General features: G+C 60.8%; 100 protein-coding genes, 1 tRNA gene and 3 pseudogenes (2 of these 104 running past the window's edge). 54 read left to right on the plus strand and 50 right to left on the minus strand.

The genetic code is table 11. The features are described from left to right. Positions 1 to 139, minus strand: partial view of a Bax inhibitor-1/YccA family protein gene (locus KW839_RS02030; RefSeq protein WP_218423231.1) — the start only. Its footprint begins 533 nt before the window's first position; the window shows 139 of its 672 coding nt (coding positions 1-139); it begins with the start codon at positions 137 to 139; its stop codon lies off the left edge, out of view. A gap of 122 nt (positions 140 to 261) precedes the next feature. Here KW839_RS02030 and KW839_RS02035 point away from each other — a divergent pair. Beyond that, positions 262 to 349 (plus strand) — tRNA-Ser (locus KW839_RS02035). Between the two features lie 438 nt (positions 350 to 787). After that, positions 788 to 997: a hypothetical protein gene (locus KW839_RS02040; protein ID WP_060540567.1), complete on the plus strand. Its 210-nt coding sequence runs from the start codon at positions 788 to 790 to the stop codon at positions 995 to 997. A gap of 368 nt (positions 998 to 1,365) precedes the next feature. Here KW839_RS02040 and KW839_RS02045 read toward each other — a convergent pair whose 3' ends face one another. After that, complete coding sequence (locus tag KW839_RS02045) at positions 1,366 to 2,286, minus strand: LysR family transcriptional regulator (protein WP_218423232.1); 921 nt, start codon at positions 2,284 to 2,286, stop codon at positions 1,366 to 1,368. Positions 2,287 to 2,415: 129 nt separating this feature from the next. On the opposite strand from KW839_RS02045, the gene KW839_RS02050 reads away from it, so the two are divergent. The 7 genes from KW839_RS02050 (at position 2,416) to KW839_RS02080 (ending at position 8,381) form a co-directional block, all read left to right on the plus strand. Next, positions 2,416 to 3,063, plus strand: coding sequence for an FMN-dependent NADH-azoreductase (locus KW839_RS02050; RefSeq protein WP_218423233.1), 648 nt, complete (start codon positions 2,416 to 2,418; stop codon positions 3,061 to 3,063). A gap of 43 nt (positions 3,064 to 3,106) precedes the next feature. Continuing rightward, positions 3,107 to 4,000, plus strand: coding sequence for a pirin family protein (locus KW839_RS02055; protein ID WP_218423234.1), 894 nt, complete (start codon positions 3,107 to 3,109; stop codon positions 3,998 to 4,000). Positions 4,001 to 4,013: 13 nt separating this feature from the next. Further along, positions 4,014 to 4,373 (plus strand): SDR family NAD(P)-dependent oxidoreductase, encoded by a 360-nt coding sequence (locus KW839_RS02060; protein ID WP_218423235.1) that lies wholly within the window; start codon positions 4,014 to 4,016, stop codon positions 4,371 to 4,373. 435 nt (positions 4,374 to 4,808) lie between these two features. Continuing rightward, a complete protein-coding gene (locus KW839_RS02065) occupies positions 4,809 to 5,717 on the plus strand; it encodes a LysR substrate-binding domain-containing protein (RefSeq protein ID WP_218423236.1) in 909 nt (302 codons plus the stop codon). Positions 5,718 to 5,964: 247 nt separating this feature from the next. Continuing rightward, on the plus strand, positions 5,965 to 6,711 hold the full coding sequence (locus KW839_RS02070; RefSeq protein ID WP_218423237.1) for an SDR family NAD(P)-dependent oxidoreductase: 747 nt from the start codon (positions 5,965 to 5,967) through the stop codon (positions 6,709 to 6,711). A gap of 10 nt (positions 6,712 to 6,721) precedes the next feature. Continuing rightward, the gene (locus KW839_RS28015; protein WP_095057962.1) at positions 6,722 to 7,015 is read left to right on the plus strand and encodes an antibiotic biosynthesis monooxygenase; all 294 of its coding nucleotides are present in this window, start codon (positions 6,722 to 6,724) and stop codon (positions 7,013 to 7,015) included. Positions 7,016 to 7,124: 109 nt separating this feature from the next. Further along, positions 7,125 to 8,381: a serine hydrolase gene (locus KW839_RS02080; protein ID WP_218423238.1), complete on the plus strand. Its 1,257-nt coding sequence runs from the start codon at positions 7,125 to 7,127 to the stop codon at positions 8,379 to 8,381. 530 nt (positions 8,382 to 8,911) lie between these two features. On the opposite strand, the gene KW839_RS02085 is transcribed toward KW839_RS02080, so the two are convergent. From KW839_RS02085 to KW839_RS02115, 7 genes and pseudogenes are all read right to left on the minus strand, one after another. After that, positions 8,912 to 9,226 (minus strand): hypothetical protein, encoded by a 315-nt coding sequence (locus KW839_RS02085; RefSeq protein WP_218423416.1) that lies wholly within the window; start codon positions 9,224 to 9,226, stop codon positions 8,912 to 8,914. A 139-nt stretch (positions 9,227 to 9,365) separates the two neighbouring features. Continuing rightward, positions 9,366 to 9,651 (minus strand): annotated as a pseudogene (locus KW839_RS02090) (succinylglutamate desuccinylase/aspartoacylase family protein); the annotation flags it as partial. A 108-nt stretch (positions 9,652 to 9,759) separates the two neighbouring features. Next, entirely contained in the window at positions 9,760 to 10,950 is a 1,191-nt protein-coding gene (locus tag KW839_RS02095; protein ID WP_371318031.1) for an HlyD family efflux transporter periplasmic adaptor subunit, read from the minus strand. After that, positions 10,947 to 13,112 (minus strand): type I secretion system permease/ATPase, encoded by a 2,166-nt coding sequence (locus KW839_RS02100; protein WP_218423239.1) that lies wholly within the window; start codon positions 13,110 to 13,112, stop codon positions 10,947 to 10,949. The genes KW839_RS02095 and KW839_RS02100 overlap by 4 nt, the downstream gene beginning before the upstream one ends. After that, on the minus strand, positions 13,109 to 14,311 hold the full coding sequence (locus tag KW839_RS02105; protein WP_218423240.1) for a TolC family protein: 1,203 nt from the start codon (positions 14,309 to 14,311) through the stop codon (positions 13,109 to 13,111). Before KW839_RS02105 ends, KW839_RS02100 begins: the two co-directional genes overlap by 4 nt. A 140-nt stretch (positions 14,312 to 14,451) precedes the next feature. Continuing rightward, positions 14,452 to 21,966 (minus strand): Ig-like domain-containing protein, encoded by a 7,515-nt coding sequence (locus KW839_RS02110; protein ID WP_218423241.1) that lies wholly within the window; start codon positions 21,964 to 21,966, stop codon positions 14,452 to 14,454. 652 nt (positions 21,967 to 22,618) lie between these two features. Further along, a complete protein-coding gene (locus tag KW839_RS02115; protein WP_218423242.1) occupies positions 22,619 to 24,004 on the minus strand; it encodes a PLP-dependent aminotransferase family protein in 1,386 nt (461 codons plus the stop codon). Between the two features lie 227 nt (positions 24,005 to 24,231). Between KW839_RS02115 and KW839_RS02120 the strand changes: the two genes are divergently transcribed. Next, on the plus strand, positions 24,232 to 24,516 hold the full coding sequence (locus KW839_RS02120) for a hypothetical protein (protein ID WP_371318032.1): 285 nt from the start codon (positions 24,232 to 24,234) through the stop codon (positions 24,514 to 24,516). A gap of 44 nt (positions 24,517 to 24,560) precedes the next feature. On the opposite strand, the gene KW839_RS02125 is transcribed toward KW839_RS02120, so the two are convergent. Next, a complete protein-coding gene (locus tag KW839_RS02125; protein ID WP_218423243.1) occupies positions 24,561 to 25,010 on the minus strand; it encodes a hypothetical protein in 450 nt (149 codons plus the stop codon). A 151-nt stretch (positions 25,011 to 25,161) separates the two neighbouring features. On the opposite strand from KW839_RS02125, the gene KW839_RS02130 reads away from it, so the two are divergent. Continuing rightward, entirely contained in the window at positions 25,162 to 25,968 is an 807-nt protein-coding gene (locus KW839_RS02130) for a glycosyltransferase (protein ID WP_060540557.1), read from the plus strand. 77 nt (positions 25,969 to 26,045) lie between these two features. On the opposite strand, the gene mqo is transcribed toward KW839_RS02130, so the two are convergent. Then, the gene (gene mqo / locus KW839_RS02135; protein ID WP_218423244.1) at positions 26,046 to 27,692 is read right to left on the minus strand and encodes a malate dehydrogenase (quinone); all 1,647 of its coding nucleotides are present in this window, start codon (positions 27,690 to 27,692) and stop codon (positions 26,046 to 26,048) included. Positions 27,693 to 28,073: 381 nt separating this feature from the next. Between mqo and ilvD the strand changes: the two genes are divergently transcribed. Continuing rightward, on the plus strand, positions 28,074 to 29,756 hold the full coding sequence (gene ilvD / locus KW839_RS02140) for a dihydroxy-acid dehydratase (RefSeq protein ID WP_218423245.1): 1,683 nt from the start codon (positions 28,074 to 28,076) through the stop codon (positions 29,754 to 29,756). A 151-nt stretch (positions 29,757 to 29,907) separates the two neighbouring features. Here the strand turns inward: ilvD and KW839_RS02145 are convergent, their stop codons facing one another. Together KW839_RS02145 and KW839_RS02150 are read right to left on the minus strand one after the other, a co-directional pair. Then, a complete protein-coding gene (locus KW839_RS02145; RefSeq protein WP_371318042.1) occupies positions 29,908 to 31,491 on the minus strand; it encodes a methyl-accepting chemotaxis protein in 1,584 nt (527 codons plus the stop codon). Between the two features lie 126 nt (positions 31,492 to 31,617). After that, positions 31,618 to 32,292 (minus strand): DUF2238 domain-containing protein, encoded by a 675-nt coding sequence (locus KW839_RS02150; protein WP_218423247.1) that lies wholly within the window; start codon positions 32,290 to 32,292, stop codon positions 31,618 to 31,620. 101 nt (positions 32,293 to 32,393) lie between these two features. Here KW839_RS02150 and KW839_RS02155 point away from each other — a divergent pair. Next, positions 32,394 to 32,603 (plus strand): annotated as a pseudogene (locus KW839_RS02155) (nuclear transport factor 2 family protein); the annotation flags it as partial. A gap of 227 nt (positions 32,604 to 32,830) precedes the next feature. Here the strand turns inward: KW839_RS02155 and KW839_RS02160 are convergent. The 3 genes from KW839_RS02160 to KW839_RS02170 are packed head-to-tail and all read right to left on the minus strand — an operon-like array spanning position 32,831 to position 35,806. Next, a complete protein-coding gene (locus tag KW839_RS02160; RefSeq protein WP_060540552.1) occupies positions 32,831 to 34,339 on the minus strand; it encodes a tripartite tricarboxylate transporter permease in 1,509 nt (502 codons plus the stop codon). A gap of 14 nt (positions 34,340 to 34,353) precedes the next feature. Then, complete coding sequence (locus KW839_RS02165) at positions 34,354 to 34,839, minus strand: tripartite tricarboxylate transporter TctB family protein (protein WP_218423248.1); 486 nt, start codon at positions 34,837 to 34,839, stop codon at positions 34,354 to 34,356. A 1-nt stretch (position 34,840) separates the two neighbouring features. Beyond that, positions 34,841 to 35,806, minus strand: a complete 966-nt coding sequence (locus tag KW839_RS02170) for a tripartite tricarboxylate transporter substrate binding protein (protein ID WP_218423249.1) — start codon at positions 35,804 to 35,806, stop codon at positions 34,841 to 34,843. 223 nt (positions 35,807 to 36,029) lie between these two features. On the opposite strand from KW839_RS02170, the gene KW839_RS02175 reads away from it, so the two are divergent. After that, on the plus strand, positions 36,030 to 38,423 hold the full coding sequence (locus tag KW839_RS02175; RefSeq protein ID WP_218423250.1) for a DUF3772 domain-containing protein: 2,394 nt from the start codon (positions 36,030 to 36,032) through the stop codon (positions 38,421 to 38,423). Positions 38,424 to 38,871: 448 nt separating this feature from the next. Here KW839_RS02175 and KW839_RS02180 read toward each other — a convergent pair whose 3' ends face one another. Both KW839_RS02180 and KW839_RS02185 read right to left on the minus strand, forming a co-directional pair. Beyond that, positions 38,872 to 40,362 carry an aldehyde dehydrogenase family protein gene (locus tag KW839_RS02180; RefSeq protein WP_218423251.1) on the minus strand — a complete coding sequence of 497 codons (1,491 nt, stop codon included), beginning with the start codon at positions 40,360 to 40,362 and terminating at the stop codon, positions 38,872 to 38,874. A 140-nt stretch (positions 40,363 to 40,502) separates the two neighbouring features. Beyond that, positions 40,503 to 40,892: a cytochrome c family protein gene (locus KW839_RS02185; protein WP_218423252.1), complete on the minus strand. Its 390-nt coding sequence runs from the start codon at positions 40,890 to 40,892 to the stop codon at positions 40,503 to 40,505. A gap of 311 nt (positions 40,893 to 41,203) precedes the next feature. Here KW839_RS02185 and KW839_RS02190 point away from each other — a divergent pair, with 311 nt between their 5' ends. From KW839_RS02190 to KW839_RS02200, 3 genes and pseudogenes are all read left to right on the plus strand, one after another. Beyond that, the gene (locus KW839_RS02190; RefSeq protein ID WP_060543616.1) at positions 41,204 to 42,526 is read left to right on the plus strand and encodes a hypothetical protein; all 1,323 of its coding nucleotides are present in this window, start codon (positions 41,204 to 41,206) and stop codon (positions 42,524 to 42,526) included. 54 nt (positions 42,527 to 42,580) lie between these two features. Next, positions 42,581 to 42,841: a hypothetical protein gene (locus tag KW839_RS02195; RefSeq protein WP_218423253.1), complete on the plus strand. Its 261-nt coding sequence runs from the start codon at positions 42,581 to 42,583 to the stop codon at positions 42,839 to 42,841. After that, positions 42,804 to 43,043, plus strand: a pseudogene (locus KW839_RS02200) (chemotaxis protein); the annotation flags it as partial. The gene KW839_RS02195 and the pseudogene KW839_RS02200, both read left to right, overlap by 38 nt. Before the next feature lie 790 nt (positions 43,044 to 43,833). Here KW839_RS02200 and hpaC read toward each other — a convergent pair. After that, positions 43,834 to 44,343 carry a 4-hydroxyphenylacetate 3-monooxygenase, reductase component gene (gene hpaC / locus KW839_RS02205; protein WP_218423254.1) on the minus strand — a complete coding sequence of 170 codons (510 nt, stop codon included), beginning with the start codon at positions 44,341 to 44,343 and terminating at the stop codon, positions 43,834 to 43,836. A gap of 259 nt (positions 44,344 to 44,602) precedes the next feature. Here hpaC and KW839_RS02210 point away from each other — a divergent pair, with 259 nt between their 5' ends. Then, positions 44,603 to 45,232 carry a response regulator transcription factor gene (locus tag KW839_RS02210; RefSeq protein WP_060543619.1) on the plus strand — a complete coding sequence of 210 codons (630 nt, stop codon included), beginning with the start codon at positions 44,603 to 44,605 and terminating at the stop codon, positions 45,230 to 45,232. A 434-nt stretch (positions 45,233 to 45,666) separates the two neighbouring features. On the opposite strand, the gene feaR is transcribed toward KW839_RS02210, so the two are convergent. The 9 genes from feaR to KW839_RS02255 all read right to left on the minus strand — a co-directional run bounded on the left by feaR (position 45,667) and on the right by KW839_RS02255 (position 53,609). After that, positions 45,667 to 46,587, minus strand: a complete 921-nt coding sequence (gene feaR, locus KW839_RS02215) for a transcriptional regulator FeaR (RefSeq protein WP_218423255.1) — start codon at positions 46,585 to 46,587, stop codon at positions 45,667 to 45,669. A 153-nt stretch (positions 46,588 to 46,740) separates the two neighbouring features. Then, a complete protein-coding gene (locus tag KW839_RS02220) occupies positions 46,741 to 47,691 on the minus strand; it encodes a PDR/VanB family oxidoreductase (RefSeq protein ID WP_218423256.1) in 951 nt (316 codons plus the stop codon). Between the two features lie 157 nt (positions 47,692 to 47,848). Beyond that, on the minus strand, positions 47,849 to 48,589 hold the full coding sequence (locus tag KW839_RS02225) for an SDR family NAD(P)-dependent oxidoreductase (RefSeq protein ID WP_218423257.1): 741 nt from the start codon (positions 48,587 to 48,589) through the stop codon (positions 47,849 to 47,851). A gap of 10 nt (positions 48,590 to 48,599) precedes the next feature. Beyond that, positions 48,600 to 49,100, minus strand: a complete 501-nt coding sequence (locus tag KW839_RS02230) for an aromatic-ring-hydroxylating dioxygenase subunit beta (RefSeq protein ID WP_218423258.1) — start codon at positions 49,098 to 49,100, stop codon at positions 48,600 to 48,602. After that, the gene (locus KW839_RS02235; RefSeq protein WP_218423259.1) at positions 49,097 to 50,380 is read right to left on the minus strand and encodes an aromatic ring-hydroxylating dioxygenase subunit alpha; all 1,284 of its coding nucleotides are present in this window, start codon (positions 50,378 to 50,380) and stop codon (positions 49,097 to 49,099) included. The genes KW839_RS02230 and KW839_RS02235 overlap by 4 nt, the downstream gene beginning before the upstream one ends. 23 nt (positions 50,381 to 50,403) lie before the next feature. After that, complete coding sequence (locus tag KW839_RS02240; RefSeq protein ID WP_060543625.1) at positions 50,404 to 51,552, minus strand: amidase; 1,149 nt, start codon at positions 51,550 to 51,552, stop codon at positions 50,404 to 50,406. Next, entirely contained in the window at positions 51,549 to 52,040 is a 492-nt protein-coding gene (locus KW839_RS02245) for a nuclear transport factor 2 family protein (RefSeq protein ID WP_060543626.1), read from the minus strand. The genes KW839_RS02240 and KW839_RS02245 overlap by 4 nt, the downstream gene beginning before the upstream one ends. A gap of 3 nt (positions 52,041 to 52,043) precedes the next feature. Continuing rightward, a complete protein-coding gene (locus tag KW839_RS02250; protein ID WP_060543627.1) occupies positions 52,044 to 52,415 on the minus strand; it encodes a hypothetical protein in 372 nt (123 codons plus the stop codon). Between the two features lie 30 nt (positions 52,416 to 52,445). Further along, complete coding sequence (locus tag KW839_RS02255) at positions 52,446 to 53,609, minus strand: acyl-CoA dehydrogenase family protein (protein WP_060543628.1); 1,164 nt, start codon at positions 53,607 to 53,609, stop codon at positions 52,446 to 52,448. 381 nt (positions 53,610 to 53,990) lie between these two features. On the opposite strand from KW839_RS02255, the gene KW839_RS02260 reads away from it, so the two are divergent. The 13 genes from KW839_RS02260 to KW839_RS02320 all read left to right on the plus strand — a co-directional run bounded on the left by KW839_RS02260 (position 53,991) and on the right by KW839_RS02320 (position 64,898). Then, positions 53,991 to 55,463, plus strand: coding sequence for an ATP-binding protein (locus KW839_RS02260; protein ID WP_218423260.1), 1,473 nt, complete (start codon positions 53,991 to 53,993; stop codon positions 55,461 to 55,463). 445 nt (positions 55,464 to 55,908) lie between these two features. After that, a complete protein-coding gene (locus KW839_RS02265) occupies positions 55,909 to 57,057 on the plus strand; it encodes an amine dehydrogenase large subunit (protein WP_060543630.1) in 1,149 nt (382 codons plus the stop codon). A gap of 11 nt (positions 57,058 to 57,068) precedes the next feature. Continuing rightward, positions 57,069 to 57,608: a MauE/DoxX family redox-associated membrane protein gene (locus tag KW839_RS02270; RefSeq protein ID WP_218423261.1), complete on the plus strand. Its 540-nt coding sequence runs from the start codon at positions 57,069 to 57,071 to the stop codon at positions 57,606 to 57,608. A 5-nt stretch (positions 57,609 to 57,613) separates the two neighbouring features. After that, complete coding sequence (gene mauD, locus KW839_RS02275; protein ID WP_218423262.1) at positions 57,614 to 58,228, plus strand: methylamine dehydrogenase accessory protein MauD; 615 nt, start codon at positions 57,614 to 57,616, stop codon at positions 58,226 to 58,228. Positions 58,229 to 58,247: 19 nt separating this feature from the next. Continuing rightward, complete coding sequence (locus KW839_RS02280; protein ID WP_060543633.1) at positions 58,248 to 58,769, plus strand: methylamine dehydrogenase light chain; 522 nt, start codon at positions 58,248 to 58,250, stop codon at positions 58,767 to 58,769. Positions 58,770 to 59,013: 244 nt separating this feature from the next. Further along, a complete protein-coding gene (locus KW839_RS02285; RefSeq protein WP_060543634.1) occupies positions 59,014 to 59,535 on the plus strand; it encodes a hypothetical protein in 522 nt (173 codons plus the stop codon). A 103-nt stretch (positions 59,536 to 59,638) separates the two neighbouring features. Next, the gene (locus tag KW839_RS02290) at positions 59,639 to 59,866 is read left to right on the plus strand and encodes a hypothetical protein (protein ID WP_371318033.1); all 228 of its coding nucleotides are present in this window, start codon (positions 59,639 to 59,641) and stop codon (positions 59,864 to 59,866) included. 12 nt (positions 59,867 to 59,878) lie between these two features. Further along, positions 59,879 to 60,757 carry a hemin ABC transporter substrate-binding protein gene (locus KW839_RS02295; RefSeq protein ID WP_218423263.1) on the plus strand — a complete coding sequence of 293 codons (879 nt, stop codon included), beginning with the start codon at positions 59,879 to 59,881 and terminating at the stop codon, positions 60,755 to 60,757. Positions 60,758 to 60,807: 50 nt separating this feature from the next. After that, a complete protein-coding gene (locus KW839_RS02300; protein ID WP_218423404.1) occupies positions 60,808 to 61,791 on the plus strand; it encodes an iron ABC transporter permease in 984 nt (327 codons plus the stop codon). Then, complete coding sequence (locus KW839_RS02305; RefSeq protein ID WP_218423264.1) at positions 61,791 to 62,558, plus strand: heme ABC transporter ATP-binding protein; 768 nt, start codon at positions 61,791 to 61,793, stop codon at positions 62,556 to 62,558. Before KW839_RS02300 ends, KW839_RS02305 begins: the two co-directional genes overlap by 1 nt. 49 nt (positions 62,559 to 62,607) lie before the next feature. Beyond that, positions 62,608 to 63,492 (plus strand): ChaN family lipoprotein, encoded by an 885-nt coding sequence (locus KW839_RS02310; RefSeq protein WP_218423265.1) that lies wholly within the window; start codon positions 62,608 to 62,610, stop codon positions 63,490 to 63,492. Positions 63,493 to 63,782: 290 nt separating this feature from the next. Next, the gene (locus KW839_RS02315; protein ID WP_060543641.1) at positions 63,783 to 64,388 is read left to right on the plus strand and encodes an SCO family protein; all 606 of its coding nucleotides are present in this window, start codon (positions 63,783 to 63,785) and stop codon (positions 64,386 to 64,388) included. Continuing rightward, positions 64,389 to 64,898: a copper chaperone PCu(A)C gene (locus KW839_RS02320; protein WP_060543642.1), complete on the plus strand. Its 510-nt coding sequence runs from the start codon at positions 64,389 to 64,391 to the stop codon at positions 64,896 to 64,898. A gap of 129 nt (positions 64,899 to 65,027) precedes the next feature. On the opposite strand, the gene KW839_RS02325 is transcribed toward KW839_RS02320, so the two are convergent. After that, positions 65,028 to 65,444, minus strand: a complete 417-nt coding sequence (locus tag KW839_RS02325; protein WP_060543643.1) for an organic hydroperoxide resistance protein — start codon at positions 65,442 to 65,444, stop codon at positions 65,028 to 65,030. A 93-nt stretch (positions 65,445 to 65,537) separates the two neighbouring features. Beyond that, positions 65,538 to 65,831, minus strand: a complete 294-nt coding sequence (locus tag KW839_RS02330) for a hypothetical protein (protein ID WP_371318043.1) — start codon at positions 65,829 to 65,831, stop codon at positions 65,538 to 65,540. A 219-nt stretch (positions 65,832 to 66,050) separates the two neighbouring features. On the opposite strand from KW839_RS02330, the gene potE reads away from it, so the two are divergent. The 4 genes from potE (at position 66,051) to KW839_RS02350 (ending at position 71,353) form a co-directional block, all read left to right on the plus strand. Continuing rightward, positions 66,051 to 67,460: a putrescine-ornithine antiporter gene (potE, locus tag KW839_RS02335; protein ID WP_060543645.1), complete on the plus strand. Its 1,410-nt coding sequence runs from the start codon at positions 66,051 to 66,053 to the stop codon at positions 67,458 to 67,460. Continuing rightward, on the plus strand, positions 67,457 to 69,742 hold the full coding sequence (locus KW839_RS02340; protein WP_060543646.1) for an Orn/Lys/Arg decarboxylase N-terminal domain-containing protein: 2,286 nt from the start codon (positions 67,457 to 67,459) through the stop codon (positions 69,740 to 69,742). The genes potE and KW839_RS02340 overlap by 4 nt, the downstream gene beginning before the upstream one ends. 97 nt (positions 69,743 to 69,839) lie before the next feature. After that, complete coding sequence (locus KW839_RS02345; RefSeq protein ID WP_060543647.1) at positions 69,840 to 70,241, plus strand: hypothetical protein; 402 nt, start codon at positions 69,840 to 69,842, stop codon at positions 70,239 to 70,241. A 443-nt stretch (positions 70,242 to 70,684) separates the two neighbouring features. Beyond that, positions 70,685 to 71,353, plus strand: a complete 669-nt coding sequence (locus KW839_RS02350; RefSeq protein ID WP_060543648.1) for a DUF3313 domain-containing protein — start codon at positions 70,685 to 70,687, stop codon at positions 71,351 to 71,353. Positions 71,354 to 71,407: 54 nt separating this feature from the next. Here the strand turns inward: KW839_RS02350 and ligD are convergent, their stop codons facing one another. After that, positions 71,408 to 74,014, minus strand: coding sequence for a DNA ligase D (ligD, locus tag KW839_RS02355; protein ID WP_218423266.1), 2,607 nt, complete (start codon positions 74,012 to 74,014; stop codon positions 71,408 to 71,410). Positions 74,015 to 74,167: 153 nt separating this feature from the next. After that, positions 74,168 to 74,902 (minus strand): tellurite resistance TerB family protein, encoded by a 735-nt coding sequence (locus KW839_RS02360; protein ID WP_060543650.1) that lies wholly within the window; start codon positions 74,900 to 74,902, stop codon positions 74,168 to 74,170. A gap of 247 nt (positions 74,903 to 75,149) precedes the next feature. Between KW839_RS02360 and pcsA the strand changes: the two genes are divergently transcribed. Further along, positions 75,150 to 75,872, plus strand: a complete 723-nt coding sequence (pcsA, locus tag KW839_RS02365) for a phosphatidylcholine synthase (protein ID WP_060543866.1) — start codon at positions 75,150 to 75,152, stop codon at positions 75,870 to 75,872. Positions 75,873 to 76,000: 128 nt separating this feature from the next. On the opposite strand, the gene KW839_RS02370 is transcribed toward pcsA, so the two are convergent. Both KW839_RS02370 and KW839_RS02375 read right to left on the minus strand, forming a co-directional pair. Continuing rightward, positions 76,001 to 76,813, minus strand: coding sequence for a class I SAM-dependent methyltransferase (locus KW839_RS02370; RefSeq protein ID WP_218423267.1), 813 nt, complete (start codon positions 76,811 to 76,813; stop codon positions 76,001 to 76,003). Between the two features lie 41 nt (positions 76,814 to 76,854). Further along, a complete protein-coding gene (locus KW839_RS02375; protein ID WP_218423268.1) occupies positions 76,855 to 77,124 on the minus strand; it encodes a DUF4242 domain-containing protein in 270 nt (89 codons plus the stop codon). A 178-nt stretch (positions 77,125 to 77,302) separates the two neighbouring features. Here KW839_RS02375 and KW839_RS02380 point away from each other — a divergent pair, with 178 nt between their 5' ends. Next, positions 77,303 to 78,289: an AraC family transcriptional regulator gene (locus KW839_RS02380; protein ID WP_218423269.1), complete on the plus strand. Its 987-nt coding sequence runs from the start codon at positions 77,303 to 77,305 to the stop codon at positions 78,287 to 78,289. Between the two features lie 12 nt (positions 78,290 to 78,301). Here the strand turns inward: KW839_RS02380 and KW839_RS02385 are convergent, their stop codons facing one another. From KW839_RS02385 to KW839_RS02395, 3 genes are all read right to left on the minus strand, one after another. Beyond that, positions 78,302 to 79,519: a cytochrome c biogenesis protein DipZ gene (locus KW839_RS02385; RefSeq protein ID WP_218423270.1), complete on the minus strand. Its 1,218-nt coding sequence runs from the start codon at positions 79,517 to 79,519 to the stop codon at positions 78,302 to 78,304. A 309-nt stretch (positions 79,520 to 79,828) separates the two neighbouring features. Next, positions 79,829 to 80,083 carry a hypothetical protein gene (locus KW839_RS02390; protein WP_218423271.1) on the minus strand — a complete coding sequence of 85 codons (255 nt, stop codon included), beginning with the start codon at positions 80,081 to 80,083 and terminating at the stop codon, positions 79,829 to 79,831. A 36-nt stretch (positions 80,084 to 80,119) separates the two neighbouring features. Further along, positions 80,120 to 80,383: a DUF2790 domain-containing protein gene (locus KW839_RS02395; protein WP_060543655.1), complete on the minus strand. Its 264-nt coding sequence runs from the start codon at positions 80,381 to 80,383 to the stop codon at positions 80,120 to 80,122. A gap of 305 nt (positions 80,384 to 80,688) precedes the next feature. On the opposite strand from KW839_RS02395, the gene KW839_RS02400 reads away from it, so the two are divergent. The 3 genes from KW839_RS02400 to KW839_RS02410 all read left to right on the plus strand — a co-directional run bounded on the left by KW839_RS02400 (position 80,689) and on the right by KW839_RS02410 (position 84,153). Then, positions 80,689 to 81,429, plus strand: coding sequence for a response regulator (locus tag KW839_RS02400; protein ID WP_218423272.1), 741 nt, complete (start codon positions 80,689 to 80,691; stop codon positions 81,427 to 81,429). Further along, positions 81,426 to 82,736 (plus strand): ATP-binding protein, encoded by a 1,311-nt coding sequence (locus KW839_RS02405; RefSeq protein ID WP_218423273.1) that lies wholly within the window; start codon positions 81,426 to 81,428, stop codon positions 82,734 to 82,736. The genes KW839_RS02400 and KW839_RS02405 overlap by 4 nt, the downstream gene beginning before the upstream one ends. Before the next feature lie 370 nt (positions 82,737 to 83,106). Continuing rightward, positions 83,107 to 84,153, plus strand: coding sequence for a class I SAM-dependent methyltransferase (locus KW839_RS02410; protein ID WP_218423274.1), 1,047 nt, complete (start codon positions 83,107 to 83,109; stop codon positions 84,151 to 84,153). Between the two features lie 957 nt (positions 84,154 to 85,110). On the opposite strand, the gene KW839_RS02415 is transcribed toward KW839_RS02410, so the two are convergent. Then, positions 85,111 to 85,998, minus strand: coding sequence for a LysR family transcriptional regulator (locus KW839_RS02415; protein ID WP_218423275.1), 888 nt, complete (start codon positions 85,996 to 85,998; stop codon positions 85,111 to 85,113). Positions 85,999 to 86,213: 215 nt separating this feature from the next. Here KW839_RS02415 and KW839_RS02420 point away from each other — a divergent pair, with 215 nt between their 5' ends. The 5 genes from KW839_RS02420 (at position 86,214) to KW839_RS02440 (ending at position 90,480) form a co-directional block, all read left to right on the plus strand. Further along, positions 86,214 to 86,912, plus strand: a complete 699-nt coding sequence (locus KW839_RS02420; RefSeq protein ID WP_060543660.1) for a CoA transferase subunit A — start codon at positions 86,214 to 86,216, stop codon at positions 86,910 to 86,912. Between the two features lie 36 nt (positions 86,913 to 86,948). Then, positions 86,949 to 87,614: a CoA transferase subunit B gene (locus KW839_RS02425; protein WP_060543661.1), complete on the plus strand. Its 666-nt coding sequence runs from the start codon at positions 86,949 to 86,951 to the stop codon at positions 87,612 to 87,614. Between the two features lie 11 nt (positions 87,615 to 87,625). Beyond that, on the plus strand, positions 87,626 to 88,807 hold the full coding sequence (locus KW839_RS02430) for an acetyl-CoA C-acetyltransferase (RefSeq protein WP_218423276.1): 1,182 nt from the start codon (positions 87,626 to 87,628) through the stop codon (positions 88,805 to 88,807). A 219-nt stretch (positions 88,808 to 89,026) separates the two neighbouring features. Beyond that, positions 89,027 to 89,821 (plus strand): hypothetical protein, encoded by a 795-nt coding sequence (locus KW839_RS02435; RefSeq protein ID WP_218423277.1) that lies wholly within the window; start codon positions 89,027 to 89,029, stop codon positions 89,819 to 89,821. Positions 89,822 to 89,913: 92 nt separating this feature from the next. Then, entirely contained in the window at positions 89,914 to 90,480 is a 567-nt protein-coding gene (locus tag KW839_RS02440) for a hypothetical protein (RefSeq protein WP_060543664.1), read from the plus strand. 3 nt (positions 90,481 to 90,483) lie between these two features. Here the strand turns inward: KW839_RS02440 and KW839_RS02445 are convergent, their stop codons facing one another. The 4 genes from KW839_RS02445 to KW839_RS02460 all read right to left on the minus strand — a co-directional run bounded on the left by KW839_RS02445 (position 90,484) and on the right by KW839_RS02460 (position 94,298). Continuing rightward, positions 90,484 to 91,200, minus strand: a complete 717-nt coding sequence (locus tag KW839_RS02445) for an alpha/beta hydrolase (protein ID WP_060543665.1) — start codon at positions 91,198 to 91,200, stop codon at positions 90,484 to 90,486. 167 nt (positions 91,201 to 91,367) lie between these two features. Then, positions 91,368 to 92,480, minus strand: a complete 1,113-nt coding sequence (locus KW839_RS02450; RefSeq protein WP_218423278.1) for a succinylglutamate desuccinylase/aspartoacylase family protein — start codon at positions 92,478 to 92,480, stop codon at positions 91,368 to 91,370. A 287-nt stretch (positions 92,481 to 92,767) separates the two neighbouring features. Continuing rightward, complete coding sequence (locus KW839_RS02455; protein ID WP_060543667.1) at positions 92,768 to 93,547, minus strand: ABC transporter substrate-binding protein; 780 nt, start codon at positions 93,545 to 93,547, stop codon at positions 92,768 to 92,770. Positions 93,548 to 93,863: 316 nt separating this feature from the next. Next, on the minus strand, positions 93,864 to 94,298 hold the full coding sequence (locus KW839_RS02460) for a rhodanese-like domain-containing protein (RefSeq protein WP_060543668.1): 435 nt from the start codon (positions 94,296 to 94,298) through the stop codon (positions 93,864 to 93,866). A 103-nt stretch (positions 94,299 to 94,401) separates the two neighbouring features. Between KW839_RS02460 and ftrA the strand changes: the two genes are divergently transcribed. Further along, positions 94,402 to 95,370 carry a transcriptional regulator FtrA gene (ftrA, locus tag KW839_RS02465; protein WP_218423279.1) on the plus strand — a complete coding sequence of 323 codons (969 nt, stop codon included), beginning with the start codon at positions 94,402 to 94,404 and terminating at the stop codon, positions 95,368 to 95,370. Positions 95,371 to 95,506: 136 nt separating this feature from the next. Here ftrA and cobF read toward each other — a convergent pair whose 3' ends face one another. Both cobF and KW839_RS02475 read right to left on the minus strand, forming a co-directional pair. Beyond that, positions 95,507 to 96,262 (minus strand): precorrin-6A synthase (deacetylating), encoded by a 756-nt coding sequence (gene cobF, locus KW839_RS02470; protein WP_218423280.1) that lies wholly within the window; start codon positions 96,260 to 96,262, stop codon positions 95,507 to 95,509. Beyond that, positions 96,262 to 96,834 carry a histidine phosphatase family protein gene (locus KW839_RS02475; protein ID WP_218423281.1) on the minus strand — a complete coding sequence of 191 codons (573 nt, stop codon included), beginning with the start codon at positions 96,832 to 96,834 and terminating at the stop codon, positions 96,262 to 96,264. The genes cobF and KW839_RS02475 overlap by 1 nt, the downstream gene beginning before the upstream one ends. 468 nt (positions 96,835 to 97,302) lie before the next feature. Between KW839_RS02475 and KW839_RS02480 the strand changes: the two genes are divergently transcribed. The 3 genes from KW839_RS02480 (at position 97,303) to KW839_RS02490 (ending at position 100,465) form a co-directional block, all read left to right on the plus strand. Next, a complete protein-coding gene (locus KW839_RS02480) occupies positions 97,303 to 98,319 on the plus strand; it encodes an arginine N-succinyltransferase (RefSeq protein ID WP_218423282.1) in 1,017 nt (338 codons plus the stop codon). Positions 98,320 to 98,368: 49 nt separating this feature from the next. Beyond that, positions 98,369 to 99,403: an arginine N-succinyltransferase gene (gene astA, locus KW839_RS02485; RefSeq protein ID WP_218423283.1), complete on the plus strand. Its 1,035-nt coding sequence runs from the start codon at positions 98,369 to 98,371 to the stop codon at positions 99,401 to 99,403. A gap of 192 nt (positions 99,404 to 99,595) precedes the next feature. Continuing rightward, positions 99,596 to 100,465 carry an oxaloacetate decarboxylase gene (locus KW839_RS02490; protein WP_060543674.1) on the plus strand — a complete coding sequence of 290 codons (870 nt, stop codon included), beginning with the start codon at positions 99,596 to 99,598 and terminating at the stop codon, positions 100,463 to 100,465. Between the two features lie 151 nt (positions 100,466 to 100,616). On the opposite strand, the gene KW839_RS02495 is transcribed toward KW839_RS02490, so the two are convergent. After that, positions 100,617 to 101,690 (minus strand): diguanylate cyclase, encoded by a 1,074-nt coding sequence (locus tag KW839_RS02495; protein WP_218423284.1) that lies wholly within the window; start codon positions 101,688 to 101,690, stop codon positions 100,617 to 100,619. A gap of 260 nt (positions 101,691 to 101,950) precedes the next feature. On the opposite strand from KW839_RS02495, the gene KW839_RS02500 reads away from it, so the two are divergent. The 3 genes from KW839_RS02500 to KW839_RS02510 all read left to right on the plus strand — a co-directional run bounded on the left by KW839_RS02500 (position 101,951) and on the right by KW839_RS02510 (position 105,874). Further along, complete coding sequence (locus KW839_RS02500; protein WP_218423285.1) at positions 101,951 to 103,405, plus strand: NAD(P)/FAD-dependent oxidoreductase; 1,455 nt, start codon at positions 101,951 to 101,953, stop codon at positions 103,403 to 103,405. A 22-nt stretch (positions 103,406 to 103,427) separates the two neighbouring features. Further along, complete coding sequence (locus KW839_RS02505; protein WP_060543685.1) at positions 103,428 to 104,384, plus strand: alpha/beta fold hydrolase; 957 nt, start codon at positions 103,428 to 103,430, stop codon at positions 104,382 to 104,384. 110 nt (positions 104,385 to 104,494) lie between these two features. Further along, the gene (locus KW839_RS02510) at positions 104,495 to 105,874 is read left to right on the plus strand and encodes a VOC family protein (RefSeq protein ID WP_218423286.1); all 1,380 of its coding nucleotides are present in this window, start codon (positions 104,495 to 104,497) and stop codon (positions 105,872 to 105,874) included. A gap of 403 nt (positions 105,875 to 106,277) precedes the next feature. Here KW839_RS02510 and KW839_RS02515 read toward each other — a convergent pair whose 3' ends face one another. From KW839_RS02515 to KW839_RS02535, 5 genes are all read right to left on the minus strand, one after another. Beyond that, the gene (locus tag KW839_RS02515; protein ID WP_218423287.1) at positions 106,278 to 106,856 is read right to left on the minus strand and encodes a hypothetical protein; all 579 of its coding nucleotides are present in this window, start codon (positions 106,854 to 106,856) and stop codon (positions 106,278 to 106,280) included. A 222-nt stretch (positions 106,857 to 107,078) separates the two neighbouring features. Further along, positions 107,079 to 107,321, minus strand: coding sequence for a hypothetical protein (locus KW839_RS02520; RefSeq protein ID WP_218423288.1), 243 nt, complete (start codon positions 107,319 to 107,321; stop codon positions 107,079 to 107,081). 64 nt (positions 107,322 to 107,385) lie between these two features. Continuing rightward, positions 107,386 to 108,459: a lipocalin-like domain-containing protein gene (locus KW839_RS02525; RefSeq protein ID WP_218423289.1), complete on the minus strand. Its 1,074-nt coding sequence runs from the start codon at positions 108,457 to 108,459 to the stop codon at positions 107,386 to 107,388. Beyond that, the gene (locus KW839_RS02530; RefSeq protein ID WP_218423405.1) at positions 108,449 to 110,920 is read right to left on the minus strand and encodes an ABC transporter permease; all 2,472 of its coding nucleotides are present in this window, start codon (positions 110,918 to 110,920) and stop codon (positions 108,449 to 108,451) included. Before KW839_RS02530 ends, KW839_RS02525 begins: the two co-directional genes overlap by 11 nt. 1 nt (position 110,921) lies before the next feature. Next, the gene (locus tag KW839_RS02535) at positions 110,922 to 111,590 is read right to left on the minus strand and encodes an ABC transporter ATP-binding protein (RefSeq protein WP_218423290.1); all 669 of its coding nucleotides are present in this window, start codon (positions 111,588 to 111,590) and stop codon (positions 110,922 to 110,924) included. A 1,004-nt stretch (positions 111,591 to 112,594) separates the two neighbouring features. Here KW839_RS02535 and KW839_RS02540 point away from each other — a divergent pair. Beyond that, positions 112,595 to 114,535 (plus strand): acyltransferase family protein, encoded by a 1,941-nt coding sequence (locus tag KW839_RS02540; RefSeq protein ID WP_218423291.1) that lies wholly within the window; start codon positions 112,595 to 112,597, stop codon positions 114,533 to 114,535. Between the two features lie 527 nt (positions 114,536 to 115,062). After that, on the plus strand, positions 115,063 to 115,343 hold the 5' portion of the coding sequence (locus tag KW839_RS02545) for a UDP-glucose/GDP-mannose dehydrogenase family protein (RefSeq protein ID WP_218423292.1). 1,072 nt of this gene lie beyond the right edge of the window; 281 of the gene's 1,353 nt are visible here — the first part of the coding sequence; its start codon is at positions 115,063 to 115,065; its stop codon lies beyond the right edge, outside the window.

Genomic DNA, 115,343 nt, shown 5'->3' on the forward strand with positions numbered 1-115,343 from the left:
TCTGCTGCGCCACGTAGGCCATTACGCCGCTGAATGCGAGCGTCAGGGCGAGCAAGCCGTATGTGTTGCGCAGGACGCGGCTAACCTCTAGCTGCTCAGCCTGCACGCTGTTATTAACTGCGTAATCCTGTTCGCGCATGGCGACACTCCTGTTGGTTTGAAACGTTCAGTCGCAAAGATCATAACAGACACCTTGAAACTAGCTATGCAGAGAGTTTGACAGTGTGTTTCATTCAGGTATTATGGCGCCCGCAACGCAACGGAGGTGTGGCCGAGTGGTTTAAGGCAACGGTCTTGAAAACCGTCGACTGTAACAGGTCCATGAGTTCGAATCCCATCGCCTCCGCCATATTTATACGACAAAGCCCTGATTATTCAGGGCTTTGTCGTTTCTGGGGTTTGTAGCCAAGTACCTTGATGCACGAGGTGTTCCATAACTATTATGGAAGTGTTCCAGAACTCAGGCTGATTTCACGTCCCTCCCCCGACGTTTTGCCGACTGACCATCACAGCGCAATCAGAGGCATGATTCACCGGTGACCTTGATCGTCAGCAGGCCTCAGCGCACTAGCACCCCATGCTTGAAAACGGGCACAAAGCCAGCATTTGCTGAGTTTTCTACTGGCGCTCGCTGCAAACGGTGCCTTACAGAGCCAAACCGAAATTAGCGAATCCCCGAAAAAGCTCCCACGCCTTTTCGGCCCCCCCTCGGCGTCCTGCCGACCGTACCATCCCCTCTTTTATGATTGACCACTGCTACGCTGAAATCTCCACGGAGGATTTCGCGATGCCAAATTCTGACCTGCTCCCTTCCCTCCTGTTCAAACTCAATGAAAACCAACTCGCCCTCGAAGCCGCCATCATGGAGCTTTCTAACTGGGTCGAGCAGCAAGGATCGGCGGACGTCGCCGACAATGTGCGTGGCGCCCTGGAAGCCATCGACAAGAACGAAGAGTTCATCAAGATGACGCTAGCGGTGATAATGGCGCCGGAGTGACTGCAATCGGCCGATTCTGTTGAAAAAGTCGGTCATCCAAAACTGCCTGGTCATTGACCGGTGAAAACGCCTTTTGTACACGCTGCTACGTGAAATCCGCGTTTGGAGACCGTTGCTGAAAGTAAAGATTTCAATCTCGGATGCATACTTTTCAGTTGCGCAAGCCATGGCCGACTTTTTCAACAGAATCGGCCACTAGCGGACCTGCAGATACGCTGTGACAAATGTCCGCCAAGGCCGATCTGCTGACTTATGCAATATGGATTGACAGGTCCTCGGCAAAGCGGACGGCTGACGAGTCGCTGCAACCAGACTGCTTCCGACCAAAAGCGGAAGGCTGGGCACACCGAATTTGGCAAGCAGGAAATTCACGTGAGCACCGCACGCATCTCGGCGCCGCCGAGGTTCTCCGCAAGGAAGTCGATCAGCTTGCGCACCGCCGGCACTTGCGCCCGGCGCGCCGGAAACATCGCATGGCAGATACCCCCCGGCGGCCCCCAGCCGGGCAGTAACTCGACCAGTTCGCCACTGCGGATGTGGGGCAAGCACATGTAGTCCGGCAGCACCGATGCGCCGATACCGCCCAGTACCGCGAACGCCAGGGTGGCCAGATCGCCCGCCACATAGCGCGGCGAATGTTGATGCACGTAGCTCGCGCCGCCGGGCCCCTGGAGGTGCCAGCTCTGGCGGCCGTCGCTACTCGCGGACATCGCCACGCTATCAAGGCGGGCCAGCTCCTCGGGCTTTTCGATCGGCCCGTGCAAGCGCACCAGCTCACTGCTGGCAACCAGTACCGAGCGGATGATGCCGAAGTTCTTGACCACAAGGGTTGCGCTGTTTTCGATCACGGGCCGCACGCGCAGCGCGATGTCCACGCCTTCCTCGATGGGGTCGACAGGACGGTTGACCACCATCATCTCCACACGCACCGCCGGATAACGGCTCATGAACACCGGTAACAAACGCCCCACTCTGGTGTGCGCCAGCGTCACCGGGCAACTGATGCGGATTGTGCCACGGGGCTCGATCTGGGCCTGGGCGACAGCCTCGCCGGCGGCCTGGGCCGCGTCGCGCATCGCGGCGCAATGCCGCAAGTACACCTCGCCGGCCGGGGTGAGCGAGAGACTGCGGGTACTGCGCTGCAACAGCTGTACGCCCAGTTGCGTCTCCAGCTCCGCTACCCGGCGGGACAGGCGCGACTTGGGAATGCCCAGTGCGCGCCCGGCCGCCGCGAAACCGCCGCGCTCGGCTACTTCCGCGAAATAGAACATGTCATTGAGATCCAGCATCTTTTATTGTCCTATTTTTGGAACGAATTAAGTAATTTTTGCCTACTTATCAATGAATCGCCACAAATTTAAACTACAAATCATGCCGCTGCGATTACCGGCCCATTTACTTGAAGGAAGCGAAAGATCATGAAACTGCTGCACATTGATTCCAGTGTCTTGGGCGCCTATTCCGTTTCCCGCCTGTTGTCCGCCGAAGTCGTCGCGGAATGGCGCACGGCCAACTCCCAAACCACCGTCGAATACCTCGACCTGGCCGTGGACACCCCCAACCACTTCACCGCCGACGCGATTGGTATCAAGACTGGCCTGCAAGCCGAGCCAACCGAAGCCCAGCGTTTCGAAAATGCGGTGTCGGAGCGCCTGGTGAGCCAGTTCCTCGCTTCGGACGTGATCGTCATCGGCGCCCCCTTCTACAACTTCAGCATTCCGACGCAACTGAAAGCCTGGATCGACCGTCTGGCACAAGCCGGTCGCACCTTCAAGTACACCGAGAAGGGCCCCGTGGGCCTGGCAGGCGGCAAGACCGTGATCGTGGTCTCCAGCCGGGGTGGCATGTACTCGACCAGCGAAGGCGGTCAGGCAATGGAACATCAGGAGAGCTACCTGAAGGTGATCTTCGGTTTCTTTGGCATCACCGACGTGCGCTTCGTGCGTGCGGAAGGCCTCAGCAGGGGCGACACCGCCAAGGCTGCCGCACTGGAATCAGCCCGCTCGGACATCGCGGTGGCCGTGGGTCAGGCTGCTAACCAGGACCGGGCGAAGATCGCTGCCTGAGCGCGCCCCGCTCCCCGATCAATAGCTCACAGGAGCGATAAATATGTCCACTCCGGCACCCAACTCCAGCAGCCTGCGCTTTTCCCGTCCGGTCACGCGTGCACCGCATGCAGTTGGTGCGCACTGCGATATCCGCCAGTTTCGCCATACCGACTTCGGCAGTGCGATGAGTCCACTGGTGTTGGTTGACCATTACGTGATGACCGGTCCCACGTTCGAACTGCACCCGCATGCCGGCATGTCGGCAGTAACGGTGCTGTTCGAAGACACCCAGGGGTGGATGAGCAGCCACGACACTGTGCACAACGACCATCGAATCGATCCTGGCGATCTGCACTGGACGCTGGCCGGCAAGGGTATCGTGCATACACAGCAGCCGGAGGGGGATCACCCCCGGTTGCACGGACTGCAGTTGTTCGTCAATCTGCCGCGCCACCTGAAGCAGATCGAACCGGCGACGATGTTGGTGCGTGCCCGCGACGTGCCCGTGATCGAAAGCCCTGGTTTGCGCCTGCGCGTGCTGGCCGGCACATTGGGTGGAAAGACCTCCCCACTGAATCCCCCTGAACCGATCTTGATCGTGGATGGCTGGCTGGATGTCGGCGCCCGTACCGCGTTGCCGATCCCATCCGGCTGGAATCTGTGGCTCTACGCCATCTCCGGGAATCTGACCGCCCATGACTTTGATGTGCCAGAAAGCACTATCGGAGCCAGGCTGTCGTCCAGCGAAGCCGTTGCCATCTCGGTTGATAAAGCGGGAGCTGTGGAACTGCGCGCTGTAGATGGCGCGGTGAAGTTTGTTGCGATTGCCGGTGCGGCCATCAACGAGCCGATTGTGCAGATGGGGCCGTTTGTGATGAACAGCAGAGAAGAAGCCGAACAGGCCGTGGCGGATTTCAAAGCTGGGAAGTTTGGCGCCGTGAAGCCTTTTACGTGATTCACAGTCAAGCATGCAATGCGTTATTGTCAACATCGCCTCGAACATCGGCGATCATTTGACCCGCCCTGGTACAGGTGCCTATGCAGCTTCTAAAGCGGCAGTGTCCGTTCTTACGCGGACCGCCGCACTGGAAGCGATCGGCAATGGAATCCGTATCAATAGCGTCAGCCCGGGCCCCGTCGATACGTCGATGTCTTACCGGCCTGGCGAGGACAAAGCCGCACGCGATGCGCGGGTCGCATCGACTAATCCGTCCGGTCGGGTAGCCAAGCTCGATGAGATTTCCTCTGCCGTTTTGTGGTTGTGTTCTGATGGAGCGGGCTACGTAGTCGGTCAGGATCTGGTGGTGGACGGTGGTGCTTCTATTTGACCATCGCAGCATATTGGCGCCTAAACTTGGTGAGTCCGGGCCATGAAGCGCCTACTTGAACAGGCGCCTGCCCCCTACTTCCAGCGGGCCGCCTACCGCGGTCCGCTTAAGTGAAATGTTGAAGTCCATCCCATGTAGCAGGCGACTGGCCGCATCTTGAACGTGAGCAGACGCTATCGACCATTTTCGTGACGGCCCGCTTTGGCCGAGTACTTGTCGGTGGGCCGAGGTCCTGAGCGACTGGTTCACTCTCATACCTGCCGTTGAACCTCGGACTGCTTGACCGGCAGTTCACGGTCGTTTTCTGCCTCTCGCGATGGGTAGAAAACGGCCATAAGCGTCATTCGCAAAGGGCTGCTCTGGGTCGCCACAGTCAGAAAACGGCCATCAGCCGCCACTCAAACGTGTCTACGAAACCCGGGGCAGTTCATACCGATGCTTGATCTCAACGACCTGTACTACTTTAAGCTCCTTGCAGAACGTGGCAGCTTCACTGCTGCGGCGCAAACTCTTTCCATACCGACCGGCACACTAAGCCGCAGGCTGAAAGCCCTGGAAAACCATCTCGGCCTGCGTCTGATTGACCGCACCACTCGCCGGTTCGCTCTCACCGAGGCCGGCGAACAGCTCTATCTCTACGCCCGGAAGATTGTCGAACAGGCCGAGTCGGCCGAAGTTCATCTGCGCGGCGTGTTGGGCGAACCCGCAGGGCGTGTCCGGATGACCTGCCCGCAAGGGGTCCTGCGCTCTCTGCTTGTGCCATTGCTGCCGGAATTCCTTGCCCGCTATCCCCAAGTCAGCGTCGACATCATCGCAAGCAGCCGTTACACCGATCTAATTGCAGACGGCTTTGATCTTGGCCTGCGTTCGCATGAACAGGACCTGGTCGAGTCGTCGATGGTCGCGCGCCAACTGGCCACCTTGCAGATGGTGCTGGTAGCCAGCCCCAACTACTTTGGCGAGCGTCGGACTGCCAATCCTACAGATGTAGATGGCGTCGACGGTCTTCACCTGGCGACGCATAGCAGCTTAAGCGTCTGGACGTTGCGGGGGCCGGGCGAAGAACAGGCCACGGTACGGTTAAAAAACCGTCTCGGCTCAGACGATGTTTCGCTGCTCAAGGCAGCAGCTATTGCAGGCCAGGGCGTTGCCGTCGTGCCACTGCATACCTGCCGGACGGAACTGGCCGATGGAACGCTGGTGCGGGTCCTTCCCCAATGGGAGGTTTCTCGACGAACATTGAGCTTGATCCTGCCCTCCGCCAGGGGGCTGATGCCAGCGGTTCGGGCCTTTGCCGATTTTCTGATCGAGCGTTTGCCCCGCGCGGTTGAAGGACCACCATAGTCGTAATGTCAAATCGGGGGAGATTTCTTCCCTAGGGAAAAAATCTTTCTCGTTTCCCCGTCTTATTCCCATTACATGTTCAAACGTACCCTACGGGCTCTTTCATTCTGGATGCCGGCGGATCATAGAGTCATCGCCGTTGAAGTCCGGTGAATTCCAGATGCGCTAGCCATTCCGTTGGCCCCTTGTTCTTGGTTGTATCCAGCGCATAGATGAGCCAGAAGCAACCTATCTTCAGGAGCAAATGATGAAGCTTGTAAACAGAATTGCGGTTGTCACCGGAGGCTCACGTGGCATCGGCGCTGCCATCGCCCGCAAGCTCGCAGCTGAGGGCGCAATCGTTGCGGTTGTCTATCAGTCCGGAGTCGATCAGGCACAGTCAGTGGTTCGGGCGATCAGGGAGGCGGGGGGGGTAGCTGAGGCTTTTGCGGCGGATGTGGCGGACGCATCCGCTGTGCGCAGTGTTATCGCCTCGATCGTCGCACGTTTCGGCCGCATCGATATTCTGGTGAACAACGCCGGCATTTTCGAGGGGCGCACTTTTGCGGACATCGACGCGGACCATGTGACCCGGCTCTTTGCCGTCAACATGAGCAGCGTATTGCACATGATGCAGGCAGCGGTTCCGCATTTTCCGCCTACCGGCGGGCGCGTGGTGAACGTCTCGACTAACCTGATCTATTCCCCCCGCCCAGGTACAGCCATCTATGCCGCCAGTAAGGCTGCAGTGTCCGTATTGACGAATGGTTTTGCAAAGGAACTCGGCGCACGGGGGATCACGGTGAATGCGGTGGCGCCCTCGATGACAAGCACGGACATGACTGCGGCGACGCCCGACGCGCGCCGGCAAGCTGTGATCGCGGCGACACCGGCAGGGCGTATCGGTGAGCCCGAGGACATCGCGGACGTGGTCGTATTCCTTGCTTCGGACGAATCGCGCTGGATCACGGGGCGCACGCTCCTGACCGATGGCGGCTTGACTGACTCACTTTGAGTTGAACAGTATGTATGTTCTCACGGTAGAGCTAAAGATCCGGTCTGAGCGTCTCGCGGACTTTCTGCACGAGCTGTCGAATTTGCGCACGCTGATCGAACGTGAGCCTGACTGCCTGGGGTTTGACGTGCTGCAGAGCGAGGATTGTCCCCATCATGTGTTACTCGTTGAAACATGGAGTAGTCGAGCATATTTTGAAAATGTCCAGATGAAACGTCCCTATTACGCCCTCTATTTTGCGCGAGTTCACCCAATGTGGAACGCGGAGCGTCAACTGCATCACTGGTCCGCGGTCGCCCCTTGAAGACGTGATCCCGTGGGTGCTCAGGCCGCCGGGGAGGCGTTTTTTAGCATGTTACTTGCGAATGTTATTTGTTCAACCCACAAAAACCATAATAAGAAGGAAATCTTTCATGCTGCACTCAGATCATTCATCAATCGCTGAGAGACGCCGTGTTCAGGCGGTGACGTGCGCTTCGGCACTGGTGCTGTCGTTGATTGCCTGTTCAAGCAACGCGGATTCAACGAAGCCCTACCTCCATGCACAGGAGCCAATTGGCGACGTCGAGACTATGTACAACGGCAAGCTCAGCGAAGACATGGCCGTTAACACCTTCCGCAACATTGATCGCTTGTTCCCTGTGCGCACCATCAAGGCCGCTGGTCATCCCTTTCCATTACCGCGCAGCGGCCAGCCGCTCGGGCCAGTTGCCTTTGACTTCAAAGGCAAGCAATACAACCTCAATGACTACGTCACGCTTAACCATGTAACGGGCCTGCTGGTGCTCAAGGACGGTAAAATCGTTACTGAGCGCTATGAAAAGGGCAATACAGCGGACACCCGGTGGATGTCGATGTCGGTGGCCAAGTCCATCACCTCGACGCTGGTGGGCGCCGCGTTGCAGGACGGTTCGATCAAAAGCCTGGATGACAAAGTAACCAACTACCTGCCTTCACTGGCTGGCAGTGGTTATGAACAGGCGACGGTACGTCAGGTGCTGGCCATGCGCTCTGGGGTCAAGTGGAGTGAGAAATACGCCGATCCGACCTCAGACCGGCGGATGATGCTCAAGCTGCAAATCGCGCAAGTACCCGGCTCGGCCCTCAAGTACATGGCCACACGGCCAAGCATCGCGACCCCAGGTACGCTGACCAACTACAGCACCGGGGAAACACAAGTACTGGGGCAATTGGTCAGCGCCGCCACGGGCAAGCCATTGGCGAATTACTTGAGTGAAAAAATCTGGGCACCGTATGGCATGCAAAGCGACGCCAACTGGTGGCTCGACGGCCCCAATGGCAATGAGGTGGGCGGCAGCGGTATCAGTGCGACCCTTGAAGATTACGGGCGCTTCGGACAGTTCGTACTCAGCGGCGGCAAGGCCGGCGACATGCAGGTACTGCCCAAAGACTGGATGAGTTTCGTCAGTACAACCACTGGCGCGGATGCGGCATATGGCGACTTTGCTTCCATGTGGTGGCCTGCCTGGACAGAGGCTTCGAAGGCAGATAAAGCGTTTACCGCTGCCGGCATTTTTGGTCAGTACGTCTACATCAATCCAACCCACAATGTGGTGATTGTGGTTTGGCAAGCACAGACCAAATCCACCGGAGGCGAGGTCATCGACGACATGGTCGCCTTTGACGCCATCACCAAAGCCGCTCAATAAGCGCAATGCTGTTCGCTTAAGGATCCGGTAAGCGAAGTGAAACCCTTGTGTGTAAAGGAGCGGAAACCGCTACAGGCCTTAGCCCGATTGAGTCCAAATATCGGTCTTGAAAACCGTCGACTGTAACAGGTCCATGAGTTCGAATCCCATCGCCTCCGCCATATTTGTACCGACAAAGCCCTGATTATTCAGGGCTTTGTCGTTTCTGGCTTTTGACAATTCGCTGAGGCCTTCGAAGATCGGTTCCGCATCTTTTCGACCATTTCCGCAACTACATCCCTTCTCCGCGTTCTGCCCCCCCCCCCCCGCTCCCTTGCTGTGACAGTTGTACCTAAGAAGCCAAAACGACCTGGTCATACCCGATGCAGAAGGCTGTCAGGTCGAGTGAAAACAGGTGGGCAAGCCCGTGCAATTGCCCGCCAAACCCAGACGCTAGTGTGGGGGAAGTTGGGACGAACGGGCGAGATCAACGGGTTTCGAGCGTTCTGGACAGTCGAAGCCCCTGACAAATGCGGGGCGCCGGCCTGCGACTAACCGCCCGGAGTATCGATATCAGCATCTTGAACAGGTTTGTGTTCAGGTTCGGATTTGAAGTCAGGGCTGTAGGCGTTTTCTTTGGCGGCGGGATCGGGCTTGGGATTATTGGGCGCCGTATCGGTTTGTGGCTCAGTGACAACTGGCGAATCCCGGTCATTCCCCGCCCCGGATTCACCGCGATCAGGGCTATCTTCGGGCGTCTTTGACGCAGCTTCAGGCCGTGCAGGATCGTGACCTGCTTCGTTATCCGTCGTGCGTGTTACGTCCTGCTGAGAGATGTTCCCAGGCGCATTCTCATCAATGTCCATGCTGACTCTCCATTCAGAGGCGCGGGATATCCGTGCATGAAGTTCAGACTTCGCAAAGACATCGCAAGTGCAGTGCAATGGACGAACGGTGGAAACCGTACACGCGACGTTCATTGGCTGCTCACACAGTGGTGCTCGGTCAGGGTAATACATCGGCAATGACTGCAATGATATCGCCGCGCTGCACCAGCCCCGGAACGTGGCGCGCCGCCAGCCGGCCGCTGCGGGCGGCGCGATATTCCACCGGCGCGACGCCGCTCTGGGTAACGTCGTGAACACGGGCGACCACTTCTCCCATGCTCACGTAGTCGCCCAGATCACGGCACATTTCCAGCAGGCCGTCGTGTTCGCTGTCGATGAAGCAATTGGCATTTGGCATGTTTGTCATAATTTGACTCCGTGGCCTGGATCTCACCTTCAAGAATCCAACAGCGTCTCGACGCAGGTCTCGGCGATCAGAATGCGTTGGGCGGCATGCCCCCCCCTTCCTCAATCGCCTTGATCGCCCGTTGACGCTACAACGGCCGAAAAATCTAATACAAGCGAGCCTTGAGCAATGGCCTTAGCAGGTAATTGAGCACGGTTCGCTTTCCGCTCTGTACATCCACTTCGGCAACCATGCCGGGTTTGATCGGCAGTACATCCTCCCCTTTGCGCAGATCACTGGAATCGGTCTTCACGAGTATCTTGTAGAAAGCCTCCTTACCGCGTGGGGTGTCTTCCTCGATGGTGTCTGCGCTGATCTGCTCCAGAGTGCCGGAAAGGTCGCCGTATACCGTATAGTCATACGCGGTGATCTTGACCCGCGCGGGCATCCCCGGGACCAGAAAGGCAACATCGCGGGGTTTGACTTTCGCCTCGACCAGCAGTTTGTCGTCGACCGGGATCACGTCCATGATCGCCTCGCCGGGCTGGATAACGCCACCGCGAGTAGTGATCATGATGTCGTTGACCCGTCCGTTGACCGGGGAACGCACCTCGGTACGACGCAACTGGTCTTCGCGCTGCAACAGGGTCTGGTCAAGTGCGTTGAGTTCCGCTTTTTTCGACGACAGCTCGGTATAAGCATCCTGGAAATAGGCGTTGGCGACCTCGGTCAGCTTGCCGTTCAGCGAGGCGATTTCCTTGCTCAAGCGCAACGCCTCCATTTCACTGGCTGCACGTTTGTGCACCAGCGGTTCGATCAGACGATACTGTCGGCGCGCCAGTTCCAGCTCCGATTTGAGCGAGTGCACCGCTTGCTGATAGGTGTCACGCCGCGCCTTGAACAGGGCGCGCTCACTCGCCATGAAAGCGCTGTTGCTGGAAAGACCTGGCGGGAAACTGATGGTGTCCTGGTTCAGGGTCTCTGCTTCCAGGCGGGCAATAGCGGCGGACAGTGCCTCGGCCTGGCTCTTGCTCTCCATGTAGGCGGAGTGGAAACGGGTGTTGTCCAACTTGACCAGCAACTGCCCTGCCTCGACCAAGTCACCTTCATGCACCATCAACTGCCCGAGAATCCCGCCCTCCAGGCTCTGGATTTTCTGGATCCGGCTGTGGGGCACGATGCGTCCATCACCACGCGTCACTACGTCCAGTTCGGCCCAGGCCGCCCAGACGACAAACCCCACCATGCTTAACAGACAGGTCCAAAAGATTAACCAGGCGGTCGGACTCTCCATGGCCACCTGTGAGTCGCCAAGCGAACGCAACAGCTTAAATTCCGCGCGAGTATGAGTTCTCATACGACGTCCTTAGTGACGTTTACCTGGTTGCCACTGACAACACTGCTCAGCGGACCATCCATGATCAGCTTGCCCTGGCGCAGCACCAATGCTCGCTCGGTCAACACCAGCAGCGCACGCTTATGGGTGGAGAGGATCAACGTGCGTCCATCCAGCCAGCCCTGCAAGTAGCGAATGACATGAGCTTCGCTTTCCTGGTCGAACGCGGCGGTCGGCTCATCGAGCAGCACAATTGGCGGATCCTGAAGCAGCAGGCGGGTCAACCCAATGGCCTGGCGCTGTCCCCCCGAAACACTGGCGCTGCCCTCCAGCAACATGTCGAGCCCCAGGGGGTGTCCACGCACGAAGGTGCCCAGGCCAACACCATCCAGGACTGCGAATAATTCTTCGTCACTTTGATCGGCATTATCCGGGGTCAGGTTTTCACGTAATGTGCCGTAAAACAGCACCGTGTCCTGGGGCAAGTAGCCAATGTTCTGGCGTAATCCGCTCGGGTCGATCTGGCCGATGCTCAGATGGTCGAGCAGAACGCTTCCCTGGTCGGCCGTGGTCAACCCGGACAACAAGCGCAGTAGCGTCGATTTCCCCGAACCGTTACCACCCAGCAAGGCCACATGCTCGCCCGGCTTGATCTGCAGTTGCGGGATATCCAGCGCCGGCAGTCCTTCCGCGTGGTAGCGCATCTGCAATTTCTCGATGCTGTAGTGGCCTTGCAGACGCTCCACGTGAGCGAAGCGCCTGCCTGCCGGTCGCTCGGTAGGGGCATTCATCAATCCGTCGAGGCCCTCCATAGCGACCTTGACATGCTGCCATCGCGCGAGCAGGCCCGCCATCTGGCCCATGGGGGCTATTGCCCGTGCGGCCAGCAGCGAGCTGGCAATCAAGGCGCCGATCGTCATTTCACCGTTGCTGATCTGGTAGACGCCCACGATCAGTACGCCGACGTAGCCCAGCTGCTGGATCAACAGCGCTCCATGGCTGAGCACCGCGGTCAAACTGCGCGAGGTCACCGCCGACTGGGAGAGTTCTGCGGTGAGCATTTCCCATTGGTTCAACAAGCGACCTTCGGCACGGCTCGCCTTGACTGTTTCCAGGTTTTCGATGGCTTCGAGCAATACGCCGTTCTTCACCGCCCCTTCCCGCAGATTCTGGCGCGACAGCCGAGCGAGTTTTTTCTGCGCCAGCAGGCCCGGCAACAACATCAGCAGGATCGCCAACAACGGCACCCAGACGACAGAGCCGCCAATCAGAACGATCGCCAGCAGAAACAGGAAAACGAATGGCAGGTCACTGATGGCCGCTGCTGTACTCGAGGTGAAGAATTCGCGCACGGACTCGAATTCGCGGATCTGAGTGCTGAAGGCGCCCACCGATGCGGGTTTCGACTGCAGTCGAATCTGCAGCACCTGATTGAACAGAACCGAGGATAGATGCACGTCCAGGCGCTTGCCCGTGACATCCAGAATGTGCGCGCGCAGGCTGCGCAGCACGAACTCCAGCAGCATCGCCAGCACTACACCGCTGGCCAGGATCCACAAGGTATCAAAGGCGTCATTGGGCACCACCCGATCATAGACCTGCATGGCGAACAGCGCAGAGGAAATAGCCAGCAGATTGGTCATCAGGGCCGCGACGCCGGTCGCCGCATAGGCCCGCCAGCAAGCCTTCAGGGGTGCCTTGAGCCAATGTTCGGCAGGCTCGCTGGCATAGTTTCCAGCGCGACCATTCGGGCGATACTGCGGCCGGGCGAACAATGCCGAGCCACTGTACTGCGCCTCCAGCTCCAGCAGAGACAGGGTCCGCTGACCACCGCCGCTGGACGCATCGAGCACAGTGACCTCCTCGCCCTGGCGCTCGACAAGGATGACGCTTTGCCCATCGCGCAATTGCAGCAACACCGGCAGCAACGTTGGGCTGATGGCCATCAACGGAACCTCCAGCACCCGTGCGGTCAACCCAAGCCGGCGCAAGGCCCGGGGTGCCAGTTTCAGCGGCAACCGGCCCTTTTCCAGTGCCAGGCCCTCGCCGAGTTCGGCGATGCTGGCCGCCCGGCCAAACTGGCGACACAGCAACAGCAGCCCGTCACGCAGCGGATCCTGACTAAACGAGGGCGCTGCCTTGGCCTGGATTTCAGGGGTGTCCCTTTCGATGGCTTCAATCATGAAGTACCCCTCGGTGGCAATCGTTCTTCCAGCAGAGGAACCAGCAGGCCCAACTGGGCCGCTGCACGGTATTGCACGCGCTTGTGTTCACTTTGCAGGTTGATGAGCTGACGCTCCGCTTCGAAACGCTCGTGCTCAATGGTCAGCATGTCGGTCATGTCGCGAAGGCCGACGACAAATTGATCCTGATAAACGGCATCGACCTCCTTGGCATGCTTGATCTGTTCACGAAGCGACTGCTCACGCCATTTCACGGTAGTTTCGTTCTCCACCAATGACGACACTTTGCGCCGGATATCGCGGCGCATGGTGTCCACGTTCCATTCAGCCGCCTCAAGACTCTGGCGGGCTGCGGCGGGCCGCTGAAAAATGGAGAGCCCGGCGATGGTGTCCATGCGAATACGCAGGGCGATGACCGAATCACTGGTCAGTTGCCCGCCGAGCTCACGCCGCAACAGCGAACCTTCCAGGTTCAGTTGGGGAAACATCGATGCATCCGCTTCGCGCACCTTCGCTTCCTCAACCGCTTGCTTCTGTTTGGCTTTGCGATACAGCGGTGATTGAGCAATGGCATTGTCCAGGTCTCCCGCTCCAATTAGATGGGCGGAAAATGAATCGTCGCCAGGCTGTTCCAGGCCGGCCGCTGGTCCCCCGATCAACTGTCGGTATTGCTGTTCGGCATCCTGCAGGGCGCCCTTTTCAATCAGCAATTGCTCCTGGGCCCGGGCCAGTTCAAGGTTGGCCCGGCTCTCCTCGCCACTGTCGGTATATCCCGCGCTGGCACGTTCACGAATCAGGTCACCGAGCTTGCCCAGACGAGCAATATGGCTGCGCACAGCGTCGAGCCGTTGCTCCGTCGTGAGTACATCCAGATAGATTTCGCAAATGTCCAGCGCGGCATCCTCGCGGACCACCAACAGGCTCTCCGTCTGCTCACGCAATTTTGCCGAAGCGGTGTCGACCTGGCTCTCGACCCTCCCCCAGTCATACAGCCGTTGCGAAACCGTGAGGTCGTAGCCCATGTCTCCGAACATGCCGTCCTCCGGTCCAGCCGATGCATCCACCTTCGGGTAATACCCGTTCTTGCTCATATCCAGATCGGTTGATGCCCTGTTCACCTCGGCCATGGCCGAGCGTACTTCGGGGTGCGCGGCCAGGCCCAGGTGAACGGCATCGGTTAGTGTGATCGCGGTTGCCATCTGCGGCAGTCCCTGTAGAACCAGGCAAGCCCCCCACAAAGGCAGGAAACCCGGCCTTTGTGGGGACTGGCACAGTGGACGCAAAGCGGTGAGTACTGTCCGGGCGAACGACCGGACAGCCCCCTTTCCGCCCGGCGCCGTCAGACGATCACCTGCAGATGGGTGTCTACCTGCAAATCGTTCACACCTAATGTGTATTGCGAATAGGTGGTATCGCCGACCGTGGTTTGCACGCCGGTGGCCACGGCACCGCTGATGTTCAGGGTGTCAAAGACGTCCCCGCTGATATACAGCTGGTTATCCGCATCAGTCAGGCTGTCTACCGCCGCGTCGGTCAGGGTCAGGGTGGTGCCAGCATCGCCGGTACCCATGTCGATTTTCTCGATATTGCTGACAGTGCCAAGGCCCGGGTTATCGAAGTTGATGCTGATCCCGTCCAGCGCCAGGGTATCGAATCCGACGCCGCCGTCCACAGAGGTGAAGGTGATATCGGAAACCACCATCGTGTCGTTGCCGATTCCGCCATTGAAGGTGTCCTGACCGGCCCCCCCTATCAGCAGATCATTCCCGGCATCGCCATTGAGCGTGTCATCGCCAATGCCGCCTCTCAACAGGTCATTGCCGTCGCCACCCGACAAGGTATCGTTGCCAGCGTGGCCATACAGGCGGTCGGCTGCCAATGTCCCGGTCAGCGTGTCGTTGCCCGACGTGCCCTCCTGGATCCTGGTGTCACCTTGAGAGTTGAGAATATCGGCATCCGCCAACACGCCCAGTCCTGAGGTCGACGACAAGCCGTTGCTATCCGTGGCCGTGATGACGCTGCCACTGAGAACAGTAGCCGCCAGCACACTCACATCTTGCCCGTAGTGCACAGTAGCCAGCAGTTCGTTGATCGATTGGTTGTCGATGACTCCGCCGTCGATTGCAGTAATGGTCAGCGTCGATGTGGGTGCAATAATACCCAAGAGCCCCGGATTGTTGACAATATTGACCTGCAGCCCCAGTTCCGCTGCCAGAGCATTTGAGGCAACAAGCTGCAGCGCAGCCAAGGCCAGCGTCGCGCCAGACGTCACCACGACACTTGTCAGGTTGCCATCACGGTCCACCGCCCTGAACGCCTGCGAACTCAAGTCAATCAGGTTCAGCGCGTCAGCGCCTATCAGGCCAAGCAGAGCTGTATTGTCTGCCTGAGCATTAGGTGCAACGTTGACCGCCTCAACCCGGAACGGCAGTGTGTTGGACGCAGCCGAACTGTTGCCGGCTGCGTCACTGATCACGGCGCGGGAGGTGTAGTCACCATCGGCGTAGGTACCGGCCAGATTCACTGCGGCATTGCCGGCCGTGAGGTCGGCCTGGGTCACGGTGTGGGTGGTGACGAAGTCGTTGGTGCCATCGTTAGCGGTGATGGTGATAACGTCATCCAACTGGGTGCCGGGGGTCAGCCCGACCACCGCCTGGATGCCATTGGCCAGTTCGGCGGCATTGATGCCGCCGGCGGCTTCGGCAATCGCCAGGGTCGGGGCAGCGGTGCCCGTCGCCCCACCAGGGCTGGTGGCATCGACGGTAAATGGCAGTGAGCTGGACGGCGCCGAGCTGTTTCCCGCCGCGTCGCTGATCACGGCGCTGGATGTGTAGTCGCCATCAGCGTAGGTGCCCGCCAGCGTCACTGCGGCGCTGCCGGCCGTGAGCTCGGCCAGGGTCACCGTGTGAGTGGTGACAAAGTCGTTGGTACCATCGTTGGCGGTGATGGTGATCACGTCACCTTCCTGGGTGTCGGCGGTCAGCCCGACCACTGCCTGAATGCCATCGGCCAGTTCGCCAGCATTGATGCCTCCCGCGGCTTCGGCAATCGCCAGGGTCGGGGCATCGTTGCCCGTCACCCCGCCAGGGCTGGTGGCATCGACGCTGAACAGTAGTGGGCTGGACGCAGCCGAGACGTTACCGGCCGCGTCGCTGATCACGGCGCTGGTTGTGTAGTCGCCATCAGCGTAGGTGCCCGCCAGCGTCACCGCCGCGGTGCCGGCCGTGAGCTCGGCCAGGGTCACCGTGTGAGTGGTGACAAAGTCGTTGGTACCATCGTTGGCGGTGATGGTGATCACGTCACCTTCCTGGGTGTCGGGGGTCAACCCGACCACTGCCTGAATGCCATCGGCCAGTTCGCCGGCATTGATGCCTCCCGCGGCTTCGGCAATCGCCAGGGTCGGGGAATCGGTGCCCGTCACCCCGCCAGGGCTGGTGGCATCGACGCTGAACAGCAGCGGGCTGGACGCAGCCGAGACGTTGCCGGCCGCGTCGCTGATCACGGCGCTGGATGTGTAGTCGCCATCAGCGTAGGTGCCCGCCAGCGTCACTGCGGCGCTGCCGGCCGTGAGCTCGGCCAGGGTCACGGTGTGGGTGGTGACAAAGTTATTGATGCCATCGTTGGCGGTGATGGTGATTACATCACCTTCCTGGGTGTCGGGGGTCAACCCGACCACTGCCTGAATGCCATCGGCCAGTTCGCCGGCATTGATGCCTCCCGCGGCTTCGGCAATCGCCAGGGTCGGGGCATCGTTGCCCGTCACCCCGCCAGGGCTGGTGGCATCGACGCTGAACAGCAGTGGGCTGGACGCAGCCGAGACGTTGCCGGCCGCGTCGCTGATCACGGCGCTGGTTGTGTAGTCGCCATCAGCGTAGGTGCCCGCCAGCGTCACCGCCGCGGTGCCGGCCGTGAGCTCGGCCAGGGTCACCGTGTGGGTGGTGACAAAGTCGTTGGTACCATCGTTGGCGGTGATGGTGATCACGTCACCTTCCTGGGTGTCGGCGGTCAGCCCGACCACTGCCTGGATGCCATCGGCCAGTTCGCCGGCATTGATGCCTCCCGCGGCTTCGGCAATCGCCAGGGTCGGGGAATCGGTGCCCGTCACCCCGCCAGGGCTGGTGGCATCGACGCTGAACAGCAGCGGGCTGGACGCAGCCGAGACGTTGCCGGCCGCGTCGCTGATCACGGCGCTGGTTGTGTAGTCACCATCGGCGTAGGTGCCCGCCAGCGTCACCGCGGCGGTGCCGGCCGTGAGCTCGGCCAGGGTCACGGTGTGGGTAGTGATGAAATCGCTGGTGCCATCATTGACGGTGATGGTTATCACATCACCCGCCTGGGTGTCGGGGGTCAACCCGACCACAGTCTGGATGCCATCGGCCAGTTCGCCGGCATTGATGCCGCCGGCGGCCTCGGCAATCGCCAGGGTCGGGGCATCGGTGCCCGTCACCCCGCCAGGTTGGAAGGCATCAACCGTGAACAGCAGTGGGCTGGACGGCGCCGAACTGTTGCCGGCCGCATCGCTGATCACGGCGCTGATACTGTAGTTGCCATCGGCGTAGGTGCCCGCCAGGGTCACCGCGACGTTGCCGGCCGTGAGGTCAGCCTGGATCACGATGTGGGTGGTGACGAAGTTGCTGGTGCCATCGTTGGCAGTGAGGGTGATCACGTCACCCAACTGGGTGCCGGGAGTCAACCCGACCACCGCCTGAATGCCGTCGGCCAGTTCGGCAGCATTGATGCCGCCTGCGGCCTCGGCAATCGCCACGGTCGGAGCATCGGTGCCCGTCACCCCGCCAGGGCTGGTGCCATCGACGCTGAACAGCAGTGGGCTGGACGGTGCCGAGCTATTGCCGGCCGCGTCGCTGATCACGGCGCTGATACTGTAGTCGCCATCGGCGTAGCTACCGGCCAGGGTCACCGCCACGTTGCCGGCCGTGAGGTCGGCCTGGGTCACCGTGTGGCTGGTGACGAAGTCGCTGGTGCCATCATTGGCGGTGAGGGTGATGACATCACCTGCCTGAGTGCCAGGAGTGAGCCCGACCACCGCCTGAATGCCATCGGCCAGTTCGGCGGCATTGATGCCACCACCTCCGGCCTCGGCAATAGTCACGGTAGGAGCATCGTTGCCCGCCACCCCGCCAGGGCTGGTTGCATCGACGCTGAACAGCAGTGGGCCGGACGGCGCCGAGCTGTTACCGGCCGCATCGCTGATCACGGCGCTGATACTGTAGTTGCCATCGGCGTAGGTGCCCGCCAGGGTCACCGCCACATTGCCGGCCGTGAGGTCGGCCTGGGTCACGGTGTGGCTGGTGACAACGTCGTTGGTGCCATCATTGGCGGTGAGGGTGATGACATCACCCACCTGGGTACCGGGGGTCAGCCCAACCACCGCCTGAATGCCGTCGGCCAGTTCGGCGGCATTGATGCCGCCTGCGGCCTCGGCAATCGCCACGGTCGGAGCATCGGTGCCCGTCACCCCGCCAGGGCTGGTGGCATCGACGCTGAACAGCAGTGGGCTGGACGGTGCCGAGCTATTGCCGGCCGCGTCGCTGATCACGGCGCTGATACTGTAGTCGCCATCGGCGTAGCTACCGGCCAGGGTCACCGCCACGTTGCCGGCCGTGAGGTCGGCCTGGGTCACGGTGTGGCTGGTAACAATGTCGTTGGTGCCATCATTGGCGGTGAGGGTGATCACATCACCTGCCTGAGTGCCAGGAGTGAGCCCGACCACCGCCTGAATGCCATCGGCCAGTTCGGCGGCATTGATGCCACCACCTCCGGCCTCGGCAATAGTCACGGTAGGAGCATCGTTGCCCGCCACCCCGCCAGGGCTGGTTGCATCGACGCTGAACAGCAGTGGGCTGGACGGCGCCGAACTGTTGCCGGCCGCATCGCTGATCACGGCGCTGATACTGTAGTTGCCATCGGCGTAGGTGCCCGCCAGGGTCAGCGCAACGTTGCCGGCCGTGAGGTCGGCCTGGGTCACGGTGTGGCTGGTGACAACGTCGTTGGTGCCATCATTGGCGGTGAGGGTGATGACATCACCCACCTGGGTACCGGGAGTCAACCCGACCACCGCCTGGATGCCATCGGCCAGTTCGGCGGCATTGATGCCGCCTGCGGCCTCGGCAATCGCCACGGTCGGAGCATCGCTGCCCGTCACCCCGCCTGGGCTGGTGGCATCGACGCTGAACTGCAGCGGGCTGGACGGCGCCGAGCCGTTGCCGGCCGCATCGCTGATCACGGCGCTGATACTGTAGTCGCCATCGGCGTAGCTACCGGCCAGGGTCACCGCCACGTTGCCGGCCGTGAGGTCGGCCTGGGTCACGGTGTGGCTGGTAACAATGTCGTTGGTGCCATCATTGGCGGTGAGGGTGATCACATCACCTGCCTGAGTGCCAGGAGTGAGCCCGACCACCGCCTGAATGCCATCGGCCAGTTCGGCGGCATTGATGCCGCCACCTCCGGCCTCGGCAATAGTCACGGTAGGAGCATCGTTGCCCGCCACCCCGCCAGGGCTAGTTGCATCGACGCTGAACAGCAGTGGGCTGGACGGCGCCGAACTGTTGCCGGCCGCATCGCTGATCACGGCGCTGATACTGTAGTTGCCATCGGCGTAGGTGCCCGCCAGGGTCAGCGCAACGTTGCCGGCCGTGAGGTCGGCCTGGGTCACGGTGTGGCTGGTGACAACGTCGTTGGTGCCATCATTGGCGGTGAGGGTGATGACATCACCCACCTGGGTACCGGGGGTCAGCCCAACCACCGCCTGAATGCCATCGGCCAGTTCGGCAGCATTGATGCCGCCTGCGGCCTCGGCAATCGCCACGGTCGGAGCATCGCTGCCCGTCACCCCGCCTGGGCTGGTGGCATCGACGCTGAACTGCAGCGTGCTGGACGGCGCCGAGCTGTTGCCGGCCGAGTCGCTGATCACGGCGCTGCTTGTGTAGTGACCATCGGCGTAGGTGCCGGTCAGGGTCACCACGACGATACCGTTCGTGAGATCGGCCTGGGTCACGGTGTGGGTGGTGACTAAGTCGCTGGTGCCATCGTTGGTGGTGATGGTGATGACATCACCCACCTGGGTGCCAGTGGCCAGCCCGACTACCGCCTGAATGCCATTGGCCAGTTCGGCGGCATTGATGCCGCCGCCCCCGGCTTCGGGAATCGCCAGGATCGGCGCATCGCTGCCAGACAACCCGCCAGCGCTGAGATCATGCTGGACAGTAATCACGTAAGGCGCGCTGGATACCGACTCATTGCTCGCCGCGTCCTGGCTGGTCGCGGTAAAACTGAAGTTGGCGTTCGCCAAGGGCGTCGTCAGCGTATAGCTCCAGGCACCGACCGCATCAGCAACCACACTGTCGAGCAGCACACCGGCGAGGAAGATGTGCACGGTACTGCCTGCCTCGGCGGTACCCATGAGCGTTGGCAAATTGTCATCGGTGCTGCCGCCGTTGGCCACGGAGCCGGTTGCGCTGCCGACATCGTCCATGATCGCACTGATCAGCGGGGCGCTAGGCGCGATACTGTCGACCAGGTCAGCGTCCACCACCACGCCGGTGGGGCTGCTGGTATTGCCGGCGGCATCGGTGGCCGTGACGCTGATAGCAGTACCATCGCCCAGGGCCGGCACTGGTATTACCGACCAGTTTCCGGCGGCATCGGCAGCGACACTGTAATCAGCCACGCCGTCGCCGTTGACGTCGATAGCGATGGTACTCAAGGGTTCGCCACTGCCTGCGAGCAGCGTGCCATTGGTGGGATTGACCACGGGTGCGGTCGGAGCCGTAGTGTCGATGGTGATGGAGTACGGCGCACTTTCGAGCGACTCGTTACCCGCCGCATCCACGCTGGTGACTTCGAAATGATGCACGCCCGCGCCCAAAGGCGCTGTCGGGGTGAAACTCCAATCGCCGTTGGAGTCGACTAAAGCTGTGCCCAGCAATGTATCGTCAACATAGACACGCACGGTAGTGCCGACATCCCCCCTGCCGGTCAGCGTGGGCATTGTATCGTCCGTGGAAGCGCCATCGGCCAGATTGCCCGTCACACTACCCACGTCATCGTTAAATCCATTGATCTGCGCAATGGCTGGCGGCGTGGTATCCGGAGCGTTGGCGCTGGCGGGCGGGCTGACATTGCCTGCCGGATCGATCGCAACCACGTTCACTGTCTCGCCGTTGGCCAGCGGCGGAGCCAGGGGAATACTGTAATTGCCATCCGAGCCGACTACGGTGGTGAGATCACTGGTGCCATCACCATTCAAATCGACACCCACCGTGCTACCCGGCTCAGCTGTACCGCTGATGACACTGCCGTCTGCATTGAAGCTGGCGGTCGGCGTGCCCGGAGGCGTGGTATCGGGCACGCTCGTGGCGGGTGGCGGTGCATCGTCCCCGCCTCCGCCGCCTCCGCCGCCCGAACTGAGTCCGGCGGCGAGGGCCACCGCTCCGGCCCCCAACAAAGCCCATCCCGCCAAGCCATCTTCATCCTCAGCGGCGGCGCCAGTCAGGGACTCAAAAGTTGAGGCCTCCGTGAGCGGGGTGTACTGAGCGAATACCGCACCGTCACTGGCGGCTGGCGACAGGTCGGCCAGCAACATGTTGCCTTCGTCATCCTTCAGGTACAACTGGCTATCGGCTTTATCCTGGTAAAAGCCGGCAATACGCACCGACTCTCCACCGGTGACGACGATCAAGTCTGACCCTTCACGGCTGTATGAAGAAATGTCCGCGGGCCGCAGGTTCAAAAATACGTGACTGGGTTCGGTGACAGTCAGTGAATCGGCCACGCCGTTGAATGACCCTGCGGTCACAGGTTGGCTGAGAGGAATGGCTTTTGCGGAAATATCCATGTGATCTCCAACTAGTTAGTACATTGCGAAGACCAACCAAAAAACAGGATCCCGAGATCTACTTCAGAGCTCTACTCGTCATTGGGTGGTGCCCGGTACGGAACAGGGTTAATAGAACAAGTACATGTACAAAAAACTTCTGAGCGTGTTTTTTAAATGCCTGTGTTCCTGATCTGCTCTTTAAGCTAGTTATTCCTCTCGCCTTATGGCCGGCTGCAGGTGCGCTGGCGAACGAATTAACATTCGCTGCCAAGATGCTTCGTGTTGCACCTGCTGCTAAAGATGGCGAACAGCTAGTACGGCACCGCGTCAAGCGCAGGTATTCGCCCGGTGCGATAACACTGAATTTGATGTAATAAAAAAGGGACAACGACTGACGTCGCGAAATTTGAAGCTGGGAAAACCCCATGCGAGCAGGAGTTTGAGTTGAATCACCGTCCTTGATTGGCGCCGAGGCACAATTCCATTTAAGCCGCCTGGACAAGTCCCCGCCACACTGACGAGTAAGGCAAATACCGTTAAGCAACAGCTCCGACTTTTCCACATCCCAACTCCCGAGGGTGTTGTCCGAGTATAAAAACGGAAAACCCTCACAAGGGAATGTACTAGTTCACTTTATCGAGGGGTATTTCACGCCCCGCCCCCTCAAGAATCATGGTTCTGGCGATTGTCCGAACACCTCACGGATGTCGGACAATGCCTTGCGCAATACCTGGTCAGTGCATTTGGCGCCGACGCACAGCCGAACCGCTCGAGGCCTGGATATGCCACGGACAAGAAAGGGGTCTGGCGGCGTCACTGCGATGTGCCGTGCGCGCAACGCCCGCACCAAGTCGTCCACTTCCCATTGCGGCGGAATGTTTACCCAGGCGCTAGGTGCTTGCAGATGATGACCGAGCAGGTGTTCTTCAAGGTACTCCTTGACCATGGCCTGACGCTCACCGAGCAGTTTGCGTTGCAACTTCACCAGGCTGTCGGCACGCCCGTCGCGAATCCAGCGCGTCGCAATTTCGGCGATCAGGGGCGCGGCCATCCAGGTGCTGACACGCAAAATACTTTCCGTGCGTTGGGTCAGACGCCCGGGCATCACCAGGCAACCAATACGAAGACCGGCCATTACCGACTTGGTCATGCTCGTGCAGTAGAAGGACAACTCGGGAGCGTAATAACTGATCGGCCGGACATGCGACTGAGCCACAAGCGGTCCATAAACATCATCTTCGATGATGTGTACGCCAAAGCGTCGTGCGATCGCTGCAATCTCACGGCGGCGGGCGTCGGGCATCAGGCTCGACGTAGGGTTGTTCAGGTTCGGCGTACACACCAGTGCAGTAATGCGCTCGTTACTGCACATATCCTCGAAGAAATCCGGGTCAATGCCGTCACTGTCCGTCGGCAACCCCTTGAGCGTAAACCCCAATATCTGGGCGTTACCGATCACGATGTGATTGGTCAACCCTTCGCAAAGCACGACGTCTTCAGGACCGGCAATCGATGCCAGGGCCAGAAAAATACTTTGGGAAGCACCATTGGTTATCAGCAGATTCTCACGCTCGACCTGCATGCCCAATCCATTGACCCACTCCATGGCCGCCTCGCGGTGCACCTCTAACCCGGCCCGGGGTAGAAGGGAGGACATCCATGGCTGCTGCTCTTCGGTGCTTAGTTCAGCGCATGTATCCTGCCAGATCCGGTCATGAACCTGAGTTTGCATGATGCGTGCGATTGACAGATCCACCACGGAGCGTTCCGCTGCTTCAAGAATTTCATCGGTGATCTGTTGAAGGGTATTTCGCATGACAAAGCTGCCACGACCGACTTCACACCGCACCAGCCCCTGACGCTCCAGCACCTCATAGGCATTGTTCACGGTCTGAACGCTGATACCCAAAACGTTGGCGACCTGTCGCTGCGACGGCAGGCGCTGGTTATTTGCAAACCGCCCATTTTCGATTTCGCGAATGATGGTCTGCACCAGGGTTTTGTATTTGGACTCTCCAATGCGAGCTGAGCCAAGGGCCGCTTTCCAACTTTCCATGAAGATCGCGTCACTACTACCAATCGGGATTACATGATTACCAGAAAAGCGTAAAAATGTAATATCCAGTTCGATATAAGCACTATGGTACTAGAACCGTCTTCTATCTTGCTGATGATCAGATGCAGCACGCACATAGAAGCTGTTGGCCACCACTCGTCAGCCACCCGGCACCTTCCCTCCTGCGACTCCTCCAACCCAATACATCCCACCCACGGAAGACTGAAATGATGAACAGAACAATCGTTGTTCTGGCGTTCGCCAGCCTCCTGTCGACCCTCTCGATCTCGGCTTCTGCAACCCAGAGACCGGTAGAAGAAACGACCCTTCCACCCAACGAGGTTCCCGGAATCAACCAGTCGAACGTCCCTGAGTCAAACGCAGAAAAAGCCGATAAAAAGGGTGAGGAAGCTGCAGGTTCCAATTCCGGTGCCGAGTCGGGTTCGTTGAAAAAGGAAGCGGACGCCACGAGCGATGCAGACAAAGCAGTGGGCGGCGAACCTGACAGCTAAGCCCCCTTACCCGCTCACTCGGCTCACACTTTGCAACAGCGTTCTCACTGCGTCGTCTTGACGACATCGCCGCAGAAAAGATCAAAGTTGCCATCCTCCGGAGCCGAACGCACGACGATGGAGTACTTGCGGGAAATCATGTCAGCGATCGCAATCGGCGCGCTCCTGTAAAAACTCCAGCCCTTGGCACCCGCCGCGCTCTGGACGTTGACCTTGTCATTCATGGCATAAGCGACAGTGCCTGGCTGCTGGCAAGAGCCCTTATTGACGAAGGTGTAAATGCGCGGAGGCAGAATGGTTCCGGAGGGAACACCGCTGATGTAGAAGTCAAAGTTGGTTTGCTTGTCGACGCCCGTCAACGTGGTAGTCCCCGACTGACCTTGATTCCTGTACGTAGCGGTCAATGGAAGGTTCAGCGACTGGTTCGATGAATGGGTACAGCCGGCCAGACTCGCGGCCACCAACAGCACAGCCACGGGGATATGGGGATTCATTGACAACCTCCAGTCATGGAAGAAGTGCGAGGGAAAGTATTGGTATAGCTCAATAACTCCAGCCCGCCTCGCCCGGGCAAAGGAAAATTAAGCTTGGGCTAAGGTTGCCCCGTTACCCTTCGGGACTCTTGGATTGTCGAGTATTTCGAAGATGAGCCCCAACGATACATCGCCCAAACCACCCTTCAGCATCGTCCTGGTTAATTACAAAACGTTCGACCTGACCAAAATTTGCCTGGATCTTTTGTTTGAGCATGTACAGCAAGCCAACATCCCGGTCTGGGTGGTTGATAACGGCTCGGCAGATGAAAGTATCGAATACCTGCGTTCACTCCAATGGATCAACCTGATCGAACGCGACGCCCCCGCCAAAGAACCCGGGCACATTGCCCACGGCAAGGCGCTGGACATGGCGTTGGCCAGAATCGACACCGACTATCTGTTCCTGATGCACACCGATACCTTCATCTACGACACCCAAGTGTTTGCCATGATGATGAAATACTGCACCAGGGACCCGAACGTCGCCGCGGTCGGCTGCACCGAGCAGCTGAATCGAGGCACCCTCCGGACCCTTTGGCGCTTCAGTTCCCGCCTGTTCAAACATCACTACAGACGCCTGAAGCTAACCCTGGGCCTGCGTTCGAAAGAGCCAAAACCCTACAGGGAAACCCACCTGAAGAGCTTTTGTACACTGTGGAACAGCCGGCTCATCAAACAGCATGGCCTGCACTTCCAGATAGATGATCGAGTGCCCGGTTATGAGCTGCAGGATCGCATGCTGCAACTTGGCCACAAGGTGGAGTTTCTCTCCCCCGGGAAAGTCTTCAGCTACCTGGATCACGTCCAGGCCGGAACAGTCGCGGCCGCGGGCGGCTACGCCGGCAATCACCGACGCACCCGGATGTACCGCAACATGCTCAAGCGCTTTGATGCGGTGAACACTCAAACGTCTTGAGCCGGCTTGCGCCAAACGCCCAAAACAAAGCCCACTGACCGTTACCGGTTCAGTGGGCTTTTTGATTGGGCCCCTGGTTACAGAGCCATATCACTTGCAGCATTTTCTTTCGGTGCTTTAGGCGCGTCAGCCGGGGCAGCAGCCGGAGCCGCTACCTGCCCAATCGCCGGCGGCGCAGTCAGCTCCAGCACCTTGGCGGTGTAAGCCCACTCTTGCGCAACCTTCTCGGGGCTGGCGTTCAACTGGGTGCCATAGCTAGGCACGATCTGGTGCAGCTTCTCCTGCCAGGCAGGGGTCGCGACCTTGTCCTTGAACACCTTCTGCAGCACGGTCAGCATGATCGGCGCAGCGGTCGAAGCACCTGGCGAGGCGCCCAGCAGACCGGCGATGGAGCCGTCCTGGGATGCCACGATTTCGGTACCCAGTTTCAGCACGCCACCGGCGGTTTCATCACGCTTGATGATCTGCACGCGCTGGCCGGCCTGCCACAGGCGCCAGTCTTCAGCCTTGGCGTTCGGGAAGTACTCTTTCAAGGCGTTGAGGCGGTCTTCGTCCGACAGCATCAGCTGACCGGCAAGGTACTCGACCAGCGGGTATTCCTTGATGCCGACCTTGGTCATTGGCCACACGTTGTGCGTGGTCGTAGTGGTCAGCAGGTCCAGGTAAGAACCCTCTTTGAGGAACTTGGTGCTGAAGGTCGCGAACGGGCCAAACAGAATCACACGCTTGCCGTCGAGCACGCGGGTGTCCAGGTGCGGAACCGACATGGGTGGTGCGCCAACGGAGGCTTTGCCGTAGGCCTTGGCCAGGTGTTGCTCGGCGATGGCCGGGTTCTCGGTCACCAGGAACGAGCCGCCCACCGGGAAGCCTGCGTACTCCTTGGCTTCAGGAATGCCCGACTTCTGCAGCAGGTGCAGGGCACCGCCGCCGGCGCCGATGAACACGAACTTCGCGTCGGTCCCGGATTTGCTGCCGTCCTTGAGGTTCTTGTAGCTGACGTGCCAGCTGCCGTCTTCGTTGCGGGTGATGTCCTGCACTTCGCTGGACAGCTTCAAGTCGAATTTCGGCGTCGTTTGCAGGTGAGCAACGAACTGGCGCGTGATTTCGCCAAAGTTGACGTCGGTGCCCAGCGGCGACCAGGTGGCGGCGACTTTCTGGTTCGGGTCACGCCCTTCCATCATCAGCGGCACCCACTGCTTAATCACAGCCGGGTCTTCGGAGTACTGCATGCCGGCGAACAGCGGGCTCGCTTGCAGAGCGTCGTAGCGCTTTTTCAGGAACTTGATGTTGTCGTCGCCCCACACAAAGCTCATGTGCGGCGTGGAGTTGATGAACGAACGCGGGTTCTTCAGCACACCTTGCTGAACCTGCCAGGCCCAGAACTGACGGGAGATCTGGAACGCTTCGTTGATTTCCACCGCCTTGGGGATCGAGACTTTGCCGCTCTCGTCTTCCGGGGTGTAGTTCAGTTCCGCCAGAGCGGAGTGACCGGTACCGGCGTTGTTCCAGCCGTTGGAACTCTCCTGGGCAACACCGTCGAGGCGCTCGAGCATCTGCATCGAGGTGCCGGGTTCCAGCTCATTGAGCCAGACGCCGAGAGTCGCACTCATGATGCCGCCGCCAATCAGCAGCACGTCGACTTTCTTGGCTTCTTCGGCCTGGGCGGTCGTCATCCCCAACGACAAGGCCAGCCCCAGGAGGGCCGTGTTCACTTTCTTAAACATCTGTAGCACCTATGATAAACGCCATCCGCCCTTCCATCTGCACTCGCGAGCCCTTTTTCACGGCATTCAGGCAGGATGTCGTGGTTGCTCGCGCATGACGATTGGAGGGTGGGCACACAAGGCCGACGGACTGCATCGACCCCAGTTATATGTCCCTTCTGAACTGACTTTTTATCTTTTTTGGCTTCAGCTACTTGAGCGACAGTGATTCTGTTAACCCCTCTCAAAGAAAGGAAAACTGAATAAGTCAAACCAAGTTAGTGCAAATAATATCACGTCAGGGCAAACCCGCGCGTCTGTTCCTGACCTGCTGGTCCGGGCGTGGGCGTCAGGCCCACTATACTCAACCTGTTTTTTCACAGACGCATGTGAGGATAGGTCATGAGTGACAAAGTCGATCTGCGCAAGTACTCCTCCCAAGTGGTCGACGGCGTCGAAGCCGCACCGGCCCGCTCCATGTTGCGCGCCGTGGGCTTCACCGACGAAGACTTCAAGAAGCCCCAGATCGGCATCGCCTCGACCTGGGCGATGGTCACGCCGTGCAACATGCACATCGACAAGCTGGCCGTCGAAGCGGAAAAAGGCGCGAACGCCGCCGGGGCCAAAGGCGTGATCTTCAACACCATCACCATTTCCGACGGCATCGCCAACGGCACCGAGGGCATGAAGTATTCGCTGGTGTCCCGGGAGGTGATTGCCGACTCCATCGAAGTGGTGGCCGGCTGCGAGGGCTTCGATGGCCTCGTCACCGTGGGCGGCTGCGACAAGAACATGCCGGGGTGCCTGATCGGCATGGCACGGCTCAATCGCCCTTCGATCTTTGTGTACGGCGGGACCATTCGCCCGGGCGCCGGCCATACCGACATCATTTCCGTGTTCGAAGCCGTGGGCCAGCATGCCCGGGGCGACATCAGCGAGATCCAGGTCAAGCAGATCGAGGAAGTGGCGATCCCCGGCCCCGGTTCCTGCGGTGGCATGTACACCGCCAATACCATGGCCTCGGCCATCGAAGCGCTGGGCATGAGCCTGCCCGGCTCCAGCTCCCAGGAAGCCATCGGCGGCGACAAGGCCTCGGACAGTTTCCGCGCCGGGCAGCAGGTTATGGAACTGCTCAAGCTCGACCTCAAGCCGCGCGACATCATGACCCGCAAGGCTTTCGAGAACGCCATCCGCGTAGTGATTGCCCTCGCCGGCTCGACCAACGCCGTGCTGCACTTGCTGGCCATGGCCAACGCAGTGGATGTCGAACTGACCCTGGATGATTTCGTCGAACTGGGCAAGGTCTCACCAGTGCTCGCCGACCTGCGCCCCAGCGGCCGCTACATGATGAGCGAACTGGTAGCCATCGGCGGCATCCAGCCCCTGATGAAACGCATGCTCGACGCCGGCATGCTGCATGGCGATGTGCTGACCGTCACCGGCAAGACCCTGGCGCAAAACCTCGAAAACATACCCGACTACCCGGTCGGCCAGGACGTGATCCGGCCCTTCGATCAGCCGATCAAAAAGGATTCGCACCTGGTAATTTTGCGCGGCAACCTCTCGCCCACCGGCGCCGTGGCGAAGATCACCGGCAAGGAAGGCCTGCGGTTTGAAGGTACGGCGCGGGTCTACCACGGCGAGGAAGGTGCGCTGGCGGGCATTCTCAACGGCGAGGTCCAACCCGGCGAGGTCATCGTGATTCGCTATGAAGGGCCCAAGGGTGGGCCGGGTATGCGCGAGATGCTATCGCCGACGTCTGCGGTCATGGGCAAGGGGTTGGGCAAGGATGTGGCGCTGATCACTGATGGGCGTTTCTCTGGTGGCTCACACGGATTCGTGGTCGGTCATATCACCCCGGAAGCGTTTGAGGGCGGGCCCATCGCGCTGATCGAGAACGGCGACAGGATCACCATCGACGCAGAAACCCGGCAGATCACGGTCGCGGTCTCGGATGCCGAACTGGCCGAGCGCAAGAGCCGTTGGGTGCGGCCTGAATCCAAGTACAAGCGTGGGGTGTTGGCCAAATATGCGAAGACGGTGTCGAGTGCTTCGGAAGGGGCAGTTACAGATAAATATCTATAATTTCAGCTGTCTGAACTGGCCCCTTCGCGAGCAAGCCCGCTCCCACATTTGATCGCGTTTCTATCTGAAGTACCCGATTGAATGTGGGAGCGGGCTTGCTCGCGAAGAGGCCGGCACTATCAACTCTAATCTTCTGACCCCCTCACAAGTCTCACAACCGAAAGCGCCCCACCGATTGCGACAGCTGACCCGCAAGCGTCGACAGCTCATCAGTGGTCAAAGCCGTCTGCCCAATCACCTTGCTGTTCCCCTCGGACATCCCGGCAATCATCTCCACCTGATGCGCGATTTCGTTGCTGGCCAGGCTCTGTTCGCCAATCGTTCGGCTGATATCGTTGACCAACTGCGTGGTGTTGAGCGTGGCTTCGAGGATTTCACCGATAGCTCGCTCGACGTCGGCAGTCACGGCCATGCCTTTATCGACCTGGGCCACCCCCTCCTCCATGCTGATAACCGCCTCGCGGGTGCTTTGCTGAATGCGCGCGACCATGCTGGCGATCTCCTGGGTCGAGGCGCTGGTGCGCCCCGCCAGGCTGCGGACTTCGTCGGCGACCACGGCAAAACCACGGCCCTGCTCCCCGGCGCGCGCGGCCTCGATGGCAGCGTTCAATGCCAGCAGATTGGTCTGATCGGCGATGCCCTTGATCACCTGGATGATGTTGAAAATACCCTCCGACTCCTTGTCCAGGGTGCGGATCACTTGCGCCGATTGCTGCGCCGAACGGGAGATGCCGTCCATGTCAGTGACCACCTGACGGATTACCCGGCCGCCATCATTGGCCAGGGTCTCGGCCTGACTGGCCATGTTCAGCGCCCGCTGGGCATGCCGGGTGATTTCCTCGATGCTCGCGGTCATTTCGCTGGCGGCGGCGGCCATGGTGCTGGCCGCTGCGCTTTGCTGCTGGCTGCTGCCGGCGACCTGGTGGCAGCCGTTGCTCAGTTGCTCGCTCATGCCGCTCACGCCGTGGGCGTTGCTGCGCACCACCTCGATCATGCCGCGCAAATCCCGCTGCATGGTTGCCAGGCTGCGTAGCAACGCACTGGCTTCGTCCTGACCGGTGGCTTCGACAACCGGCTCGTTGAGATTGCCCCGGGCGATGCCGTCGGCGATGCGGCTGGCGGCCCGCAACGGCCCCGTGATGCTCGGAATTACCCAGCGTCCCAGCGCAAGCAACAGCAACAGGCTGGCAATCAGTACGGCGCCCAGGGTGAGATTGGCGCTACTGATCGCCTGCTGGGTGCCTTGGCTGGTCTGCCGGGTGTTGTTCTCGATCAGCTCGCTGAGGGCTGCCATCTGCTCTTCCAGCTGGCTGAACGCCGTGTTGAACGTACCCAGTTCCTGTTGTGCCGCTTGCGGGTTATCCAGGGCCAACGCGACGATACGCTCGGCGGCGCCGATGTAAGTGTCGAGACTTGGCTTGACCTGATTCAGGCCGGCCTTGATGGTTTCGTTGACCGCCAGCTTGAGGTTTTCACCCAGCACCTGGCGAAACCGCTGGGCGTGCTCTTCGATGGAGCTGCGCACTTCGGCTTTACTGCTGCTGCTCTTGCCCAGCCCGACCAGCATCGCCGACAGCACATCGGCGCGCAGTGCATCGTGCATCATGTCGGCTTCGAGGTGATTGCGCAGGGCGACCATGCCGACATCGTTGGCGTCAACGGCCCCGGCCATCGCGCTATTTCCCAGGTAACTGACCATGCTCATGATCAACGCAGCCAGCAGGCCGGTGCCCATCAGTAACAGTAAACGCAGTTTTATGGACACTTTGGGGTTTCCCTCTGGCACATCGGTCGATTGCTTCGCCCACCGCGAAAGTCGCGATTGAAGAGGTTATCGGCTGGCCGGAGCGGTAATTGAAGGCTATCCCCGCTGATTAGTGTTTTTGTGACATGCGGTAGGCCGCGATGCTTTTTCCGTCGCGCCGCGCAGGGAAACCAGCAGCAAACTGGCCAATGCGCCGAAGACTGCGATGGCCATGTCCTTTTGTGCGTCCCAGGGATCGTTTTGCGCGCCGACGAAGGCTTTCCCGGTGTCTTCACCCAGGTACGCCCCGCCGATCCATTCCACCAGTTCATACACGGCGGACGTCGAAAGGATGATGTTCAGGGTCACGAAAAACAGCCAGAGCCCGCGCAGCGGCGTCAGTCGCCACAAGACTTCGCGCACCGGATAAGCCAATAGCAGCCCGTAGCTCAGGTGCACCAGGCGGTCGTAGTGATTGCGGTGGGCACCGGCCGCCCGGTCGAAGCTCAAGCCCAACCACGCAGAAGACCAACGATCGTAAGGCACCAGGGAATAGGTGTAATGGGCGCCCAGTTCATGCACGCACAGAAACGCAAACACCAGCGTGATGGACATTACAGACAAGCGAAACCGGCGAGAAACCGCTATCAGGGTCCCCACCAGCAATAACACCAACAGGTTCTCCAGCGCCCAGTCCACCCGGCTGCGGGGAGCAAAACCCGACACCACGACGACCAGCAAAAACACCATGAGAAAGGTCAGGTCGAGCCGTAAACGCGAGTCAGACTGCATGGTGCAATACCTCGAAGTCAGGGCATTTCCTTTTAACTTCGAGGCAAGCGCGCCACGCAAGTTCGCTTTTTTCCTGTAGCTCACGCCAGGTTGTACGATGACTCGAATCCGGCAAAAGCGCCTTCAAGACCCTTGAAATGCAAAACCAGACCCTCACCGTCTCCGGCGATGTCGCGCTGGTCCGTCACCACTTCTCGGCGCAAGCGCTCAAAGGCACTGAAGTGGTGCCGACGGAAATCGAAAACTTCCAGGTCTGGCAAAAGCTGGACGGTAAATGGCTGTTGGCAGGACGGCAGGCGTTCAAGTTCTGATGCAGTCGTAAAGCAACCGCAAATTACCCGTAGGAGCGAGCATGCTCGCGATGGACGTCAACGATCACGCGTGCTTACTGATCGGCGCGGTGTCCCCAAGTCCATCGCGAGCATGCTCGCTCCTACAGTGATCTGCAGCGCACACTAACTCTGAGTACGACACAAAATTGTCAGGCGACATCGATGTTGGCTGTGCCAACCTCATCGCGAGCTACCTCGCCCCTGGCTCAATCATCCTCATGCAACTTGATCCCCCGCGCGTGCAGCAAATGGGGAATCACCAGCACCAACAACGTCAACCCGAGGAAAAACGCCGAGATCGGCTGCGTCACGAACACCATCCAGTCACCCTGGCTGATGGACAAGGCATTGCGCAGTTGTTTCTCTGCCATGGGCCCCAGCAGCATGCCAACAATCACCGGGGCCACCGGGAAGTCGAAGCGCCGCATCAGCACGCCGCCCCAGCCGATGGCCAACATCAGCAGCAGGTCGAAGGAGGAATGGCGCATGCCGTACACGCCGATGGTGGCGAACACCAGAATCCCGGCATTCAGATAAGGCCGGGGAATCTGCAGCAGCTTGACCCACAGCCCCACCAGCGGCAGGTTCAGCACCAGCAGGATGACGTTGCCGATGTACAGCGACGCCACCAGGGTCCAGACCAGGTCGGCCGAGGTCTGGAAGAGCATCGGCCCCGGTTGCAGGTTGTAGTTCTGGAACGCCGCCAGCAGGATCGCCGCGGTAGCCGACGTCGGGATGCCCAGGGTCAGCAATGGCACCAGTGACCCGGTAGCGCTGGCGTTGTTGGCCGCTTCCGGGCCGGCGACCCCCTCGATGGCGCCCTCGCCTTTATTGGCTGAAAACTCCTTGGGATACTTGCTGAGTTTGCGTTCGGCGGAATACGACAGAAAGGTCGGGATCTCCGCGCCCCCGGCCGGTATCGAGCCGAACGGAAAGCCGATCAGCGTGCCGCGCAGCCAGGCCGGAACCGAGCGCTTCCAGTCAGCCCGGGTCATCCACAATGAAGTCAGGCGATGCCGGCCTTCCGCGGATGGCGTCTGGTACAGCAGGCTGTACAAGGCCTCACCGACCGCAAACAAGCCGACCGCCACCAGCACCACTTCAATGCCATCCACCAGTTCAGGAACTCCCAGGGTGTAGCGGGCAATGCCCGACGTCGAATCCAGTCCGATCAGGCCGATGGTCAACCCGATGCCGAGCGAGGCAAAGCCGCGCAGCATCGAGGCGCCGAGCACCGCCGACACCGTGGTGAAAGACAGCACCAGAATGGCGAAGTATTCAGTCGGGCCGAAATTCAGCGCCAGCCGGGCCACCAGCGGTGCGAACAACGTCAGCAGGACCGTCGCGATGGTGCCGGCGACAAATGAGCCGATCGCCGCCGTAGCCAAGGCCGGACCTGCTCGGCCATTGCGGGCCATGAGGTTGCCTTCCAGCGCCGTGACCATCGAGGACGACTCACCCGGCGTATTGAGCAGAATCGAGGTCGTGGAACCGCCGAACTGCGCGCCGTAGTAGATGCCGGCAAACATGATCAAGGCCCCGGTTGGATCGACCTTGGCGGTGATCGGCAACAGCAGGGCCACCGTCAACGCCGGCCCGATTCCCGGCAACACGCCGATGGCAGTACCGAGCAGGCAGCCGATGAAGCCCCACATCAGGTTGATCGGCGTCAGCGCCGCGGAAAAACCCATCGCCAGGCTTGCGAGAATGTCCACGTGTCGAACTCCTGTCAGATCCAGACATTGACCAGCGCCGGCAAGGCAACTCCGAGTCCGGCGTTGAACAGCCAGTAGATCGGCAAGGTCAACGCCATGCCGATGGCCAGATCCCGCAGCGGATGACGGCTGCCAAAACCCCGCGCCGAACAGGCAAACAGCAAGCCGGCAGACAGTACGAAGCCGATGACATTGATAAGCAAGGCAACGCCGATCAGCCCGGCCGAGACCCAGGCCGCCCCGGCCTTGCCCCCGGCCACGGTGTTCGTCTGATCGTTATCCAGCTCGCGAAAGCCGCCGGTGCAGGCCTGGTAGCTCAGCAACAGCCCCACCGCCCCCAAAAAAACCGCGACCGCATAGGGGTAGACGTAAGCGGCGAGGATGACGAAGCCCATTTCCGGGGGAAAGCGCCAGGCGCCAATCGCCAGCACAACGCTGAGGGCGATCAAACCGACGCCAACCGCTAATTGTGCTGGTACCACTGCACGGGTCCCGCTCATTTCAGAGCAGCCCGACCTTGACCAGCATCGCCCGCAGGCGCACGTGTTCTTCGTCGACGAATTTGCCGAACTCGTCACCGGTCAACACGCTGGGGGTCCAGGCGTTGGTTTGCACGTTGTCCTGCCACACCTTGCTGTTGCTGGCCGCCACCACCGCATCGATGACGTCCTTGCGCTGTTCGGCGCTCAGGCCCGCAGCGCCGTACACACCGCGCCAGTTGCCGATGATCACGTCGTAGCCGCTCTCTTTGAGCGTCGGCGCGTCGATCCCGGGAACGCGCTCGGGCGCACCGATGGCCAGGACCCGAAACTGGCCGCTCTTGATGTACTGGCCCAGCTCGGCGTAGCCACCGGTGATGACCTTGAGCTGGCCCCCCAAGGCCTGGGCCACCACTTCACCGCCGCCACCGAAGGCCACGTAATTGACCTTGTTGACCGGCACGTCGAGCTTGCCCGCCAGCTCGGCGATGCCGATGTGATCGATCGAGCCCTTGGAGCCACCCCCAAAAGTAATGCTCGTCGGGTTGGCCTTGAAGGCCTTGATCAGGTCATCGAGGGTCTTGAATTCAGATTCCTTGCGCACGGCAATCACGTTGTATTCGGTGAACAAACGGGCAATCGGCGTCACGTCCTTCAAGCTGATCTGCGGTTTGTTCTGCTCGATACCGGCGACCATGATCGCACCGACCACCAGCAGTGCGTTCGGGTCGCCCTTGGTACTGTTGGCAAATTGCGCCAGCCCCAGGGTCCCGCCCGCGCCGCCCTTGTTCTCGAAGGTAACTGACTTGGCCGTGCCGGCTTCCACCAGGGCCTTGCCCAGTACCCGGGCGGTCTGGTCATAACCGCCACCCACTGAACCTGGGGCCATGAACTTGACGGTATCCAGCGCCAAGGCTGGAGCGATGAGCGCGACAGCGATGATTGCAGCGGCCAGGCCGCGACTCAAACGACGGATCAAAGCGGACATGGGGATCTCCCGATTGTTTTTATGGGTGCCCTGTGTCCGTCGATCAGGAACAACAATCTGCTCAATGAACACTGGCCTGCGTACAAGTCTAGGCCATGGATCCGCGGGTGGTTGGTTTGAGGCTCGCGCCAGCTGCGTCCCTTTCCAGCAAAACAATGCCCGAAGCCCTGCGGCATAGCCTAACCTCATAGGCTGAGTGACAAACAACGGATCGAACACGCCTATGCGCAACGCTTTCGGTTTGATGATGGTCGTCGTGCTTGCCCTCTTCGGGGCGAGCAGCACATGGGTGGCGGTGGCGGCGGAGCCAGCGCCACCGCCCGCCGCTGTCGCCAGTGCAACCACTACCACCCTCAGCGTTTCCGATAGTGATCTGCAAGACCTGCAACGTCAGTTGAGCGGCCTCAAGCAGCAGGTTTCCCTGGCCACCAACTACAGCCAACTGGAAGGTCCGCAGGATCTGGCCCAGGCCTTTATCCAGGAAGTGGATCGCCTCTCGGCACTGTTACTGCCCGAACAGTCGCAATTACAGGCGCAATTGGCGGTGCTGGGGCCTGTTCCGCTCGATACCGCCGAAGCCGAGAAACCCGATATCACCCGCCAGCGGTCAACGCTCACCGAACAAAAAAACCAGGTCGATAGTCACCTCAAGGCCCTGACGGTACTCAAGGGCAGTGCCACCGAACTGCTTGGCCAGATCGCCAGCATTCGTCGCACCTTGCTGGAAACCGAAGTGACCCAGCAGACCAGAAGCATACTCAACCCCCGATTCTGGACCACGCTGTTCAATCCGCCACTGGATGACCGCAGACGCCTGACTGGTTTCATGCAACAAGTGGATGGCGCACTCGACGCCGCCTGGCAACCGGGGCAACGCCTTGCCACCAGCGCCATGGTGATACTGACCCTGGTCCTGTGGTTCGTCGGCCGGGGGTTGGCCGAACGAGGCTTGACCTGGCTGTGCATTCATAAAGTGCCAGAGGGGCGACTGCGGCGCAGCGCCCTGACGATGGCTTCGGTCATCGCCACCATGTTGACGGCCAGCATTGCCCTCAAGCTGCTGTTTTTCGCTCTGACTTACCGCTTGCCGTTGCCTGCGCAACTGGCGGGCTTCTCCGACGAGATGGAAAAAACCCTCTATACCTGTGTGCTGATCACCGGATTGAGCCGCGCACTCCTGTCCACACAACATCCCTCATGGCGTCTGCCGGCCATTGCTGATCCGGTCGCACTGGCAATCAAACCATACCCCGGGCGTCTCGCCTTGGTCCTGCTGATTTTGGGCGCCGTGGCCCAGATCACCAACGTCACTGGAATCAGTGCTGAAGTGGTGATCTCGGTCCGCGGATTCATCGCGCTGGTCGTCTCGGCGTTGATCGCAGCACTTCTGATGCGCGCCAACAGGGTACGGCGCGGCCTGGTAGCCGCGGGTGAAATCCCCGAAGCGGGCAGGACGCTGGCAGGGATGGTGTATGCCTTCGCCAGCATCGCGGTGGTGGTTTCTTTCCTCGCTTTGCTGGTGGGTTACGTATCCCTGGCCCGGTTCATCACCTACGAACTGGTCTGGCTGTACATCATTTTTGCCGGTTTCTACATGCTGACGCAGGTACTCAAGGATGCCTGCGAATATGTGTTTTCTCCTCGGCAAAGCACCGGCAAGGCCCTGAAACAGATGCTCGGAATCGGCGACGCGCGCCTGGAGCAGATCTCAGTCATTCTGTCCGGCGCCGGCCGGGCCACGCTGTTGCTGATCGCCTGCATCACCCTGCTGGTCGGGGGCGTGGGTTCGACACTCGGGCAACTGGCAACCAACACCCTGGCCATACTCGGCGGTGACGGTTTGCGCAGATTGAACATTGTGCCGGGCAATGTGCTCAATGCCCTGCTGGCCGTGGTAATAGGCGTCTATCTGATCCGCTCGTTCCGTCGCTGGCTGGACAACGAGTTCCTGCCGAAGACGGCAATGGACCCAGGCATGTGCGCCTCGCTCAGCACCCTTTTTGCCAATATCGGCTACGCGTCGCTGGTGCTGCTGACGTTGTCATCACTGGGCATCAAGTGGACCAACCTGGCCTGGATCGTCAGCGCCCTGTCCGTGGGTATCGGCTTCGGCCTGCAGGAAATCGTCAAGAACTTCATCTCCGGGCTGATCCTGCTGACCGAGCGCCCGGTTAAAGTCGGTGATCTGATCAGCATCAGCGGAGTCGAAGGCGACATTCGCCGGATCAACGTGCGGGCTACGGAAATCCAACTGGCCGACCGGTCCATTGTCATCGTGCCCAATTCACAACTGATTTCGCAGAATCTACGCAACGTCACGCTCGGCGGTAGCGCCCAGGGGGTGGCATCACTGGAACTGTTGCTGCCACTGGATATCGACCCGGAGCAGGTGCGCAACCTGCTGTACGACACCTACACCGAGCACGAATCCATTCTTGAGAAACCGGCACCCTTCGTGCGCTTCAGCCAGCTCAAGCCCGAAGGCATAACCCTGACAATTACCGGCTACGTCGGCAGCCCGCGCATGGTCGGCGCGATCAAAAGCGAGCTGCTGTTTGAAATACTCAAGCGCCTGGGTGCGGCGGGGATTCGACTGGCGAAACCGCCTGCGGGGTGAAGGCTGCGGTAGCCGCACTGCGCGACCGGACCTCCGCAGGGTTTGTGGCCACCGTAGAACAAAATGTGGGAGCGGGCTTGCTCGCGAATGCAGTGGGTCAGACGCCGGTGATTGCGACTGGCACACCGTCTTCGCGAGCAAGCCCGCTCCCACAGGGGATGTCGGACAGCCAAAGGCTTTGTGGCCACCGCAGAACAAAATGTGGGAGCGGGCTTGCTCGCGAATGCAGTGGGTCAGACGCCGGTGATTGCGACTGGCACACCGTCTTCGCGAGCAAGCCCGCTCCCACAGGGGATATCGGACAGCCGCAGGGTTTGTGGCCACCGTAGAACAAAATGTGGGAGCGGGCTTGCTCGCGAATGCAGTGGGTCAGACGCCGGTGATTGCGACTGGCACACCGTCTTCGCGAGCATGCTCGCTCCTACAGGGGGTATGGGTGTTTACTGTTTCAATGCGCGATGCACACCGATTTCAGCTCGGTGTAAGCCTCGATCACCGCGCGACCGAACTCGCGGCCCATGCCCGATTGCTTGACGCCACCGAACGGCATGGCCGGGTCGAGCAGGACGTGGGCGTTGACCCAGACGGTACCGGCTTCGATGCGTGGCACCAGGTTCATGGCTTTGCCCAGGTCGTTGGTCCACAGGCTGGCCGCCAGGCCGTAGCGGTTGTCGTTGGCCAGTTCAATCACTGCGTCTTCGTCATCGAACGGCATCACACCCAGTACCGGTCCGAACACTTCTTCACGGGCCACGGCCATGCTGTGGTCGATGTCGGCGAGGATGGTCGGCTGCACGAAGAAGCCGTCGCCTTGCAGCGATTCGCCGCCGCAGACCACCCGCGCACCTTCCTGGCGAGCCAGTTCGATGTGCTTGAGCACACCCTGCTGCTGCTTGCGCGACACCAGCGGGTTGATCGCGGCGTCACAGTTCATGCCGTCGCCGATCGGCATCGCCGAGACCGCCGCCGCCAGGCTTTCGACGAATTTATCGTGGATCGAACGATGCACGTAGAAGCGTGAAGCCGCTGCGCAAACCTGGCCGTTGTTGAGCAAGCCACCGAGGATCGCGCCCTGCACGGCTTTTTCGATGTCGGCATCGGCCAACACGATCATCGGGTTCTTGCCGCCCAGCTCCAGCGCAAAACGTGTCATGTTTTCCATGCACGCCACGCCGACGCTCTTGCCCACCGCGGTGGAACCGGTGAACGACACTTTGCTCACCAGCGGGTGTTTGGTCAGCACGCCACCGACCGAGGCACCGCCGCCGGTGACCACGTTGAACACGCCGGCCGGAATGCCGGCTTCGAGGGCCAGTTCAGCCAGGCGCATGGCCGTCAGCGGGGTTTCCATCGCCGGTTTGATGATCACCGTGCAACCGGTGGCCAGTGCGGGCATCAGCTTCCAGGCGGCAATCAGCAGCGGGAAATTCCATGGCACGATGCCGACCACCACCCCCACCGGCTCACGCTTGGTGAACGCAGTGAACTTGGCGCCCGGCGGCAGCGGGATCGACACGTCGAAGGTCTGGCCTTCGATCTTGGTCGCCCAGCCGGACATGTAGCGCATGAATTCCACGGTGGCGTTCAAGTCCAGCGCGCGGGCCATGTTGATCGACTTGCCCTGGCTCAGGGTTTCCAGCTGGGCCAGTTCTTCGGCGTGCTCTTCGACCAGGCGGGTGAAGTTCAACAGGATGCGTTCACGGTCCGCCGGACGCAGGCTCGACCACACACCGGATTTGAACGCCTTGTGCGAGGACTGCACGGCCTGCTCGATGACTTCCAGCGGCGCATCCAGGGTTTCGCACAGGGTTTGCCCGGTGGCCGGGTTGACCACGGCAATGCTGTCGCCTTCGGCAAATACCCACTGGCCGTCAATGAAGCAGCCATGACGACGTTCGATAAAAGCAGCAACCTGGGGCAGGATTTCAACGTTGCTCATAATTCACCTTTCATTCAGATGTAGGAGCCGGCTTGCAGGCGAATGCGTCTTGACGGACGGTGCAAAATTCAAGGCCGTCTTCACTGGCAAGCCAGCGCCTACAGGGGGCTGGTTAGTTGTTCAGGCGCACATCCGCCTGATCAGTGTTGTTCTTTGAGGAAACAGGCCACGGCCTCACGGTCGTCGGCGGATGCCAGGCCCATGTACGGCATGTAAGTGCCCGGTACGTAGGCCTGAGGCTGGGTGATCAGTTGCTGGATGCTCTCGGCTTGCCAGTTGACGTCTTTGTCACGCATGGCCTGGGAGTAGCTGAAACCGGCCAGCGAGCCAGCCTTGCGCCCGTACACACCGGACAGGTTCGGTCCCATCATTCCCGTGGTGCCCTTGGTCACCGCGTGGCAGACACTGCATTCATTGGCGAACAGTTCGGCACCACGGCGGGTGTCCGAGGCGCACTCGGCGGCGGCAACAGCCTGGGCCAGGGTGAACGAGAGCAAACCGAGCAGGGGCAAACGCAGCGACGTGAACATAGGAAGGCGACCTTGAAAATCCGCGCGCTCGCCAGCAGACGAGCGCCAACACTAAAAATGCCGAGGCACGGTGCTTCGGCAGGTTGGTAGGGATTGTCGGTGGTCGCAGGCTGGCAGGATTTGCCCTGCGTGCCAGTTGTGTTGGCCGGGCTGCCAAACGGCTCAAAACATTCTCGCGCTGTCACACAGCCATCAATCTGGCATGCACAACCAACTAATTGGCAAACAGGGCAAAGGACGAAAAAAAGTCGCGCCTTAGTATCTAAAAAGACCGCAAACCTGCGCTCAAGAACAAGAACGGATGTCATGCCATGCTCAAGTCCCCCTTGCTTCGCCTGTCGACACTCGCGCTGATGATCAGCGCTGGCCAGGCCTGCGCCTACGAACTCTACGCCGATGACGACAGTCACCTGAATGCCACTCTGGAAGCGGTATTCGGCGTGTTCCACAGCCAGGAAAACTACGCCCTCTCCGGCCGTCTAGCCGAAGGCTCCTCGTCGTGGCGCGAGGGCTACATCAAATACGGTCTGAGTTTCGACCAAGGCCTGGCGGGCGTGGGTACCGGTTATGGCGCTGCGAACATGCTCAGCTCCGGCACCTGGGGCGACGGCGATGCCGCCGGCTTCAGCGATGGTTCGGAACGCACCACCAAGTTCGAAGACGCCTACCTCGGCTGGCGCTCGGCCGACCTCTTCGAAGGGCTGGGCAGTGACGGCATCGACCTGTCCTTCGGCCGCCAGAACATCGTGGTCGGCGATGGCTTCCTGATCCAGGGCGATGCCTTGAACATGGGTAAAGGCCTGGCCGATGGCGAATTCAATCGCGGCGGCGCCTACTACCTGGCGGCGCGCAAGGCTTTCGACGAGACCGCCGTGCTGCGTATTGGCGGCAAGGAAGGCTGGCGCAGCGACCTGATGTGGTTGAAGTCCAACAACCGCGCCCAGGCCATGACCGAAATGTACGTCGGCACCCTGGAGCACGTGGCCGAAGCCGGCACCGTTGGCCTGACCTACATCGACACCACCGACGTCGACGAGCAATACGCCTCGCCGATCCAGCTTGAACGCGACGGCATGAAAACCTACAGCCTGCGCGCCACGGGCAATGCCGGGGTCAAAGACCTGTTCCTGTCCGGTGAATACGCCAAGCAGGACAAGCCTCACACCGACAGCGAAGACGCCTGGTACCTGGAAGCTGGCTGGACCTTCTCCGACGCGATCTGGACACCGAGCGCCAGCTACCGCTACAGCCGTTTTTCCGAAGGCTACGACACACTGTTCTACGGTTTCAGTCGTGGCTACGGCACCTGGTTCCAGGGCGAAGTGGCGGGCAACTACGCCGGGCCGTTCAACAGCAACTCGCGCATTCAGAACCTGACCGTGAAGGTCTCCCCGCTGGAGAACCTCAACGTCGGTGTCATGTACTTCGACTTCGACACCATCGATCGCAACCTGGGCAACACCGATGGTCACGAAGTGGATCTGTACGCCGAATGGCACGTCAACGATCACCTGACCGTGATGCCGCTGATCGGCATTTACCAGCCGGACAAGAGCGCTGAAAACGGTGGTACCCAGTTGGGTAACAACGACCAGAACCTCTACAGCCAGGTGGTATTCGCCACCGGTTTCTAAGTCAGTACGGGGGCAGTGGCGCATCCGCTGCCCCTCTGGAAAAGGGCCTTTCCAATGTACAGAAAATTCCTCACGATCCAGAGCAAGATCGCCCTCCTCGCCGGCCTCTGCCTGCTGCTGGTCGTGGGTCTGCTGATGGGGTTGTCGCTGTACCAGAGCCACCGCAGCAGCCTGCAAGTGGCCCAAGCCAGCAGCGACATGCTCGCCAACGCCACCAGCGAGCACATGCAGGCCCTGGGGGAAATGCAGGCCATGCAAGTGCAACGCACACGGCACCCGCCTGGGCAGCGTGACCCAGCGCATCGTCGAGATTGACAACGTCAACCAGTCCGTCGCCACCGCCACAGCCACCGAGAAGCAGACCGCCGTGGTCAAGGCCTTGAACGTCGACATCACCCGGATCAACAGCCTCAACCAGCAAGGCGTGGAGAATTTGCAGGCGACATTGCGCGCTTGTACTGGACTGGAGCAGCAGGCTGGGCGGTTGAATCAGTTGGTGGGCAGCTTTCGGATCTGAGGTGCCTGACACACCGCCATCGCGAGCATGCTCGCTCCTTCAGTGTAATGCTGTTCACTTAAGCGGGTGCACACTTTGTGGCGAGGGGGCTTGCCCCCGTTGGCTGCGGAGCGGCCCCAAAACCTGCCACCGAGGTTTATCAGAGGCACCGCGTGTAATGGTTTTACGACTGCTTCGCAGCCGGACGGGGCGGTGCGGCGGTCCGACAAGCCCCCCTCGCCACAAGGTGTGCACCCGCTTAAGTGAACAGCATTACGCTCCTTCAGTGGGTTTTTGTCGTGCACAAATCCTGTGTTCACCGGCGATCCCTGTGGGAGCCGGCCTGCCGGCGATGGGGCCGGAAAATCCAACACTTCTGGCACCTGACTCACCGCCATCGCGAGCATGCTCGCTCCTACAGTGGATCTGTGTCGTGCACAAATCCTCTGTTCACCGGCGATCCCTGTGGGAGCCGGCCTGCCGGCGATGGGGCCGGAAAATCCAACACTTCTGGCACCTGACACACCGCCATCGCGAGCATGCTCGCTCCTACAGTGGATCTGTGTCGTGCACAAATCCTGGTTCACCGGCGATCCCTGTGGGAGCCGGCCTGCCGGCGATGGGGCCGGAAAATCCAACACTTCTGGCACCTGACTCACCGCCATCGCGAGCATGCTCGCTCCTACAGTGGATCTGTGTCGTGCACAAATTCTCTGTTCAACGGCGATCCCTGTAGGAGCCAGGGAACGATCCATGACCTGTGCTACTGCGGTGAATCGAACCCCCGCGATGAACAATAACGCGGACTCAATCAAGCCGCACTGGCATGCTCGACGCGATGAAACAAGCGGTTGAAATACACCAGGCTATCGCGCGGCTCACGCACGCCGACCTTCGTCAGCTCGACGAACAACACCGAATGCGAACCCACTTCCTTGCATTCGCTGATGCGTCCTTGCAGTTGGACCAAGGCGTCGCGCAGCACCGGCACATCGGCGGCACCATCGTCCCACAGGTCCCATTCGAAGCGCTCGGCCATCGGCACCTTGGTCATGCCGGCGAAGTGCTTGGCCAGCTCTTCCTGCTCGCCACACAGCACGTTGATGCACAGGTGACCATTGGTGCGGAACACGTCGTGGGTGGCGCTGTTGCGGTTGACGCACACCAGCACCGTGGGCGGCGAATCGGTCACCGAGCACACGGCGCTGGCAGTGATGCCGCAACGTCCGCCGGGGCCGTTGGTGGTGATGATGTTCACCGCCGCCGGCAGCTGCGCCATGGCGTTGCGAAAGTCGATTTGCTGCTGGCTCAGGTCGGCCATGTCGGTGCCCCTTCCTTCAGGAGGGCCGCTGTAGCGCGGCCCGTAGGTGATGGAACAAGACTAAGGCCCGGCACGCGCCGCAACCATTGCGACGATCCCCATGGCGAGGTTGGCTTTCCGCTAGTCGACTAGGTGGTTTCTTTATCGCAAGCACCGGTCACAGTAGGTATTCTTCTAACTGGCTTCAATAGTTCAGCCTAAGTGCGCCGCGCGACTCGCGTGGGAAAACAATAATTAGAAATTTCCGTGGCAGCCCCAGATGCAAACCCGCAAACCGATTGTTTACATCGTTGACGACGACAAAGACCTGCGCACCTCGCTGGCCTGGCTGCTGGAGTCTGTCAGCGTGCAGGCGCAGTGCTTTGCCGGCGCCGAAGAGTTCCTCAGCCAATACGATCCCACGCAGCCCGCCTGCCTGGTGCTGGATGTGCGCATGCCGGAAACCAGTGGCTTCCAGTTGCAGGAAATCCTCAACCAGCGCGGCAGCAGTTTGCCGACCATTTTCGTCTCGGCCCATGGCGACATTCCGATGTCGGTCACGGCGATGAAGAACGGCGCGCTGGATTTCGTCGAGAAGCCCTACAACCCACAGCAGATGATCGACCGCATCCAGGCCGCGCTCAAAGCCGCGGTGCATGCCCAGGCCGATCAGGCGCAGCGTCAGAGCCTGCAAGGCAAAATGGCCCTGCTGACGGCTCGCGAACGCGAAGTGTTGATGCTGGTGATCGATGGCAAGGCCAGCAAAGTGATTGCCCGGGAGCTGGACATCAGCGTCAAAACCGTTGACGTACACCGCACCAAGATCAAGGAAAAGATGGGCGTCAGCAGCATCGCCATGCTGGTGCGCGAAGTGCTGCACCTGCCTGGGGATGAGCCGGCGCGGCACTGACATTACCCCCAAGACTTGCGGCACATCCAGCATCACCGGCGCCTGACACTCCGCCTTCGCGGGCAAGCCCGCTCCCACAGGGGAACTCCAGCGAACACAAAGCTGTGTACGGCGAAAAATCCATGCCGGAGCGGGCTTGCTCGGGGCGGCGCTCCTACGAAGAAGCCAGCAGATCCAGCATCACCGGCGACTGACAATCCGCCTTCGCGGGCAAGCCCGCTCCCACAGGGGAACTCCAGCGAACACAAAGCTGTGTACGGCGAAAAATCCATGCGGGAGCGGGCTTGCTCGGGGCGGCGCTCCTACGAAGAAGCCGGCACGTCCAGCATCACCGGCGACTGACACGCCGCCTTCGCGGGCAAGCCCGCTCCAACGGGGGATTTGTGGCCGTTCGCAGATTTTTGCGCTCACTGAAGATCGTCTATAGAAGCGAGTCAGTTATGGCTATAGCGCTTGCGATACGCGCCCGGCGATACGCCAAAGCGTGATTTGAACGCCGAGGAGAAGTAGCTGGAGTCGGAGAAACCCCAGGCATAACACAGCGCCGAGAGCTTCTGTTCGACGTCGGCGCGGCGCAGGTTTTGCGCGCAGAAGTCCAGGCGTCGGTGCTTTATGTATTGCGCCACGACCAGGCCGCGCTTGGAGAACATCCGGTACAGGCCGCGCACGGAAATTCCAACCTCACGGGCAATCAGTTCCGGGCACAGTTCCTCGTCGCTGAGGTGCGCATCGATGAACGCGATGATCTTGCGAAATTGTCGTTCGTGGGCGTCTGCGCCGCTGTCGCGGGCGCTGATGCCCGGCAGCAGCAGGCTGGCCAGGGCGTCGAGCACCGCCTCGCTTTCCTGCATGTCCAGCCCTTCCTGTTGCCGGGTGTCCAGCACCAGTTTGTTGGCCAGCGCGGCCAGCGGTGTACTGGCGGCGATTCGGGTGGCGCAGTTGACGGCATTGAAGTGCGAGCCACGCTCGACCACCTGACGCGGCAGAATCAGCGACAGTTGTCGCGAATCTTCGTTGTAGGTCATGTCGCTCGGACGGCTGGCGTCGATCAGGGCGATGTCACCACAACCCAGTTGCGCGCGGTTGTCGCCCTGCTCCAGTTGCGAACTGCCGCGCATCTGGAACACCGCGTAGAAGTGGCCGTCGCTGCTGGTGCTGACGTCCTTGCTGGTGCGGTACAGATGCACATGCGCCATGTCGACCACACTCAGGCTGATCGCTCCGCTGCGAAACTCCGTCAGTTCACCATAGAAGTCGGTGTCCAGCGCCCGCGCGTCGAAACGCCCACAGGCCTGGTTTACCTGGCTCAACCAACTTTCGAACGCTTCATTGCGCACCGTCGATGCTGTAATCATGTCCGCAAAGCCTCAGGTTTTTCTTGTTATTTTCCGACCGCTTCGTCGAGCGGCTCGGTCAAATCTGTCTCGTTTACCGCCATCGCCTCCCTCGATGGCCGCCGGGCGCCCATTCAACAGGCTCCGGCGCAAGCTTTCCAGCTTTGCATTGAGTTAAATGTCCAATACCAGACGAGCGGAAAGCGCCCGGGATACACAGGCGCAAATCTGCTTGTTGGAAGCCTTTTCCTTGTTGGAAAGGCAATTGTCGCGGTGCTCCGGCAGGCCGTCGAGCACCTCGACTATGCAGGTACCGCAGATGCCTTCGCGGCACTCGGTGTCGATGTCGCAACCGTGGGCCTGCAACACATCCACCAGGCTGCTGTCGGCCGGGACGTGAAGCACCACGCCGGAACTGGCCAGCTCGACTTCGAAGCTGCCCGTCGGCGCGCTGTTGGCGGCCGGGTCGGCAGCGAAATGCTCCAGGTGAATGGCGTCGTCCGGGCGCGTGCGCACGGCCACTTCCACCACTTTGTTCATGAACGGTGCCGGGCCACAGGTGTAGACATGGGCCGCGCCGCCTGCGCGTTCCAGGCAGGCGCTCAATGCGCCGTCCAGGTCCGCCGGTTCCACGCCGTAGTGAAACTCGACATTTTCCGGAAAATTTGTGGCCAACAGCTGAGTAAAGGCGGCGTACTGCTCAGAGCGTGCAAAATAATGCAAGCGATAGGCTTGACCGCTTTCAGCCAATCGATACGCCATGCTCAGCAGCGGTGTGACGCCGATACCGGCAGCAAACAGCACGTGTTCGCTGGCCGTCTCGTCGAGGCGGAACAGGTTGCGTGGCGCCCCCATTTCCAGCTCCATGCCCTCTTCCACTTGCTCGTGCAGCGCCAGTGAGCCACCGCGCGACTGCGCTTCTTTCTTCACCGCCACCAAATAGGCGCGGCGATCCTGTGGCGGGCTGCACAGCGAATACTGCCGGGTAACACCGGTCGGCCCGGTAAGGTCGACGTGGGCGCCCGGTTCATAGGTGTCGAGCGGCTGGCCGTCACTGCGCACGAGGCGAAAGGAACGGATATCCAGCGCTTCGTCGACGATCCTTTCGATCTTCACCTTCATCATTGCATCACCTGAATATTGTTGTTTTGGGTACTGCACCTTGTAGAAGCGAGCATGCTCGCGATGAACCCGAGGTCACCACGGGGTGCCAGGTTTCCAGCGTCATCGTTGACGACCATCGCGAGCATGCTCGCTCCTACAGGGGTCATTTTTCTGCTGCTCAGCGCATGAACAAGCCGCCGTTGACGTCCAGGCACGCACCGGTCACCGAGGTCGCGTTGTCGGCGATCAACAGCAACACGCTGTCGGCGATGAACGCCGGATCGCCAAGGGTGCCGGCCGGGATCATCTTGAGGATCAGCTCCAGACGCTCGGGGGCCACGGTTTCGCGCACCACCGGCAAGTCCAGGGGACCCGGCGAGATGCTGTTGACCGTGACGCCTTGCGGTGCCAGTTCCCGGGCGAAGACCTTGGTCAACGTCGCCACGCCACCCTTGGCCGCCGCGTAATGCGCGCCGGTGGCAGTGCCGCCGTTCTGTCCGGCCAGGGAAGCGATGTTGACGATGCGACCGAAACCACGCTCGGCGAAATGCGCGCCGAACACCTGGCAGGCAACGAAAGTGCCGCGCAGGTTGATCGCCATCGATTCATCGAATTCTTCCGGCGTGATGTCCATCAGCGCCGCGACTGTCGAAACGCCTGCGTTGTTCACCAGAATGTCAGTACCACCCCAGCGTTCGGCCAGCAGGTCACGGGCGCGCTGGAAGTCCGCCTTGCTGCGCACATCCAGTTCAATGGCGACTGCAGTGGCGCCGCTGCCATCGAGCTCGGCGGCCAGCGCCTGCACACCGTTCAGGCGCACATCGGCCAGGGCGACACGATAACCGGCTGCATGCAGACGCCGGGCGATGCACTCGCCCAATCCGCGCGAGGCACCAGTGACAAGGGCTACTCGACTCATGATGTTGCCCTCACAAAAGGAAGCCGAGCGCGCTCAGGCTATCGGTGGAGTTGATCAGGCGCACGACCTTGCGTTCCAGTTTCGCCACACCATCGAGAAAACGAATGCGGTGGTTCAGGTCGGCCACGAACGGCGTGTGCACGCCGCGCTTGTAGGCATACAGCAGCTGCGCCGAGTTGACCTCGACGATGTCGCCGGCCGCTTCCACCAGACGAAAACGCGAGATCGTGCGAATGGTTTTCGCTGCATCCACCGCCGACGGCGAGTAGCCTGCGGTCAGGCGCTCGATACGCAGGTCACGCATGCGCGCGTCGTCATAGGCGTAGTTGAGGGTGGCCTCGAAGTCTTCGGTGTCCGGATCGATCGGTACGATGTACTTGCCGCTTTCGCTCCACAAGGTCGCCCATTCGGCGTAGTTCTTGTGATCCAGCAGTTCGGCTTCGCGCCAGATGAATTCGATGGCCTGGGCCAACGGGCCGGAAAAACCGTTCAGGGTGTCTTGATTGCTCATTGGCTCATCATCCTTTTCCACATGTCGTAGGCACCGCGCATGCCGCCTTCATCGGTGGCGTGGCTGACCTTGTCGCCGTTTTCAGCGGTGATTTCGCGGTTCAGGCCGCGGTTGACCAGGATTGGCGCATCGACGCCGGCATACGAGCCGCGCTGTACACGGTCCCAGGCTTCGGCATCGTCAGGGCTGCCGAAACCGAACGGGCCCTGGAAGTGTTCGTGGATACGCATGCGTTCGCGGTTGGCGATTTCCGGGCCGCCGTCCGTGCCGAGCGCCACGTGGCGGATCTCGGTTTCGGTGACCGATACCGGGCGCAGTACGCGCAAGAACGACATCGACATCGCCACGTTCGGGAACAGGTTCAGGTTGAAACCGGCGCCGTGCAACGAGCGCACGATGCGACGGACCTGATCGGCCGGCATGGTTTTCGACAGCTCTTCAGTGACGTGAGCGAAGCGCTCCTGCAACTGTTCGGTGCCGTCGTCGTGGTCAAGATCGACGTGCTCCGGCACCATCACCATCACGCTGTGGCCATTGCCCAGGGAGTGGGTCACGGCCTGCTCGTCGGTCATGAACGAGAGCATTTCCGAGGTTTCTTCATCTACCGACGACATGAACGACTTGTGCACGATCGGGAAGTGGTACCCGTCGGTGGTGTTTTCCAGCTGGATCTTCCAGTTGCCCTTGAAGCTGAACTTGTGTTCACCCTGGGTCTTGATCGGGTAACCGGCGCCCTGTTTCATGAACAGGTCCATCCAGTGTTTCGCGCCGCCGAGGAAGTCTTCCAGCGGTTCGATCTCGTCGTTGTAGCTGGCGAACACCATGCCAGCGTAGCTTTCCACGCGCAGGCTGGTCAGCGGCAATTCCGACTTTTCGAGGATGCCTTCGTAGCCGTCCGGGTACGGCAGCGCGCGCAGCTTGCCGTCCAGGCCATAGGACCAGCTGTGGTAAGGGCAGGTGAAACCGGTGGCATTGCCCTTGTGCTTCTCGCACACGGTGGCGCCACGGTGCCGGCAACGGTTTTCCAGTACGTTGATGTTGTTCTTCTTGTCGCGAACAACGATCACCGGACGACGGCCGATGGTGGCGGTCTTGAAATCGCCACTGTTACGCACTTCGCTTTCGTGGGCGACCCACACCCAGGTGCGGTAGAAAATCTTTTCCAGCTCGGCTTCGAACAGCGCCGGGTCGTTGTACAGCGAGACATCGACGCGGTCGTGCTGCACCAGGTCGTCGGGGCTTTTCGACGTCGCGATCAGCCGGTATTCATGAGTGCTCATGCGGTTCTCCTCATGGCTTCTTTTTATGATTTGTTTTTAGCGTCGGCGGGTATACCGCCCATGCTGTGTTGAAGTTGCGCACCAAAGGCGCAGACCAGTTCGTCCTGACCTTTGCGGCCAACGATTTGCAGGCCGACTTTCAGCCCGCCGCAATCGAGTTCCACCGGCACCGTCAACGCCGGGTGACCGCTTAAATTGAATGGCCGCACCAGCGGCGTCATGCCCGCCACGGCCTTGCTGCCGGCGCGGGCTTCGCTGAGGGTCGGCGGCAAGGTCGGCAGCGTTGGCAACAGCAACACGGCAAAGTCTTCCAGCGCCGAATCCACCTGTTGGGTGAAGCGCGTGCGAACGGCTTCGGCCTGGGCCAGTTCTTCACGGCTGGTGCGGCTGGCCGCCAACAGCCGGGTCTCGACATCGCTGCCGATCAGGCCCTTGCCGGTCAGGTGACCGAACGCTGCCCAGTTCTCAAAGTTGATCACGGTCAGGCCGGCAGCGAATGCCGCTTCGAATTCGCTCAGGTGCAGATGACTGCGGCGCCATCCGGCACGGTCGGCGGCAGCACCCAGGGTGGCTTGCAAGTGCGAATCGCAGGCCACTTCGAGAAAGCCGACTCTGGCGCCGTCGCCGGGCATACCCTGCACGGCAAAACCCGGGCAAATCACCTGCATGGCCGCGATCAAGTCGTCCATGCTCCTGGCGAACGGGCCGACGCAATCGAGGCTGGATTGAAGCGGATGGGCGCCGGCACGACTGACACGTCCGTAAGTCGGCTTCAGCCCGGCAATGCCGCAGCACGCCGCCGGCACCCGCACCGAACCACCGGTGTCGGTGCCCAGGGCGATGTCTGCAAGGCCGGCGGCAACTGCCGACGCCGAGCCGCTGGAGGAACCGCCCGGCACACGATCCGGCGCTTGCGGATTGATCGGCGTGCCGGTGAAGTCGTTGATGCCGGTCACGCCAAAGGCCAGTTCATGCAGATTGGTCTTGCCGACGATCTGCCAGCCAGCGTTGATAATCGCATCCACCACGTCGGCGTTTTTCGTCGCCGCTGGCGCATCGGCAAACGCCCGGCTGCCCGAACGGGTCGGGTGGCCGGCGATGTCGATGGAGTCCTTGATCGCCACGCGCTTGCCGTTACCACCGAGGATGAATTCGCTGATGAAGGTACTCATGCGCCCAGCTCCTTGTTGAACAAGCGTTGCGTACGGAAATGCGCGATCAGCCAGACGCCGTCGACACAGCGAAAATCGATGTTCAGTCGGGTACCGAACAACTCGTTGCGGCCATCGGCATAGGTAGAGATCTGCTGCATGATCCACTGCCCCTGCCCCGCGCTGCCGTCAACCAGGATCGACTCGCTGGTGAGGTAATGCAGGTTCAGCCGGAAGTGATCCGACGGTGGCAGGTAACCGCCGACGAATGCCGCCACAGCCTCGCGGCCATGGTGCTGGCCGAAGGTTTGCGCGGTCTGGCTGCCGATGCCTTCCCAGATCGCGTCCTCGGTGAACAGACCGGCCAGGTCACTGACGTGGGTCGGCGCCCGTGGCACATCGCACAGGTCCATGTAGCGCGCCATCAGTCGACGCACTGCGCCTTCCCCTACGAGCTTCGCCAGTTCCCCTTCGAGCGTCGCCAGACGCTGCAACAAGGCCTCGTCCATGGCTTACACCCGTGCCGCTTCAGGGATAGTCAGCGGACGACCGATGCGCGCTTCGACCTTGGCGTAGCGCCACAGGCTGTACTCGCCGACCGGGGTGGTGCGGAACAGGTTGCAGGCGTTGATCACCGACTGGTGGCAGTCGACGTCGGCCATGATGTATACGGTCCAGGGCGACGTGGTGGACGGGCCGACCATCAGGCGGTCGTCATCCATCGCGCCGAGCACGGTGATGCCAGGCATGGCGCCGAGGTCGCCCATCATCTGGCTGAAGCCTTTCCACACGCTCAGGCCTTCGCCGGTAGGCAGGTCGAAAAAGTTCTGAGTGATGCCGATGCAGAAGACGACGCGCAACGGTTCCTGGGTAGCTTGGGTCATGGGGGTGTCCTTGAATAAGTGATGAAAAAATCAGATGTAGCCCGGGAACGGCGGTACGCCGAGGAACACCGAGCCGGCGCCGTCGTACAGGCCTTCGCTGAGGAAGGCGTGCTGGGTCACCACCATCGAGTCACGCAGGTAGCGTTGCAGCGGATGGCGCAGGTAGATCGCGGTGGTCCCGGCCAGGCTGTAGGCGCTCTGCACCACGGCCGCACCGGCCTGGGATGCGTGGATCGCGGACAGGCGCAACTGGCTGGTCTGCTCCGGGGTCACCGGGTTGCCGGCCAGGATCGAGTCCCATACCTGCTCGGTGGTGTTGTAGAAGAAACCGCGGGCGGCGCTGAGCTTGGCTTCGGCCTTGGCGATCTCGATCCGCACATAGGCGCGGTCGGCCATCTTCGGCGCACCGGTGATGCCGCTGCCGCCGGCCATACGACTGATTTCGTCAAGGGCGGCACGGGCCAGGCCGAGGTTGACCACCGCCAGCACTTGCGCGGCGTAGGCAATCGACGGGTAGCGGAACAGCGGTTCATCAATGGTTGCAGCGCCACCGCGGATGAAGGTCCAGCGCTCGTCGACGCGCTTGTCGGTCACGCGCAGGTCATGGCTGCCGGTGCCTTTGAGGCCGACCACGTCCCAATTCTCGACAATTTCCACTTGCTCCGGGCGGAACACGGCAGTACGCGGCTTGCCGCCCGCCGCACCGATGCCCACGCCCAGGAGGTCGGCGCCCTTGCAGCCGCTGGCGAACTTCCAGGTGCCGTTGACCTGATAGCCGCCTTCGACGGCTTCGGCCGGTTGCAACGGAAACAGGCCGCCGGCGAACACCAGGTCGGGGCTGTCGGCATAGAGTTCAGCGAGGGTTTCGCGGGGCAAGGCGGCGAGGTAGACGCCAGCGCTGCCGAAACTGGCAACCCAGCCCGCCGAGCCGTCGGCTTCGGAGATGCGTTCGATCATCTTCAGGAAAAGCGCCGGTGCCAGGGCATCGCCGCCGAAGCATTTCGGCGTGGCGGCGCGGTAGATGCCAACCGCTTTGAAGCGTTCGATCATGTCCCGTGGCACATGGGAGACGGCGTCGAATTCTTCGCGACGCTGGCGAACTTCATCCAGTACCTGCGCAAAGGCCTGGCTGTCGACGATATTCTCGTCAGCGCCGATCAGAGCGTCTTGTTGCGCAACCGCTGAACGCAGCATGGGCTTTCTCCGTTTTGCTTATTGTTAGTGGGCTACACCGTTGCTTTTCTGTAGGAGCGAGCATGCTCCGGGCGGCGTTCCGACGAAGAACGCCGGAACAACGCGGGCATTCAGACAGGACGCGTTATCGTTGACGTCCATCGTCGGAACGCCGCCCGGAGCATGCTCGCTCCTACAAAGAGCACGGTGGGTGCCTTTGCGTTGGGACCCAGTGTAAAAACCGCACCCTGGCGCAACTATTGGTGCGTGTAGCCCCACAGCTAAAGAAAACCCCTAGGCCGACACCGGTTACCTCTGAGCGCATCCCCGAGCGCCAGCAGGTATAAAACGCCATACTTGCGACATCACCGGTCGTAACCCTCTGCCGCCAAGGGCTGTGCGATGTATTTGCCAAAACCGAATGACTTTTATGCGCTGATCGAAGCCATGCCGCTGTGCATCATCCTTCACGATGCGCACACCAAAGAGATCCTCTGGGCCAATGCCGCCGCCCTGGCGGCGCTGGGTTTTACCCTGGAGGAACTGACGCCGCTCAAGGCCCCGGACATGACCCGCAATGCACCGAAGTACCGGCGCTCGGTGGGGCTGCGCTGGCTGGAGGGCGCCGCGCGCACCGGGCAACGGGCGATCGAGTGGTGTTATCGCTCCAAGCAAGGGGTGGAGATCCTGTCCGAGGCGGTGGCGACCCTGGTGCATCTGGACGGCCGCGATGTGCTGATGGTGCAGTTCCGCGACATTTCCCGGGAAGACAAGGTCAAGCGCGACCTCAAACGTTTCGAGAGCCGGCTCAAGGCCTTCATGCAGGATCTGGCCGAGGGCGTGGCGGTGCTTGGCCCCGAGGGTGATATCCGTTTTATCAGCGACTCCGCCGCGCACCTGCTCAACAGCGAAGTGCAGGACTTGATGGGCAAGAATTTCCTCGACAGCTGCGACGACACTTCGCGCCAGCACCTGCTGCAGCTGTTCGCCCAGGAAACACCGGAGCACGCGCCCTTCAGCGTGCACTACGAGGTGCAGCGCGCTGACGGCGAATGGCGCTGGCACGACGCGACCTGTCGCTACATCGAGATCGAGGACGACCTGGTGGGCCACCTGCTGCTGTTCCGCGACGTCACCGAGCAGGTGGCCGCCGAAGAAGCACGGCGGGTCAGCGAGCAGAAAATCGGATACCTGGCACGCTACAACGCCATGGGTGAAATGGCCGTGGCCATCGCCCACGAATTGAGCCAGCCCCTGGCGGCAACACGCAACTTCATCGAAGGCGCGGTGATCCGCCTGGGCAACATTGCCGATGCCGACCCCGGCGTCACCTGGGGCCTGCAGAGCGCGGTGCGGCAGATCGAGCACGCTTCGGTGATCATCAAGAGCGTGCGCGACTACGTGGTCAAGCTGGAGAAAAGCGAGGAACTGGTCGACCTCAATGAGCTGCTGCGCGAAACCCGCTACTTCATCAGCCTGCGCGCCGACCCGAGTCTGGTGCGCGTGGAGGTCGTCACCTCGCCCGGGCCGCTGCGGGTGAGTTGCGAGAAAGTACTGATCGGGCAGGTGATCCTCAACCTGGCCTTCAACGCGATCGAAGAAATGGCCGACCTGCCTGCAGAACGACGTTTGTTGCGCATTCATGCCAGCCGCGACGGCGAGGCGGCGCTGGTGCGTATCGAAGACAGCGGACGCGGGATTCAGGCCCAGGCGCAAGAAAAGCTGTTCGACGGCTTCTTCTCGTCCAAGGTCAGCGGCAACGGCATTGGCCTTGCCCTGTGCAAAAACATCATCGGCCGCCATCGCGGCGATATATGGGCGCAAAACCTGGATCCGTGTGGGGCGGTGTTTACCTTCTCCCTGCCCCTGGCCTGAGCTACACAAATGCTGTGGTGAGGGGCTTGCGAGGGGGCTTGTCGGACCGCCGCACCGCCCCGTTGGGTCGCGAAGCGGCCCCCGACGATTCTTCCGACAGACCGAGGTGCCTGAATCTGCGACGGCTTCGCCGTCGAACGGGGCGGTGCGGCGGTCCGACAAGCCCCCTCGCCACAGGCAAGCCCCCTCGCCACAGAAAGTCCCTTCCCCACAAGCCCCTAAGGCAAACCCCCTCGCCACAGCTTTCACTTTCGTACCTTCTCTGCACGAACGCCCGCCCCCGCCCTATCAGGCTGACCAGCCAGTTTCATGACACTGGCACAGACACACAAACAGTTGGCAGCCACAGCAATTCTCCCGATTGCCGGGCGAGGCAGAATTCAATGGCAAGAATCTGCCAAAGCACCCGCGATCCGCGTTACCAACAATTCAGGAAGTTCCCCTTATGCGAACAAACAGGATCTCCGTACAGTCAGCGCTTGGCCTGAGCCTGCTTGTACTCGGTTTGAACAGTGCCCACGCGGATCTGCCCGCCGGTACGATCGGCCAGACTGTTCTGGCGTTCCCTCCAGAAGCTCACCGCGCGTTCGTCATCGACGTCGAGTTCGACAGCTTCGTGGCCGGCCGTGTCACCGTGGTCGACCCGGACCAGAAGCGCATCCTCGGCATGGTGCCAACCGGATTCGCTGCGCCGTCGACCCTCAGCCATGACAAAAAGACGCTCTACAGTGCGGACATCTGGTACTCCCGTGGTACCCGTGGCACCCGCACCGACGTACTGACCGCCTGGGACAGTTCGACCCTGTCGCCAGCCTGGGAAGTGCTGATCCCGAACAAGCGCGCCGAATCGCTGACCCAGCGTTACTCGCTCAAGCCAAGCGGCGACGACAAATTCGTCTACGTCTACAACTTCACCCCGTCGACCTCGGTGACGGTGGTCGACACCCAGGCCAAGGCCGTCGCCACGGAAATCGCCATTCCCGGTTGCGTGCTTATCTACCCGATCGGCAACCGCCGCTTCGCCTCGCTGTGTGGCGACGGCAGCCTGCAAGTACTGACCCTCAACGACCAGGGCCAGGAAACCGCGCGCAGCCGCACGCCGTTCTTTGACCCGAACGCGGAAAAGCTGGTGGAGCGCGCAGTCAACGTCGGCGACACCTACTACTTCACCACCACCACGGGCACCGTGCGTGGGGTGGACTTCTCCGGCGACGCGCCGAAGATCCTGCCGGCCTGGTCGCTGACCACCGACGAAGAAAAGAAAGCCGGATGGGCACCGGGTGGCTGGCAGCTGATGGCTGTGGCGCCGAAGCTGGATCGCTTGTACGTGCTGATGCACGACGCCCATGAAGCAATGAAGTGGGAAGACCCGAGCCCGTTGATCTGGGCGTTCGACCTCAAGACTCACAAGAAGATAGCCACACTCGAAGCCCCGGCTCCGGTGTGGAGCATGCAGGCCACCGGCGATGACAAACCGTTGTTGCTGGGCACCGACGTGGAAGGTGGTTTGCAGATCTTCGACCTCAAGACCAACAAGCTCGCCGGCAGCATGCCTAAAGTCGCAAAAACCGCGACTCAGGTCCTGAGCTACTAAGAGGTTCGGCCATGCACACAGATCCGATCTTCATCATTGCCAGTGCGCTCGCCATAGCGGCGTTGCTGGCCAGTGCCGCGACCCACAAGTTGCGCGCACCGGCCCGTTTCGCCCGGCAGCTGGCGGACTACCAACTGCTGCCACAGGCGCTGGTGCGTCCGGGCGCGCGCCTGGTTCCGTTGGTGGAACTGGTTGTCGCGTTCGCCCTGCTGGTTCCGGCCACCCGTGGCTGGGCCGCAGTGGCCGCCGCCAGCCTGTTGGCCCTGTACGCCGCCGCCATCGGCATCAACCTATGGCGCGGTCGCGCGGACATCGACTGCGGTTGCGCCGGTCCCGATCAGGCTCAACCCCTGCGCCCGGTCCTGCTGCTGCGCAACAGTGCGCTGGTGGCACTGGCCCTGCTGGCCAGCGTGGCACCGGTGGCCCGCGACCTCAACCTGTTCGATGGCTTCGTGACCCTGGCCGCCGCCGCGGTCGCGCTGCTCATCTACGCCGCCGCCGATGGCTTGCTGGCGAACTCCCCTCTTCTGCTCAAATTGATTGGTAGGTAATCGAAATGGAAGGCTTGATTGTTTCCAACGTTCTGCTCTGGGTGCTGCTGGTGGCCGTGGCGTTTGTCGTCATGGGCCTGGTGCGCCAGATTGGTGTATTGCACGGGCGCCTGGCGCCAGCCGGCGCGCTGATGGTCGACAAAGGCGTGGCGGTCAACGAAGCCGCGCCACAGATCACCGCTTCGGACCGTCACGGCCGCCCGGTGAACTTCGGCTATGCCGGTGAAAAATCGCAACTGCTGTTCTTCCTCTCGCCGACCTGCCCGATCTGCAAGTCGCTGCTGCCGGCGATCAAGTCCATCGCCAAGGAACAAGCGGGCAGCCTCGACGTGGTGTTCGTCAGCGACGGCGACATGGACGCCCAGCAAGCGCTGATCCGCGAGCACAAACTGGAAGATGCGACCTACGTGGTCGGGCCGCAAGTGGGCATGACCTACCAGATCGGCAAGCTGCCGTACGCCGCGCTGATCGACAAGTCCGGCACCCTGCGCGCCAAAGGCCTGGTCAACTCCCGCGAGCACCTGGACAGCCTGTTCGAGGTCGAGCATCTCAAGCACGCCACGCTGCAGCAGTACCTCAATGCCCAACCGCACACCCACGACCACGGCCATAGCCACTGATTAAGGCAGGGAGACCTTTATGAAACTGCTGGATCTGTTGTTTGAGCGTTCGACTCGCCGTGTGGCCGACACCACTTCGCGCCGTAAACTGCTGGCGCGCATGGGCTCGCTGATGGTGGCCGGCGCCGCCCTGCCCCTGCTGCTGCCGCTGGATCGCACCAGCAAGGCCTTGGCCGCCGAACCTGCGCAAGCCGGTGACCCGGGTGATCCGAACAGCTGCGACTACTGGCGCTACTGCTCCATCGACGGCTTTCTGTGCAGCTGCTGCGGCGGCTCCGTGACCTCCTGCCCGCCGGGCACCGAGGCCTCGCAAGTGACCTGGATCGGCACTTGCCGCAACCCGGCCGACGGCAAGGACTACATCATTTCGTACAACGACTGCTGCGGCAAACAAAGCTGCGCCCAGTGCGCCTGCACCCGTAACGACAGTGAAGAGCCGGCCTACCGCCCGTTCAACAACAACGATGTGAACTGGTGCCTGGCCGCCAAGTCGCACATCTACCACTGCACCGTTTCGGTCATTCGTGGCGTCGCCGTTTAACGCGCACTTTGCGCCGGTTGCTCACGCAACCGGCGTTTTTTTTCTGACTGCTTTTCTTTTTTCTGCTCACTGCACCTGCAGGAGCGAGCATGCTCCGGGCGGCGTTCCGACGATGGTCGTTAACGATAACGCGTGTTTACTGGCTAAACGCGGTGTTCTCAAGTCCATCGTCGGGACGCCGCCCGGAGCATGCGCGCTTCCACAGAGATCCAGGGCAAAACCGGTCATCAGCGGAGTTGGATGCATGCGTACTTTGATATTGCTCGGTCTCGTCTGCGCCCTGAGCGCCCCGCTTGCCTATGCCCGTGCCATTCCCGACCCGACGCAGCGTCACGCACCGGGTAACGAACAAGCGCAAAAAGAAATTGCCCGGGCCGGCTACAGCGTTGGCGTGAACTACCAGTTGCAATGCGCCGGTTGCCACTTGGGTGACGGTACGGGCTCCGCCGCCAACGACACGCCAAGGATGAAAGGCTTTGTCGGCAATTTCCTGAAAGTCCCGGGGGGCCGTGAATTTCTCGTGCGCGTGCCCGGCATGTCGCAATCGGCATTGAACAATGCGCAACTCGCCGACCTGCTCAACTGGCTGATGCGCAAAGACGGGATGGCGGGTCAAAGCGTACCGGCCGATTACCAGCCCTATACCGCTGAAGAAATCGCCGCATTGCGCGCCAGTACCATGCTCAACCTGCCCGGCACCCGTGGCGAACTGATCAAGGCGATGCGTGCGAAAGGCATCGCGATTGATGACGGGATGAATTACTGAAGACCTCGGTATCTTATTTGAGCTGGCTTGCCAGCGATGACGGCCTCGAATAAGGCGTCGTCCATTACAACGCCATCGCCAGCAAGCCGGCGCCTACAGATTTGTGCAGTGCCAACCAATCAGCATGCACCTGCGATCCTGGTGGAGCAGGCTTGCCTGCGAACTGTGGCGTGTGCGAAAGCCGAGCGTCGATGGCATCATCACCCGCTACGAAGGTTTCGATGCTGCGGGCGAACGGGTCATCCAGTTGTTCGGCGTGCGCAAGCCGGACATTGCCGAGCGTGACGACTGGCGTGCCCTGGCAGAAACTGCCACCACTGTGATCGCCTAAGGAATAGTCCCGATGCGTATGAAAACACTGCTTGTCTGTGCCGGCGTGCTCGTCAGCCAGATGGCCGTCGCCGACGCCCTGCCCCAGCGCTGGGTCAGCGCCGGTGGCGCATTCAGCGAATGGGTGGTCGCCCTCGGTGGCGAAGGCCGACTGGTGGGTGTCGACAGCACCAGTCAGCACCCGCAGACATTGCGCAGCCTGCCAAGCGTCGGCTACCAACGCGCACTGGCCGCCGAAGGCATTCTGGCCCTGAAGCCGGACATTCTGGTGGGCAGCACTGAAATGGGGCCGCCACCGGTGCTGGAGCAGCTCAAGGCCGCCGGCGTGCGCATTGAAATGCTCTCGGCCAAGGCTGACGTAGCGGCCCTGCAACACAACCTGACTGAGCTCGGCCAATTGCTGGGCAAGCAAACCGAGGCGCAAGCCCAGACGGCCGGTTACCTCAAGCGCCTGCAAGCCCAGGCTGACTGGGTCAAGCAAGCACAACAGCAACACCCGGCACCGCGGGTGTTGATGCTGCTCAGCCACTCCGGTGGCAATCTGCAGGTCGCGGGCAAAGACACCCTGGCGGCCTGGATGATCGAGCAGGCCGGTGGCACAAGCCTGGGCGAGCACAACGGCTATAAACCGGTCTCCAACGAAGCCATGCTGGCCCTGGACCCGCAGGTGATCATCTTCGCCGGTGGTCGCCTGGAGGGTGACGCGGCACGTGCGGCGCTGCTGCAGCAGAACCCGATCCTGGCGCAAACCCGCGCCGGGCGTGATGGCCGGGTGCTGGTGATCGATCCGACGCTGCTGGTCGGCGGTCTTGGCCCGCGCGTACCGGATGCCCTGAGCCGTCTCTGCGCAGCGTTCTACCCGGACGTAAAAACCGCTGGGATCAGCCAATGACGGCCATTTTCCGGCCGCGTCCGACACTGATTTTCCTGGGGTTGTTGCTGATCCTGGTGTTCTGGCTGTCCCTTGCCCTGGGACCGGTCAGTCTGCCCCTAAGTGATACCTTGCTGGCCGGGCTGCGCTTGCTCGGCTTACCGCTCGACGTTGGCGACACCCAACAAGCGGAACTGATCCTGGGGCAGATTCGTTTGCCGCGCAGCCTGCTGGGGATTTCTGTCGGCTCGGTACTGGCGTTGTCCGGCGTGGCGATGCAGGGGTTGTTCCGCAACCCCCTGGCGGACCCGGGCCTGGTCGGTGTCTCTGGCGGTGCGGCACTCGGTGCGGCCATCGCCATTGTCGGTGGCAGCCTGCTTGGCGGCTTGCCACCCGCTGTCGAACCCTACCTGCTGTCAGTCTGCGCCTTCGCTGGCGGCCTGATCGTCACGGCGGTGGTGTATCGCTTTGGCCGCAAGAACGGGCAGACCGATGTCGCCACCATGCTGTTGGCAGGCGTGGCGATGACGGCCATGGCCGGTGCCGGGGTCGGGCTGTTTACTTACCTGGCCGATGACGCGACCTTACGCACCCTGACCTTCTGGAACCTGGGCAGCCTCAACGGCGCAAGCTACCCGCGTTTGTGGCCGTTGCTGATCGTGGCCGTCGGCGTGGCGCTGTGGTTGCCACGCCGGGCGGCGGCGCTCAATGCGATGCTGCTGGGCGAATCCGAGGCCCGCCACCTGGGCTTTAATATCGAGCGGATCAAGCTGGAACTGGTTTTTTGCACTGCGTTGGGTGTAGGCGCCGCTGTTGCCGCAGCCGGCCTGATCGGATTCATCGGTCTGGTGGTGCCGCATCTGATGCGCCTGCTGGTCGGTCCAGATCACCGGGTGTTGCTGCCCGCCTCGTTGCTGGCCGGTGCCAGCCTGTTGCTGCTGGCCGATCTGGCCGCGCGCCTGCTGCTGGCGCCGGCCGAGTTGCCGATCGGCATCGTCACAGCGCTGATTGGTGCTCCCTTCTTTCTCTATCTGCTGGTACGAGGGCGCTCCTGATGCTGCGGGCAAACAATTTGCTGGTACGCCGTGGCCAACGCACGGTACTGGCGAACATCGATATCGCCTTGCGCCCCGGTGAAGTGCTTGGCGTGCTCGGGCCGAACGGCGCGGGCAAAAGCACCCTGCTCGCCGCCTTGTGCGGTGAATTGCCGGCCAATGAAGGCACAGTCAGCCTCGACGAGCGCAAGCTTGCCGACTGGCCGGGTCAGGAGCGGGCGAGACGCCTGGCCGTGTTGCCGCAGAGTTCGAGCCTGAACTTTGCTTTCTCGGTCAATGAGGTCGTGGGCATGGGTCGCCTGCCTCACGCCAGTGGCCGCGTGCGCGACGCGGAAATTGTCGCCGAGGCGCTGCGGGCAGCCGATGCCCTGCACCTGGCCGGGCGCAGCTATCTGGCCCTGTCCGGGGGTGAACGCCAGCGCGTACATCTGGCGCGGGTACTCGCCCAGTTGTGGCCGGGCGCCGAAGGCCAGACCCTGCTGCTCGATGAGCCAACCTCGATGCTCGACCCGTTGCACCAGCACACCATTCTGCAAGCGGTGCGCGACTTCGCCGGGCGCGGTGCGGCGGTGCTGGTGATCCTTCACGACCTCAACCTGGCCGCGCGTTATTGCGATCATCTGCTGTTGCTGCAGGACGGCCTGCCCCATGCCTACGGAACACCGGCAAACGTACTGACCGCCGATGCGCTGGCGGCGGTGTATGGGTTGCAGGTGTTGATCCAGCAACATCCGGAACGTGGTCACCCGCTGATCATCGCGCGCTGAACCGCCACCTACTCTGGTGGAGGGGCCTTTGCCAATACAAGGAAATCCGATGCGCTTTCTGTTGCTCTGTGCATTCAGCCTGCTGGCTGCCTGCCAAACCCATCACGTCACGCCGCCTCCGGCACCGATTGCTCCCGAGGGGCGAGATCACACTGACCTGGGCGTTATCCGCGAACTGGCCACGGGCCGTACGCTGACACCCCAGGAGCTGGTCCAGCGCCTGGCCGTTACGCCCCGCGTGCTGGTCGGCGAACAGCACGACAACCCGGATCACCACGCCCTGCAACTGTGGCTGCAGCGCGAACTGGCGGCGCAACGGGCACAAGGCAGCCTGCTGATGGAAATGCTCAATCCCGACCAGCAGGCCAGGGTCGATGCCGCCCAGGCGGCCATTCGTGCCGGTGAGCCTGTGGCCGACCCGTTCAAGGCGCTGGCCTGGCAGGCCAACTGGGACTGGAGCGTTTATGGCGCCCTGGTGACCTACGCCTTGCGCCAGCCGTATCCGCTGCTGTCGGCCAACCTCGACCGTGCGCAGATCATGCAGATCTACAAACAGCGCCCGGTGCTTGAAGGCAGCGCCTCGACCACGAAACAGGTGCAGGCGACCCTGCTGGAAGACATCCGCCAATCCCATTGCGGCCTGCTGCCCGAAGCGCAGATGCCGGCGATGCTTGCCGTGCAACAGCAGCGTGACCGACGCATGGCCGAACGCCTGATTACCGCACCGACCCCTGCGCTGTTGCTGGCTGGCGCCTTCCATGTGCGCAAGGACCTGGGTGTGCCGCTGCACCTCAAGGACCTGGGTGCAGGTGAAGTTAATGCGGTGTTGATTCTGGCCGAGGTGGGCAAGACGGTAACGGCCGACAATGCGGATTACGTGTGGTACACGGCGGCTCAGCCGGAACAGGATCATTGCGCGGAACTGCGTCGTTAAACCCGACGGCACGCAATACCCGAAACACAGGGGTAAGGAGGCTTGCCGTTGTAAGGGGGATTGGCTGTGGCAAGCCCCCTCGCCACAGGCCTGGTTTTTTCCCAAAGACCCTCACTGAAATTGTATTCACCCTCAATCTCCAGCGCGACACTATGTCACGCCTTGGCATCGGTCCAATGGTCGAATCCGCCCGTCCCGCACCAGCACAGTTTGGTACCATCCCCGGGTTTTTCACGACTGATCCGTCAACCTGCCGATAATCCGGCAGGCTTCACAGGATATTTTTCTGCATGAGTACTCTGTATACCCGCCGAACCCTCCTGCAAGGCATGGGCCTGTTGAGCCTGGGCCTGCTCGCCGGCTGCGATGGCAGCAGCAAGCTGTCGTTCAAGTACGGCAAGGACCTCAGCGACAAGATCATGGGGCGTAACTTCAAGCTCAAGGACACCCAGGGCGAAACCCGCATGCTGGGCAGCTATCGCGGCATGATGCCGATGATTTTCTTCGGTTTCACCCAATGCCCGGCCGTCTGCCCGACCACCTTGGCCCGCGCCGCCCAGGCGAAGAAACTGATGGGCCGCGACGGCGAAAGACTGCAGGTGATCTTCATCACCCTGGACCCCGAACGCGACACCCCCGAACTGCTCGACAAATACGTCAAGGCCTTCGACCCGAGTTTTGAAGCGCTGTACGGCACCCTCGAAGAAACCGCCGCCACCGCCAAGGAGTTCGGTGTGTTCTTTGAAAAGGTCCCGAGCGGCGATACCTATACCCTCTCCCATACCGCGACCAGTTTTGTCTTCGACTCCCGGGGCAACCTGCGCCTGGGCTTGTCCACGTCCCTGACGGCAAAAGAGTGCGCAGAAGACCTGCTCACCGTGATGGAGGTTTGCTGAATGAATGCCCCACTGGCAAAAAACCGCTTTGCGCAACGCTGCAAGCAACTGGCGCTGAGCCTTTCCCTGATCGGCATGAGCTGGCAAGTGTTGGCGCAAACTCAAATCGAGGATGCCTGGGTGCGTGCAACAGTCGCCGGTCAGCCTTCGAGCGGCGCCTTCATGACGCTCACCGCCAGCGAAGACAGCAAGCTGCTGAGCGTGCAATCGCCCGTGGCGAAAACCGTGCAGATTCACCAGTCGAGCATGCAGGACGACGTGATGAAGATGCAGCAGGTGCAATCCGTGGCGCTGCCGGCGGGCAAGCCGGTGAGTTTTGATCCCCACGGCTATCACATCATGCTGATGAACCTGACCGCGCAGATCAAAGAAGGCGACAAGGTACCGCTGACCCTGACCGTGGAAAATGCCAAGGGCGAGAAAGAGTCGATTCAGGTGGAGGCCGTCGCAAAGGCGCTCGCCACGATGGATCACAGCAAGATGAGCCATGATCACAGCAAGATGAACTGATATTCCCACACATAAAAAATCGTCCGAAGGCTGGGGCCGAGTTCGGACGATCTTTTAATCCTGACGTTTAGAAATCCACAGTCGCCGACAACTCCAACGTCCGCCACTCGACCTCGGTTTCATTTCGGCTCAGACCAGCTTGACCACCGTATTGATGTTATTGCGGGTGGCTTTGGAGTAAGGGCAGTACTGATGCCCGGTGTCGACGAGCTTCTGCGCCGTCTCGCGATCCAGCCCTGGCAGACTCACGTTGAGCCGGGCCTGCAGGAGATAGCCACCTTCATTGGTGCCCAGATCGACTTCGGTATCAACGGCCACGTCCTTGGGCATTGCAACCTTCATTTCCTTGGCGGCGACTCCCATGGCGCCGATGAAACAGGCAGACCAGCCGGCGGCGAACAGTTGCTCGGGATTGGTGCCGCCACCGCCCGCGCCGGGGGACGACAGTTTCACGTCAAGGATGCCGTCAGAGCTGCGCGACGCGCCGTCCCGGCCTCCCGTGGTATGGGTTTTTGCGGTGTACAGTACTTTGTCGATCTGATTCATGACGACCTCCTGTTGAATGGAAGAAAACCGGATCTTCAATAATAGTCGTCACCCATCCACGCCGAGGCCCAACCGACAGGCGCCGTGCCCCGGTTATTTCCGCGCCAGCTTGTACTTGAGGCAGTCTTGATAAAAACCCTGGCGGATCGCCTCCGGTTTCAACCGCGAGGCGCTGTCATAGGTTTGCTCGGTAATGCCCATTGCCATCATGCGCATCCAGCTGCGGGAGAACTTGTAGGCCTGGATTTTCTGCCGCGCAGCATACAGTGAAACCCCCGAGAGCTTGAGTTCCTGTGCCCTGGCGGCAGTACCCGCACCCCAACTGCACTGGTAGCGGTCGCCATCCTTCAAATCCCTGCCGTGGGCAGCGCCTGCCGTTGCCACCATTGCCAGAGAAACCAACGCGATCCCTGTATTACGCATCGCTAATCCTTAACCATTTGAAAATAAAATGATTTTCGCGAATTACAGAGCAGCGCGGGGCCAGTATAGTGCCCTACCGTTCGTCGGACTGACCTGAGTCAAATCTATGACGGTCATTTCTTGCGACATTCCAAACCTTTGCTATAGATAACACACACTCTCAGCAACCAATGAGGCATCTGAATGTCAGTCGCGAAGAAAATGACAGTGGGGCAACTGACAATGTTGACTGCCGTCAACATGTTGGGCTCAGGCATCATTCTGTTGCCAACGAAACTTGCCGAAGTGGGCGGAATCTCGATTCTTTCCTGGCTGATCACAGCCACCGGCTCCCTGGCACTGGCTTATGCCTTTGCCCGTTGCGGGATGCTCAGTCGCAAGACTGGCGGCATGGGCGGTTATGCCGAATACACCTTCGGTAAAGCCGGTAACTACATCACCAACTACACCTATGGCCTGTCGCTGTTGATTGCCAACGTGGCAATCAGTATTACCGCGGTCGGCTACATACAGGTGTTGCTCGACGTCAAACTCGATCCGCTGCAAGTCGGTCTGGCGACCATTGCCTTGCTATGGATCACCACCTTCGCCAACTTCGGCGGCGCGAATATCACCGGTCGCATCGGCGCGGTCACCGTCTGGGGTGTAATTGCCCCGGTGGTGCTGGTATCCACCATCGGCTGGTTCTGGTTCGACAGCAGCGTCTATGCGGCCGGCTGGAACCCGCACAACATGGGCATGCTCGAAGCCGCAGGCGCCTCGGTGGCGATTACCCTGTGGGCCTTCCTTGGCCTGGAATCGGCGTGCGCCAACACCGACGCGGTGGAAAACCCGGAGCGCAACGTACCCATCGCGGTACTGGGCGGCACCCTGGGCGCGGCAGTGATCTACATCGTCTCCACCAACGTCATCGCCGGCATCATCGACAACCCGGAACTGGCCGCCTCTACCGCACCGTTCGGGCTGGTCTTCGCCAAGATGTTCAACCCCATGATCGGCAACATCGTGATGGCCGCAATGGTCCTCGCCTGCGTCGGCTCGTTGCTGGGCTGGCAGTTCACCATTGCCCAGGTCTACAAAAGCTCGGCTGACACCGGTTACTTCATTCCGATCTTCGCCAAGGCCAACAAGGCCGGGACACCGATTATCGGCATGCTGGTGCTGCTGGCGGCACAGACTGCGCTGGCCTTGCTCACCATCAGTCCTGACCTGAGCAAACAGTTCGACACCCTGGTCAACCTCGCGGTGGTCACCAACCTGGTGCCGTACATCCTCTCGATGGCCGCAATCATGACCATGCAAAAAGTCTCCAACGTGCCGCAAAGCAAGGCCCTGGCGACCAACATCATTGCGCTCGTCGCGGCGGCCTACAGCTACCTGGCGCTCTACAGTTCCGGCGCACAGGCAGTAATGCTGGGCGGCGCGGCGACCATTTTCGGCTACACCATGTTCGGCTTCGTCAACAACCGCCTGATTCGCCTCGAAGCTCTCAACAACAGCGTACCGACGCAAACCGTCAGCGCGCAGCACCTCACTGGTGAGCCAGTGCCGGTCAATAACCTGAATAAATCCACTTTGGAGGTTCAATCATGACGGACTATAAACATTCCCTCGGGATGCTCGCGCTGCTGGCCAGCCCCCCACCGGATAAACGTACGGTGTTCGGCCGCGCTCTGGATCAGTTGGTTCACGATCTCGAAGGACGAGGCGTCAGTGTTCTGGCGTCGGAAAGCCTCAAGGACACTGCGTCGATCCTGCGCACAGACACTGCAGTGCAATGCTTGCTGATCCACTGGGAAATGGACGAAAGCAAAGACCACGAAGACTGCATCAAACTGCTGGTCAAGCTGCGTGAGCGCAACACCCGGGTGCCGGTGTTCCTGATCAGCGACCGGACCACTGCGTCGAGCATTCCACTGCTGGTCATGCAACACGCCGACGACTTCATCTGGTTGCCCGAGGACACCTCGCGCTTCCTCAGCGGGCGCATCCTCGCGGCCATCGAACGCTATCGCCAGGCCGCACTGCCGCCGATGTTCGGTGCGCTGGTGAAATTTGCCCGCACCTATGAATACTCCTGGCACACCCCCGGCCATGCCGGCGGTACGGCGTTTTTGAAGAGCACCGCCGGGCGGGCCTTCTACGAGTTCTTCGGGGAAAACCTGCTGCGTTCCGACCTGTCGATTTCCGTTGGCGAACTCGGCTCGCTGCTCGACCATAGCGGCCCCATCGGCCAGGGCGAGCGTTATGCCGCCAAGGTCTTCGGCGCGCACCGCACCTACTACGTGACCAACGGCTCGTCGATGTCCAACCGCGTCATCCTCATGGCCAGCGTTACGCGCAACCAGATCGCCCTGTGCGACCGTAACTGCCACAAGTCCGCCGAACATGCGATGACCCTGTCCGGGGCCCTGCCGACCTACCTGGTGCCTACCCGCAACCGCTACGGCATCATCGGCCCGATCCTGCCGCAAACCCTTAGCGCCGCAGGCGTGAAGGCGGCAATTGCGAGCAACCCGCTGGTCAAGGAAGGCATCGACCCGACTCCGGTGCACGCGATCGTTACTAACTCCACCTACGACGGCCTGACCTACAACGTCACCCGCGTCGAAGAGTTGCTGGGCGAAAGCGTCGACCGCCTGCATTTTGACGAAGCCTGGTACGGCTATGCGCGTTTCAACCCGCTGTACGCCGGGCGCCACGCCATGCACGGCAACCCTGAAGATCACGACGAATCGAAACCGACCGTGTTCGCTACCCAGTCGACCCACAAGTTGCTGGCCGCCCTGTCCCAAGCGTCGATGATTCACGTGCGCAACGGCCGCAACCCGATCGAACACGCGCGCTTCAACGAATCGTACATGATGCATGCCTCGACCTCGCCGAACTACGCGATCATGGCGTCCTGCGACGTCAGCTCGGCGATGATGGAGGCGCCGAGCGGGCAAATCCTCACGACCGAGTCGATCGAAGAAGCCATCAGCTTCCGCCAGGTCCTCTCGCGCATGCACAACGAGATGCAGAGCAAGGATGACTGGTTCTTCACCTGCTGGCAGCCGCCGACCGTGAAGGTCGGAGCCACCACCGTGCCGTTCCATGAAGTCGACCCGGTGCAGCTCAAAACCGACCAAAATTGCTGGGTACTGCATCCCAACGAGGTTTGGCACGGCTTCGGCGACATCGAAGACGGCTATTGCATGCTCGACCCGATCAAGGTCTCGGTACTCAGCCCGGGCATGGGCGACGACGGCAACCTGCTGGCCAGCGGTATTCCGGCTTGCGTCATCACCGCCTACCTGAGCCGCCAGGGCATAGTCGTGGAGAAAACCACCGACTTCACCATCCTGTTCCTGTTCTCCATCGGTATCACCAAAGGCAAGTGGGGCACGCTGCTCAACGCCCTGCTGGACTTCAAGCGTGACTACGACGACAACGCCGACCTCGAGCTGTGCCTGCCCGACCTGTACAGCGCCAACCAGCAACGCTATGGCGGCATGGGCCTCAAGGACCTGGCCGACGAAATCTTCGCCGCCATGAAGAAACACAAGACCACCTACAACATGTCCCAGGCCTTCGGCACCCTGCCCAAAGCCGAGTTCAGCCCAGTGGAGGCCTACGAAAAACTGGTGCGCAACGAGATTGAACTGGTGACACTCGACCAGGCCGCCGGACGCCTCGCAGCGACCGGTATCGTGCCCTACCCGCCAGGCATCCCGCTGCTCATGCCGGGCGAGAACGCAGGCCCTGCGGACGGGCCGTTGCTGGCCTACCTCAAGGCCCTGGAAGCCTTCGACACCTCCTTCCCGGGCTTCACCCACGACACCCACGGGATTGAAGTCGAGGATGGCGTGTACCGGATGCTGGTCCTGAAATAAGGTAACAAGTTTCACCGCAAGCCCGCTCCCACACTTGATCTCCTTCAGTCAAAACCCTATGGGCAAAATCAATCACAGCGCTCTATGATTGAACCCCATGACCACCGCCATTCCTCTTCGCCAACCCTGCCCACCCGGCGCCTGCGACTGCGGGCGTGACCCGCTGCTGGACACACCGGGGGCGGACCTGCGCATCCTGTTTCTAACCCGCGCCGAAGAAAAACGCCTGATCGAGCGCCTGGAAAACCTGCAAAGCCTGAGCGACCTCGAACACCTGCAACGACGCATGTTCGAGCAACTGGGCATACGCGTTAACATCGCCCCCGGTTTCAACGAAGTACGGACCATGCGCGGCATCGGCATCAACATCGCCGAACTGCCCGGCCTGTGCCGCAAGACCCGCGCGGCCATCCCCGCCGCCATCCGCCGGGCCATGGAAAACCGACCGCAAATCGCTTACGAACTGCTCAATGCCAACGACCTGTTGCGCGATGCATAGCGGCCATGCTCCAGTGTGCAGGATTTCCCATTGCCCAAGCCGGCGCTCAGGTGTTCGATAGAAAAATGGCGACTGCAAAAAGATCTCACCATGGTTATTTTTGTCCCATTGACCGACCGACCAATGCGCCGCGGCTGGCAGCCACCCGCTGGCAAGAAACGCTTATGGAGGCAAGGGGGCCGGCTCGCTACCTTGATTTGATCAAATGATTACTGGCGATATTGTCCGTGCTATCTACGCTCATCACGGGGGACCGCACTTTTGCATTGCGGTCGTAAATGACTCTGGCGGTTTACGATTTCATGTCATTAAGGGCACTAAAATCTGTGGACCGCTCGACAATGCCTTGATTCCAGCTATAAACGGAAACATGATCTGGCTATTCTGATGCCCTGACAGCACATAAAAAAAAAAACGATTTTAACCATGGAGTAAACGGCACTATGAACCCATCCCGAAAACTGCTTGTCGGCGCCGCACTGGCCGCTCTGATGCTTGGCGGCTGCACCTCGAAAGTCACTGAACGGGAGCAGTACTCCGGCTTCCTGCCCAACTACAACAACCTGCAGGAAGTCGAAACGCCGAGCGGCGGGACGGCCATGCGCTGGGTCAGCCCATCGTGGAACCCCAATGCCTATGACACGGTGGTGTTCAACAAGCTGGAACTGTATCCGGCGCCCAAGCCCGATGAGCGAGTCAATCAGCAGACGCTCAGCGAAATCCAGAACTACATGAGCAGCAAGGCCAAAAACACCCTGGGTCAGAAATACCGCGTAGTCCCCACCACCGCAACGGCGGGCTCCAAGCCCTTGATCATGCGTGCGGCGATCACCGGGGTGAGTGCCGAGACCGAAGGCATGAAGTGGTATGAAGTGGTGCCTGTCGCGGCAGTAGTGGGTAGCGTGACTGCAGTCAGCGGCCATCGTGACCAGGACACCACCCTGTTCCTCGAAGCCGAATTTATCGACGCCAAGACCAACCAGACCGTGGCCAAGGTGGTACGCAAGGTCTTCGGCAGCACCCTGGAAAACTCCAGCGAGAAGATCACCGCCAAGGACTTCAAGGTAGCCATCGACAAGCTGGGTACCGACTTCCAGGCGTTTATCAAGTAACCGATGACCTTGTGCAGGAGCTGCCGCAGGCTGCTCCTGCACGGGAGCGTGTTTTCAGGTTTTTTTCATCCCGATGCGCTTGCGCATTTCGGCTGTGATCGACTGCCGGGTTTTCGCCAGCCCCGCCCAAGGTTCATCACCGACTTCGGCCAGGCGTTCATGCACGTTGTGCACATTCCACTGATTGCCACCCTTGAGTTCAGCCACTTCCTCACGAAACACCGGCACTGACACCGGCAACCCTTCGCGGGTTCGCACGGCGTAGGCGCAGATGGTGGTCGCGCCCAGTCCGTTGCGCAGGTAATCGATAAAGATCCGTCCCACCCGGTTTTTCGGGCCCGATACCGCAGAAAATCGCTCCGGCAACAATTTGGCCATGTGGCTGACAATGGCGTGGCTGAAATCCTTGACCTCATCCCAACCGAGTTTGCGGGTCAGTGGCACCACGATGTGAATACCCTTGCCGCCGCTGGTTTTCAGAAACGCCTTGAGCCCCAGTTCATCCAGAACCGACAGCGTCAGCTGCGTCGCTTCGACCATGCTTTTCCATGGCAGCGCCGGGTCCGGGTCGAGGTCGAGCACGAAGCGATCCGGCTTGTCGAGTTTGTCCGCTGTGGCGTTCCAGGTGTGCAACTCCACGGTGCTCATCTGTACCGCGCCGATCAGGGCTTCGGCGTTGTTGATGACCATCATCGGCTGGCCGGTGAGTTTCTGGTCCAGGGTGGTGATGCCGGGGATCGCCAGGCGTTCGGCATTTTTCTGGAAGAACAGCTCACCGGCGATGCCGTCCGGCGCGCGTACCAGCGCCACCGGGCGATCCTTGAGCTCAGGCAGAATCCATTCGGCGACGCTGGCGTAATACTGCGCCAGTTGCACTTTGGTGGTGCCGCTGCTGGCGTCAATCACCCGGTCCGGATGCGTAATTCGCACCTGGTCCTTGCCCAAGCCGATTTGTGACGGCGCCGGTTCGGTTTTCTTTGGCGTGGCCGCCGGCTTTTCGGTGGCGCTTTTTTTCATGGAGGAAGTTTTAGCAGAGGAAGTTTTCACGACTTTCGCACGCTCCTCGGTAATGTCTTCGGCGGGTTTGTCATCGCGCAGCCCATGGAATACCGCATGGCGCACCGAGCCATCCTTGGTCATTTCGGCGAAGGCCACTTCCGCCAGCAATACGGGCTTGAGCCAGTGCACATCCTTGGCCTCGAAGCCACTCGGTGGATTGACCACCGCAGGCTTTTTCGTCTGCAACGGTTTTAACTGCTTATGAATGTTCTTGAGTGTCGCTTCGTTGAAGCCGGTGCCCACCTTGCCGGCGTAGCGCAGCTCGCCACTGTCGCGATCATGCAGCCCGAGCAGCAAAGCACCGAAGGCGCTGCGCGAACCTTTCGGATCGGTAAAGCCGACAATGACGAATTCCTGCCGATGCTTGCACTTGAGTTTGATCCAGTCGCTGCTGCGCCGTGACACATACGCCGACCCCAGGCGCTTGCCGATCAGCCCTTCCATGCGCATCTGACAGGCACTGTTGAGCAAGGCTTGCGGCTCTTCGGCAAATGACTCGGAGAAGCGCAGCAGCGGGTTATCACCGGGCTTGAGCACGGTGGACAGCGCGGCGCGGCGTTCTTCCACCGGCACTTCGCGCAGGTCGACGCCATTGAGATACGGCAGGTCAAACAGGTAGTAGACGATATTGGCACTGTTATCCGAGTCGAAGGCATTTTGCAGGGCCTGGAAATCCGGCACGCCGTGCTCGTCCGCGACCACCATTTCACCGTCAAGCCAGGCCGACTCGAGGCCCAGCGCGGCCAACGCCTGGGCCTGTTTGGGGAGTTTGTGGGTCCAGTCGTGACCATTTCGCGTGATGAGTTTCACTTCGTCGTGGTCGATACGCGCCATGATCCGGTAACCGTCGAACTTGATTTCGTAGCTCCAGGCGCCATCCGGGACTTTTTCCACCAGGGTCGCCAGCTGCGGTTTGAGCGATTGCGGCAATGCGGCTTTGTGGGCACCGGTCAACTGTGGTGACTTTTCCTGGCGGGCGCTGGCCTTGGGCTTTTTGACCGGTTTGGGTTTGTCTGCCGGTTTTGTCTGTTTGGCGATGATGCTGCGATCACTGAGCACGCTGTCGGGTTCGGCCACCAGTACGTCGTACTCGGTTTGCGGCCGGGCGGCCGCGTCCTGGTGCTTGATCAGGAACCATTGTTCCTTTTTACCCGGCATGTGCGTGCGCACCAGGTTCCACAGGCCACTGAGCTTCTCGCCCTGCAATTCAAACTTGAGCCGGCCCTTGGCGTATGCCTGCTCGCCATCGTCCTGGGGAATCCACACGCCACGGTCCCACACGATCACATCACCGGCGCCGTAATGCCCTTCGGGAATACTGCCCTCGAAGGTCGCGTACTCCAGCGGATGGTCTTCAACATGGATCGCCAGGCGCTTGACCTTGGGGTCCAGGGACGGGCCTTTGGGCACTGCCCAACTCTTCAGCGCGCCGTCGAGCTCCAGGCGAAAGTCATAGTGCAGATGCGAGGCGTCATGCTTTTGAATGCAAAACTGCAAACCGTGGGCCTGGGCGGTTTTCTTGCGCGTGCGCTTGTCGGCGGCGGGCTCTGAAGTCGCCGAGAAGTCACGCATGCGGTTGTAGTCATCCAGGTTTCGGGCCATGGTTCACCTGCTGCTAGCGTCGGGCGTCGAAGTCGAACGCCCCTGACTAAGCAGAGCAAACCTGCGCCAGGATAATTCCATCAGCGTTGAAATCGCCCGGACAGACGGGACCGCGAAGCAACGGCGCCCTAATCAAGCTGCAGCACAATGCGATCAAACAACACCGCCCCTGGCCTGTTGCTCCAGGTGCACTTGCAATTCGGGGTCGATCTGCAATGCCGCCGCCAGCTCGTCCAGATAATTGCGCTCGGCGTCCTGTTGGTCGTCCACCAGCATCACACTGGCCAGGTACATTTCCGAGGCCATGGCCGGGTCTGTCGCCGACTGCGCCACCTCAACCGGATCCAGTGGTTTGGCGACTTCATCGTCTAGCCACTGCTGCAATTGCGGGTCGTCGGTGTGGCGGCCGATTTCGCGGCTGATCATCAGCTTTTCTGTGTCGTCAATGCGCCCATCGGCCTTGGCCGCCGCAATCAACGCGCGCAGGATCGCATGGCTGTGCTCCTCGACTTCGGGACCTGCTAGCAAGTCCACCGTGCGCGGTGTCTCTTGCGGAGCCGATGCCTGACTGCGCTGCCAGGCCTGGTACGCCTGAAACGCCATCATCCCGAGGGAAGCGAGCGCGGCATAATTGGCGCCGCTGCCAGATCGGGTTTGCGCCGGGCCGCCCATGGGTGCGCCGCCCCTCGATGAACCACCACCCAGCAGTCCGCCAAGCAAACCGCCCAATCCAGCGCCACCGGCCCCGGCACCACCGCCCAACAAGCCGCCGAGCAATCCGCCCAGGTCGCCGAGCCCGCCTTGCGCCGCTGCGCCACCGCCGCCTTGCTGCGTCATCGAGCCTTGGCCGGCCCGCAGTAATTGTTCGAGCAGATCGCTGGTGTTCATGACGATGTCCTCATCAAAGGGATTGGTCCGGTCAGACAACCATAGACCTCACCGGCACATGTGCCACCTCCGTTTGGCTGACGCGCAGACGCGGCTAATTCGCGGTCGCTGGCTGCGAAGCCAGGATTCACAGGTGGTGAACCTTATCCCCGGATGTCCGGTCGATACCTGCAACCCCTCCCGGCTCTATACCGCCCCCGCTACCGGAGTGTTGACCGGCTTGCTTGATTTTCTGGAGACCGCCCGCGTGATTTCGACTCTACACATCGCCAGGCTCAAAGCATGGGGCGCCCATGGTTTTACCGCCACTGGCGTAGTCACCGCCTTCCTGGCCACCCTCGCCCTGCTGGAGAACCAGCCGACCCATTGCCTGCTGTGGCTGGGTGTCGCCCTGATCGTCGACGGGCTGGACGGTGCGCTGGCGCGCAAGGTCAATGTGCAGTCGGTGCTGCCAGGCTTCGATGGTTCGATCCTCGACCTGGTGATTGATTACCTGACCTATGTGTTTATCCCGGCACTGTTCATCTATCGCTACATCCCGTTGCCGGACTACACCCTGCTGTTTAGCGTGTCGCTGATTCTGGTGTCATCGCTATTTTGTTTCTGCAACGTCAACATGAAAAGCCAGGACAACTACTTCCAGGGCTTCCCCGCCGCCTGGAATGTGGTTGCCCTGTGCCTTTACATCATCGCCCCTTCGCCGTGGATCACCTTGGTCACGGTCATCGGTCTGGCCCTGCTGACCCTGACCCGAATGAAATTCCTGCACCCGTTTCGCGTGCGCCGCTTCATGCCGATCAACATCGCAGTCACCGCCGTCTGGCTGCTGTGCAGTTTGTCACTGGTGCTCAATCACCCGGTGATCAATCCGCTGGTAATGGGACTGTGGCTGCTGATGTCGGCGTATTTTCTGGGGATCTGCCTGTGGCGCACGGCGCTGGAGTGGTTCGATGATTCACGGCCGACTTAAGTCCATACCAGTTCGACTTTCCGAGCACCCCCTCCCCTGTAATTGAATGGACTCGCCCAAGCCAAGGCGTCTATGCATGGGTCAGCCAGCACCTTTTCAACTGGACGGCCGTTCCTACAGGGGTTGCCTCAGCGTCGGGTAATCACCACCTCCAGATATTCACTGGGCACCACCACCGACTTATCCCCGGCCCGGTTCAGGCGATTGATCAACTCGGTCAGATCCGCTTCCAGCGCCAGCGCACCTTCGTTGGGCAGCGCGGCGAACGCCTTGTGGATCGGGCCGTACCAGCGGCGGAAGACGTCGATGAAATGGGCCGCCGAGCGATAGCGGAAGTTGAAGGTACGGCGAGTCACCTGGAGCAGGAACTGGCGCTCGTCAAAATGCTCGTGCAGCCAGGCTTCGGTGCCCCACTGCGAAGGCGGCAGGGCCCCTGGCGGGGGTGGCACGTGCCGGCCCAGGGTCTTGAACATCTGCCCAACGAAACCCTCCGGTGTCCAGTTGGCGAGGCCTATCCGCCCGCCGGGCCGGCAGACCCGCGCCAGTTCCGCGGCGGCTTTGGGCTGGTCGGGTGCAAACATTACGCCGAAGGTCGAAAGCACGGCGTCGAAGTGTCCGTCCTCGAACGGCAAGGCTTCGGCGTCGGCTACCTGAAAGGTCACGTGCAGGCGCTCTGCGCGGGCCCGCTCTTCGCCACGTTCGAGCAGGGCGGCCACGTAGTCGGTGGACGTCACATTGCAACCACGGCGCGCCGCGGCCAGTGTCGCGTTACCGTTGCCCGCAGCGACGTCCAGCACCCGTTCGTCGCACAACAGGTCACAGGCTTCGGCCAGTTGCTCGCCGACAATCTGCAAGGTGGTGCCGATCACGGCATAGTCGCCGCTGGCCCAGGAGGCCAGCTGGCGGTTCTTCAAAGCAACAAGGTCAATGGGTGTACTCATGGAAGCGCTCTCTGGTTGGAACCCGGTTTCGATGCGGGTGACTATTCAGCCGTTGTCGGATCGATGACGTTCATGACCTGGGTAATCCGGTTAGCCGGAAAACCGCCCTGCCTGGCGTGTTCCCTGATGAGCGCTTCATTTGGCGAGATGTACACGCAGTACAACTTGTCGCCGGTGACATAACTTTGCAGCCATTGCACCTCTGGAATATCGCGCAATACACGGCATGATTTCTGCGAGACAGCTTTCAAATCCCTTTCCGACAGTGCTCCCGCGCCTGGTATCTCGCGTTCTATGACGAACTTCGGCATGGCAACCTCTCTTGTTCTTATGGATGACAAGGCCGGCAGTGACCCTGTGCGCCAACTATCGCTCCAGCACCCGTTGGCGTCCTGCCCGATCGTCGGCCAGGCCTGTCCGATCGTCCGGAGATTTCGCGTTGCGCCCCGGCGCGCTCACAATCAGTAACCGCCAAACGGGAAATCGCCCATGGACGCCCTGTCACAGACCCTGCGCGTCGTGCATCTGGTCGGCGCGATCTTTATCAATGCCAGGTTCACTGCGCCCTGGTGCTACCAGTCACCCTGCGCCGACACCGCCGCGCCCTTTCTGGAGCCCGGCGCAGAGCGGGTGGTGATTTTCCACTTGATCAGCGAAGGCGGGTGTTACGTCGAACTGGGCGACGCCCCGCCTCTGCTCCTGAGCGCCGGAGATGTGGTGGTGTTTCCCCAGGGCGACGCCCATCGCATGTGCTCCAGGCCGGGATTGCCCCCCGCCACTGGCGCGCGACTGGACGTAGTGCTGGCGCGGCGTCCGCGGCAGTTGAGCTACGGTGGTGGCGGCGCGGTGACGCGCCTGGTATGCGGTTACCTGGCCTGCGACAAGCGACTGGCCGGCATGCTGCTCACGGGTTTGCCGCCGGTGGTGCGGGTCAATTTGCGCGATTCCAGTGCCGGTGTGTGGCTGGAGTCTTCGGTGCGTTATGCCCTGGCCGAAGCCCGTTCACCAAGGCCCGGTGGCGAAGGTGTATTGGCGAAACTGGCCGAAGTGTTGTTCATCGAAGTGCTGCGCCTGTACATGCACGAACACGGCAAGGATCGCACCGGCTGGCTGGCTGCGGTCAGCGACCGGATTGTCGGTGCCGCCCTCAACGCCCTGCATAAAGATCCCGGTCACGCCTGGACGCTGGATGAACTGGCCAGCACCGCTGGCACATCGAGGTCGGTACTGGCCGAGCGCTTCCTGAAACTGGTCGGCAGCCCGCCCATGCAGTACCTGACGCAATGGCGGATGTTGCTCGCCGCCAACCTGTTGCGCAGCAGCAACAGCCCGCTGATACGAATTGCCGAAGAGGTGGGCTATCAGACCGATACGGCATTCAGCCGGGCCTTTCGCCGTGAGTTCGGCGCACCGCCGGCGACGTGGCGCCGGGGTCCGGAGAAAAGTACAATGGCCCACGGACTGGTGAGCCATTGACCGCGCCGGTATTTATGCCGCTTTCGCGCCTGCCCTGGCCTCTTCCAGCAACTGCTGAATCATCATCTCCTGAGCCTCATAACTGCCTTCGCCAAAGTGGCTGTAACGCACCTGCCCCTTGGCATCAATCAGATAGTGGGCAGGCCAGTACTGATTGTCGAAGTTGCGCCAGATCGCATAGTTGTTGTCGATCGCCACCGGATAGGTGATGCCGTATTCCTGCACCTTGGCCTTGACGTTATCGATGATGCGTTCGAAACCGTACTCCGGCGTGTGCACACCGATGACCACCAGGCCGTCCTTCTGGTATTTTTTCGCCCAGTCCTTCACGTAGGGCAAGGTGTGCTTGCAGTTGATGCAGTCGAAGGTCCAGAAATCCACCAGCACCACTTTGCCTTTGAGCGATTCGTTGCTCAGTGCCGGCGAGTTGATCCATTCGACGGCACCCGACAGCGACGGCATCGCACCTTTGCCGTTATCCATGGTGCTGTCGGCCTTGACCTTGCTGACCAGGTAATCGACAACTTTCGGTACGGCTTCCAGTACGCCGTTCTCGACGCTGCTGACACCCTCGGAGGAGGTGTTGGCCAACAGCACGTCATCGGCACCGGTGGAGATCACTGCGGCCCCGGCCAGCACTGCAACGCCAGCACCGCGGCGCAGCCAACCGCTCACCGGAATCGACGGCTTCAAGCGATTGACCAGCCCGCGCCCGGCGAAGATCAGGGTGCCGAGCGACAAGGCACTCCCTGCGCCGTAGGCCACCAGCAACACACTGGTGCCGACATTCGCGCCTTGCAGCATGGCGCTGGTGAGGATGACCCCCAGGATCGGCCCGGCACAGGGTGCCCACAGCAGGCCGGTCGCGACGCCGATCATGATCGAGGACAGTGGGCCGGACACTTTCCGGCTGCCTGGATTGATGCGATTGCCCAGCACCACGAAGGGATGCGCCAGCCAGTCGCCGACCCGGGCGGAAATCAGTGACAGGGCGAACAGCACCATCACGATCAGGGCGACGTGGCGGCCGGTGTTGCTGGCCTTGATCACCCACTCACTGCTGACCACGGCCAGGCTGGAGACCAGGGCGAAAGTGAGGACCATGCCGCCGAGGGTCAGCAGGATCGATGAGCGGGTGCGATGGGCTCCGGCGAACAGAAACGGCACGACCGGGAGGATGCATGGACTGAGGACGGTCAATATGCCGCCCAGGAAAGCGATGAGTAACATGGCGGTTTACCTTTAGATGTGTGGTCAGGCTCAAGATCCACCCCTCACCCTAACCCTCTCCCGAGGGAGAGGGGACTGACCGAGGTGCCTGGGCGAGATACTGCGACCTGAAATATCGAGTCGAACTCGGGCCTTGAAAGCGATGAAGATCGTCTCCCTTTCCCCTCTGGTTAGAAGGGCTGACGCAGGGGCCTGGGCAAGAGACCGTGATCTGAAATATCGAGTCGAACCCCGGCCTTGAAAGCGATAAAGATCGGCTCCCTCTCCCTCGGGAGAGGGCTGGGGTGAGGGGTGGATTGCACCAGCGCCTCAAACTGGCTGGCTCTCCAACAACTGCCCTTGGGTCGTGCGGCTGGAACCATTCTCGGCAACCATCTGCCCCTGCGGTGTACGGCTCGAGCCATCCTCGGCGAGCAATCGATGAGTGCCCTTCCCTGCTACGGTAGTCAGTTGAAAGCAGGTGCTGGCGCCGCAAGCGCTTTGCTCGACGGTGGCGTTGGCATGGGCGGCCGCACCGGCCATGGCGAACGCGACAGCGGTCAGGTAGCGGGTAACCTTGTTCATGATGTTCTTCCTGTTCTAGAGGGAGGGAACCCGGGCTCAGTTATCCGAGTTGCAGTTGTCGGAAAGCTTGCGGTAGTCCAGTACCTGGGTTTTGCTCTGGGAGTCCAGGTAAGTCAGCTGGGCATTCACCACCCCGCAGGAAGGCGCAGCATCCTGGGTCAGCGACACCACTTTCTTGATGTCCAGGTGCGTACCGTAGGTGTAGGGTTTGGCGCTGACATCAGCTTCGGCGCGGGCCGACAAGGTGCAGATGTTCAAAGCGGCAAACAGGCAAGCGGCGTAGATGGCTTTGGTGTTCATGGCGGTTCCTCAAGGTTTCGACAGGTCAAATCGTTGATTGGGCCGAGGCGCTTGGGTTTGCCTCGATGGAACCTATTTAACGACTGGAAGGTATCGCGCATGTGTCGGGAACCGGCCCGGATAAATCAGTACGTATCTGCGCGCGGCCGGGATACAGAGGGATACAAACCTGCGCAAAAACCACGTTTTTGCCTGCGTGTGTATCCACACGCAGGCCAGATACACTGCAATACAAAGGGCGACGGGCAGGCGCACGAAGCCTCGATAGACTGTGTGACATTCCCACTTATCAGAGGCCCCGCCCCATGGAGCACATCGATCACATCCTCATCGTTGACGATGACCGCGAGATCCGCGAACTGGTCGGCAACTACCTGAAGAAGAACGGCCTGCGCACCACTGTCGTGGCGGATGGGCGACAGATGCGCGCGTTCCTCGAAACCACGCCTGTGGACCTGATCGTGCTGGACATCATGATGCCGGGTGACGATGGCCTGCTGCTTTGCCGCGAGTTGCGCGCGGGCAAACACAAAGCTACGCCGGTGCTGATGCTCACCGCACGCAACGATGAGACCGACCGCATCATCGGCCTGGAAATGGGCGCCGACGACTACCTGACCAAGCCGTTCGCTGCCCGTGAACTGCTCGCGCGCATCAACGCCGTGCTGCGCCGCACGCGGATGCTGCCGCCGAACCTGGTCGTCACTGAAAGCGGTCGGCTGTTGGCTTTCGGGCGCTGGCGCCTGGACACTTCGGCCCGGCACCTGCTGGATCAGGACGGCACCATGGTGGCGCTGAGCGGTGCCGAATATCGCTTGCTGCGGGTGTTCCTCGACCACCCGCAACGGGTGCTCAATCGCGATCAACTGCTGAACCTGACCCAGGGCCGCGACGCCGACCTGTTCGACCGTTCCATCGATCTGCTGGTCAGCCGTCTGCGCCAGCGCCTGCTGGACGACGCCCGCGAGCCGGCCTACATCAAGACCGTGCGCAGCGAGGGTTACGTTTTCTCGCTGCCGGTGGAAATACTCGGTGCCCCGTCATGACGCTGCCAATGCGCTGGCCACGCACCCTGGCCTCGCGGCTGTCGCTGATTTTCCTGATCGGCCTGATCCTGGCCCAGGTGCTGTCTTTCGGCGCGCAGTACTACGAGCGCTACGAAAGCGCGAAGAACACCATGCTCGGCAATCTGGAAACCGACGTCTCGACCTCCATCGCCATCCTCGACCGCCTGCCCGCCGCAGAGCGCGCCAGCTGGTTGCAGCAGCTGGAACGGCAGAATTACAGCTATTTGCTCAGTGACGGCTCGCCGGGGACGGCCATGGCGCCGGACATGCCCAATGCGCCAGTCGCCATGGCTTCGATCAAAGACGCCATCGGCCATGACTACCCCATGACCTTCACCGAGATCCCGGGGCCGAAAAAACACTTCCAGGTTCACCTGAAACTGGCCGACGGCAGCCCGCTGACCATCGATGTACGGCCAGCCATGAAGCCATTGTCGCCGTGGTTGCCGATCGTATTGCTCGGGCAGCTGGCGCTGATGCTTGCCTGTACCTGGCTGGCCGTGAGAATTGCCATCCGTCCCCTGACCCGCCTCGCCGATGCCGTGGAAACCCTGGACCCCAACGCCCACCCGGTGCTCCTCGACGAACAGGGTCCGACTGAAGTCGCCCACGCGGCCAAGGCCTTCAACGCGATGCAGGCACGCATCGCCGCCTACCTCAAAGAACGCATGCAACTGCTGGCAGCCATCTCCCACGACCTGCAAACCCCGATCACGCGCATGAAACTGCGCGCCGAATTCATGGACGACTCCAGCGAGAAAGACAAACTCTGCAACGACCTCGGCGAGATGGAGCACTTGGTACGCGAAGGCGTGGCCTATGCCCGCAGCATCCACGGCGCCACCGAAGAAAGCCGCCGCACCGACCTGGACTCGTTCCTTGACAGCCTGGTGTTCGACTATCAGGACATGGGCAAAGACGTCCAGCTCGCTGGCAAGAGCGCCAGCGTCATCGACACCCGCCCCCATGCGCTCAGGCGAGTGCTGGTCAACCTGACCGACAACGCACTGAAATTCGCTGGCGCGGCAGAGCTTTGGGTGGAAAAAAAGGCCGACGGCAGCCTGTTGGTCAAAGTCATGGATCGAGGGCCGGGTATTGCCGAGGAGGAACTGGCGCAAGTCATGCAACCCTTCTACCGCGTGGAAAATTCAAGGAATCGCAGCACCGGCGGCACCGGGTTGGGTTTGGCGATTGCCCAGCAACTGGCGATGGCGATTGGAGGGTCGCTGACCTTGAGCAATCGTGAAGGGGGTGGGTTGTGTGCGCAGCTCCGGTTGCCGGGGTAAAGGGGCTCTGTGCAGGAGTCAGGCTTGGTTGCACAGGCATTGGGGGACGGCTGCAAGGGATGAGTCGGCTGTAAGGTTGCCGTCGTCGGCTGTAAGGTTGCCATCGCCGGCAGGCCGGCTCCCACGGGGGCTGGGTACAGTCGCAAGAGATTTGTCGGCCGTCACGCGGCCAATGCGAGCACGCTCGCGCAAGGGGTTGGTGCCGGTTTGGGGCATTCGTCGCTCCAGGCAATACCCCACTGGCCCGGGACTAGACTTAATGCACGCAGGACCACTTACCATCCTGCCCATTCCCACGACCACCGCCCAGCGGCGAACGCCCAGGCAAACCCAGCCTCTGGACCGTGATCCTGCCATAGGAGCACACGTGATGGACGAGGCCAGACTCAATGATTTCATGGGCAAACTGGTAAATGACATGGGCGGCGCGGCAATGCTCGCCAATGTCATCCTCGGCGAAGAGCTCGGGCTGTACCGGGCCATGGCCGACAGCCAGCCAGTGACCCCCGAAGCACTCGCCGACAAGACCGGCTGCAACCCCCGCCTGCTGCGCGAGTGGCTCAGCGCCCACGCTGCCTCCGGTTATATGGAACACCGCGACGGTCAGTTCCGCCTGCCCGAGGAGCAAGCCCTGGCGCTGGCCATCGAAGACTCACCGGTGTATGTGGCTGGCGGTGTCGGCGTGGTTGCGTCGTTTTTCCATGACAAGGACAAACTGGTCAATGCCATGCGCGGCAATGGCGCCCTGGCCTGGGGCGATCACCATCCGTGCATGTTCAGCGGCACTGAACGCTTCTTCCGGCCCGGGTACAAAGCACACCTGATCGCCAAATGGCTGCCGGCCCTCGATGGCGTAGTGGCAAAACTTGAAGCCGGCGCTAAAGTGGCGGACGTTGGCTGCGGCCACGGCGCTTCGACCGTGATCATGGCCCAGGCATTTCCCGACTCGCGCTTCGTCGGTTTTGACTACCACGCGCCCTCCGTGACCGTCGCCACCCAGCGGGCCGAAGAAGGTGGCGTGTCAGACCGCGCGCGTTTTTTCCAGGGCACGGCAAAAAGCTACCCTGGAACCGACTACGACCTGATCTGCTATTTCGACTGCCTGCACGACATGGGCGACCCGGTGGGTGCAGCGCAACACGCCTATGAATCGCTCAAACCCGACGGCACTGTGCTGCTGGTCGAGCCCTTCGCCAACGACGCGCTCGACGACAACGCCACCCCGGTAGGCCGACTGTTCTACGCCGCCTCGACCTTTATCTGCACGCCCAACTCGCTGTCCCAGGAGGTCGGTCTCGGGCTCGGTGCCCAGGCCGGGGAAGCGCGGTTGCGCAAAGTGTTTACCGAAGCCGGTTTCTCGATCTTTCGCCGGGCCACCGAAACGCCGTTCAACCTGATTCTGGAAGCTCGCAAATAACCGCTTTGCAGGTCCACCATTGTCCGCTTAGCGTGGGTGAGCGAGCTGTGAGGCTCGACTGTAGATCCAGCCCTCACCCCAGCCCTCTCCCGGAGGGAGAGGGAGCCGATCGGGGGATATTGGACGTATCCTTCGACCTGAAAATACTTTGCCGAATCCATAATCGATGAAATGTATCAGGTCGCATAATTTTCTGAGACAACTCGGTCGGCTCCCTCCTGGCGTTCCAATTTTTCGGGAGGGATACTTCCTCGAATCCATAATCGATGACATGTATCAGGTCGGATAATTTCCTGAGACAACTCGGGCGGCTCCCTCCTGGCGTTCCAATTTTTCGGGAGGGATACTTCCTCGAATCCATAATCGATGACATGTATCAGGTCGGATAATTTCCTGAGACAACTCGGGCGGCTCCCTCCTGGCGTTCCGATTTTTCGGGAGGGATACTTCCTCGAATCAAAAATCGATGACATGTATCAGGTCGCATAATTTCCTGAGACAACTCGGTCGGCTCCCTCTTGGCGTTCCGACTTTTCGGGAGGGATACTTCCTCGAATCCATAATCGAAGAAATGTATCAGGTCGCATAATTTCCTGAGACAACTCGGTCGGCTCCCTCCTGGCGTTCCAATTTTTCGGGAGGGATACTTCCTCGAATCCATAATCGATGAAATGTATCAGGTCGCATAATTTCCTGAGACAACTCGGTCGGCTCCCTCCTGGCGTTCCGACTTTTCGGGAAGGATACTTCCTCGAATCCACAATCGATGACATGTATCAGGTCGCATAAATTCCTGAGACGACTCGGGCGGCTCCCTCCTGGCGTTCCAATTTTTCGGGAGGGATACTTCCTCGAATCCATAATCGATGACATGTATCAGGTCGCATAATTTCCTGAGACGACTCGGTCGGCTCCCTCTCCCCCTGGGAGAGGGCTGGGGTGAGGGCTTTGCTTTAACTACAGCGCAAAATCCTCAGCCCTGAGCACATCAAACAACGCCTGCGCCGCCGCCGACAGCTCGCCGCCCGGCAAGGTCAACACCCCGATCGCCCGTTCCACCACCGGGTCGCTCAGGGTGATGCAACGTGCACCCAGCTCACGCATCTGCCCGGCACACAACGCCGGCACCGCGCTCACCCCCAGGCCACTGGCGACCATCCTGCCCACGGTCGCCAACTGATGGCTTTCAAATTCCACCGGCAGCTTCATCCCGCGCGCCTGCAAATGCTCCTCCAGCATCACCCGCAACGTCGAGGGGCGCTGCAGGGTAATGAACGGTTCCTTGAGCAAGGTCTGCCAGTCGATTTCATCGAGTTCGCAAAGCGCCGAGTCCAGCGGTACCACCGCCACGAAGCGATCGATATACAGTGGCGTGAACTGCAGCGAAGAGCTCTGGGTCGGTTCGAACGCCACCCCCAACTCAACCTGGCGATCGCGGACCATTTCCAGCACTTGTTCGTTGATCACGTCATTGACCGTGACGTTGACCTTCGGATAACGGGCCCGGAAGGTCTTGAGGATCGGCGGCAACAGGTTACCGGCAAACGACGGCATCGCCGCCAGGGTCACGCGGCCGCGCTGGAGGGTAAAGCGCTGGCGCAGTTCATCCTCGGCATTGTCCCAATCGGCTATGAGCCGGCGTGCCAGCGGCACCAGCGCTTCGCCTTCGGCAGTGAGGGCGACGTTGCGCGTATTACGGGTGAACAAGCGTCCACCCAGCCCCTCTTCCAGCGCCTTGATGGTCAGGCTCAAGGCCGACTGCGACAAGTGCAGGCGCTCGCAGGCCACGGCGAAGCTCAAACTCTGGGCCACGGCCAGAAAGGCACGGATCTGCTTGACGGTCATGGTCGCTCTACTCCAGTGGTAAGCTGCAAGCTTGTAGCCGCAAGATGGTGCCAGCCGAGGGCTACGGGTGCGTTCGGATAGTTTGTTGATTTTTTCAACTATTGAGTTTTATCTATCAATTAACCTTAAAAATCAACTTAACAAATCAATCTCCCGGCGAGACACTTCAACCATTACGGCTAGCCAGCCGCCCACAAAGAATAAAAGAGGTGCATATGGCAGGTTTCGACAAGCGCGTGAGTTCCTACGAGGAAGCTCTGGCCGGTCTGGAAGACGGCATGACCGTCATCGCTGGCGGCTTCGGTATTTGCGGTATCCCGGAAAACCTGATCAACGAGATCAAACGCAAAGGTACCCGCGACCTCACCGTGGTTTCCAACAACTGCGGCATTGACGGTTTCGGCCTCGGCGTGCTGCTCGTAGACCGCCAGATCAGCAAGGTGGTGGCCTCCTACGTCGGCGAAAACAAGTTGTTCGAAGAGCAACTGCTCAGCGGCGAGATCGAAGTGGTTCTGACGCCCCAGGGCACCCTGGCGGAAAAAATGCGCGCAGGCGGCGCCGGCATCCCGGCCTTCTTCACCGCGACCGGCGTCGGCACCCCGGTGGCCGAAGGCAAGGAAGTTCGCGAATTCAATGGCCGCCAGTACCTGATGGAAGAATCCATCACCGGCGACTTCGCCATCGTCAAAGGCTGGAAAGCCGACCATTTCGGTAACGTGGTCTACCGCCACACCGCCCAGAACTTCAACCCGCTGGCCGCTACCGCCGGCAAGATCACCGTGGTCGAAGTCGAGGAAATTGTTGAACCCGGCGAGCTGGACCCGACCCAGATCCACACCCCTGGCATCTACGTCGACCGGGTCATCTGCGGCACGTTTGAAAAGCGCATCGAACAGCGCACCGTGCGTAAGTGATCCCCTGCCCCCGGACCGAATGAAGGAATAACAACAATGGCACTTTCCCGCGAACAAATGGCTCAACGCGTCGCCCGCGAAATGCAGGACGGCTTCTACGTGAACCTGGGCATCGGCATTCCGACCCTGGTCGCCAACTACATTCCCGAAGGCATGGAAGTCATGCTGCAGTCGGAAAACGGCCTGCTGGGCATGGGTCCGTTCCCGACTGAAGACCAGGTCGACGCCGACATGATCAACGCCGGCAAGCAGACCGTTACCGCACGCATCGGCGCATCGATTTTTTCTTCCGCCGAATCCTTCGCAATGATTCGCGGCGGCCATGTCGACCTGACCGTGCTGGGTGCCTTTGAAGTAGACGTCCAAGGCAACATCGCCTCGTGGATGATTCCCGGCAAACTGGTCAAGGGCATGGGCGGCGCAATGGACCTGGTAGCTGGTGCAGACAACATCATCGTCATCATGACCCACGCGTCCAAGGATGGTGAATCCAAGCTACTGGACCACTGCAGCCTGCCGCTGACCGGTGCCGGCTGCATCAAGCGCGTACTGACCGACCTGGCTTACCTGGAAATCGAAAATGGCGCTTTTATCCTCAAGGAACGCGCGCCAGGCGTCAGCGTCGAAGAAATCGTCGCTAAAACCGCTGGTAAACTGATCGTGCCGGAGCACGTTCCGGAGATGCAGTTCGCTGCCCAGTGAGGAATCATTCCATGCAAGAAGTCGTCATTGTTGCCGCCACGCGTACCGCGATCGGCAGCTTCCAGGGTTCCCTGGCCAATGTGTCTGCGGTTGACCTGGGCGCTGCGGTGATCCGTCAGTTGCTGGCGCACACCGGCCTGGACCCCGCCGAAGTCGATGAAGTGATCATGGGCCAGGTGCTGACCGCCGGTGCCGGGCAAAACCCTGCGCGCCAGGCCGCGATCAAGGCCGGCCTGCCGTTCGCCGTGCCGGCCATGACCCTGAACAAGGTCTGCGGCTCGGGCCTCAAGGCCTTGCACCTGGGCGCCCAGGCCATTCGCTGCGGTGACGCAGAGGTGATCATCGCCGGTGGCCAGGAAAACATGAGCCTGTCCAACTACGTCATGCCCGGTGCCCGCACCGGCCTGCGCATGGGCAATGCGCAGATCGTCGACACCATGATCAGCGATGGCCTGTGGGATGCGTTCAACGATTACCACATGGGCATCACCGCCGAGAACCTGGTGGAAAAGTACAACCTGACCCGTGAGCAACAGGACGCCTTCGCGGCCGCCTCCCAGCAAAAAGCCGTGGCAGCCATTGAGGCCGGGCGCTTTGCCGAGGAAATCACGCCGATCCTGATTCCCCAGCGCAAGGGCGATCCTCTGTCCTTCGCCACCGACGAGCAGCCACGGGCCGGCACCACCGCCGAATCCCTGGGCAAGCTCAAGCCGGCCTTCAAGAAGGATGGTTCGGTGACCGCCGGCAACGCTTCGTCGCTCAACGATGGCGCCGCTGCAGTGATCCTGATGAGCGCGGACAAAGCCAAGGCCCTGGGCCTGCCGGTGCTGGCAAAGATTGCAGCCTACGCCAATGCCGGCGTCGATCCGGCCATCATGGGCATCGGCCCGGTTTCGGCGACCCGCCGTTGCCTGGACAAGGCCGGCTGGTCGATCGGCCAACTGGACCTGATCGAAGCCAACGAAGCCTTCGCCGCGCAATCGCTGGCGGTGGCCAAGGACCTGGAATGGGATCTGGACAAGGTCAACGTCAACGGAGGCGCTATCGCCCTCGGTCACCCGATCGGTGCGTCGGGCTGCCGGGTGCTGGTGACCTTGCTGCACGAAATGCTCAAGCGTGATGCCAAAAAAGGCCTTGCCACCCTGTGCATCGGTGGTGGTCAGGGCGTCGCCCTGGCGCTCGAAAGGGCGTAAGCCAACAGCGTTCAACAGACTGCGCGGGGACCCACGAAGAACCGCTGCAGCCTGGAAAAACACCCGGTGCGATTAACGTCGCACCGGGTTCTTTTTTTCTGCGACACAATGCGAAGCTGCTCCTCCTACAGGCACTTTAGAACTTTGTATACAACCTCTGAGAATCTATAGAGCAATCAGTGCTAACGTTACGCTTCCCAAAAGGCCGGAGACGTGCGCGTGTTGATCCTCAAACTGCTGGTGATCCCAGGTTTTCTGCTGCTGATTTCCCTTGCCGGCAAACGTTGGGGGCCCAGTGTTGCAGGCTGGTTATCGGGGTTGCCGGTGGTGGTCGGGCCGATTCTGCTCTTCCTCGCCATCGAACAAGGTGAAGTATTTGCCGCGCAATCGGCAATGGCCGCACTGTCGGCCATGTTCGCGATGATCGCCTTCTGCGTGACTTACGCCCAGGTTGCGCAACGGGCCGGGTGGCCGCTGGCCCTGGTGGTATCGCTGGCAGTCTGGGGCGCGGCGGCCATCGCGCTGTCGCTGGTGCCCCCGTCCCTGGCGTTGTCCGTGTGCGCCGCCGCCACCGCGCTGCTCGCCGCGCCATACCTGTTCCCCGCCGCTCAGCCGTTGGGCAGCGGACCGGCGCTGAAATCCGACAAGCTGATACTGCGCATGATTGCCGGCGCCGTGCTGACCCTGGTCGTGACCCTGCTTGCCAGCACCGTCGGCGAGCGCTGGAGCGGCCTGCTCGCGGTGTTCCCGGTGTTGGGCAGTGTAATGGCGGTGTTCTCCCAGCAAACCCGCGGCCCGGCGTTTACTGCCGCATTGCTGCGTGCCACCGCCACCGGGATGTATTCGTTCGCCGCGTTCTGCCTGGTGCTGGCGCTGGCCTTGCCAGGCATGGGGCTCAATGCGTTCGTACTGGGTGTCGCCGTGTCGGTGGCCATGCTCGGCGTGACCCGGCGCTTGCTGGCGCGGCCGGTCGGCACGACCGCAGCCACGGATCGCACGGCAATCAAGCGCTGATCCGCATCGACCCGTACATCGGCGCTGGATGCATCAATCACTCCATGGGATGATTCGCGCCTCACCGCGCGCCCCACCCCTGGAGTCTTCCCATGTCACTGTTGAGTAAAAAAGCCCTGGTCCTGTTGCTGGCTGCCGTCACAGGTATAGGGGCTTTGAATGCGCAGGCCGCCAAGGCCGCGTCCAGCGACGCTCCGGCCCAGAAAGTCTCGATGCTTGGCGGCAAATTCACCTTCAATCTGCCCAAGGGTTTCATTACTACCGCACTGCCCGACAGCCCTACCGGCGCCAGCGGCACCATGTACAGCAACGAGGCCACCAAGACCGTGGTGATCGCCGCTGAAAACAATCTGCCCGAGGGTGTCAGCGTCAAGGACAACGACGGTAAATTCCTCGACGACACGCTGGCCGACTTCGACACCGCTCAACGCAAATCCCTGCCGGATTACAACAAGCTCAGTGAAAAAAGCATGACATTGAAAACCGGGCTGGGCCTGCGCCAGGTCGACGGCACCGCCACTCAGGGTGGCGGGCTGACGCTCAACACCACGCTGATGGCGGCGTCCGGTACGCGCATGGCAGTGGTTCAGGTGATTTCCCGTCCGCGCGACATGGCCGCCCACGAAACCCTGGTCAAGCAGCTCGTCAGCGGCAAATAGCAATCAAGGGTTGAGGCGCTGTAACCAGGCGCTCAAATCCTCTATCTCGGCGGCGCTGATGCTGTGACCGAGGCCCGGATAAGCGTGGAACTCAGGCTCCAGCGAGACGCTCTGCAACAGGCTTCTGGCCTCGGTACCATCACTGATGGGCAGGCGTTTGTCCTCCTCGCCATGCCCAATGAAGATCGCCAGCGACTGGCGTTTTTCATCCGGCTTGAGCTCGGACTTGAGCACCGGCAAAATGCGCCCGCCCAATGCTGCAATCCCGCCCACCGCCTCGGGGTGCCGCAAAGCCACTTCGTAGGACATGATTGCGCCCTGGCTGAAACCCACCAGGTACACCCGCTCAGGCTCGGTGTGATATTTCTTCGCCGCGCCTGAAATGAAGTCCAGCAACAGCTGACTGCTGTTCTTCAGATCATCGGTCTCACCGTCGTAGGCGCCTTCGCCTTTTTTGCGAAACCACTGATAACTGCCCTCTTCAATCACCATGGGTGCGCGTACCGACAGGTAGGTGTATTGCGCGGGTAAATCGTCCTTGATGCCAAACAGGTCCTGCTCGTTGCTGCCGTATCCGTGGAGAAAAATCACCAGGGGCTGATTCTGCGATTCGGCTGTGGTTTGTTCCAGGTACTTGAGCGCAAGATCTGACTGCAGCGGGGTTTGAGCGTGGACGGCGGCGGATGCCAGCAGCGTGAGCAGAGCGAGAAATTTCAACATAAGCCTTCCTTCACAGAGCGCAGGATTCGGTTCAGAGCCTAACACTTTTGTCGCTGCTCCATTCCCCCCTGTGGGACGGACTTGCCAGCGATGGGGCCCTCACAGCCAACATCCATCGCGACGGGCAAGCCCGCACCTAAAGGGGGGTATCACACAGGGTTGCGGGATCAGTCGTTGATCAATTTCCCCACCCGAATCGGCTCGCGTCCGGCTACTTTTGCCTGCCAGATCCCCGGCTGGGTGTAGCGTCCACGGTCGATGGCAAACAACACGCCGCTGGTGCCGGCCCGTACAGTCGTGACCTTGTCGGTCAAGGGGTCGACCACTTCAAACAGTGCGTCGCCCTTCTCCACCCATTCCCCCGCCTCACGCAGGAAGCTGACCACGCCATGATGGGGGGCGAACAAGTACTGGGTGCCCTCGAACGGCATGCCTTCACAGCAGTCGCTCGGCGCCACTGGCCAATCGCCGCCGATGAAGCCCTGTTCGGCGAGAAACCCGAGAATGGCCTCGCAATTGGCCAGGGCCTGGTCGACCCGGGTGTCGCCCATGCTGCCCAACTCGAGCGTGGTGGCGAGGTTGGCCGCCGGGATCGCTGCGTCAGGGTAGGCCCTGGCCAGGCGCAACCATGGCGAGGAACAGGACTCGTCGAAAGAGCTGCCGCCGGAGTCTTCACAAAGCAAGGCCACCCCGGCTTTCAGGCGCGCGGCCAGGGATTGCCATTGCGGCCAGTGTTGCGGCAAGGCGTAGAGATGAATCGCCGCGTCGAAATCGCAATGCAGATCGAGGGTGATGTCGGCATCGCACGCATGGCGCAGCAACAGGCGGTGCATGGCTTCGAGTTGCGAAGCGGCGGCCGGCAAGCTGTCGAGGACCTGGCCCATGGCCTGGCGAATCAGGGCAATGTTGGCCTGTGCATCGGTGCCCAGGCGCTCGCCGATCAACTCGGCGACCGGTGCACTGAGCTCGACGAACGAGCGGTTGAAGTTCTTGCCGCTGCCCAGCTCGAAGCGCCCCATGTGGCTGCCTTGAAGGTGCTGATCGAGGCCGATGGGATTAGCCACCGGCACCAGTTCGATCACGCCTTGCAATTGCCCCAGGCTTTCCAGCTCGGCCAGGCGTTTCTTCAGTTCCCAGGCTGTGCGCATGCCCGGCAACTCATCGGCATGCAGGCTGGCCTGGATGTAGACCTTGCGCGGGCCAGCGCCATAGCGAAACACGCTAAGGGTGCGCTCGGTTCCCAGGTGGCTCCAGGGCAGTGGATGGTCGATGCGTTGCATGGCTGAACTCCTGATGTCTGTACGGCGCAATGACCTGTGGGAGCGAGGCTTTTGTGGCGAGGGGGCTTGCCCCCATTGGACTACGCAGCAGTCCCATTCCCTAGCGGCTTCGCAGCTCAACGGGGGCAAGCCCCCTCGCCACAATAGTCCCGTCGCCAACAAGCCCTCTTGCCGAACAAGGCCACTTGCCACATTGAATCGCGCCTACAGGTCTCTTAGCGCTGAAAATGATTGCACAAAAAAAATGGCAACCGCGTCAACGGTTGCCATTTTTTTGAACGGCTTGGTTATTCGCCGTAAACGTCAAACTTGAAGTACTTGTCCTGCACTTGCTTGTACTTGCCGTTGGCGCGGATTTCGGAGATGGCGGTGTTGAACTGCTCGGCCAGGGCGGTATCACCCTTGCGCACGGCAATGCCGGCGCCGCCACCGAAGTATTTCGGATCGTTGTACTCAGGGCCGACGAAAGCGAAACCTTTACCGGCGTCGGTTTTCAGGAAACCGTCGTCCAGGTTGACCGAGTCGGCCATTAGCGCGTCGATGCGACCGGACACCATATCCAGGTTGGCTTCCTGCTGGGAACCGTAACGCACCAGGACAATGCCTGCCGGTTGCAGCACTTCGGTGGCGAAACGGTCATGGGTACTGGCGCGCAGTACGCCGACTTTCTTGCCCTTGAGTTCGGTCAGCGGGTCCTTGACGTCGGAACCTTCCTTCATCACGAAGCGCGCAGGGGTGTGGTAGTACTTGTTGGTGAAATCGACGTTCTTCTTGCGATCGTCGGTAATGGTCATGGACGACAGGATGGCGTCGATTTTCTTGACCTTGAGTGCCGGGATCAGGCCGTCGAATTCCTGCTCGACCCAAGTGCACTTCACTTTCATCTGCTCGCACAGGGCATCGCCGATGTCCACATCGAAACCGGTGAGTTTGCCGTCAGGGGTTTTCATCGAGAATGGCGGGTAACCGGCTTCGATACCGATGCGGATCGGCTTGGCGTCTTCGGCCACGGCGGTCAGGGACAACATCGACAGTGCCAGGGCACCGAACATCACTAGCTTTTTCATTTATAACTCCTGCGTGCGGAGGCTTTTATTGGCAGCTTTCGACTCTCAGCTTTCGAACGTCGCCTTGTGAGCGAAAATCGAAGTGGCCGGCAGTCTAGAGCGGCAACAGGAGGCTAAATTGCGTGCAAGCGACAAATACTTATGAAAATCGGCTTGTGTGATGCAGCATTCAAAAGTACGCGCCATGGCGGTGCAAAAGACTGTCAGATAATTTCCCGCTTTAAGCAAAAACTGCCCATTTTCGGGCAGTTCTGAGCGGCAACGTCAAAAGACCGTCCGCAGCTGCAGGAAGCCTTCTGACGATCTATGTGCTACTTCAACATTCGCATCCGATAACGGCTTTGGCAGATGGTTGCGCCGCAACATTCAACTCAAACCCCTCATCCAGCCACCCAGTCACCCCGCCGATCATCTCTTTGACGGGGTAGCCGAGTGCCGCCAGCTTCACCGCAGCCTTGTTCGCGCCGTTGCAGTGGGGCCCGGCGCAATAGACCACGAACAAGCTCGACTTCGAATAATTCGCCAGACTTTCGGCGGTAAGCTGGCGCCCCGGAATATTGATAGCTCCCGGTACATGACCCCGTTCGAACGCCAGCGGGCCACGTACGTCCACCAGGATGAAATCGACTTCGCCGGCCTCCTGACTGGCGTGGACGTCGGAACAATCGGTTTCGAACGTCAGGCGATTGGTAAAGTGCATCAGGGCAATGGCCGATGGGGCGGCAGGTATTTCGCGGACCAGACTGGGCATGGGGGGGTACTCCAAAGTGTCGGTGGGTGTGGGAAGACTTTATCTGCCTGCCACTTGCAGCTACAGTGGCGTACAAGACATCGACCGGGAACTTTCCGCCAATATGCAATCTGCCCCAGGACTCGTCGCGATTCTGGCCTACGACGGCCTCTGTACCTTCGAGTTCGGCATCGCCGTGGAGATCTTCGGCCTGTGCCGGCCGGATTTCGACTTCCCGTGGTACGAGCACCGGATCGTCGCCGTCGATCAAGGCCCGATGCGTGCGATGGGCGGCATCCAGGTGCTGGCCGATGGCGGTATGGAACTGCTCACAGAGGCTCGCACCATCATCATTCCAGGCTGGCGCGATCGCAGCGCGGCGGTGCCCGAGGAACTACTCGACGCCCTGCGCCGGGCCCATGCCCGCGGCGCTCGATTGCTGTCGATCTGCTCCGGCGTGTTCGTGCTCGCGGCCACCGGTCTGCTCGACGCCCATGGCGCTACCACCCATTGGCGCTATACCGATGAACTGGCCGAGCGCTTCCCCAATATTCTGGTGGACCCGGACGTGCTCTATGTCGATTCCGGCCAGTTGATCACCTCTGCCGGCAGCGCGGCGGGCATCGATGCCTGCCTGCATCTGGTGGCGCGGGATTTCGGCACCCAGGTCGCCAACTCGGTGGCGCGGCGACTGGTCATGTCGCCCCAGCGCAGCGGTGGGCAGGCGCAATTCATTCCAACCCCTGTAAGCCCTGCGCCGCGCAGCGATCTTTCCCGGGTCATGCAGTGGGCGCGCGAACGCCTGCATGAACCGCTGGAAGTCCGCGACCTGGCCAGCGAAGCGGCCATGAGTGAACGCACGTTCCTGCGCCGCTTCAGCGAAGCCAGCGGCCAGTCACCGAAGACCTGGTTGCAGCATGAGCGCCTCGGTCGCGCCCGTGAATTGCTCGAAAGCACCGACCAGAACACCGAGCAGATTGCCCAGCGCTGTGGTTATCGCTCGGTGGAAAGTTTCCGGGTGGCGTTTCGCAGTGTGGTCGGGGTGCCGCCATCGGTGTATCGGGAGCGGTTTGGGCACAAATCCTGTATTTGAGGTGATTTCAAGGACCCCTTCGCGAGCAAGCCCGCTCCCACATTGGATCTGTGGCGAACACCACATTTGTGTGCAACGAAGATCCAGTGTGGGAGCGGGCTTGCTCGCGAAGGGGCCAGCCTGACCACTCCGAAATTCAGGGCTTGCGCAGCAGATAAGTATCCATGATCCAGCCATTGGCCAGTCGGGCCGCCTTGCGCACCCGCTCGATTTCATCCGCCACATCCTTGAGTTTGCCGCTGATAAGGATTTCGTCCGGCGTGCCCAGGTAAGCTCCCCAGAAAATCTCCGTCTCCTGATCCACCACCTGCCGGTAGGCATCCTGCGCATCGAGCATCACCACCAGGCTGTCGGCATCGCTCACCTGCCCTGCCGTCAGGCGCCGCCCCGTGGTGATCTCGACCGAGCGGCCGATCTGATTGAGCGCGACCTTGTGTTGCGCCGCCAGGGCCTGGACGCTGGTAATCCCGGGTATCACTTCGAACTCGAAAACACAGGCACCTGACGCCACAATCGCCTGCAGGATGCGAATCGTACTGTCGTACAGCGCCGGGTCGCCCCAGACCAGAATACCTGCACACTGGTCATCAGCCAGTTCCTCGTTGATCAGGCGCTCGAAGGTTTTCTGCTTGCCAAGGTTAAGATCATCGACACTGGACCTGTAGTCCGGATCGCCGCGTTCGCGCTCAGGGCAGAGCGCTTCGACAAAACGGTATGGATGACCGCTGATGTAGCGCTCGCAGATTTCCCGGCGCAGGTCGATCAGCTTGTGTTTGCTCTCCCCCTTGTCCAAGAGAAAAAACACGTCGACCTGATTCAACGCCTTCACGGCCTGCATCGTGATGTAGTCGGGATGACCGGCGCCAATGCCGATCACCAATAGTCTTTTCATCAGTGCCTTTCCTCGGGATCGGTGCCGGGCAAGCGGAGCCGCCAGCGACCATGGAACCTCAACTCGACGGTCGCCAGCGGTTCGACGTCAATCTGATTGGCGCAGGCGCCCTGCAACACCTGAGTCAACGCCGCGCGAATGACAAAGGGGTGGGTGATGGCAACGATCCGTGCCGATTGCCCCTGCAAGGAAGTCAGCCAGGCGGCCACCCGCTCGCCGAGTTGAGCCACCGACTCGCCTCCATGGGGTGCCGACGCCGGGTCGTCGAGCCATTGCTGGAGTACCAGCGGTTCGGTTTTTTGCAAATCACCAATGCGCATGCCTTTCCAGCGTCCGAAATCACAGTCCCTCAGCGCCTCGACAACCTGCGGGTCACGGCCAAACAAGCCAGCGGTTTGCCGTGTGCGCAGTTCCGGGCCGCACAGCAAAAGCGCTGCGTCATCGAACTGATGACGACGCGAGCCTTGAGCCCCTTGCCAATCCGGTTCCAAGGGTTCGTCCACAGGAAAACGCGCCAGTTTCTGTGCGACTGTTCGAGCGTGGCACATCAGGGTCAAACGGGTCGCCTGCACAAAGATCACTCTATCCACGGGAAGGGAAACGGCATTGCACCATCATTGATTATGCAATTGTGCCGCAAGAAGGTCGTACCGGGGTGTTTGCTTTTGCTGATCGACGCCGCTGCATTTCGCCCCATTTTCGGGCACGCGTAGCCCGAGCGTAAATTAACTAGACAGGCAATACTCGATAATTAAATACTGTTTTCAACGGATTGTAGAAACGTACTTTCCCCTCATCCAGCAGGAGCCCGGATGCCCTATCTCAATGATTCGATCAGCAGTTCCACCACGCTATCGCCTCAACCTGAATATTCTGGCGTCCGCCAGGTTCAACGTCGTTAAACCCGGAAGCGTCTGACAAGAAAAAGAGCAGCGCCTGACAAACGTTCAGACGACTGCCGATTTAATGTGTGGAAAACCGACAGTGATAGTCGGGTTCGGCGGCTAGACCACCGAATCCATTGATACAGGAGTATCTCCATGCTGGTCTTGCGTCCCGTCGAACTGACCGACCTCCCCCAGTTGCAGCGTCTGGCTCGCGAAAGCCTCGTGGGCGTCACGTCGCTGCCCGACGATAGTGAACGGTTGCGCGAGAAGATTCTCGGCTCCCGTGCCTCTTTCGACCAGGACGTGCAGCATCAGGGCACGGAAAATTACCTGTTCGTGCTAGAAGACCTGACGACTCGGCGCCTGGCGGGCTGTTCGGAAATTCTCGCCACAGCCGGCCCCGGCGAGCCGTTCTACAGCCTGCGCAACCGCGACTTCACCAGCGCCTCGCGGGAGCTGAACATCGAGCACGGCGTCTCGGCGTTGTCGTTGTGCCAAGACCTCAGCGCTCACACCTTGCTGCGCGGTTTGCATATTGACCCACCGCTCTCGCGAACGGTGTATTGCGAATTGCTGTCGCGGGCGCGCCTGCTGTTCATCGCCGCCCACGCCCGGCGCTTTGCCGAGGCGGTGATTACCGAAATTGTCGGCTTCAGCGACGATCAGGGGCAATCGCCGTTCTGGGATGCCGTGGGCAAGCATTTCTTCGACCTGCCTTATGTGGAGGCCGAACGGTTGTGTGGCCTGGAGAGCCGGACGTTCCTCGCCGAATTGATGCCGCAATACCCGATTTATGTGCCCATGCTGCCCCAGGCCGCACAGGACTGTATCGGTAGAATCCACCCCGATGGCCAGGAAGCCTTCGATATCCTTGAACGTGAAGGCTTCGAAACCAACAGCTATGTCGATCTTTTCGATGGCGGCCCGACGCTGTACGCGCGCACCGCGAATATCCGTTCCATCGCCCACAGCCAAAGGGGGATTGCGCAGCCTGGAACAATCATCGATGCCACGGGCACCTACCTTGTCAGCAATGAATCCCTGGGTGATTACCGGGCCATCGTCGCCGACCTGGGCCCCATCGCCGGCCAGTCGGTGACCCTCGATGCAGCCATGTGCGCAGCCTTGAAAGTCACCGCGGGCAGCCCGGTCCGCCTGATCGCCCTGTGAGCATGACCCGACAGGTACAACCACGCATTCATGAAGAAGGAACTGCAGCATGATTGTTCGCCCGGTTCAGATCACTGACCTGCCCGCCTTGCTGATGCTGGCGCGCCAGGCCGGCCCGGAATTGACCAGCCTGCAAGCCAGTGAAGAACGCGTGACCCACCGGGTTCGCTGGGCCCAGCGGACCTTCGCCGAACAGGTCGATCGTGCCGACGCCGATTACCTGTTCGTGCTCGAAGACGACGAGCAGCAAATTCTCGGCGTCAGCGCCTTGACCGGCGGGATCGGGATGCGTGAGCCCTGGTACAACTACCGCGTCGGGTTGACGGTCAGCTCATCACCGGGCCTGGGTATCCAGCGCCAGATCCCGACCCTGTTCCCGAACAATGAAATGACCGGGCAATCGGAAATCAGCTCTTTGTACTTGCGGCCCGATCAGCGCCACGGGACCAACGGCCGGCTGCTGGCACTGGGGCGCCTGTTGTTTGTCGCCGAATTTGCCCACCTGTTCGGCGATAAACTCATCGCCGAACTGCGCGGCTGCGCCGACGAACATGGCTGCTCGCCGTTCTGGGACAGCCTGGGCCGGCATTTTTTCAAGATGGACTTCAAGCACGCCGATCACTTGTCGGGGCTGGGCAACAAGTCATTCATCGCCGAACTGATGCCCCGCCAGCCGCTCTATACCTGCCTGCTGACCGAACAGGCCCAGGCCGTCATCGGCAAGGTCCATCCGGACAACGCAGCGACATTGAAGATCCTCACCGACGAGGGTTTTACCCACCAGGGCTACATCGACATCTTCGACGCCGGCCCGGTTATCGAAGCCCCGCTTTCGGCTATCCGTACCGTGCGTGACAGTCAGGCGCTGCTCCTGGCCGTGGGTTCAGTCGATGAACATTCGCCCCACTGGCTGATCCACAACCGCCGGCTGGAAAACTGCCGCATTACCACTGCCCCTGGCAGGCTGGCGGGCAACAGCCTGATGGTTGATCGCCAGACCGCCAAGCGCCTGCAACTGCAGCCTGGCGATTCGGTACGCGCAGTGCCGTTGCTCAACCAGCGCCAGCGAGCGGTGGCGGCATGATCGCCGCCCTGTAGTGATTGTCGAGATACGCTACAAGCAAGACTTTCCTCTTGCCCGCTGTCACAACGGTCGGGCGCATTCGGTCGTGGCTTGCAAATTCGTCATCATTGTTGCCCCCCCTCGTGATAGCCTTTTGTTCCTTCGGCGTTGACACTTTTGCTCAAGCCTTTCCATTCCATTGGTGGAACTCATATGTCCAGGCTTTCTCATCAAGATTTGCGCCGTAATTTTCGTCAACTGTTCGCGTCCAACACCTGTTACCACACCGCTTCGGTTTTCGACCCTATGTCGGCGCGCATCGCCGCCGATCTGGGCTTCGAAGTCGGGATCCTCGGTGGCTCGGTCGCGTCGTTGCAAGTACTGGGGGCACCCGACTTTGCCTTGATCACCCTCAGCGAATTCGCCGAGCAGGCCACCCGCATCGGCCGTGTCGCCCAACTACCGGTGATTGCCGACGCCGACCACGGTTATGGCAATGCACTCAATGTCATGCGCACCATTGTCGAGCTTGAACGCGCCGGCATCGCCGCCCTGACCATCGAAGACACCCTGCTGCCAGCCCAGTTCGGGCGTAAATCCACCGACCTGATCTCGGTAGCCGAAGGTGTCGGCAAGATCCGCGCCGCGCTGGAAGCCCGTGTCGACACGGAAATGGCGATCATCGCCCGCACCCACGCGGGGATCCTGCCGGTCCAGGAAATCATCAGCCGCACCCGGCAATATCAGGCGGCCGGTGCGGATGGCATTTGCATGGTCGGGGTAAAGGATTTCGATCACCTGGAGCAGATCGCCGAGCACCTGAGCGTGCCGCTGATGCTGGTGACCTACGGCAACCCATTGCTGCGCGATGACCAGCGCTTGGCGGAACTGGGCGTGCGCGTGACCATCGACGGCCACGGCGCCTACTTCGCGGCAATCAAGGCCACCTACGACTGCTTGCGTGAACAACGCCAGATCTTCACCCAGGCGTCGGACCTGAACGCGACCGAACTGACCCATACCTACACCCAGCCGGAAGAATATATCCGTTGGGCGAAAGAGTTCATGAGTGTGAAGGAATGACAGCCTGATGCAGGTGTAAACCGGTCAGCCGCCTTCGCGAGCAAGCCCGCTCCCACACTGGCCCTTCGTTGCGCACAAATGTCATGTTCGCCACAGATTCAGTGTGGGAGCGGGCTTGCTCGCGAAGGCGTCGGTTGCTACATCTGATCACTCACAGCAAATCCAGCAGTTCAGGCTCGGATTTGCCATCCCCACAGCAGATCACGCGGTTACGCCCGGTGGTCTTGGCTTCGTACAGCGCGTGATCGGCGTCGTTGAGCCAGAGGGTGGCGTCAGAATGCTGCGGGTCAAACGCCGCCAGCCCGATGCTCAGGCTGACCTTGAGGGCCGGATCCTGCTCATAGCCCAGTGTCGCAAAGCGATTGCGCAGGGCATCCATGACCGCCGCCGCACGGTCCAGTGGCAGGTCGGGAAGGATCACGCAGAACTCGTCACCACCGTAACGTCCGCCGACATCGGCCGCGCGCAGGTTCTGCCTGAGCATTTTGCCGAGCTGGCGCAATACGATGTCACCGGCCACATGGCCATAGGTGTCGTTGATGGCTTTGAAATGGTCGATGTCGATCAACGCGATGGCCCCGCCCTTGTGCTGGCGCTTGCAGCGCTGGAATTCGATTTCCAGCTGATCCTTCCAGGCACCGTGATTGAGCAGCCCGGTCAGGCTGTCGGTACGGCTCAGGGCCAGCAATTCGCGCTTCTGACGGCCGAGCGTGTGGGCTTGCCGAAAGCAGATCCAGCCCAGCAACAGCGGATAAAAACACAGCAAGGGTAAACAGGCGTAAAGCTGCAGCGGGCTGGTCGCCGGAATGAAGGCCGGGGCGAAAATCTGCAGGCCGACGCCAATCCCCAGCACCTGGGCTGCAGTGCCCGCCAGCAGAAAACGCAGGCCGCCAATGGCCACGTTGTTCATTGCCATCATGGAAATGGTGGTGGCGCTGGGCAGCGGGTTGAACTGCATCGCGGCAATCCAGAAACCACCCATGAAGGCATCTATCAGCAGATTGCGGTGCTCGGCGTGATAAGGCGCCCGGGCACGACGTGCCCATTGGTACGCCAGATGGGGCCAGAGCAGCGCATTGACCAGCATCACCTCCCAGGCCCAGGGTGGCGGGTCCAGCGGGTACATTGCCGCGCCCACGCACAGCAATCCAAGGAGAAGCCCGAGGGTTCGCGACGTATAGAGCCTCCTGGCCAGGGAAATTCCTTGTACTGCAGCTTTTTCCATGGGGCCTCTGTGCCACTGGACGGAACCGGATCACTGTGCCTCTTTCATGCTGGAGTTTATCAGGGCGAGGTTAAATAGCCATCACCGGCTGGCGGCCGCCACCCCTGGGCACGAATGGCTAGCGCAGGCTGTGCTCTTTCGAGCGTTGGGGACGCTCAAAGCGCCAAAAGACAAGATCAAAAGATCCCAGCCTGCGACAGCGCCTACATCGGTCTATACATGAATGTGGAGTTGGGGAAAAAACAATAAAAAGGAAGACCATGCAGATCTTTCAAGTGTTGATCATCGGCAGCGGATTTGGCGGCCAGTGCGCAGCGATCAATTTACTCAAGGCAGGCATCACCGATATTCGCCTGCTGGAGCGGCGGGACTTCTTCGGTGGCACCTGGTGCCAGAACACCTATCCCGGCGCGGCGGTCGACGTACCCTCGCCCCTGTATTCGCTGTCGTTCGCGCCCTACCGCTGGACGCAGATGTTTGCCGGCCAAGCCGAACTGCACCGCTACACCCACCATGTGGCCAAGCAGTTCGGCCTGCAGGACAAGGTCGAACTGGGCGCCGATGTGCTGGGCGTCGAATGGGACGAGCAACAGCGCCACTGGACCGTGCACACCGCCGGCAAAGGCACGTTCTGCGCGCAATTTCTGATCAATGCCAGCGGGCCGCTGAGCCAACCGGTGATACCGCATTTCGACGGCCAGGAGCGATTTCAGGGCAAGACGTTTCATACCAACAACTGGGATCATTCCTACGACTATCGGCAAAAACGCGTGGCCATCGTCGGCAGTGGCGCCAGTGCGGCACAGGTGATCCCGACGATTGCCCCGGACGTCGAGCACTTGCACGTCTTCCAGCGCACGCCGCACTGGGTATTACCCCGTGCTGACCGCACCTTCGGGCGCTTCCAGCGTTGGCTGCTCGGCCTCAAACCCGCCTACAAGCTGCTGCGCTGGATGATCTACTGGCAGTTCGAAACCCGGGTGATCGCCTTCAAGTACTCCAAACCTGCCGTGCGCATGGTCCAGCAGCATGCCCTGCGCTTTATCAAGCGTCAGGTGCCGGACGCTGAACTGCGGCGCAAACTGACGCCGGACTACAGCATCGGCTGCAAGCGGGTGATCGTCTCAAGCACCCTCTACCCGGCGCTGGGCCGCAGCAATGTGACGCTGCACAGCCGCGAGCAAGGCATCGCCGCCCTCGACGAAACCGGCATCATCACTCGGGACGGCCAGCATATCGATGTCGATCTGATCGTCTGGTCCACTGGCTACGACGCCACCGACGGGGTGATTTCCTACCCGGTAACGGGGAAAAACCGCACCCGCCTCAAGGATGTCTGGGCGCAGTACCCGCGTGCCTACCTCGGCACCGCCCTGCCGGACTTTCCCAACCTGTTTATCGTGACCGGCCCGAACACCGGGATTGGCCATACATCGGCGCTGTTCATCATCGAATCCCAGATGAACTACATCCTTGATTGCATTCGCACCTTGCAAACCCGGGGTTTGCGCTCCATCGAAGTTCGCCCCGAGGCGGAACGTACCTACACTGAAATGATTCACCGGGAAATGGAGCGCACTGTATGGAAATCCGGTGGATGCCACAGTTGGTATCAAAGCAGGAGCGGTCATGTGATCGCCATGTTTCCGGGGTTCAGTTTCAGCTACCACCGCTTGACCCGAGCCCTGAAACCCGCCGATCACATTTTGTCCTGAGCACTGAAAAGGGAGACGCGTGATGCTTTTACTGGTCGTCGTTATCGCAGTTTTCGCGGCCTGGAGCTGGCTGACTTACCCGGCCATAGGCTACTGGCTTTATGACTTGAACATGGCGGCCGAGGCCAAGCTGTATCGGCTGCATAAAATCGTCGTGCCCATTGCCGAGATGACCGTTTCGACCTGGCAAGGGGGGCCCTATGAAGCTACCAGCAATGTCCTGATGCTCCACGGCTTCAGCGCCGACAAGAACATCTGGCTGCGCTTCGCCCGACACTTTGTCGGCAGCCACCGGGTGATCATCCCGGATATCGCCGGCCACGGCGAAACCGGTTTCAAGGCCGGCGGCGGCTACGACATTGCGCTGCAGGCCAAGCGCATGATCCAGTTGCTTGATGTCTGCGGGGTCGAGAAAGTCCATGTGATCGGCAATTCGATGGGCGGCTACCTGGCTGCCTGGCTGGCGGCGACGTACCCGGAGCGGATCGTTTCGCTCGCCCTGATCGACCCGGCCGGCGTGACCTCCCCGGAGCCGAGTGACCTGGAGCGGCATTTGGCCAAGGGCCACAACCCGTTTCTGATTCACTCACGCGAAGAGTTCCGCAGCTTCTACGCCATGACCATGGCCACGCCGCCATGGGTGCCCAAGGTGGTGCTCGACGCCATCGCCCAGCGCTACGAACAATCGCGCGATGAACTGGAGGAAATCTTCCGCGATTTTCGCGCCAGCCCGTCGATGGAACCCATGCTGCCCGACATTACCGCGCCGGCGCTGCTGCTGTGGGGACGCAAGGACCGGCTGATCGACGTCAGCAGCGTGGCGATCTGGAGCAAGGGTATCGCCGACCTGCGCGTACACATATGGGATGCCGTCGGCCACATGCCCATGGTCGAAGCGCCTTCCGGGACGGCGCATCTTTATCGCGAGTTTTTGGCATCGCTGCGTTCGGAGAGCCCGCAGGATCAACGACTGCACTGAGCGTTCAGTCGTTTGCAGAATGAAGTTCGTCAGAAACTTCGTTTGTCGGCGTCGCTGAAGGCTGCGATCTTTTGCGCATACTCTACGTCACCGTGCCAGGAATCCTGTTCATGAACCAGCCAAGCTTCGTCAGCCCTGACCTGATCCGTCAACGCTTCTCCAAAGCGATGTCCGACATGTACCGCGAAGAAGTGCCGTTATACGGCGCGTTGATGGAACTGGTGGAGCAAACCAACCGCGGGGTGCTCGATAGCGCCCCGGACATCGCGCGACAACTGCACAACACCGGTGAAATCGAACGCCTGGACCTGGAACGGCACGGGGCGATTCGCGTCGGTACCGCCGCCGAACTGGCCACCCTCGCCCGCCTGTTCGCGGTGATGGGCATGTTGCCGGTGGGCTATTACGACCTGACCCCGGCCGGGGTGCCGGTGCATTCCACGGCATTTCGCGCCGTGCATGAGGCGTCGTTGCAGGTCAGTCCGTTTCGCGTATTCACCTCGCTGCTGCGCCTGGAACTCATTGAAGACCCGCAGCTGCGGGCGTTCGCCCAGTCTGTACTCGACCAACGCTCGATCTTTACCCCGGCGGCACTCGCCCTCATCGAGCGGGCCGAAAACCAGGGAGGCCTGACCGAACAGGAGGCCGCAGACTTCGTCAAAGAGGCACTGGAAACCTTCCGCTGGCATCACAGCGCCACCGTCACCGGCGAACAGTATCAACAACTCAGTGCCCAGCATCGCCTGGTTGCCGACGTGGTGGCGTTCAAGGGCCCGCACATCAACCACCTCACGCCGCGCACCCTGGACATCGACATCGTCCAGACGCAGATGCCGGCCCACGGCATCACCCCCAAAGCAGTGATCGAAGGCCCACCTCGCCGGCAGTGCCCGATCCTGCTGCGCCAGACCAGTTTCAAAGCCCTGGACGAGCCCATCGCCTTCAACGATCAAGCCGATGCTCGCGGCAGCCACAGCGCCCGCTTCGGAGAAATAGAACAACGCGGCGCCGCCCTCACCCCCAAGGGCCGAGCGCTTTACGACCGCTTGCTCAATGCCGCCCGGGACGAACTCAAGGACTTCCCCAACGAAGCCAACGCCGCGCGCTACAACGCACTGATGGCGCAACATTTCAGTGAATTCCCCGACAGCTACGAAGGCATGCGCCAACAGGATCTGGCGTATTTCCGCTACTTCGTGACCGATAAAGGCCTGGCCGCAAGCAACCTCAAAACCTTGACTCTGGAGGCTTTGCTGGAGAACGGTTATCTGCGGATAGAACCCCTGGTGTACGAAGACTTCCTGCCGGTCAGTGCGGCGGGGATATTTCAGTCGAATCTGGGAGACTCGGCTCAAACCCATTATGGCGTGCACTCCAACCAGCAAGTGTTTGAAGCGGCCCTGGGGCGTTCGACCATTGATGAACTGGGGTTGTATGCCGAAAGTCAGCGGCGATCGATCGAACAGTGTTTTGCGGCACTGGATCAGTAACGCTAGAGAAAACCTGGCTTGGGCAATGCACAAAAAACAATTGTAAAAAACGGTATGAAAAAAGGGCGACTTTCAAGTCGCCCTTTTATATACCTGAAATTTTTGATAAAGATTTTTTTGATAAAAGGGTCCGCCCAGTGTAATGACCTCGGCAATCCATGCACTGGTAAAGAGCCGTGACACCGGGCGAACGAAAAGTATTTTAGTAGAAGTGGGTAATTGTGCGCGCGAAATAAAGATGAAATTTTCGACACAATATTTAACAACATGACTTAACAACATGTCGACTTACATACTAAGAGACAACCGACATAAACTCACCGGTTAGAACATACAAGTTTGATTGTTCTTGTACAAAAAATCTGTACAAGAACAATCAACGTGTTGGTCTGTTGCGCAAGGCTTAGTGCGCGCTGGTCACTTTCAAGATATCGGTGTAGGTGACATTGACGGTTTGCCCGACTTTCATGTCTTTGAGTTTCGCCTGGACTTCTGGTTTCTTGACGTCGACGGTTTTCGATTCGCCGGCCGGGTTTTCGAAGGTCACCTGGTTTTTCTTCACGTCAATTGCGGTGATTTTCAGCTGTACTTGCACCTGGCGGTAAGCTTCGCCGCCTGGACTGTCGCTGCCTGGTGCGGCGCGAACTTCTCCGGTTTTTTCAACGGTACCCGGCAGGCCTTTGTCGACATCGGTGTCAAAGTCGGCTACGACGGCGCTGGCGACCTCGATGTCGACTTTGTCGCCTGCTTTCAGTTTGTCGAGGTTTTTCGCCTTGTCGGTCAACTGCACGGGGAACTCATTACCGTCCGGTCCCTTAAGCACCACATGATGCTTGGCGGCATCAACCGAAACGACTGTGGTAGTGACCTTTTCAGCTACCACTACGGAAGACAGCGGAATATTTTCAGCAACCGCAGCGAAGCTGGTGGTAGACAGCAAGGTAGCGAGAGCGATGGCTTTGGTCAGTGCGTGACGTTTCATAAGGTGAACTTTCCCTGTGGTAAATGGCAACAAACCGCGCTGTACCTAGGTTCAACGCGGCGTGTGGGATGAGCATAGACGGTGTTTCGGGAGTTTTCGCTGTTTCTTGCGCGAGGGAGTCGCCACAGGGGTGTTTTCAGCGTTTTCCTTGCTTCAGGTCAGGTTAGTGGATCGCAGCGTACCGTTACCGTGTGGGATTTGACCAAGGCCCGAGGTATCTCCTCAGGCTTGAGGGTCATTCACTTGCTCGGTGACATTGATGGCGGGCGAATCTTTGTGGGACTGCTCGGCCTTGTCCTTAAGGGCCTGCCACTGTTCGAGGTCGATGGCGCCCTGCCCCAGCAAATCATCGGCCAGCCTTTGCAGTTCGCTGAAGTGCGCATCGGGGGATTGTTGCCAGTAGGCCCTGTCGTCGAACAGGCGCTGCCACGAGGCGAGGTCGGGTGGCTTGAGGTCGTCGCTCATGAAATGGGCTCCCGTGGGGTTCAATAGGGTAGAGGTTGTGCGCAATGGGGAGTTCCGGGGAAAATCAGTACCCCGTCATTTCCAGGTACCCCTGCCCTGCATGACTGCCACTGAGCCGCACCGGCCCCTCCCAATACGCAATGCGCAAATCCATCCAGGCATTCGGATTGAGCGCGGTAAGGGTGATATCGACGTGTTTTTCGGGAATGCTGATCGACCAGCGAATGGGCATCTTGCGTCCGGCCACCGTGGCGGTTTCTTGCGGCGTGAGATGGATGTCGCGGGCGCTCAATAGCTGCGTCTGACCCTGGGCGTCGATCCAGGTGCCGGTGATGTATGGCTCACCGTCCTTTTGCCGCATGCGATAGAGCATCAGCTGTTCGCCTCCGGCCAGGTGCAGGGAAAACCAGTCCCAGCCAGTCTGGTTGGCCGTCAGCGGTTGGCTGCTCCATTCGCGGTCGAGCCAGGCCGGGCCGTTGACCTGGAAGGTTTTGCCGTCGATCTCCAGGGTGCCGCTGGCCTGGAAGAACGGCTGGCTGTAATAGTACGAGGCCTGGCCCTGTTCGGATTTCTGGCTGAATCCCTTGACCCCCTGCAGCACCAGAGGGAGCGTCGAGGTCAGCCGCAGTTCGTAGCTGAACCCCTTGTCACGGGCGCTGAGTCGCACATCGGCCAAGGGATTGTCGGCAGACGCCTGACTGCTCAAACTCCAGTCGTCGATCCACGCGATCAACGGATGCAGGCTTACCCCGGCCTGGCCCACGCCACCACGGGCGTAGCGTTGCGCGGCGTGATGCACCGTAGCCGAGGTCACCGCCGCGTGGCCGAGCCAAATGGTCTGATTACTCCAGCCGCAGGTTTGTGGAACGGCGCTCAGGGCGCTGCGAAACAGCGTCCATTGCGCACCGAACTCACGGCCCTGATCGTCCTTCAGGTTGGCGGTGACGTACCACCACTCGATGCGAAAACCTTCATGCGCGCCATGGTCCGCCGGAAAGCTGAACACTCGACCGGGCACTACCGGATTGAATGTGGCGGCCTGGTCGCCCAGCCCGGCGAAGCCTTTTTCCGGCGGCTGCACTTGATCGCAACCGCTAGCCAGCATTGCCAACAGCAGCAGGCCAATTCTAATCCTCATGGGCAAAGGTCCTCAGCAAGTCCGCCGGTTGCGTGCGGTACAAGCTGTACAGCGGCCACGCCGAAGCCAGCAGCGTCGCCATTATCGCCAGCCCCATCAACTGCAACAATTGCACCGGGTACACCCGCAACGGCAGGCGCCAGCCAAAAGCCTGCACGTTGATCACCGTATCCAGGCACCAGGCCAGGACGATGCCCAACGGCAATGCCAGGACCAGGGTCAGCAGCGCCAGCAACCAGGTTTGCCCCAGATTGAGCAGCATCAGTTGCCGACGCGTCACGCCCAGCGCCCAAAGTGGCGCCAGTTGCCCTAGACGGCTCTGGCTTTGAGTCAGCAGACTGATGAACAATGCTACCCCGGCCACGCACAGGGTCAGACTGTTGAGTGCAGCGGTAGCGGCGAAGGTGCGCTCGAAAACCTGGCTGGACCAGTCCTTGAGCCGCGCCTGATCGACAATGCGGCTGTCGTCCAGGTTGAAGCGCGCCTGCAGCGCGGTGACGAACACCGGGATCGCCGCCGGCTCGATACGCAGGTTGAAACGCTTGGGAGCAAGCTGCGGCCAGTGGCGCAGCAGGTGGTTGGCATTGACCAGGATGTGCCCCCCGGGATTGCCGTAATCGGCGTAGATGCCGACGATCCGTGGTGACCAGGATCCGTTTGGCGTCGGCAGCGTCAAGTGGTCGCCCAGATGCAGGCGCAGCCGCCGCGCCAGCTGTTCACTGAGCATCAGCGTATCGTCGCCGGCCAGATGATCCCAAGGCCGCTCGTCGAGGGTCTCCAACAGCGGCCAGTGCTGGCGATAGGTCGGGTGGTCGATCACGCCGAACACCTCTGCGGGCCAACCCTGCAACTGGATCGACACCTGCCAGTTGGGCAGCACCGCGGTCAGATACGGCTGCTGTATGAGCCAGCTGTGCAGCTCCCGGGCCTGTGCCGGGTCCTGAGGGTTAAGGTACAGCTCGGCGGTCAGCCGCTGCTCGAGCCAGTCGCTGAAGGTCTGGCGAAAACCGCCGGTCATGCTGCCGGCGCCGATGTTCGCCGCCAATGCCAGCAGCAGCGCCATCAAGGCCAGGCTCAGGCTTGGCAATTGCTGACGACAATCGGCAAGAAACCATTGCCCGAGCACCGAGCGACTGCGCTGCAACCCAAGGTTGAGCACGCTACTGAGCAGCACCGGCAATGCCAGCGCGGCCCCGATCAACAGTGCAGCCATCAACACGAAGCCGCTGACCAGGCTGTCGCCAAAAAACAGCGCCAGCACCGCGATCACTCCGGCCAGGCACGCCGCCCAGGCCTGGCGTCGCAACCACCGCGCATGAGCCTGATGCCACGCTTGCGGGGCGGCCAGGGCCAACAAGGGCAAACGCGCGGCGCGCAGCAGACTGCCCGCCCCGGCCAGCAAGGCACCCAACAGGCTCAGACCGATGCCGCTCAACCACCACAGAGGGCTCAGGTTCAACTGCCCCGCCACTTCGGCGCCGTACAACCCACGCAAACTGGCAGCGACGTCCGGCAACAGCATACCGGCCAGCAGGTAGCCGCTGACGACCCCAGCCACACCGCCGATCAGGGCCAGCGCGCCGAGCTCGACAGCGAGGCAGGTGATCAACATCCGCGCGCTGACGCCGCAGGCGCGCAAGGTCCGCAGCAGGCCCCGGCGTTGCTCCAGCGCCAGGCCGATCGCGGCATGCACGATGAACAGCCCGACCACGAACGACAGCACCCCCAGGGCATCGAGGTTGAGGTGGAAGCTTTCGGTCAGGCGCGCCAGATTGTTTTCTTCGCCGCCGGACCTGAACTGCAGTTGGCCTTTGAACGGTTCGGGCAGTGGCGCGTTGAAGTCCTTTGGCAGCAGCAGGCGCGACAGCTGGCCCGGCAACTCCAGCACCTGTTGGGCGAAACCAATGTCCATCAGCAGCAGGCCGGGGGCCATTTCAGCTTGGACCTGCAGGGGGGGTAATGCCTGGCCATTGGCGGCAACCGGGCACTCGCCCTCATGCATGGCCAACGCCTGCAGGGTCTGCGGCGCAATCCAGGTGCGCCCCGGCGCACTGAAAAAACCAACGACCTGCTCGATGGCCAGAGCCTGTCCTGCCACCGCCGCCCCGCTCGGCAGCGACACCGGCTCGATGCCCATCAGCTGCAAACGCTGCTCCTCATGGCCCTTGAGCGTGACCCGGCCTTGCAGCAGTGGTGACACCGGCCACCCTGCGCGGCGCAGATCGACGAACAGTTGCTGGGAAAAGGTCCCGCCCCCCGGCGCGCTGAGGCTGGACTGGGGTTCACCGCCGATCAACTGGCTGGCCCGGGCATAGCTGTCGCGCGCCTGGCTGTTGAGCGCCTGCACGCCCGCCAGCAGACTGGTCGCCAGCCACAAACCGGTCAGCACGCTGAAAAACTGCACCGGATGCCGCCGCCAATGACTGAGCAGCGCCTGCAGGGTGACGCCGAAGATGCGCATATCAGTGTTCAGCCACAGCGGCCAGGCGACCACCGTGCAGCACCACCTTTTCCGCCAGGCGCGCCGCTACAGCGGGACTGTGGGTGACCATCAGCAGGGTCGTGGGACTGTCGTCGAGCAGCTCCAGCAGCAACGTCAACACCTCGGCACTGGTGGCTTCATCAAGGCTGCCGGTGGGTTCGTCGGCCAGCAACAGTTCAGGTTGCGAGGCCAGGGCGCGGCCCAGCGCTACCCGTTGCTGTTGACCGCCTGAGAGTTGTTCCGGGTAACGCTGCAGCAAGTCGCCCAGACCCAGGCGGTGTACCAGATGCGCTTGCCAGCGTGGGTTGTGGCGCCCCGCCAGACGCGCCTGAATTGCCAGATTGTCTTCGACGCGCAAGCTGCCGATCAGGTTGAATTGCTGGAACACCAGGCCGATCTGGCTGCGCCGCCAGTTCGCCAGTTGCCCTTCATTCATCTGTTCCAGCCGGTATTCGCCACTGCGAATGCTGCCGGAGTCGACCTGGTCGAGCCCGGCGATCAGGTGAAGCAAGGTGCTTTTGCCGCTGCCCGACTCGCCCATCAGCGCCAGGCTGCTGCCGGGCCTGAGCGTCAGATCGACGCCTTGCAGCACCGGCAACGGCCCCTGGGCTGTGGCGTAGCTTTTGAAAACGCCGCGGACTTCTAGCATGGGATGACCCGTTCAATAAGCCTGGGCCAAGGATAGCGGCCCTGAATGGTTTTTGTCCGGTGACGCTTTTGCCAGTCCCTGACGACGGCGGCCCTGGCGATGAACGATGCGGTGCTGACCGTTGGGCACCCTATCCCCTGTGGGAGCTGGCTTGCCTGCGATGGCGGCCTGTCAGTCAGCAGTGATGTCGAATGTGCCGGCCTCATCGCGAGCAAGCCCGCTCCCACAGTAAATCTGCAGCGGACACAAAATCTGCGTACGACCACAAACACTGTGGGAGCTGGCCTGCCAGCGATGGCGGTCTGTCAGTCAGCAGTGATGTCGAATGTGCCGGCCTCATCGCGAGCAAGCCCGCTCCCACATTAAATCTGGAGCGGACACAAAATCTGCGTACGACCACAAACACTGTGGGAGCTGGCCTGCCAGCGATGGCGGCCTGTCAGTCACCAGTGATGTCGAATGTGCCGGCCTCATCGCGAGCAAGCCCGCTCCCACAGTAAATCTGGAGCGGACACAAAATCTGCGTACGACCACAAACCCTGTGGGAGCTGGCTTGCCTGCGATGGCGGTCTGTCTGTCAGCAGTGATGTCGAATGTGCCGGCCTCATCGCGAGCAAGCCCGCTCCCACAGTAAAATCTGCAGCAGTCACAAAATCTGCGTACGACCACAAACACTGTGGGAGCTGGCCTGCCAGCGATGGCGGCCTGTCAGTCACCAGTGATGTCGAATGTGCCGGGCTCATCGCGGGCAAGCCCGCTCCCACAGTTTGATCTTCGGTGAATGCCAAGCCTGTGCCCGCCACGGATCCCTTGTGCGAGCCTGCTCACGATGGCGGTGCCTGAGGTGGCCGGGAAATTAAGCGCGCCGATTCATGGCCGCTGATTTTGCGTACTGCCATTTTCCAGCTACAAATGACCAGTGGTGAAGTGTCCTGGATCCAGACAGTGAATGTCACGGGGGAGGATGTCGATGGATGGTTCCACTGAGAAGGATGGTCAGGCGCATGACTCAAGGCAAATACCGCTCCGACATCGACGGGCTGCGGGCTGTAGCGGTGATTGCGGTGTTCTTGCATCACCTGGGCAGCAGCTTGTTACCCGGCGGCTTCGTTGGCGTCGATATCTTCTTTGTGATCTCCGGGTTCCTGATCACCTCCCAGGTGTTTTCCGAAGTCAAACGCAATGCCTTCTCGCTGAAGGGCTTTTACCAGCGCCGCATCAACCGCATCGTTCCGGCGCTGGTCACAGTGTTGTTGGCGACAGTAATCCTGGGCGCCTTCATCCTGTCTCCGGTGGACCTGGTCCGGCTCAATGTCAGCGCCCTGCTCTCGCTGTTGGGTGTTTCCAACGTGTACATCTGGGTCAAGTACGGTAACTACTTCGCCGCCGATGCCAGTGAAGCGCCGCTGCTGCATACCTGGTCGCTGGGTATTGAAGAGCAGTTCTATGTGATCTGGCCGCTGTTCATCGTCTTGCTTTATCGCCTGGCGCCGCGCTACGTGCTGCCGGTGCTGGCCATTGGCGTGGTGGCTGCGGTGGGCGTTTCCGAATATGCCACCGGGGTCTTCGCGACGGCCGCCTACTACCTGCTGCCCACGCGCTTTTTCGAACTGATGCTGGGTGGATTGCTCGGGATCTATCTGCACCAGCCGCGGGTCATCGGCAAACTGGCGGCCCATGGTCTTGCCCTGGCGGGTTACCTGTTGATCGGCTTCTCGCTGTTTGCCCTGAACGCCAATTCCACCTTCCCCGGGTTCAACGCCCTGATTCCCTGCCTCGGTGCTGCCTTGCTGATTCTCGCGGGTAGCGGTGACCGGCATTCACGCCTGCTCACCAGCCGGCCGATGGTGTTCATCGGCCTGATTTCCTATTCGTTGTACCTGTGGCACTGGCCCTTGATTGCCTACCTGAACTACCTGGGCATCGCCATCGACCTGCCAGTGGCGACGCTGCTGATCGCCGCCTCGATCCTGCTCTCGTGGCTGTCCTGGCGATTTGTCGAGGTGCCTTTTCGGCGCAACGGGGCGACCTGGCAGTTTTCCCGGGTGTTCACCCGCCGCTTTGCCCTGCCGGCCCTGGGGCTGGCCGCAGTGGCGGCGCTGAGTCTGCAGTTCAACGGTTTTCCACAACGCTTCGGAACGGGGGTTTCGGCGCTTGAGGCCATGACCCTGAGCAAGCCCAGCGAGATTCGCAGCGGCTGTCACGTCCCCAATGCGCTGTACAACAAAGCCCCCAACGACAACTGCCGCCTGGGCGCGAAAAAGGACGGGGTGGACGGCATCATGATCGGCGACTCGTTCGCCAATCACTTCACCGGCATGGTCGATATCCTGGCCAGACCGAACGACATCGCGCTCATGGATTACACCATGGATTCGTGCCCGCCCATCATCGGCTATACCGCCGACATGCCCCCGGTGTATGCCGCCCATTGTGCGAAACGCAATGAACGGGTGTTCAGCCTGATCGAGCAGAACCAATACCGCTATGTGGTGCTGGCAGCGATCTGGCCCAAGGATTCCAGGGCCCGCGACCTGGTCGAAGCCAGTATCAAGCGCGTGGTCGAGAACAGCGGCCAGGTGATTGTCATTCTGAGCAACCAGCACATTGAAAAGGCCGCGAGCTGCCCGATCCGTCGCCTGATGTTCAACTCCAAACGCAGTTGCGCGGTGCCACAGAGTGCCTTGGCGCCCTATTGGGCGGACGTGCAGGCGAAGTTCCCGCAGGTACGATTTATCGATCCCAATCGGGTGATATGCCCGGCAGGCGTATGCAGCCCGATCATCCAGGGCAAGCTGTTGTACCTCGATGATTCGCATTTGAATGAAGTGGGGGCGCGCTTCATTGGCGACACCTTGCTCAGCCGGGGTTTCACCCTGCTGCACGACCCGGTGAAGGCGGCGAGTACCGCCGACGTGCGCCCAGCAGATGCCAGCGTCAATTGAGTCGACTGGCGCTCTCGGTGGGCGCCATTCTCGACCTCAACGCAATCAGATCGAGGCGCACTTTGTGCCTGCCTCCACCCACTCTCGCGGCCAAAGGCCGACAGATTTTTCGCCCACCTTCAATAGGCCTGATCATTGTCTTTGCAATGACCAAAAACCTTAACCGCCAATAATTTGTCGGCCCATTTTTGGCAGTAGCATTACGCCACCCAGGAACAAAAATAACCGAACTATTTAGTAAGGCGCCAAAAAAACGGTGACTCAAATCTGACACACTCGACCAGCTACAACCCTTGAATATCCTCGCTTACGACCGTCCATCGATTTATTCAAAGGTCTCACAAGCCAGCAAAATCATGGCAAACCCAAGACCAGCAGGCGTTTAGTGGCACATAGCCCCAAACCTGGGGAATGTCTTACCGATTTAACATGCCATTTTGCTGACGCACTTTCCCGAGGCTGGTCTATACCCCTTTTGGCACACATGTTTCCTCTCTCTTCTTCACCGTCTTGTGAGGCACGCCAAAATGGACGTGAGCGTTTTTGGTACGGGCTACGTCGGCCTGATACAAGCAGCGGCACTGGCCGATGTCGGACATCGGGTGCTATGTGTCGACATTGATCCGAACAAGATCAAGCAACTGCAACAAGCCGTACCGCCGATCAGTGAGCCGGGGCTGTCCAGCACGCTGGAGGAAAACATCAAGGCGGGACGGTTGTTCTTCACCACCCAGGCCAGTGATGCGGTGGAGCACGCCGAGCTGATTTTCATTGCCGTCGGGACGCCCGCCGATGAAGACGGTTCAGC

Origin of the sequence: Pseudomonas sp. PDM31, assembly GCF_019218965.1 — a bacterium.
Classification (GTDB): domain Bacteria; phylum Pseudomonadota; class Gammaproteobacteria; order Pseudomonadales; family Pseudomonadaceae; genus Aquipseudomonas.

Bases quoted from the DNA above. Each gene is read 5' to 3' on its own strand.
- KW839_RS02040 (WP_060540567.1), top strand. From the start codon at position 788: ATGCCAAATTCTGACCTGCTCCCTTCCCTCCTGTTCAAACTCAATGAA.
- KW839_RS02045 (WP_218423232.1), bottom strand. From the start codon at position 2,286: ATGCTGGATCTCAATGACATGTTCTATTTCGCGGAAGTAGCCGAGCGC.
- KW839_RS02050 (WP_218423233.1), top strand. From the start codon at position 2,416: ATGAAACTGCTGCACATTGATTCCAGTGTCTTGGGCGCCTATTCCGTT.
- KW839_RS02055 (WP_218423234.1), top strand. From the start codon at position 3,107: ATGTCCACTCCGGCACCCAACTCCAGCAGCCTGCGCTTTTCCCGTCCG.
- KW839_RS02060 (WP_218423235.1), top strand. From the start codon at position 4,014: ATGCAATGCGTTATTGTCAACATCGCCTCGAACATCGGCGATCATTTG.
- KW839_RS02065 (WP_218423236.1), top strand. From the start codon at position 4,809: ATGCTTGATCTCAACGACCTGTACTACTTTAAGCTCCTTGCAGAACGT.
- KW839_RS02070 (WP_218423237.1), top strand. From the start codon at position 5,965: ATGAAGCTTGTAAACAGAATTGCGGTTGTCACCGGAGGCTCACGTGGC.
- KW839_RS28015 (WP_095057962.1), top strand. From the start codon at position 6,722: ATGTATGTTCTCACGGTAGAGCTAAAGATCCGGTCTGAGCGTCTCGCG.
- KW839_RS02080 (WP_218423238.1), top strand. From the start codon at position 7,125: ATGCTGCACTCAGATCATTCATCAATCGCTGAGAGACGCCGTGTTCAG.
- KW839_RS02085 (WP_218423416.1), bottom strand. From the start codon at position 9,226: ATGGACATTGATGAGAATGCGCCTGGGAACATCTCTCAGCAGGACGTA.
- KW839_RS02095 (WP_371318031.1), bottom strand. From the start codon at position 10,950: ATGAGAACTCATACTCGCGCGGAATTTAAGCTGTTGCGTTCGCTTGGC.
- KW839_RS02100 (WP_218423239.1), bottom strand. From the start codon at position 13,112: ATGATTGAAGCCATCGAAAGGGACACCCCTGAAATCCAGGCCAAGGCA.
- KW839_RS02105 (WP_218423240.1), bottom strand. From the start codon at position 14,311: ATGGCAACCGCGATCACACTAACCGATGCCGTTCACCTGGGCCTGGCC.
- KW839_RS02110 (WP_218423241.1), bottom strand. From the start codon at position 21,966: ATGGATATTTCCGCAAAAGCCATTCCTCTCAGCCAACCTGTGACCGCA.
- KW839_RS02115 (WP_218423242.1), bottom strand. From the start codon at position 24,004: ATGGAAAGTTGGAAAGCGGCCCTTGGCTCAGCTCGCATTGGAGAGTCC.
- KW839_RS02120 (WP_371318032.1), top strand. From the start codon at position 24,232: ATGATGAACAGAACAATCGTTGTTCTGGCGTTCGCCAGCCTCCTGTCG.
- KW839_RS02125 (WP_218423243.1), bottom strand. From the start codon at position 25,010: ATGAATCCCCATATCCCCGTGGCTGTGCTGTTGGTGGCCGCGAGTCTG.
- KW839_RS02130 (WP_060540557.1), top strand. From the start codon at position 25,162: ATGAGCCCCAACGATACATCGCCCAAACCACCCTTCAGCATCGTCCTG.
- mqo (WP_218423244.1), bottom strand. From the start codon at position 27,692: ATGTTTAAGAAAGTGAACACGGCCCTCCTGGGGCTGGCCTTGTCGTTG.
- ilvD (WP_218423245.1), top strand. From the start codon at position 28,074: ATGAGTGACAAAGTCGATCTGCGCAAGTACTCCTCCCAAGTGGTCGAC.
- KW839_RS02145 (WP_371318042.1), bottom strand. From the start codon at position 31,491: ATGGGCACCGGCCTGCTGGCTGCGTTGATCATGAGCATGGTCAGTTAC.
- KW839_RS02150 (WP_218423247.1), bottom strand. From the start codon at position 32,292: ATGCAGTCTGACTCGCGTTTACGGCTCGACCTGACCTTTCTCATGGTG.
- KW839_RS02165 (WP_218423248.1), bottom strand. From the start codon at position 34,839: ATGAGCGGGACCCGTGCAGTGGTACCAGCACAATTAGCGGTTGGCGTC.
- KW839_RS02170 (WP_218423249.1), bottom strand. From the start codon at position 35,806: ATGTCCGCTTTGATCCGTCGTTTGAGTCGCGGCCTGGCCGCTGCAATC.
- KW839_RS02175 (WP_218423250.1), top strand. From the start codon at position 36,030: ATGCGCAACGCTTTCGGTTTGATGATGGTCGTCGTGCTTGCCCTCTTC.
- KW839_RS02180 (WP_218423251.1), bottom strand. From the start codon at position 40,362: ATGAGCAACGTTGAAATCCTGCCCCAGGTTGCTGCTTTTATCGAACGT.
- KW839_RS02185 (WP_218423252.1), bottom strand. From the start codon at position 40,892: ATGTTCACGTCGCTGCGTTTGCCCCTGCTCGGTTTGCTCTCGTTCACC.
- KW839_RS02190 (WP_060543616.1), top strand. From the start codon at position 41,204: ATGCTCAAGTCCCCCTTGCTTCGCCTGTCGACACTCGCGCTGATGATC.
- KW839_RS02195 (WP_218423253.1), top strand. From the start codon at position 42,581: ATGTACAGAAAATTCCTCACGATCCAGAGCAAGATCGCCCTCCTCGCC.
- hpaC (WP_218423254.1), bottom strand. From the start codon at position 44,343: ATGGCCGACCTGAGCCAGCAGCAAATCGACTTTCGCAACGCCATGGCG.
- KW839_RS02210 (WP_060543619.1), top strand. From the start codon at position 44,603: ATGCAAACCCGCAAACCGATTGTTTACATCGTTGACGACGACAAAGAC.
- feaR (WP_218423255.1), bottom strand. From the start codon at position 46,587: ATGATTACAGCATCGACGGTGCGCAATGAAGCGTTCGAAAGTTGGTTG.
- KW839_RS02220 (WP_218423256.1), bottom strand. From the start codon at position 47,691: ATGATGAAGGTGAAGATCGAAAGGATCGTCGACGAAGCGCTGGATATC.
- KW839_RS02225 (WP_218423257.1), bottom strand. From the start codon at position 48,589: ATGAGTCGAGTAGCCCTTGTCACTGGTGCCTCGCGCGGATTGGGCGAG.
- KW839_RS02230 (WP_218423258.1), bottom strand. From the start codon at position 49,100: ATGAGCAATCAAGACACCCTGAACGGTTTTTCCGGCCCGTTGGCCCAG.
- KW839_RS02235 (WP_218423259.1), bottom strand. From the start codon at position 50,380: ATGAGCACTCATGAATACCGGCTGATCGCGACGTCGAAAAGCCCCGAC.
- KW839_RS02240 (WP_060543625.1), bottom strand. From the start codon at position 51,552: ATGAGTACCTTCATCAGCGAATTCATCCTCGGTGGTAACGGCAAGCGC.
- KW839_RS02245 (WP_060543626.1), bottom strand. From the start codon at position 52,040: ATGGACGAGGCCTTGTTGCAGCGTCTGGCGACGCTCGAAGGGGAACTG.
- KW839_RS02250 (WP_060543627.1), bottom strand. From the start codon at position 52,415: ATGACCCAAGCTACCCAGGAACCGTTGCGCGTCGTCTTCTGCATCGGC.
- KW839_RS02255 (WP_060543628.1), bottom strand. From the start codon at position 53,609: ATGCTGCGTTCAGCGGTTGCGCAACAAGACGCTCTGATCGGCGCTGAC.
- KW839_RS02260 (WP_218423260.1), top strand. From the start codon at position 53,991: ATGTATTTGCCAAAACCGAATGACTTTTATGCGCTGATCGAAGCCATG.
- KW839_RS02265 (WP_060543630.1), top strand. From the start codon at position 55,909: ATGCGAACAAACAGGATCTCCGTACAGTCAGCGCTTGGCCTGAGCCTG.
- KW839_RS02270 (WP_218423261.1), top strand. From the start codon at position 57,069: ATGCACACAGATCCGATCTTCATCATTGCCAGTGCGCTCGCCATAGCG.
- mauD (WP_218423262.1), top strand. From the start codon at position 57,614: ATGGAAGGCTTGATTGTTTCCAACGTTCTGCTCTGGGTGCTGCTGGTG.
- KW839_RS02280 (WP_060543633.1), top strand. From the start codon at position 58,248: ATGAAACTGCTGGATCTGTTGTTTGAGCGTTCGACTCGCCGTGTGGCC.
- KW839_RS02285 (WP_060543634.1), top strand. From the start codon at position 59,014: ATGCGTACTTTGATATTGCTCGGTCTCGTCTGCGCCCTGAGCGCCCCG.
- KW839_RS02295 (WP_218423263.1), top strand. From the start codon at position 59,879: ATGCGTATGAAAACACTGCTTGTCTGTGCCGGCGTGCTCGTCAGCCAG.
- KW839_RS02305 (WP_218423264.1), top strand. From the start codon at position 61,791: ATGCTGCGGGCAAACAATTTGCTGGTACGCCGTGGCCAACGCACGGTA.
- KW839_RS02310 (WP_218423265.1), top strand. From the start codon at position 62,608: ATGCGCTTTCTGTTGCTCTGTGCATTCAGCCTGCTGGCTGCCTGCCAA.
- KW839_RS02315 (WP_060543641.1), top strand. From the start codon at position 63,783: ATGAGTACTCTGTATACCCGCCGAACCCTCCTGCAAGGCATGGGCCTG.
- KW839_RS02320 (WP_060543642.1), top strand. From the start codon at position 64,389: ATGAATGCCCCACTGGCAAAAAACCGCTTTGCGCAACGCTGCAAGCAA.
- KW839_RS02325 (WP_060543643.1), bottom strand. From the start codon at position 65,444: ATGAATCAGATCGACAAAGTACTGTACACCGCAAAAACCCATACCACG.
- KW839_RS02330 (WP_371318043.1), bottom strand. From the start codon at position 65,831: ATGGTGGCAACGGCAGGCGCTGCCCACGGCAGGGATTTGAAGGATGGC.
- potE (WP_060543645.1), top strand. From the start codon at position 66,051: ATGTCAGTCGCGAAGAAAATGACAGTGGGGCAACTGACAATGTTGACT.
- KW839_RS02340 (WP_060543646.1), top strand. From the start codon at position 67,457: ATGACGGACTATAAACATTCCCTCGGGATGCTCGCGCTGCTGGCCAGC.
- KW839_RS02345 (WP_060543647.1), top strand. From the start codon at position 69,840: ATGACCACCGCCATTCCTCTTCGCCAACCCTGCCCACCCGGCGCCTGC.
- KW839_RS02350 (WP_060543648.1), top strand. From the start codon at position 70,685: ATGAACCCATCCCGAAAACTGCTTGTCGGCGCCGCACTGGCCGCTCTG.
- ligD (WP_218423266.1), bottom strand. From the start codon at position 74,014: ATGGCCCGAAACCTGGATGACTACAACCGCATGCGTGACTTCTCGGCG.
- KW839_RS02360 (WP_060543650.1), bottom strand. From the start codon at position 74,902: ATGAACACCAGCGATCTGCTCGAACAATTACTGCGGGCCGGCCAAGGC.
- KW839_RS02370 (WP_218423267.1), bottom strand. From the start codon at position 76,813: ATGAGTACACCCATTGACCTTGTTGCTTTGAAGAACCGCCAGCTGGCC.
- KW839_RS02375 (WP_218423268.1), bottom strand. From the start codon at position 77,124: ATGCCGAAGTTCGTCATAGAACGCGAGATACCAGGCGCGGGAGCACTG.
- KW839_RS02380 (WP_218423269.1), top strand. From the start codon at position 77,303: ATGGACGCCCTGTCACAGACCCTGCGCGTCGTGCATCTGGTCGGCGCG.
- KW839_RS02385 (WP_218423270.1), bottom strand. From the start codon at position 79,519: ATGTTACTCATCGCTTTCCTGGGCGGCATATTGACCGTCCTCAGTCCA.
- KW839_RS02390 (WP_218423271.1), bottom strand. From the start codon at position 80,083: ATGAACAAGGTTACCCGCTACCTGACCGCTGTCGCGTTCGCCATGGCC.
- KW839_RS02395 (WP_060543655.1), bottom strand. From the start codon at position 80,383: ATGAACACCAAAGCCATCTACGCCGCTTGCCTGTTTGCCGCTTTGAAC.
- KW839_RS02400 (WP_218423272.1), top strand. From the start codon at position 80,689: ATGGAGCACATCGATCACATCCTCATCGTTGACGATGACCGCGAGATC.
- KW839_RS02405 (WP_218423273.1), top strand. From the start codon at position 81,426: ATGACGCTGCCAATGCGCTGGCCACGCACCCTGGCCTCGCGGCTGTCG.
- KW839_RS02410 (WP_218423274.1), top strand. From the start codon at position 83,107: ATGGACGAGGCCAGACTCAATGATTTCATGGGCAAACTGGTAAATGAC.
- KW839_RS02415 (WP_218423275.1), bottom strand. From the start codon at position 85,998: ATGACCGTCAAGCAGATCCGTGCCTTTCTGGCCGTGGCCCAGAGTTTG.
- KW839_RS02420 (WP_060543660.1), top strand. From the start codon at position 86,214: ATGGCAGGTTTCGACAAGCGCGTGAGTTCCTACGAGGAAGCTCTGGCC.
- KW839_RS02425 (WP_060543661.1), top strand. From the start codon at position 86,949: ATGGCACTTTCCCGCGAACAAATGGCTCAACGCGTCGCCCGCGAAATG.
- KW839_RS02430 (WP_218423276.1), top strand. From the start codon at position 87,626: ATGCAAGAAGTCGTCATTGTTGCCGCCACGCGTACCGCGATCGGCAGC.
- KW839_RS02440 (WP_060543664.1), top strand. From the start codon at position 89,914: ATGTCACTGTTGAGTAAAAAAGCCCTGGTCCTGTTGCTGGCTGCCGTC.
- KW839_RS02445 (WP_060543665.1), bottom strand. From the start codon at position 91,200: ATGTTGAAATTTCTCGCTCTGCTCACGCTGCTGGCATCCGCCGCCGTC.
- KW839_RS02450 (WP_218423278.1), bottom strand. From the start codon at position 92,480: ATGCAACGCATCGACCATCCACTGCCCTGGAGCCACCTGGGAACCGAG.
- KW839_RS02455 (WP_060543667.1), bottom strand. From the start codon at position 93,547: ATGAAAAAGCTAGTGATGTTCGGTGCCCTGGCACTGTCGATGTTGTCC.
- KW839_RS02460 (WP_060543668.1), bottom strand. From the start codon at position 94,298: ATGCCCAGTCTGGTCCGCGAAATACCTGCCGCCCCATCGGCCATTGCC.
- ftrA (WP_218423279.1), top strand. From the start codon at position 94,402: ATGCAATCTGCCCCAGGACTCGTCGCGATTCTGGCCTACGACGGCCTC.
- cobF (WP_218423280.1), bottom strand. From the start codon at position 96,262: ATGAAAAGACTATTGGTGATCGGCATTGGCGCCGGTCATCCCGACTAC.
- KW839_RS02480 (WP_218423282.1), top strand. From the start codon at position 97,303: ATGCTGGTCTTGCGTCCCGTCGAACTGACCGACCTCCCCCAGTTGCAG.
- astA (WP_218423283.1), top strand. From the start codon at position 98,369: ATGATTGTTCGCCCGGTTCAGATCACTGACCTGCCCGCCTTGCTGATG.
- KW839_RS02490 (WP_060543674.1), top strand. From the start codon at position 99,596: ATGTCCAGGCTTTCTCATCAAGATTTGCGCCGTAATTTTCGTCAACTG.
- KW839_RS02495 (WP_218423284.1), bottom strand. From the start codon at position 101,690: ATGGAAAAAGCTGCAGTACAAGGAATTTCCCTGGCCAGGAGGCTCTAT.
- KW839_RS02500 (WP_218423285.1), top strand. From the start codon at position 101,951: ATGCAGATCTTTCAAGTGTTGATCATCGGCAGCGGATTTGGCGGCCAG.
- KW839_RS02505 (WP_060543685.1), top strand. From the start codon at position 103,428: ATGCTTTTACTGGTCGTCGTTATCGCAGTTTTCGCGGCCTGGAGCTGG.
- KW839_RS02510 (WP_218423286.1), top strand. From the start codon at position 104,495: ATGAACCAGCCAAGCTTCGTCAGCCCTGACCTGATCCGTCAACGCTTC.
- KW839_RS02515 (WP_218423287.1), bottom strand. From the start codon at position 106,856: ATGAAACGTCACGCACTGACCAAAGCCATCGCTCTCGCTACCTTGCTG.
- KW839_RS02520 (WP_218423288.1), bottom strand. From the start codon at position 107,321: ATGAGCGACGACCTCAAGCCACCCGACCTCGCCTCGTGGCAGCGCCTG.
- KW839_RS02525 (WP_218423289.1), bottom strand. From the start codon at position 108,459: ATGAGGATTAGAATTGGCCTGCTGCTGTTGGCAATGCTGGCTAGCGGT.
- KW839_RS02530 (WP_218423405.1), bottom strand. From the start codon at position 110,920: ATGCGCATCTTCGGCGTCACCCTGCAGGCGCTGCTCAGTCATTGGCGG.
- KW839_RS02535 (WP_218423290.1), bottom strand. From the start codon at position 111,590: ATGCTAGAAGTCCGCGGCGTTTTCAAAAGCTACGCCACAGCCCAGGGG.
- KW839_RS02540 (WP_218423291.1), top strand. From the start codon at position 112,595: ATGACTCAAGGCAAATACCGCTCCGACATCGACGGGCTGCGGGCTGTA.